The sequence below is a fragment of the Brevibacterium sp. FME37 genome (genome assembly GCF_014897485.1).
In the GTDB taxonomy this organism is placed as follows: domain Bacteria; phylum Actinomycetota; class Actinomycetes; order Actinomycetales; family Brevibacteriaceae; genus Brevibacterium.
The window spans coordinates 115343-230685 of sequence record NZ_JABUYE010000004.1 but is presented as its reverse complement, the minus strand read 5'-3'; the positions used below and the strand labels follow the sequence as shown (position 1 = coordinate 230685).

101 protein-coding genes, 3 tRNA genes and 1 pseudogene (2 of these 105 running past the window's edge) are annotated in these 115343 nt (G+C 63.0%); 35 read left to right on the top strand and 70 right to left on the bottom strand.

Annotated elements, in window-relative coordinates:
• From INT29_RS07080 to INT29_RS07070, 3 genes are all read right to left on the bottom strand, one after another.
• Window positions 1-131, bottom strand: partial view of a C40 family peptidase gene (locus tag INT29_RS07080; protein ID WP_193071216.1) — the 5' end (the start) only. It extends 958 nt beyond the left edge of the window; only the first 131 of its 1089 coding nucleotides appear in the window; it begins with the start codon at window positions 129-131; its stop codon lies beyond the left edge, outside the window.
• Window positions 132-616: 485 nt separating this feature from the next.
• Complete coding sequence (locus INT29_RS07075) at window positions 617-1690, bottom strand: LLM class flavin-dependent oxidoreductase (protein WP_101573933.1); 1074 nt, start codon at window positions 1688-1690, stop codon at window positions 617-619.
• An 88-nt stretch (window positions 1691-1778) separates the two neighbouring features.
• Complete coding sequence (locus tag INT29_RS07070) at window positions 1779-4034, bottom strand: HNH endonuclease signature motif containing protein (RefSeq protein WP_193071215.1); 2256 nt, start codon at window positions 4032-4034, stop codon at window positions 1779-1781.
• Between the two features lie 484 nt (window positions 4035-4518).
• Here INT29_RS07070 and INT29_RS07065 point away from each other — a divergent pair, with 484 nt between their 5' ends.
• Window positions 4519-5601 (top strand): NAD(P)/FAD-dependent oxidoreductase, encoded by a 1083-nt coding sequence (locus INT29_RS07065; protein ID WP_193071214.1) that lies wholly within the window; start codon window positions 4519-4521, stop codon window positions 5599-5601.
• A gap of 74 nt (window positions 5602-5675) precedes the next feature.
• Here INT29_RS07065 and INT29_RS07060 read toward each other — a convergent pair whose 3' ends face one another.
• From INT29_RS07060 to INT29_RS06955, 22 genes are all read right to left on the bottom strand, one after another.
• Window positions 5676-6071, bottom strand: a complete 396-nt coding sequence (locus INT29_RS07060) for a universal stress protein (RefSeq protein WP_193071213.1) — start codon at window positions 6069-6071, stop codon at window positions 5676-5678.
• Window positions 6072-6171: 100 nt separating this feature from the next.
• Window positions 6172-7602, bottom strand: coding sequence for an APC family permease (locus tag INT29_RS07055; RefSeq protein WP_319020856.1), 1431 nt, complete (start codon window positions 7600-7602; stop codon window positions 6172-6174).
• 40 nt (window positions 7603-7642) lie between these two features.
• A complete protein-coding gene (locus INT29_RS07050; protein WP_193071212.1) occupies window positions 7643-8353 on the bottom strand; it encodes a type 1 glutamine amidotransferase in 711 nt (236 codons plus the stop codon).
• Window positions 8350-9420 carry a dipeptidase gene (locus INT29_RS07045; protein WP_193071211.1) on the bottom strand — a complete coding sequence of 357 codons (1071 nt, stop codon included), beginning with the start codon at window positions 9418-9420 and terminating at the stop codon, window positions 8350-8352. The genes INT29_RS07050 and INT29_RS07045 overlap by 4 nt, the downstream gene beginning before the upstream one ends.
• Before the next feature lie 119 nt (window positions 9421-9539).
• A complete protein-coding gene (locus INT29_RS07040; RefSeq protein ID WP_193071210.1) occupies window positions 9540-10691 on the bottom strand; it encodes a DUF819 domain-containing protein in 1152 nt (383 codons plus the stop codon).
• Window positions 10692-10844: 153 nt separating this feature from the next.
• Window positions 10845-11159, bottom strand: a complete 315-nt coding sequence (locus tag INT29_RS07035) for a DUF3870 domain-containing protein (RefSeq protein ID WP_101573918.1) — start codon at window positions 11157-11159, stop codon at window positions 10845-10847.
• A 71-nt stretch (window positions 11160-11230) separates the two neighbouring features.
• On the bottom strand, window positions 11231-12049 hold the full coding sequence (locus INT29_RS07030) for a serine hydrolase (protein ID WP_226841705.1): 819 nt from the start codon (window positions 12047-12049) through the stop codon (window positions 11231-11233).
• Window positions 12050-12145: 96 nt separating this feature from the next.
• On the bottom strand, window positions 12146-13222 hold the full coding sequence (locus INT29_RS07025) for a S66 peptidase family protein (RefSeq protein WP_193071209.1): 1077 nt from the start codon (window positions 13220-13222) through the stop codon (window positions 12146-12148).
• Window positions 13215-14870 carry an ATP-binding cassette domain-containing protein gene (locus INT29_RS07020; protein ID WP_193071208.1) on the bottom strand — a complete coding sequence of 552 codons (1656 nt, stop codon included), beginning with the start codon at window positions 14868-14870 and terminating at the stop codon, window positions 13215-13217. The genes INT29_RS07025 and INT29_RS07020 overlap by 8 nt, the downstream gene beginning before the upstream one ends.
• A complete protein-coding gene (locus INT29_RS07015; protein ID WP_226841703.1) occupies window positions 14870-15850 on the bottom strand; it encodes an ABC transporter permease in 981 nt (326 codons plus the stop codon). The genes INT29_RS07020 and INT29_RS07015 overlap by 1 nt, the downstream gene beginning before the upstream one ends.
• Window positions 15850-16923 carry an ABC transporter permease gene (locus INT29_RS07010; RefSeq protein WP_219618909.1) on the bottom strand — a complete coding sequence of 358 codons (1074 nt, stop codon included), beginning with the start codon at window positions 16921-16923 and terminating at the stop codon, window positions 15850-15852. Before INT29_RS07010 ends, INT29_RS07015 begins: the two co-directional genes overlap by 1 nt.
• A 90-nt stretch (window positions 16924-17013) precedes the next feature.
• On the bottom strand, window positions 17014-18849 hold the full coding sequence (locus INT29_RS07005; protein ID WP_193071207.1) for an ABC transporter substrate-binding protein: 1836 nt from the start codon (window positions 18847-18849) through the stop codon (window positions 17014-17016).
• 87 nt (window positions 18850-18936) lie between these two features.
• Entirely contained in the window at window positions 18937-20442 is a 1506-nt protein-coding gene (locus tag INT29_RS07000) for a diaminopimelate decarboxylase (protein ID WP_193071206.1), read from the bottom strand.
• 149 nt (window positions 20443-20591) lie between these two features.
• Window positions 20592-22202 carry a PucR family transcriptional regulator gene (locus INT29_RS06995; RefSeq protein ID WP_193071205.1) on the bottom strand — a complete coding sequence of 537 codons (1611 nt, stop codon included), beginning with the start codon at window positions 22200-22202 and terminating at the stop codon, window positions 20592-20594.
• 93 nt (window positions 22203-22295) lie between these two features.
• Window positions 22296-22676 carry a hypothetical protein gene (locus tag INT29_RS06990; RefSeq protein ID WP_193071204.1) on the bottom strand — a complete coding sequence of 127 codons (381 nt, stop codon included), beginning with the start codon at window positions 22674-22676 and terminating at the stop codon, window positions 22296-22298.
• An 8-nt stretch (window positions 22677-22684) separates the two neighbouring features.
• On the bottom strand, window positions 22685-23380 hold the full coding sequence (locus INT29_RS06985) for a response regulator transcription factor (protein WP_193071203.1): 696 nt from the start codon (window positions 23378-23380) through the stop codon (window positions 22685-22687).
• Entirely contained in the window at window positions 23377-24696 is a 1320-nt protein-coding gene (locus tag INT29_RS06980; protein WP_193071202.1) for a sensor histidine kinase, read from the bottom strand. The genes INT29_RS06985 and INT29_RS06980 overlap by 4 nt, the downstream gene beginning before the upstream one ends.
• A 184-nt stretch (window positions 24697-24880) precedes the next feature.
• Complete coding sequence (locus tag INT29_RS06975) at window positions 24881-25081, bottom strand: hypothetical protein (RefSeq protein WP_101573901.1); 201 nt, start codon at window positions 25079-25081, stop codon at window positions 24881-24883.
• Window positions 25082-25303: 222 nt separating this feature from the next.
• Window positions 25304-26668: a 4-aminobutyrate--2-oxoglutarate transaminase gene (gene gabT / locus INT29_RS06970; protein ID WP_101573899.1), complete on the bottom strand. Its 1365-nt coding sequence runs from the start codon at window positions 26666-26668 to the stop codon at window positions 25304-25306.
• A gap of 229 nt (window positions 26669-26897) precedes the next feature.
• Complete coding sequence (locus tag INT29_RS06965; RefSeq protein WP_193071201.1) at window positions 26898-28136, bottom strand: YgfZ/GcvT domain-containing protein; 1239 nt, start codon at window positions 28134-28136, stop codon at window positions 26898-26900.
• Window position 28137: 1 nt separating this feature from the next.
• On the bottom strand, window positions 28138-28737 hold the full coding sequence (locus tag INT29_RS06960) for an FABP family protein (protein ID WP_101573895.1): 600 nt from the start codon (window positions 28735-28737) through the stop codon (window positions 28138-28140).
• 216 nt (window positions 28738-28953) lie between these two features.
• Window positions 28954-29757: an ammonia permease gene (locus tag INT29_RS06955; protein ID WP_257930215.1), complete on the bottom strand. Its 804-nt coding sequence runs from the start codon at window positions 29755-29757 to the stop codon at window positions 28954-28956.
• 222 nt (window positions 29758-29979) lie between these two features.
• On the opposite strand from INT29_RS06955, the gene INT29_RS06950 reads away from it, so the two are divergent.
• The 12 genes from INT29_RS06950 to INT29_RS06895 all read left to right on the top strand — a co-directional run bounded on the left by INT29_RS06950 (window position 29980) and on the right by INT29_RS06895 (window position 43787).
• Window positions 29980-30783 (top strand): class I SAM-dependent methyltransferase, encoded by an 804-nt coding sequence (locus tag INT29_RS06950; protein WP_101573893.1) that lies wholly within the window; start codon window positions 29980-29982, stop codon window positions 30781-30783.
• 118 nt (window positions 30784-30901) lie between these two features.
• Window positions 30902-31825 (top strand): winged helix-turn-helix domain-containing protein, encoded by a 924-nt coding sequence (locus INT29_RS06945; RefSeq protein WP_193071281.1) that lies wholly within the window; start codon window positions 30902-30904, stop codon window positions 31823-31825.
• On the top strand, window positions 31822-32766 hold the full coding sequence (gene mshD / locus INT29_RS06940) for a mycothiol synthase (protein WP_193071200.1): 945 nt from the start codon (window positions 31822-31824) through the stop codon (window positions 32764-32766). Before INT29_RS06945 ends, mshD begins: the two co-directional genes overlap by 4 nt.
• A gap of 2 nt (window positions 32767-32768) precedes the next feature.
• The gene (locus tag INT29_RS06935) at window positions 32769-34913 is read left to right on the top strand and encodes an RNA degradosome polyphosphate kinase (RefSeq protein WP_193071199.1); all 2145 of its coding nucleotides are present in this window, start codon (window positions 32769-32771) and stop codon (window positions 34911-34913) included.
• Window positions 34910-35884 carry an NUDIX hydrolase gene (locus tag INT29_RS06930; protein ID WP_101573887.1) on the top strand — a complete coding sequence of 325 codons (975 nt, stop codon included), beginning with the start codon at window positions 34910-34912 and terminating at the stop codon, window positions 35882-35884. The genes INT29_RS06935 and INT29_RS06930 overlap by 4 nt, the downstream gene beginning before the upstream one ends.
• Window positions 35885-36090: 206 nt before the next feature.
• Window positions 36091-37194: a phosphate ABC transporter substrate-binding protein PstS gene (pstS, locus tag INT29_RS06925; protein WP_101573987.1), complete on the top strand. Its 1104-nt coding sequence runs from the start codon at window positions 36091-36093 to the stop codon at window positions 37192-37194.
• Between the two features lie 236 nt (window positions 37195-37430).
• Window positions 37431-38321, top strand: a complete 891-nt coding sequence (gene pstC, locus INT29_RS06920) for a phosphate ABC transporter permease subunit PstC (RefSeq protein WP_101573985.1) — start codon at window positions 37431-37433, stop codon at window positions 38319-38321.
• Between the two features lie 2 nt (window positions 38322-38323).
• On the top strand, window positions 38324-39463 hold the full coding sequence (gene pstA / locus INT29_RS06915; RefSeq protein ID WP_193071198.1) for a phosphate ABC transporter permease PstA: 1140 nt from the start codon (window positions 38324-38326) through the stop codon (window positions 39461-39463).
• 64 nt (window positions 39464-39527) lie between these two features.
• Window positions 39528-40307: a phosphate ABC transporter ATP-binding protein PstB gene (gene pstB, locus INT29_RS06910; protein ID WP_101573883.1), complete on the top strand. Its 780-nt coding sequence runs from the start codon at window positions 39528-39530 to the stop codon at window positions 40305-40307.
• A 666-nt stretch (window positions 40308-40973) separates the two neighbouring features.
• Window positions 40974-41162 (top strand): dihydrofolate reductase family protein, encoded by a 189-nt coding sequence (locus INT29_RS20065; protein WP_319020855.1) that lies wholly within the window; start codon window positions 40974-40976, stop codon window positions 41160-41162.
• A gap of 258 nt (window positions 41163-41420) precedes the next feature.
• Window positions 41421-41978: a PadR family transcriptional regulator gene (locus INT29_RS06900; protein ID WP_180959038.1), complete on the top strand. Its 558-nt coding sequence runs from the start codon at window positions 41421-41423 to the stop codon at window positions 41976-41978.
• Window positions 41979-42041: 63 nt separating this feature from the next.
• Window positions 42042-43787, top strand: a complete 1746-nt coding sequence (locus INT29_RS06895; RefSeq protein ID WP_135446800.1) for an ABC1 kinase family protein — start codon at window positions 42042-42044, stop codon at window positions 43785-43787.
• A 49-nt stretch (window positions 43788-43836) separates the two neighbouring features.
• Here the strand turns inward: INT29_RS06895 and INT29_RS06890 are convergent, their stop codons facing one another.
• The 3 genes from INT29_RS06890 to INT29_RS20620 all read right to left on the bottom strand — a co-directional run bounded on the left by INT29_RS06890 (window position 43837) and on the right by INT29_RS20620 (window position 46959).
• Window positions 43837-44934 (bottom strand): hypothetical protein, encoded by a 1098-nt coding sequence (locus INT29_RS06890; protein ID WP_193071197.1) that lies wholly within the window; start codon window positions 44932-44934, stop codon window positions 43837-43839.
• 82 nt (window positions 44935-45016) lie between these two features.
• Window positions 45017-45655, bottom strand: a complete 639-nt coding sequence (locus tag INT29_RS06885) for a response regulator (RefSeq protein ID WP_101573878.1) — start codon at window positions 45653-45655, stop codon at window positions 45017-45019.
• Window positions 45652-46959, bottom strand: coding sequence for a histidine kinase (locus tag INT29_RS20620; protein WP_193071196.1), 1308 nt, complete (start codon window positions 46957-46959; stop codon window positions 45652-45654). Before INT29_RS20620 ends, INT29_RS06885 begins: the two co-directional genes overlap by 4 nt.
• A gap of 143 nt (window positions 46960-47102) precedes the next feature.
• Between INT29_RS20620 and INT29_RS06875 the strand changes: the two genes are divergently transcribed.
• Complete coding sequence (locus INT29_RS06875; RefSeq protein WP_193071195.1) at window positions 47103-47564, top strand: DUF4383 domain-containing protein; 462 nt, start codon at window positions 47103-47105, stop codon at window positions 47562-47564.
• Window positions 47565-47568: 4 nt separating this feature from the next.
• Here the strand turns inward: INT29_RS06875 and INT29_RS06870 are convergent, their stop codons facing one another.
• The 3 genes from INT29_RS06870 to INT29_RS06860 all read right to left on the bottom strand — a co-directional run bounded on the left by INT29_RS06870 (window position 47569) and on the right by INT29_RS06860 (window position 50074).
• Complete coding sequence (locus INT29_RS06870; RefSeq protein ID WP_193071194.1) at window positions 47569-48579, bottom strand: inorganic phosphate transporter; 1011 nt, start codon at window positions 48577-48579, stop codon at window positions 47569-47571.
• Between the two features lie 3 nt (window positions 48580-48582).
• The gene (locus INT29_RS06865; RefSeq protein ID WP_226831658.1) at window positions 48583-49248 is read right to left on the bottom strand and encodes a DUF47 domain-containing protein; all 666 of its coding nucleotides are present in this window, start codon (window positions 49246-49248) and stop codon (window positions 48583-48585) included.
• Window positions 49249-49486: 238 nt separating this feature from the next.
• On the bottom strand, window positions 49487-50074 hold the full coding sequence (locus tag INT29_RS06860; RefSeq protein ID WP_226841701.1) for a hypothetical protein: 588 nt from the start codon (window positions 50072-50074) through the stop codon (window positions 49487-49489).
• Between the two features lie 168 nt (window positions 50075-50242).
• Here INT29_RS06860 and INT29_RS06855 point away from each other — a divergent pair, with 168 nt between their 5' ends.
• Together INT29_RS06855 and INT29_RS06850 are read left to right on the top strand one after the other, a co-directional pair.
• Entirely contained in the window at window positions 50243-51181 is a 939-nt protein-coding gene (locus INT29_RS06855; RefSeq protein ID WP_240689114.1) for a hypothetical protein, read from the top strand.
• Between the two features lie 125 nt (window positions 51182-51306).
• A tRNA-Lys gene (locus INT29_RS06850) sits at window positions 51307-51379 on the top strand.
• 87 nt (window positions 51380-51466) lie between these two features.
• On the opposite strand, the gene INT29_RS06845 is transcribed toward INT29_RS06850, so the two are convergent.
• A complete protein-coding gene (locus INT29_RS06845; protein ID WP_101573868.1) occupies window positions 51467-51718 on the bottom strand; it encodes a PspC domain-containing protein in 252 nt (83 codons plus the stop codon).
• A gap of 272 nt (window positions 51719-51990) precedes the next feature.
• Between INT29_RS06845 and INT29_RS06840 the strand changes: the two genes are divergently transcribed.
• Both INT29_RS06840 and INT29_RS06835 read left to right on the top strand, forming a co-directional pair.
• Entirely contained in the window at window positions 51991-52155 is a 165-nt protein-coding gene (locus INT29_RS06840) for a hypothetical protein (RefSeq protein ID WP_167854128.1), read from the top strand.
• A gap of 21 nt (window positions 52156-52176) precedes the next feature.
• The gene (locus INT29_RS06835) at window positions 52177-53463 is read left to right on the top strand and encodes a PH domain-containing protein (protein WP_193071193.1); all 1287 of its coding nucleotides are present in this window, start codon (window positions 52177-52179) and stop codon (window positions 53461-53463) included.
• 69 nt (window positions 53464-53532) lie between these two features.
• Here INT29_RS06835 and INT29_RS06830 read toward each other — a convergent pair whose 3' ends face one another.
• The 6 genes from INT29_RS06830 to INT29_RS06805 form a co-directional block, all read right to left on the bottom strand.
• Entirely contained in the window at window positions 53533-54801 is a 1269-nt protein-coding gene (locus tag INT29_RS06830; RefSeq protein WP_193071192.1) for an FAD-dependent oxidoreductase, read from the bottom strand.
• A 97-nt stretch (window positions 54802-54898) separates the two neighbouring features.
• The gene (locus INT29_RS06825) at window positions 54899-55879 is read right to left on the bottom strand and encodes an N-acetylglucosamine kinase (protein WP_193071191.1); all 981 of its coding nucleotides are present in this window, start codon (window positions 55877-55879) and stop codon (window positions 54899-54901) included.
• Window positions 55876-56862 carry an N-acetylmuramic acid 6-phosphate etherase gene (locus tag INT29_RS06820; RefSeq protein ID WP_193071190.1) on the bottom strand — a complete coding sequence of 329 codons (987 nt, stop codon included), beginning with the start codon at window positions 56860-56862 and terminating at the stop codon, window positions 55876-55878. Before INT29_RS06820 ends, INT29_RS06825 begins: the two co-directional genes overlap by 4 nt.
• Window positions 56862-58367, bottom strand: coding sequence for a sodium:solute symporter (locus tag INT29_RS06815; protein ID WP_193071189.1), 1506 nt, complete (start codon window positions 58365-58367; stop codon window positions 56862-56864). The genes INT29_RS06820 and INT29_RS06815 overlap by 1 nt, the downstream gene beginning before the upstream one ends.
• 82 nt (window positions 58368-58449) lie before the next feature.
• Window positions 58450-59646 (bottom strand): anhydro-N-acetylmuramic acid kinase, encoded by a 1197-nt coding sequence (locus INT29_RS06810; RefSeq protein ID WP_193071188.1) that lies wholly within the window; start codon window positions 59644-59646, stop codon window positions 58450-58452.
• On the bottom strand, window positions 59643-60383 hold the full coding sequence (locus tag INT29_RS06805; RefSeq protein ID WP_193071187.1) for a GntR family transcriptional regulator: 741 nt from the start codon (window positions 60381-60383) through the stop codon (window positions 59643-59645). The genes INT29_RS06810 and INT29_RS06805 overlap by 4 nt, the downstream gene beginning before the upstream one ends.
• A gap of 307 nt (window positions 60384-60690) precedes the next feature.
• Between INT29_RS06805 and mgrA the strand changes: the two genes are divergently transcribed.
• From mgrA to INT29_RS06790, 3 genes are all read left to right on the top strand, one after another.
• Window positions 60691-61731 (top strand): L-glyceraldehyde 3-phosphate reductase, encoded by a 1041-nt coding sequence (gene mgrA, locus INT29_RS06800; protein ID WP_193071186.1) that lies wholly within the window; start codon window positions 60691-60693, stop codon window positions 61729-61731.
• 137 nt (window positions 61732-61868) lie between these two features.
• Window positions 61869-62708 (top strand): DedA family protein, encoded by an 840-nt coding sequence (locus INT29_RS06795; protein ID WP_193071185.1) that lies wholly within the window; start codon window positions 61869-61871, stop codon window positions 62706-62708.
• 372 nt (window positions 62709-63080) lie between these two features.
• On the top strand, window positions 63081-64094 hold the full coding sequence (locus INT29_RS06790; protein ID WP_193071184.1) for an alpha/beta fold hydrolase: 1014 nt from the start codon (window positions 63081-63083) through the stop codon (window positions 64092-64094).
• 15 nt (window positions 64095-64109) lie between these two features.
• On the opposite strand, the gene INT29_RS06785 is transcribed toward INT29_RS06790, so the two are convergent.
• The 3 genes from INT29_RS06785 to INT29_RS06775 are packed head-to-tail and all read right to left on the bottom strand — an operon-like array spanning window position 64110 to window position 66149.
• Window positions 64110-64952 (bottom strand): shikimate dehydrogenase, encoded by an 843-nt coding sequence (locus INT29_RS06785; RefSeq protein ID WP_193071183.1) that lies wholly within the window; start codon window positions 64950-64952, stop codon window positions 64110-64112.
• 31 nt (window positions 64953-64983) lie between these two features.
• Window positions 64984-65421: a type II 3-dehydroquinate dehydratase gene (gene aroQ / locus INT29_RS06780; RefSeq protein WP_193071182.1), complete on the bottom strand. Its 438-nt coding sequence runs from the start codon at window positions 65419-65421 to the stop codon at window positions 64984-64986.
• Between the two features lie 2 nt (window positions 65422-65423).
• Entirely contained in the window at window positions 65424-66149 is a 726-nt protein-coding gene (locus tag INT29_RS06775; protein ID WP_319020854.1) for an IclR family transcriptional regulator, read from the bottom strand.
• A gap of 146 nt (window positions 66150-66295) precedes the next feature.
• Here INT29_RS06775 and INT29_RS06770 point away from each other — a divergent pair, with 146 nt between their 5' ends.
• The 3 genes from INT29_RS06770 (at window position 66296) to INT29_RS06760 (ending at window position 69978) form a co-directional block, all read left to right on the top strand.
• The gene (locus tag INT29_RS06770; protein ID WP_193071180.1) at window positions 66296-67618 is read left to right on the top strand and encodes an MFS transporter; all 1323 of its coding nucleotides are present in this window, start codon (window positions 66296-66298) and stop codon (window positions 67616-67618) included.
• An 85-nt stretch (window positions 67619-67703) separates the two neighbouring features.
• Entirely contained in the window at window positions 67704-69602 is a 1899-nt protein-coding gene (locus INT29_RS06765; RefSeq protein WP_193071179.1) for a bifunctional sugar phosphate isomerase/epimerase/4-hydroxyphenylpyruvate dioxygenase family protein, read from the top strand.
• A 61-nt stretch (window positions 69603-69663) separates the two neighbouring features.
• Window positions 69664-69978, top strand: a complete 315-nt coding sequence (locus tag INT29_RS06760; RefSeq protein ID WP_193071178.1) for an XRE family transcriptional regulator — start codon at window positions 69664-69666, stop codon at window positions 69976-69978.
• Between the two features lie 128 nt (window positions 69979-70106).
• Here the strand turns inward: INT29_RS06760 and gap are convergent, their stop codons facing one another.
• Window positions 70107-71102, bottom strand: coding sequence for a type I glyceraldehyde-3-phosphate dehydrogenase (gap, locus tag INT29_RS06755; protein WP_193071177.1), 996 nt, complete (start codon window positions 71100-71102; stop codon window positions 70107-70109).
• Between the two features lie 167 nt (window positions 71103-71269).
• The gene (locus INT29_RS06750; RefSeq protein ID WP_193071176.1) at window positions 71270-71779 is read right to left on the bottom strand and encodes a MarR family winged helix-turn-helix transcriptional regulator; all 510 of its coding nucleotides are present in this window, start codon (window positions 71777-71779) and stop codon (window positions 71270-71272) included.
• Between the two features lie 110 nt (window positions 71780-71889).
• Between INT29_RS06750 and INT29_RS06745 the strand changes: the two genes are divergently transcribed.
• Window positions 71890-72675 (top strand): SDR family NAD(P)-dependent oxidoreductase, encoded by a 786-nt coding sequence (locus INT29_RS06745; RefSeq protein ID WP_193071175.1) that lies wholly within the window; start codon window positions 71890-71892, stop codon window positions 72673-72675.
• Window positions 72676-72741: 66 nt separating this feature from the next.
• On the opposite strand, the gene INT29_RS06740 is transcribed toward INT29_RS06745, so the two are convergent.
• The 11 genes from INT29_RS06740 to INT29_RS06690 form a co-directional block, all read right to left on the bottom strand.
• Window positions 72742-73779 carry a GlxA family transcriptional regulator gene (locus INT29_RS06740; protein ID WP_193071174.1) on the bottom strand — a complete coding sequence of 346 codons (1038 nt, stop codon included), beginning with the start codon at window positions 73777-73779 and terminating at the stop codon, window positions 72742-72744.
• Between the two features lie 86 nt (window positions 73780-73865).
• Window positions 73866-74210: a carboxymuconolactone decarboxylase family protein gene (locus tag INT29_RS06735; RefSeq protein ID WP_101573833.1), complete on the bottom strand. Its 345-nt coding sequence runs from the start codon at window positions 74208-74210 to the stop codon at window positions 73866-73868.
• A gap of 141 nt (window positions 74211-74351) precedes the next feature.
• A complete protein-coding gene (locus tag INT29_RS06730; RefSeq protein ID WP_193071173.1) occupies window positions 74352-75935 on the bottom strand; it encodes a serine hydrolase domain-containing protein in 1584 nt (527 codons plus the stop codon).
• A 572-nt stretch (window positions 75936-76507) separates the two neighbouring features.
• Window positions 76508-77128, bottom strand: coding sequence for a response regulator (locus INT29_RS06725; protein WP_101573825.1), 621 nt, complete (start codon window positions 77126-77128; stop codon window positions 76508-76510).
• A complete protein-coding gene (locus INT29_RS06720) occupies window positions 77125-78432 on the bottom strand; it encodes a sensor histidine kinase (RefSeq protein WP_226841699.1) in 1308 nt (435 codons plus the stop codon). Before INT29_RS06720 ends, INT29_RS06725 begins: the two co-directional genes overlap by 4 nt.
• A 240-nt stretch (window positions 78433-78672) precedes the next feature.
• On the bottom strand, window positions 78673-81057 hold the full coding sequence (locus INT29_RS06715) for an MMPL family transporter (RefSeq protein WP_193071172.1): 2385 nt from the start codon (window positions 81055-81057) through the stop codon (window positions 78673-78675).
• Between the two features lie 86 nt (window positions 81058-81143).
• Complete coding sequence (locus INT29_RS06710; RefSeq protein WP_101573823.1) at window positions 81144-81710, bottom strand: isochorismatase family protein; 567 nt, start codon at window positions 81708-81710, stop codon at window positions 81144-81146.
• Between the two features lie 53 nt (window positions 81711-81763).
• The gene (locus INT29_RS06705) at window positions 81764-82441 is read right to left on the bottom strand and encodes a GrpB family protein (RefSeq protein ID WP_226841698.1); all 678 of its coding nucleotides are present in this window, start codon (window positions 82439-82441) and stop codon (window positions 81764-81766) included.
• A 30-nt stretch (window positions 82442-82471) separates the two neighbouring features.
• Window positions 82472-83239: a siderophore-interacting protein gene (locus INT29_RS06700; RefSeq protein WP_193071171.1), complete on the bottom strand. Its 768-nt coding sequence runs from the start codon at window positions 83237-83239 to the stop codon at window positions 82472-82474.
• Window positions 83240-83348: 109 nt separating this feature from the next.
• The gene (locus INT29_RS06695) at window positions 83349-83825 is read right to left on the bottom strand and encodes a DoxX family protein (protein ID WP_193071170.1); all 477 of its coding nucleotides are present in this window, start codon (window positions 83823-83825) and stop codon (window positions 83349-83351) included.
• Window positions 83826-83879: 54 nt separating this feature from the next.
• Window positions 83880-85028, bottom strand: coding sequence for a CPBP family intramembrane glutamic endopeptidase (locus tag INT29_RS06690; protein WP_193071277.1), 1149 nt, complete (start codon window positions 85026-85028; stop codon window positions 83880-83882).
• Window positions 85029-85271: 243 nt separating this feature from the next.
• On the opposite strand from INT29_RS06690, the gene INT29_RS06685 reads away from it, so the two are divergent.
• The 3 genes and pseudogenes from INT29_RS06685 (at window position 85272) to INT29_RS06675 (ending at window position 89349) form a co-directional block, all read left to right on the top strand.
• Complete coding sequence (locus tag INT29_RS06685) at window positions 85272-86771, top strand: APC family permease (RefSeq protein ID WP_193071169.1); 1500 nt, start codon at window positions 85272-85274, stop codon at window positions 86769-86771.
• 189 nt (window positions 86772-86960) lie between these two features.
• Window positions 86961-88382: an argininosuccinate synthase gene (gene argG, locus INT29_RS06680; protein ID WP_101573969.1), complete on the top strand. Its 1422-nt coding sequence runs from the start codon at window positions 86961-86963 to the stop codon at window positions 88380-88382.
• Between the two features lie 67 nt (window positions 88383-88449).
• Window positions 88450-89349: pseudogene (locus tag INT29_RS06675) on the top strand (DNA alkylation repair protein).
• A gap of 11 nt (window positions 89350-89360) precedes the next feature.
• On the opposite strand, the gene INT29_RS06670 reads toward INT29_RS06675, so the two are convergent.
• Window positions 89361-90164 carry an alpha/beta fold hydrolase gene (locus tag INT29_RS06670; RefSeq protein WP_193071168.1) on the bottom strand — a complete coding sequence of 268 codons (804 nt, stop codon included), beginning with the start codon at window positions 90162-90164 and terminating at the stop codon, window positions 89361-89363.
• A gap of 122 nt (window positions 90165-90286) precedes the next feature.
• A tRNA-Arg gene (locus INT29_RS06665) sits at window positions 90287-90359 on the bottom strand.
• Between the two features lie 468 nt (window positions 90360-90827).
• Between INT29_RS06665 and INT29_RS06660 the strand changes: the two genes are divergently transcribed.
• The gene (locus INT29_RS06660) at window positions 90828-92660 is read left to right on the top strand and encodes a phosphoenolpyruvate carboxykinase (GTP) (RefSeq protein ID WP_101573811.1); all 1833 of its coding nucleotides are present in this window, start codon (window positions 90828-90830) and stop codon (window positions 92658-92660) included.
• Window positions 92661-92769: 109 nt separating this feature from the next.
• On the opposite strand, the gene INT29_RS06655 is transcribed toward INT29_RS06660, so the two are convergent.
• The 4 genes from INT29_RS06655 to INT29_RS06640 all read right to left on the bottom strand — a co-directional run bounded on the left by INT29_RS06655 (window position 92770) and on the right by INT29_RS06640 (window position 96759).
• Window positions 92770-93423 carry a hypothetical protein gene (locus tag INT29_RS06655; RefSeq protein WP_193071167.1) on the bottom strand — a complete coding sequence of 218 codons (654 nt, stop codon included), beginning with the start codon at window positions 93421-93423 and terminating at the stop codon, window positions 92770-92772.
• Window positions 93424-93463: 40 nt separating this feature from the next.
• Window positions 93464-93697 (bottom strand): hypothetical protein, encoded by a 234-nt coding sequence (locus INT29_RS06650; RefSeq protein ID WP_101573807.1) that lies wholly within the window; start codon window positions 93695-93697, stop codon window positions 93464-93466.
• Complete coding sequence (locus tag INT29_RS06645; RefSeq protein WP_101573805.1) at window positions 93694-95046, bottom strand: inorganic phosphate transporter; 1353 nt, start codon at window positions 95044-95046, stop codon at window positions 93694-93696. The genes INT29_RS06650 and INT29_RS06645 overlap by 4 nt, the downstream gene beginning before the upstream one ends.
• 267 nt (window positions 95047-95313) lie before the next feature.
• Window positions 95314-96759 carry an aspartate aminotransferase family protein gene (locus tag INT29_RS06640; RefSeq protein WP_193071166.1) on the bottom strand — a complete coding sequence of 482 codons (1446 nt, stop codon included), beginning with the start codon at window positions 96757-96759 and terminating at the stop codon, window positions 95314-95316.
• Window positions 96760-96949: 190 nt separating this feature from the next.
• Here INT29_RS06640 and INT29_RS06635 point away from each other — a divergent pair, with 190 nt between their 5' ends.
• The 4 genes from INT29_RS06635 (at window position 96950) to INT29_RS06620 (ending at window position 101363) form a co-directional block, all read left to right on the top strand.
• On the top strand, window positions 96950-98596 hold the full coding sequence (locus INT29_RS06635; protein WP_193071165.1) for a PucR family transcriptional regulator ligand-binding domain-containing protein: 1647 nt from the start codon (window positions 96950-96952) through the stop codon (window positions 98594-98596).
• Between the two features lie 355 nt (window positions 98597-98951).
• Window positions 98952-99794 carry a substrate-binding periplasmic protein gene (locus INT29_RS06630; RefSeq protein ID WP_193071164.1) on the top strand — a complete coding sequence of 281 codons (843 nt, stop codon included), beginning with the start codon at window positions 98952-98954 and terminating at the stop codon, window positions 99792-99794.
• Window positions 99795-99825: 31 nt separating this feature from the next.
• Window positions 99826-100563: an amino acid ABC transporter permease gene (locus INT29_RS06625; RefSeq protein WP_193071163.1), complete on the top strand. Its 738-nt coding sequence runs from the start codon at window positions 99826-99828 to the stop codon at window positions 100561-100563.
• The gene (locus tag INT29_RS06620; protein WP_193071162.1) at window positions 100560-101363 is read left to right on the top strand and encodes an amino acid ABC transporter ATP-binding protein; all 804 of its coding nucleotides are present in this window, start codon (window positions 100560-100562) and stop codon (window positions 101361-101363) included. The genes INT29_RS06625 and INT29_RS06620 overlap by 4 nt, the downstream gene beginning before the upstream one ends.
• A 65-nt stretch (window positions 101364-101428) precedes the next feature.
• Here the strand turns inward: INT29_RS06620 and INT29_RS06615 are convergent, their stop codons facing one another.
• The 9 genes from INT29_RS06615 to INT29_RS06575 form a co-directional block, all read right to left on the bottom strand.
• Complete coding sequence (locus INT29_RS06615; protein WP_193071161.1) at window positions 101429-102238, bottom strand: SDR family NAD(P)-dependent oxidoreductase; 810 nt, start codon at window positions 102236-102238, stop codon at window positions 101429-101431.
• A gap of 58 nt (window positions 102239-102296) precedes the next feature.
• Complete coding sequence (locus INT29_RS06610; RefSeq protein WP_193071160.1) at window positions 102297-103043, bottom strand: SDR family NAD(P)-dependent oxidoreductase; 747 nt, start codon at window positions 103041-103043, stop codon at window positions 102297-102299.
• 53 nt (window positions 103044-103096) lie between these two features.
• Entirely contained in the window at window positions 103097-104182 is a 1086-nt protein-coding gene (locus INT29_RS06605) for a proline racemase family protein (RefSeq protein ID WP_193071159.1), read from the bottom strand.
• Between the two features lie 34 nt (window positions 104183-104216).
• The gene (locus INT29_RS06600) at window positions 104217-105116 is read right to left on the bottom strand and encodes a dihydrodipicolinate synthase family protein (RefSeq protein ID WP_193071158.1); all 900 of its coding nucleotides are present in this window, start codon (window positions 105114-105116) and stop codon (window positions 104217-104219) included.
• A 57-nt stretch (window positions 105117-105173) separates the two neighbouring features.
• A complete protein-coding gene (locus tag INT29_RS06595; protein WP_193071157.1) occupies window positions 105174-106424 on the bottom strand; it encodes an NAD(P)/FAD-dependent oxidoreductase in 1251 nt (416 codons plus the stop codon).
• Window positions 106425-106699: 275 nt separating this feature from the next.
• Entirely contained in the window at window positions 106700-107398 is a 699-nt protein-coding gene (locus tag INT29_RS06590) for a GntR family transcriptional regulator (RefSeq protein WP_193071156.1), read from the bottom strand.
• Between the two features lie 113 nt (window positions 107399-107511).
• Entirely contained in the window at window positions 107512-108105 is a 594-nt protein-coding gene (locus tag INT29_RS06585) for a short chain dehydrogenase (RefSeq protein ID WP_193071155.1), read from the bottom strand.
• A gap of 161 nt (window positions 108106-108266) precedes the next feature.
• Window positions 108267-108355: transfer RNA gene (locus INT29_RS06580), tRNA-Ser, on the bottom strand.
• Window positions 108356-108719: 364 nt separating this feature from the next.
• A complete protein-coding gene (locus INT29_RS06575) occupies window positions 108720-108974 on the bottom strand; it encodes a hypothetical protein (protein WP_193071154.1) in 255 nt (84 codons plus the stop codon).
• Window positions 108975-109102: 128 nt separating this feature from the next.
• Between INT29_RS06575 and INT29_RS06570 the strand changes: the two genes are divergently transcribed.
• Together INT29_RS06570 and INT29_RS06565 are read left to right on the top strand one after the other, a co-directional pair.
• Window positions 109103-110953: an LCP family protein gene (locus INT29_RS06570; protein ID WP_193071153.1), complete on the top strand. Its 1851-nt coding sequence runs from the start codon at window positions 109103-109105 to the stop codon at window positions 110951-110953.
• A gap of 56 nt (window positions 110954-111009) precedes the next feature.
• Complete coding sequence (locus INT29_RS06565; RefSeq protein WP_193071152.1) at window positions 111010-113319, top strand: FAD/NAD(P)-binding protein; 2310 nt, start codon at window positions 111010-111012, stop codon at window positions 113317-113319.
• Between the two features lie 426 nt (window positions 113320-113745).
• Here the strand turns inward: INT29_RS06565 and INT29_RS20615 are convergent, their stop codons facing one another.
• Window positions 113746-115343, bottom strand: the 3' portion of a protein-coding gene (locus INT29_RS20615; RefSeq protein WP_096159823.1) for a YhgE/Pip domain-containing protein. It continues 811 nt past the right edge of the window; only the last 1598 of its 2409 coding nucleotides appear in the window; its start codon lies beyond the right edge, outside the window; it ends in the stop codon at window positions 113746-113748.

Sequence of the window (115343 nt, the reverse complement as noted above, 5' to 3'; positions counted from 1 at the left end):
ACGACTGCAGCTTCCAAATCGGTTGCAGATTCTTCATCGGTCGACGTCAGATTGCTCGACAGCGCAGGAGCGCCTGCGCCGAATACAAGTCCGAGCCCAAGTGCCGCCGAAACAGCAATTTTGGTACGCATTATTTCTCTTTCGGTCTGCGGGTGTCACGCCCGCGTGGGGGAAGTCTCCGAAGGTCATTCGGTATGCGTGCTCCGCCACTCATGGCATCGACCGGTATCGAAATCTGTGGTCTACATCGATCGAACCCATGCGCATCGAAGCGCCGCACAGTGCCAATATTACCGCTCGCCCGAAAGCGGGCGACAACGTCGACACTGTGGCAGGATATCGCGATGCCACGTTGAAAAGAAGTGCCCTTGTCCGAATCGATATAGAGATGAGACTTCAGACCCTGAATTCTGTTGAAGGCGGCGTCCTCGATTCGGGACGCCGCCTTCAACTAGGGACTATTCCTTCCGCCAAAGACACCGCCTCCAGATCAGCTTGGCGTGTTCACGGCAGGTCGTTGCTATCTGTCGAGGTAGGTCGTTGCAGTCGGCTGGACCGGGGCATTGCAATCAGCTGTGGCCAGCCCGTGCCTGTCAGTTGAGGTGAGTCGTTCCTGTCAGTCGAGGAACTCGGCTGCCAACAGTTCAAGAGACTGGATCCGGGCAGCATCCTGTCGGAGATCCTCCCCCTCCATCGCTCCGGCGACGGGCTGAATCATGATCTCATCAACCTCAAACCGGCTGGCGAGCTCTTCGAGCTGAGCCCTGGCAGATTTGGCGTCGCCGATGATCCAGTTCTCGGACATCTCTTCACCGACCATGCGCTCCTGATCCGTCCTGACTGAGCGCACGTCATCGCCGGCCAAGTGCAGGGGCTCCATCCGTCCACCGGTTCGCAGGCGAGACATCTGCAACAGGAACGGCTCCGAGCGCAGTTGTGCTTCTTCTTCGGTCGGCGACACCACTGCATTGACTGTGACGAAGGTCTGCGGCTTGTCACCGTAGGCGCCCGGGGTGAAGTTGTCGCGATAGATCTTCATTCCGGTTGTGGCACCTGCAGCGAAGTGGTTGGCGAAGACGTAGGGCATGCCGAGCTGGGCAGCCAGTCGGGCGGAGTAGCCCGATGAGCCCAGCAGCCAGGGTAGGGGCTGTGTCCCGGGCACAGCTGCAGGCGTCGCGTGCAGGACGTGTTCACGCCCGCCATGGAGCGGAATACGCAGCCCTTCGGGTCTCATCAAGCTCAATGTGTCGATGACGTGCTGCGGGAATTGTTCGACGGGGTCGACGGTGTGGCCTTCACGATCAACCATTCGTCCTTCGCCGAGGTGACCCCTCATTGCCGCCGAGGTGATCGGGTCCGTGCCGGGCGCCCGCCCGATCCCCAAATCGATGCGGTCACCGTAGACCGCTGAGAGGAGGGAGAAGAGTTCCGCTACTGCCAAAGGAGCGTGATTGGGCAGCATGACACCGCCGGATCCGAGGCGGATGCGTTCGGTGCCCTGACCGAGGTACATGAGTTCTGCGCCGGGCATCGTTGAGGCGATCGATGGCATGTTGTGATGTTCTGCAACCCAATAGCGGGTGTAGCCCAGCTTGTCTGCGGACTGAATCAGCTCGTGGGAAGCAGCGAATGAATCTGAGGTGCTCTGTCCGATACGGACCGGCACAAGGTCAAGAATAGAAAGTTCCATGCTCAAGGCAACAGCCTCCCCATCAGGTTCATTCCGCTTCAACTGCGGGACCTGCGGCACACTTCTCCCCTGTGCTGTTCAACTTCCACTAATCGAAAAGCGTATCTGTGATCTCTTTCGCAACGAATCGTGCGTGCAGGATCGGACGTCGGGAGGGATCGATCGACGCGGGTGGCACCCATGCTGGGCGACCGTCTTTGAGCATCACGGTGTGCCAATCAGACTTGTCGATCAGATGGTGGTGCGATCCGCATGTCAATGTCAGGTTATTGACATCCGTCCTGCCCTTATCTGCCCACGGAACGATATGGTGAGCGTCGCACCACCCCGGCGGAGTGTCACAACCGGGGAATGTACATCCTTGGTCTCTGCTGGAAATGATCGCCAATTGCTTCGAGGTGGCGAATCGTCTTTCGGTGGCAAGTTCCATCGTCTTCGTCTTCTCACCCATGAGGTGGAAGAACACCGAGCCGTTCAGCCCTTCGTAGGATGCCGTCTGCATCGGAAATGCTGCTTCCGCGTCGGTGAACGCGCGACCGGACTGCTTCGCCAGATCCTCAGCCTTCGCCGTGACCACGAGTGCGAAGGGCGAACCTGCCATCACTCGATTCATTTCTATCCGACCGATCATTGTGGCGAAGCGTTCATAGATTCTGTTCTTCACGCTCGGCTGGCGGCCGGCCATCGCTTCCAAGGAGCGGTCTTCTCTCACTCCATATCCGGGTGGTACATCACGGTCGCCCTGACCACTGGACTTCTTCGCATCGTCCACCCCGTCGCTGGGTTTATGGTCGAAGCCAAGATTCAGAGACGGGTCCACCGCGTCTGGTCGCTCGCCTTGCAGGACTTGGTTGAATACGTCGACCACTTCCTGGTCGGCGGCTGAGGTGGCATTTGCGCCTGTGGGCGACTCGCCTTGCTCCTCTTGTGTTGAAGTCTCGTTGTCATCAGCTTTGATTCGCGAAGTGAGGTGTCCGCTCATAATGCCGCCCGTAACGGGATCGAGGATTCCTCTGAGTGCCCAGGTTCCATCTTTTCGCTGGCGCAGACTGACCGAAAATTCATCACGTTTTGTGGCCTCATCTGGCAGCTCACCATCTGGGTCGAGCCATCCGAGAATCTCGTTGAACAGTTGCTGGATGTCCTTCACACGCACAGCCGGTGCCTTTTCGACCAGGATTCGCTCTGCTTCGAGCTGTTCGTCTTGGCCGATTCGAGACGGTAGGTTCATCAGGCATTCGATAATTGTGCTGGCCTGCGTTGATGACAGCGATCCGTTTCTCAGCGCTTCGGACACCAGGGGAAACTTCGGGCCTATCGACTGGCCGCTGAAGTTGACCCGATCTCCAAGCTTTTCGGCCAGGACGGAGCGCCGATACGCTTCTCGCTCGGAGAGGTTGAGACGATTCTGGACCAAGGCCTTCGTCGTCTTCGCTCCGTAGTCCCGGGGAGACCCCACCCGCTCGAAGACGGAGAGAGTCACGACGGAGAGCGATTCGACCAGCCTGTTGACTGTCTCAAGCCCGTCCACCACCGTTATCGCGTCGTCGGGACTCATCGGACGCTTGAGCGATTGGAAGTCGGCGGCGAGGCAGCGCAGCCCCTGGATACTGCTCACTACTTCGGGAGCGATGCGAGCAAGCTTCGCCAACCCATGCTCGTCAAGAAGAGGATGCTCCGAAGTGGGGTCACCATCGGAGCCAGTGACGGCAGTCTGAGTAGAAGCGGAGTCGGTCTCGCTTGCGCGTCCCGGGCGGTACGAGGATTGCCCGCCGTTCAGTTCGGTGGCGGACGGCACGCCTAGAGAGGCTGCCCAGTCCTCTTCTTCGCTGCTACCCGAGACGTCTTCGTCAGCGGTGCGCTCGGCCTCGGCTTCCTCAGCCTTCCTGCGCATCCATTCTTCTTTTTCAGCGTCCAGCTCTGCGGCACGACGCTTAAGCTCAGCCTCCGCTTCCGGATCATCAACGCTCGCATCCCACAGGCTGCGGCCGCTCCAACGAGCCCGCCGCTTCGCTTCTGGATGCTCGTCAAGCTCTGCCGGTTCCGCAGGCTCACCGAGCCCTGCAGGTTCCCCCGGCCCTGTGGGTTCGGTGATTTCGACAGGTTCGACAGGGTGCTCTGCATCGGCGAATTCAAAGTCACTCGGAGGTGGCGACGCTACTTCGTCGAAGCGATCTGCCAATGGGTGCCCGTCCAAGTCGAAGCCGGCCCCGCGCAGGAGCTCTCGATAGGTTGGAGCACCTCCACATTCGTTTTTCTCTTCCTCACCCGCAGGGACAGCGGAAGAGGCGGCTTCTTCGGGCCTATTCTGCTTGTCACGCTTGCGGTCGGGAGTGAGGGTCATGATCTCGGAATCCGTTCGTCAACTGCTCTGTTGTCCGCCTGGCTCAAAGTCTACGCTCACCACAGACCCCAAGTCTATAGTTTTGTTCGATTATTTGGTTCCACGAGTAGAATTCTCCGACTACGTTCTATATTTGATCCTCTTCGAATGCGGAATCGGGCCAAGTAAGAGCACTCGCTGCCCATCGCTTCAGCGGGAGGGACGACCAGCCGACAGCCTCGGCAATGCGCTGTCTTGAACTGAGCAAGCCTCCGCAAGCCCGAACCGGCGGCGTGAAGCAGAGCGAACCGGCGGCGCGAAGCAGAGCGAGGAGGCAACGTGAAACAGAGCGAACCGGCGGCGCGACACGGCATAAGCACAAACCCAACCGAAGGTCCTCATGGCGCCATATTTTGCCGTTCGGAAAATCTGCTTGCGTATCGGGCGCCTGCTGGGCGAAACTGCAGAAGTCCCCGTTTCTTCACCCCACAAGCCAAGGAACGCTATGTCAGAATCACACGTCACACCGCAATACCAGTCCCACCCCAGAACACCGAACCAAGCCCGCCCCGCACAGCAGAGCCAGCAGAACCAACAAAGCCTGCAAAGTCAGCAGACGCTCACTGCCGAGGTGGCCATCATCGGTGGAGGCGCCGGTGGCCTGGCTGCTTCGATCGCGTTGGCCCGTTCGCTGCGCAGCGTCATCGTCATCGATGCCGGCTCCCCTCGCAATGCACCGAGCGCTCACGCTCACAACGTCCTCGGCCACGAGGGCATCAACCCACTTGAGCTCGTGGCCAAGGGCCGTCGGGAAGCCGAAGCATATGGAGTCCAGTTCGTCGACGGCTCGGTCATCAGCGCCCAGAATGTTACGCAGGCACCAGAAAAGCTCAACTTCGCCCTCGAGACATCGTTGGGAGCCACCATCGAGGCGAAGCGAGTCGTCATCGCGACCGGCCTTACCGACGTACTCCCTGACATCCCTGGGCTGGCAGATGGGTGGGGCGAGACCGTCCTCCACTGCCCCTACTGCCACGGCTACGAGGTTCGCGGACAAAACATCGGCATCATCGGCACGACTGCGATGTCCTATCACCAAGCGATGATGTTCTCCCAGCTCAGCGACCACGTCACCTTCCTGCGCCACAAGGCTCCGGCACCGGACGAAGCGCAGGCGAAAATGCTCGACTCGCTCGGCATCTCCTATATCGATGCCGCGGTCGAAGCAGTGGAACGCACAGAAGCCGGAACCGAAGTCACGCTCGTCACCAGCCCTGAGGCCGGATCCGGCACCAACCATGACGCCGCCCCTGGCCTCTCAGACACAACCTTTGATGCTTTGTCCGTGGGACCCTATTTCCGCGCGAACGGCGAAATCTTCGAGCAGCTCGGCGGCACCGTCGTCGACCATCCGACCGGGATGGGTTCGTCAATCCCCGCCGAGGCGAACGGTGCGACCGAGGTGCCCGGTGTCTGGGCGGTGGGAAACAGCGCGGACATCTCGGCCATGGTGATGGCGAGCGCAGCCAGCGGTGTCATGGTGGGTGCGCAGATCAACGCCGAACTCATCATGAGCTCGGTGTCGTAGCCGGCATGCCACGCCGGTGACCGCAGCTCAGCAGCTCAGCGGCTCAGCGCACACTCACCGACGAAGACATCAGTTCAGCGGCCGGCCTTCACACAGAGAACAGGACTGACGGCTTCCAGGATGACTCTCTGAATCGTCGACCCCAGGAGGAATTTCCCAACCGGGGTCCGCTTCCGGGTTCCGAGCACGATCAGCTCAGCATCCACCTCGGCGGCGGCATCGAGAATCTGCTCAGCGGGGTCGTACTCGCTGCCACGCGTGAGCACCCGCCCGGGCACGCCCGAACGCGAGAGGTAGTCCTGGACCGACTTGATCTCACCCTCGCCGAGGCGGTAGGAATCGCTGCGCTCGGATGATCGGGATGCGTTGACGACGACGAGATTCTGGCCGTCCTTCTTCGCCTCTGCGATCCCCTTGTCGAGGGCCGCGTGACCCGCTGGATTGTTGACGTAGCCCACGACGATGGTCATTTTTCACCTTCACTTGTTGAACGGATTGAACGAATTGAACGTGCTGAACGGATTGAATATGTCGAGCAGAAGCCGGAAACTCCCACCGCCCCCGCAGCCCTCATGAGAGTTCTTCGGGGTTGCGGAACTTGGTGCTCGCGCCCTTGATCGAACGGTTCCAGAACCAGGTGACCGCCCAGAGGACGACGCCGATTCCGATCAGCGCCACTGCGATCTGATACTGGATGAGGTCGTCGAGACGAGCCCACGGCCCGACGAGGAACGCGCAGGTGAAGAGACCGATCCAGGGCAGGTAGGTCGGGGCCTTGAAGTGCTTGTGCTCGACCGTCTTCTTCCGCAGGACCAACACAGCAACGTTGACGACGGCGAACACTCCCAACAGCAGCAGCGAGGTAGTGCCGCCCAGGGACGCGGTCACCGTTTCCGGCAGCAGCGTGGTCACCGCGAAGATGAGGCAGAAGGCGATGATAGTTGTGAAGAGGATCGACACCCAGGGTGAGCGGCGTCCGCGCAGGACCTTCGCGAATACGGGCGGGAGCACGTTCTGCTTGGACATTCCGTACAGCAGGCGGCTGGCCATGAGCATGTTGATGAGCGCGGAGTTCGCGACTGCGAACATCGTCATGAAGGGAAATATCAGGTCGATCGGAAGCCCCGGAGCACCGGCCCTGACGACCTCCAACAGCGGCGTCTCACTCTCGGAGAGTTTTCCGATCGGCACCGCAGCGACTGCCACCAGTGAGACGAGCACGTAGATGACACCGGTGATCGACAGACCGGTGAGCATGATCTTGGGGAAGTCTCTCGGGTCTTTGGTCTCCTCGACCATGTTCACCGAGTCCTCGAAGCCGACCATGGAGAAGAAGGCCAGCGAGGTGGCGCCGGTGATCGCGAGGAAGACACCCTTGTCGTCTGCGGTTTCGAAGATCAGCACACGAGAGAAGTCGGCACTGCCCGATCCCAAAGCGAAGAAGCCGACCAGAATGACAAGCAGCAGGCCGCTGAGTTCGATCACCGTCAGCACGACGTTGAACCACACGCTCTCCCCCACACCGCGGAGGTTGATCGTGGCGATGACGGCCAGGAAGCCGATCGCAATCCACATGACCCCCGTGCCCGACATGTCCCATCCGAACCCGGCCACCATGTTGGCGGCGAAGACGTTGGATGCTGTCGACGCCGAGGTGATCCCTGAGCTGAGGACGGCAAAGGCGACGAGGAACGTCACGAAGTGGATCCCGAACGCCTTGTGCGTGTACAGCGCGGCACCGGCCGCAGACGGGTACTTAGTGACGAGCTCCATATAGGAGAACGCCGTGATCAGCGCAACGGCGAAGGCCAGGATGACTGGAGCCCAGCCGGCGCCGCCGACCTGCCCGGCGACCTTGCCCGTCAGCGCATAGACACCCGTCCCCAGGATGTCTCCGACGATGAAGAGAAGGAGCAGCTTGGGTCCCATGACCCGTTTCAAGGTCTCCGGCTGCTGCTCGGCCCCCGGCCCCGACTTAATGGTGTTCTCGCTGTGACTCACGATGGTTCCTCCGTGTTCGCCCGTGATCGCAGCCGTGCGATCACTGGTGTTTGCTGCGGACTACGTCGAGGAAGGCCGTCAGGAGCGCCTTCGCGTCCCGCTGACTGTCCTCACCGCGTTCCTCTGCCTGTTCCAGCAGGGTCTCTTTATTAAAACCTAGTTCCTGCAATTTGTCCGCGTCCCAGTTGCGAATATTCTGCCCTGTCGACTCGGGGTGGAACTGTGTGCCCCACGCGTTGCCGATTCTAAATGCTTGGAACCGACAAGCTGTACTTGTTGCCAACAGAGTCGCCTCGGGCGGCAGATCGACGATCCGATCGACATGACTTTCGACGAAGGCAGCGCGATTCCCGATCGCGGAGAACACAGGATCCTGTGCCGCGTCCTCGGTCATATCGATCCAGGTGTACCCCTTCTCCGGCGCACCGGTCCGGGCCCGCACGTCCCCGCCGATGACATGAGCGATGAGCTGTCCGCCCAGGCAGATGCCGAACTGCGGCAGATCCGTCTCCAGAGCATGGCGCGAGAGCCGCGCCTCGGCCTCGAGCCACGGTGCCCGGTCGGTCTCATCGGGCATATACCCGCCACCGAGCATGATCAGCCCATCGTAATCACTCAGCGCACTCGGTTCCGGCAGACGGGAGACGCCGCCGATGCGCAGGTCGAACTCGATGTTCTCGGAGATCATCCACTGTGTGAGCAGCCCCGGCTGGGATTCGATGTGGTTGACGATGATGAGGAGCCGAGTCATGACGACTGCCCCGCCGAGGTTGCCGTGCGTTCCGTACCCGCCGAGGTCCCCAGGAAGCGTGTGTACGCATCCTCGTGTGCTTCGAGGACGCGCATCGCATTGTCGAAGCCGAGCTTGCGCAGGTCTGATTCCGACCAGCCGCGACCGGCCAACTCCTCAAACAGCGCAGGATACTGCCCGGCATCGCCGAGGCCGCTCGGCAGCTCATCGACACCGCAGATGTCGCCGCCCAATCCGATGTGGTCGATTCCGATCCGTTCGCGTACGTAATCGCAGTGGTCGGCCACATCGGCCACAGTCACCTCGGGGGCGGTGCCGTTCTCCCCTGCTTCCACCCATTCGCGGCGCGCGTTGGAGACGAAGGAGGGGACGAAGGTCATCATCGCCACTCCCCCGTTGCCGGGCACCCGGTCGAGGACGTCGTCGGGGATGTTGCGCGCATGCGGGTTGAGTCCGTGGGCGCAGGAGTGGCTGAAGATCACGGGCAGGGTAGAGATGTCCAGGGACTGGTGCATGACGCTGGGCGCGACGTGGGAGAGATCGACGATCATGCCGATCCGGTTCATCTCCGCCACGACCTCGCAGCCGAATTCGCTCAAGCCCCCATGCTGCGGCTCGTCCGTTGCCGAGTCCGCCCAGGAATGCGTCGTCGACCACGTCAGGGTCATATACCGGGACCCGGCGCGCGCATAGGAGCGCAGCACAGCCAGCGATTCGTCGATCTGCTGCCCGCCTTCCACACCCATAAGCGAAGCGACCTTTCCGGCGTCTCGCGCGGCGACCACCTCGGCGGCGGTGCGGGCGAACTGGAGCCGTTCGGGATAGCTCGTGACGACACGCTGCACGGCGTCGATCTGCTCCCAGGTGGCCTTGATCGCATCAGCGCCGGTGATCGAGGAATGGACGTAGACCGACCAGTACTGTGCGGCGACGCTGCCCTCCCGCAGCTGATCCATCGTGGTGAACGGCGAGACCTTGGGATCGTTGAGTCCCTCAACGCTGTAGTCACGCTCCTCACGCAGATACCAGGCGAGGTCGTTGTGTCCGTCGAAGACGTCGTATGTCATGAGTGTGCTCCTTCAGTTCGGATGGTCATCGGCAAGTTCGGATGGTCATCGGTAAGCTCGGGTGGTCATCGGTGGGTTGAGTGGGAGTCTCTGCGGTCTCAGGCGCCGAATCAAGCTCATCATCCGATGCCCGACATCAGCTGCGCCGACCACAGTCCGAGGAAGGTTCCAGAGAACGTTCCGATGAGCGCGAAGAGCACGCCCACCGGCACCAGCTGACGATTGAATGCGCCCGCGACCACCGGCGCCGAGGCGATTCCCCCGATGTTCGCGGTGCTGGCCACGGCGATGCTGAACAGTTCGGTCTTCGTCAGCTTCGCATAGACGAGCATGATGACGATGTGGACGAGGAGCACGATCACACCGGCGACCAGATAGATCGGTGCTTCGGCCAGCGAAGTGAAGTCGGATCCGGAGGCGATGATGCCGATGATGAGGTAGAGCATAATGGTCGCGAGCTGACTCGAACCCGCGGCCCGCCCCCACCGAGTCGACCCGATGATGAGGCCCAGGATACTCACGATGAGGATCGTCCAGGCCGAGGCGTTGATCACCGTACCCACTTCCGGCAGCAACTCGCCCGCCTTGGCGGCCAGGGCAGAGACGAGGAGGGCGAAGCCCAGCAGACCGATGATCGAGGACAGGGTCATCGGCTTCTCCTCCTCGTCGGTGACCCGATCGGCGAAGTCGAACTTCGAGGTATCTGCCTTCGTCCATCTGTTGAACTTATCGGAGACCGCGACCGAAGAGAAGATGAGGAGCAGCCAGAAGGAGTAGAGGACTGTGTCGACGATGAGCACGTAGCCGAAGATGGCCTCCGGCGCCTCCAAGATGTTCTGAACAGCGACCATGTTCGCTGAACCGCCGGTCCATGACGCGTTGAGCGCGCCGAGGGCCTTCCAGGATTCGGGAGCCAGTGCCGAATGCACGATCAGGTAGGCGACGATGAAGCCGATCATGATGCTGGCGGCCGTGACTACGAAGGTCAGCAGCAGCTTCGGTCCGAGGCGGATGATCTGCCGTACATCGCATTTGAACAGCAGGAGCAGGATCATCGCCGGCAGCAACGCGTCCTGCACCCCGTCACCGACGCCGTCGATCGCGTCGTGGTCGAACAAGCCGACCGTGTTGAGCAGGGCCGCCACGATGTAGAGGAAGACGAACCCGGGGACATATTTGAATACTTTGAATTTCCCGCTGCGGTCGGCGACGACGAGAACCGCCGAAATCGCCAGCAGCAGGCTGATGAATAGAAAACCGTCCGTGATCACAAACGACACTCCTTCAGGTGGATTGGACCGCGCCGCGACGCCCCCGGTTCAGTCCACGAGGTGCAGGCGCAGTGTGCGGTGAAGCCATGTGCGGTTGTCGATTGGATCCGGTCCGGTGGGGACCCAGGCAATCTTGGTGGTCGAGGACTCGTCTCAGCTAGAGGTTGGAAGCTCCTGGTACTTCTTCGCTGCGTTGTTCACAGCGACGATGAGCGCCTTCTGGGAGGACCCGTGGTATCTGGCTGTGATCGAATCCGTGAGTCGACCGGTGTCCCTGATGTCTGCGTCGATGAACAGGCTCCTGATGAACTTCCTTGTCAGGGCCAACGTCGCCGAGCAGTCGACATCGAGGACTCGATGTGTCTCCGCCTCGATCTCGAAGGCGATGTAGAACAACCCGTACTGTGCCATGATCGGGTTGTTCGACGGCGCCTTCGCTTCGCCGGTGAGGTAGATCGAGGAGGTCATAGGACATCAACGATACTCGAGGAAGAGCGTGTGACAGTCCACATTCTCGAGTCGTTCGATATCCGGTCTTCTCAGAGGAAGCGGTGGATGGCGTCGCCGGCTTCGCGCATGATCGGCATGACGTCGACGACCCGGTCCGTGTCCTTCTCCCAGTTTGCGAACACGGCGTAGGCGACGCGACGGGTCGGGGTCATCGCGATCCCGGAGTCGGCGCGAATCGTCCCGTTCGTGCCGGTCTTGTTCCATACCCACACGTCACGCTGGTAGTTGTAGTGGGCCAGCGGGTCGAGGTCGAACGCCGAGGCGACCATCGAGGTGTCCGCGCCGGCTCCCAACCAACGGCGGAAGATCTCGTTCGTCGACTCGTCCCAGAACTCGTCTTTCGCATGCCGGGCCATGAGGTTGCTGAACTCGGCCGCGGTGCCCGTCGACAGGGTGCGCGGTGCCTTGGCCGGACGAGGCCAACGGAGGAAGTCGTGGAGTCCGGAGCTGCGATACCCCAGGTCTTCGACCTGGCGGGCGACGTTCTCGAGGCCGATGCGACGGATGAGCACATTGGTCGCGAAGTTGTCGCTGAAGGCTCCGACGAGCACGGCCACGTCGTAGACGCTCAGATCATCCTGCTCCATGAGGTACCAGATGCCGGATTCGTCGACCCGTTCCGAGGGCCGCCGTGACAGGCGCTCGGACAGGTTGAGGCTGCCGTTGACGTGCATCTGCAGGGCCGTGTGCAGGAGGAACACCTTGCCCATGCTGGCGGTGTCGAGCTCGTCGTTCTCGTTGTGGGCGAAGACGCGTTCGCCGCTGTCGATATCGAAGGCCAGGGCGCTGAAGCGCACTCCCGGCAGGCGGTCGAAGTCCACGTCACCCATGTTCACGTCTTCAGTCATTTTGTTCGCATCCTCAATCATCGCGTGTATTCCTCATCTCCATCGAAGTCCCGGAAGCCCTGGAGGCCTTGGAAGTCCTCCAGCATCACAGTCCCCTCACGCTCCGTCCACCCACATTCGCGGTCTGCCCTGGGCCGGAGCCTCGAGCGTGACGGCGACTCCCAGCGGTGTGCTCGGCGCGTCGGGGTCATGCCCGAAGCCCATCTCGCTGACGATCGGAATGCCCGCCTCGCCGAGGTAGTCCATGATCAATGCCTCGACCTCGGCTATCTCCGCGCAGTCCTGCCAGGAGCCCAGCACCACCGCGTCTGCCGAGTCGAACCAGCCGCCGCGGACCAGCTGCACGAGCAGATTGTCGAGACGGTAGAGCTCCTCGTCGACGTCCTCGAGCAGAAGGATCGAAGGTCCGCTGCGCTCACGCAGCTCACGCACCCCGGCCAGCTCCGGACTTCCCATCCCGGCCGCGACCAGACTGAGGTTTCCCCCGCCGAGGCGGCCCTTCGCAGTCCCCGGAACCAACGTTCGCGCGCGGCTGAGCGGGCGAGAATACGCCGCACCGTCCTCCGCGGCCAACCCGAGTTCACCGTCTCCCTCCGGGAACCCGAGTTCACGGCCGCCCCAGGGTTCGAACAGCCAGGTGGCCACCTCGGCGGGGACGACTGTGGAGTTCTTGAACGGATCGTTGCCGACCATCGGGCAGAACAGCGTCGCCACCGACAGGTGGTGGTCCCAGGCCTGGTGCAGGGCGGTGATGTCCGAGGACCCGGTGAGCAGCTTGGGCCGCCCATCCGGCCGCAGTGCGTGCTCGCGCATGAGATCGAAGTCGATGCCGTCCAGGAGGCGCATCGCCCCGAAACCGCCCCGCAGTGCGATGACCGCAGCGGCGTCCGGATCGCACCAGGCATCGATGAGGTCGGCTCGGCGCTGTTCGTCGGTTCCTGCCAGGTATTTCACGCGCGGGTGGCGAGCGCGAATGTTGTCGCCGACGACGACACGCAGCCCCCAGGATTCGAGCTGCGCAATCGCGCGCAGCAGGGACTCCTCATCGGTCGGGCTCGAGGGAGCGATGAGACGGACGCTGTCGCCGGCCTGCAGCGGCACCGTGTCAAGGTACGGACTGACGCTTGCGAGCGCAGTCGCAGCGCCCGAGGTGATTGTGGTGGAGCTATTCATGCGTGACCAGACTCTGACTTCCCAATCGGGGAACTGCGGCGAGGAGTTCCTGCGTGTATGCGTGCTGCGGGTTCGCCAGCACGGTGTCGACGTCACCGTATTCGACGATCTCGCCCTGCTTCATCACGGCCACGGTGTCGGCGATGTTCCACGCCAGTCCGAGGTCGTGGGTGATGATGAGGGCGCTCATGCCCAGGTTCTTCTTCAGGGCCAGGAACAGGGAAAGGATCTCCCCTCGCACCGAGGCGTCGAGGGAGGCGACCGGTTCATCGGCGATGAGCACCTGTGGGTCCAGAGCAAGTGCCCCGGCGATGACGACGCGTTGCCGCTGTCCGCCGGAGAGTTCCTGCGGGATCGATTCGAGATAGTCTGCGGCCGGTGTCAGCTCGGCCGCCTCGAGCGCCCCGATGACCCGGTGGTATTCGTTGTCGGTCAGCTTCTGCACGCGCAGTCCCTCAACCACCGCTTCGTAGACGCTGCGCTTCGGATTGAGTGAACCAGAGGGGTCCTGGAGGATCATCTGCACCTGGCGACGGAATGTGCGCAGGGCCTTCGCCTTCTTCGGCAGCGCCTTGCCCGCGAACTCCATCTGCGAGCCCGGATCCACCTCCTGCAGGCCAAGCAGTGATCTGGCCAGGGTCGTCTTCCCCGACCCTGACTGGCCGACGACGGCGAGGATCTCTGCCTTGTGCAGCGCCAGATTCACGTCGCGCACGGCCCGTTCCCTGCCCTGCCTGGTGTCGAAGGAGACGTTGAGGTTCTTGGCCTCGAGGACCACCTCATCGGTCATCGTGTACGGCTGGGCACGGCGCACCTCGGCGGGCTTGAGGGTGCGCGGATTCATCCGCGATTCGGCGTCACCGATCTGTGGGAACGCACCCGCCAGCTGCTTCGTGTAGTCCTCTTCCGGGTCCAGGCAGACTCGGTCGCTGGGACCGTATTCGACGAGCCTGCCGTGGCGCATGATCGCGAGGTTCTCACACACCGCGGAGAGCACGGCGAGGTCGTGACTGATCATGAGCAGGGAGATTCCGCGTTCGGCCACGAGCTTCGCCAGGCCCACGAGAATCTGCTTCTGCACAATGACGTCGAGGGCGGTGGTCGGTTCGTCGGCGACGATGATGTCGGGTTCGCAGGCCAGGGCCATGGCGATCATGATCCGCTGCTTCTGCCCACCGGAGAGCTCATGCGGATAGGCCACTGCCTTGCTCTTATCGAGATCGACCTCGTCGAGGAGTTCGAACATCCGATCCCGTCGCTTGGCGGGTGTGGTCCAGGTGCCCTTCGCATGATGTTCGAGGGCCTCGATGATCTGCCCGCCGACCTCACGGACCGGGTTGAGCGAGTGCAGGGCGCCTTGGAAGACGATCGAGGCCTGCGCCCAGCGCACCGCTCGGATCTCACCGAAGCTGAGGTCCTGAACGTCTTTCCCGCCGAGGCTGACCTGCCCGTCGATCTTCGCGGACTTGGGCAGCAGACGCAGCACCGACATGATCAGTGTGGACTTGCCCGAACCGGACTCCCCGGCAATGCCGAGAGTGGCTCCGGTGGGCAGGTCGAGGCTGATGTCGCTGACTGCGGGGACGTCGCCCCGGGCCGAGGCCGAGCGGTAGGTGATAGAGACCTTATCGAATCTGAGGTCGGTCATCAGCGACTCCTCAGGGCTGGGTTGATGATGGCTTCGAATGCGCGTCCGACCATAGTGAAGGCGAGCACCACGAGCAGGATCGCGATGCCGGGTGTGAGCACGTACCACCAGTAGCCGGAGGTCGCAGCGGAGATGTCCATCGAGTTCTTCAGAATCGTGCCCCACGACTCCTTGCTCGTATCCCCCAGCCCTAAGAAGGACAGGGTGGATTCGGCGATGATCGCACTGCCGACGGTCAGCGTCGTGTTCGCCAGCACCAGCGGCATCACCGCGGGCAGCATGTGCTTGAACAGAATGTGACGATGTCCGGCGCCGAGGATGCGCGCCCTTTCGATGTAGAGCCGGGACTCCACGCTCAAGGTCTGGGACCGCACGATGCGCGCAGTCGACGCCCACGAGGTGATTCCGATCGCGACGACGATCGTGAAGACGCCGCGTTCGAGGACGGAGGAGAGGACGATCGCCAGCAGCAGTGAGGGCAGGACGATGAAGAAGTCGATGATACGCATGACCACTGCGCCGAAGAGACCAGAGAAGTGGCCCGCTGCCAGCCCCATGACGGTGCCGATGACCATCGACATGACGGTCGCTGCGACGCCGACGAGGATGGATACGCGGGCTCCCCAGAGGATCCGGATCCAGAGTTCGCGGCCCAGGTTATCGGTACCCAACGGGTGGTCGAGGCTCGGCGGGGCGTAGCGGGGCACATCGAGCTGCTTCGTCACATCGAGCATGGAGGCGGGAGCGATGAGTGGGGCGAAGATCGCGATCAGGATGAAGAAGATGAGGAGGATCGCCCCGACCATCGCGGGAATGTCGGAGCGGAACAAGGACCAGTTCTTCTTGACGTTGTTCAGCCGGCGTTCGCGGACGAGTTTCGTCCCGTCGATGACGGAGGCGTTCACCTCGGCAGCGTTCACCTCGGCAGCGTTCGACTCGGAGGCACTTCCTGACGGAGTCGTCGGTAAGGAATTGCTCATCAGGCCCTCCTGACTCGTGGATCGAGGAACCGGTAGACGATGTCTGCCGCCAGGTTCATGAGAATGATGATGGCCGAGAACACGACGAAGGTGCCCTGCAGCAGCGGCAGGTCGGGCCCGCTGATCGCTTCGAATGTGAGCTTACCCAGGCCCGGCCAGGAGAACACGGCTTCGACGGTGACGGCACCGGCGATGAGCCCGCCGATGTGCATGAACACGACGGTGACCGTAGGCAGCAGAGCGTTGGGCACTGCGTGGTTCTTGCGCACTTCGTCCTCGGTCAGGCCCTTGGCGCGTGCTGTGGTCAGGTAGTCCTCGCTCATCTCTTCGATGAGCGAGGCGCGCATGACCATGAGGAACTGCGCGTAGACGACTGCCACCATGGTGATGACGGGCAGGATCAGATGCTTGACGACGTCGATGATGCCGGCGAAGGACCATGGGTCGAGTCCGGGCGTGATCATCCCGCCTGTGGGCAGCCATTGCAGGGTGCCGCCGAAGATCATGAGCAGGATGAGGCCCAGCCAGAAGGTGGGCACCGACCAGAACACGAGCGAGGTCGACGAGGCGATTTTGTCGAAGAGCGAGTTGCGGCGCCAGGCCGAGAGCTGACCCAGCCACAGGCCCAGGCCGATCGCGAGGACCGCGGCCGTGGCTGTGAGCAGAAGTGTCGGTCCCATATATTCGACGATGAGCGAGGCAACCGGTTTGCGGTAGACGTAGCTTTCGCCGAAGTCGCCGGTGAAGATGCCGACCAGGTAGTCCCAGAATTGGACGATCACCGGTTTGTCCAGGCCGTACTGACTGCGCAGCTCGGCGATCTGTGCCGGGCTCATGGGCCGTTCCTTGGCGATCTTGAGCACGGGGTCACCGGGCAGCATGCGGAATGCGAAGAAGCCGAGGACGATGACGAGGATCATCGAGGTCAGGGCACCGCCGAGTTTGCGCAGCAGGTAGCCCAGGAACGACCCGCCCTTCGGCGGTTCGTCCATGTCGCGAGCGACTTGGACGCCTGTGCCACCAGGGTCAGGACCACCCGGCGGGGTGGGGAGGTCATGCGTCGGTGTTGTCACTGGGAAACTCCTGGTCTCGCAGGGGGAAGCGTGTGATGTCGGCGAGCGCCGTGGTTACGACGCTCGCCGACGATGGTTCGCAGGTGGGGACTATTCGCGATCGTCGGACTTCTTGCGACGGCTGATCAGGAAGCCGCCTCCGCCGATGACCACGATGGCTGCCGCGGCGATGGAGATCCAGCCGCCGGCCCCCATGCCGCCGCCCTCACCGGACGTGTCGTCAGCGCTGGCGGGTTCCACCGAGGTGTATCCCCAGTAGCCGACCTGGTTGGCGATGATGCCGCCGTCGGTGGGCTGCTTGGTGAAACCGGTGAACCGGTCCGAGCGGTAGGCCTCGAGCTGATTCGGGTACCACAGCGTCACCGAGGGTGTGTCCTCGTAATGCTGGGCCAGAGCCTTGTGCACGAGGTCGACTCGCTTCTTCTCATCAAGCTCGGTGTGCTGGGCCTTGTAGAGCTTGTCGAAGGCCTTGCTGCAGTACCCGTCCTGGCTTGTCCCGCCGTTGCCGTCGGCGTCGGGGCGCTGGCCACAGGTGTTGAGGCCGAGTTGGTAATCGGGGTCCGGGTTGATCGACCATCCCGAGAAGTACATGTCGTAGTCGCCCTTGGTAGTGCGCTCCGACACGGTGTCAACATCGCTGGCTTCGTTCTTGAGCTTGATGCCGATGTCCTTCATCCACGGTTCGAGGAATTTCGCCGTGTTCTGTTCGACAGTGGCATCTGAGTCGGTGAGGAAACGCAGCTCGAGCTTCTTGCCGTCCTTCTTGCGGATGCCGTCGGAGCCTTCCTTCCAGCCAGCGTCGTCGAGCAGCTTCTTCGCCTTCTCAACGTCGAATCCGGAAACCACCGGATTGTCAGCGGGCAGTGCCCACTTCTCGTAGACCGAGGGGATGAAGCTTGTGGCCGGCTGAGCGTAGTCCTGCATGACCTGTTTGCGCAGAGTGTCAACGTCGATTCCGGCACGGATGGCCTGGCGGACCTTCTTGTCCTTCAGCGCCTTGTTGCCGGTTCCGAACTCGTTGTTCTTCGCATCTGCGACGCCCGGGTTGATGGAGATTCCCTGGAACCGGCGACCGTTGCCGACATTGGTCTCGACGTTGTCGGCGCCTTCGACGGCTTTGAACTGCTCAGGGGTCAGTCCGGTGATGAAGTCGACTTCGCCGGAGCGGATGGCCTGCACCTGAGCATCGGAGTTCGTGTAGTAGCGGTACTGGATCTCATCGATCTTGGGCTCACCGCGCCAGAAGTTCGGGTTGGCCTTGAGCGTGACGGACTTGTTCGCCTCGTAGCTCTCCAGCTGGAACGGTCCCGAGCCCACGGACTTCTTGTCGTTCTTGAACTTGCCGGGCTTGTCGACCTTCGACCAGATGTGTTCCGGCACGACCGGAATCTCCTGGCCGGGGTTGTTCGACTGCGGCTTCTTCAGTGTGATGACCACAGTCTGATCGTCTGGGGTCTCGACCTTGTCGAAGTTCTCGACGAGGCCCCCGTTGGCCACCGCCAGTTCGTCCTTCTTCATCATCTGGTTGTAGGTCCAGGCGACGTCCTTGGCCGTGAGCGGTTCTCCGTCGGACCACTTCATGTCGGGACGCATCTTGTACGTCCAGACCTTGCCCTTGGAGTCGGTGTCCCATTCGGTGGCGAGTCCCTCGGTGACCTGAGCGTCTTCGGCACTGTTGTTCACGAGATTCTCGTACATGTACCGGAACGTGTTCGTCGGCAGCAGGTAGAAGGAGGTGAACGGGTTGAACGAATCGATGAAGCCATCTGTCGCGATCCGCAGAACCTTGGCGCCATCAGCAGCGTCAGTGGCTTCCGTGGTCTCTGCTTGGGCAGGGGATGTGGCAAGAGAGCCGACCAGCGCCATTGCCGCGAGGCCGGCAAGGCCTGTTACCAGCCGCTTGCGCAGCTTGTATTGAGCGAACATCATTGTCCTTTGTCTCGATCTGGAGATTCAGTTATCGGTCGTTGCAGGTGAGAGACTGCTCACACTTCATCTTAAGTTCTCGGGAACTCAATTCGGAGCAAGCGCGCCCTGTCGTTTCGCGCCATTCTCACCCGCTTTCGGCACTTCGGTGATCAACGGCTGAAGCCGGGTCTCCCCTGCCTGGGCGAGGACCTCGGCGAGGCTCTGGCCGCGCCGGATGAGCGAGAATTCAACGCCTTGTTCACTGCCCCCGTCGCTGTCCCTCTCGCCGAGGTGGCTGTGGACGTCCCCGTCGCCCGTGCTTGCGCCCACCCGGTACCCGAATACCGGCACCTGCGGCAGCAGGTTGTAGGAGAACGGGTTGGAGAAGTAGTAGGCACCGGTGTCGGGCACGGCCACGATGTCACCGGCGTCGAGGCGCGGCAGCATGCGCTCGCGGGCCAGCAGGTCACCGGCAAAGCAGGCGGGGCCTGCGACATCGGTGGGGACCGCCTCGGCGGATTTGGGATTGCCGTCCGGGGTGAAGGGGAGGACACGCAGCGGCCAGTCGGCGGGGGCATAGGCCGTGCGGGTGGCGACCTGGACGCCGGCGTGGGTCATCGCGATGTGCCGGCCACCAGTGGTCTTCGCGTATTCGACGTGAGTGAGGATGGTGCCGGCCTTGGCCAGCAGTGCACGCCCGAATTCGGTGATGATGTCGAAGTCGAACAGGTCCGGAACCTGCTCCTCGAGCACGGCTCGGTATTCGGCGAATGTCGGCGTGATGTCCTCGCCGGCGAAGTTCACGGGCAACCCCCCGCCGATGTCGATGCGGGTGATCTGACGCTCCCGTCCGTGGACCTGGGCGGCGCGAGCGTTGACCTCCTTCGCCAACTCGACGACGACGTCGATGCCTGCCGCCGCCTGGTCGAGGCCGATGCCCTGAGAGCCCGAGTGGACGTGGATCTGGGTGAGCCAGGGACGTGCCAGGTAGGCCTCGATGAGTGCTTCGCGGGCGCCCGGGTCGGCCAGTCCGATGCCGAACTTCGAGGTCTGTGTGGCGGTGGACAGGGCACCGATTGTGCCCGTGCCCAACTGCGGATTGATCCGGACCCCTACCCTCGCCAAGGTGGCGACGGAGTCGGACGCCTGCGCCGAGGTGGCCTGCCCATCGAAGATCGCGTCGAGTCGCTCGAGTTCTTCGAAATTGTCGATGTTCATCGACACACCGAGTGAGACGGCGCGCTTGAGCTCGGTCATCGTCTTCGCCGGGGAGTCGAAGACGATGGTCTCCGGCGTGAAGCCTGCGGCCAGTGCGAGTTCGAGTTCACCTGGACTGGCGACTTCACAGCCCGCACCCGCCTCCACATAGAAACGCAGAAGGGGCTGGAGCGGCACGGCCTTGCAGGCCACCGCGTGGAGGATCTCGGACCGGCCGGCGAACACAGAGGACAGACGCCGGTATGCCGTTTCGATCTGGTCGAGGTCGATGAGCCCGATCACCGGAGTCGCATCGTCAAGCTGCGGGACGCGGCCTTCCGTGCTGTTCGCGATTGCCTTGATCGCTCGATTACGGATGATCTGAACCGATGGCCCCGACTGGTTGCTGTGCATGCTGTCCTTCGTTCGTGGTGTGCTGTCACCATAGAACGTGAGGACCAGGACGAACGGACAATAATCTGCCAAACTTCGGTGTTACCTCTTGTGAGAAGCGCACAGTGCTGGAAGCCTCTACATCGAATCAGCGTCGGAACTGCTCCGCGTCAGCCCTGCTCCCGGTCGAAGACGAGCACCGCGAGCTCCAGCCACAGCCGTCCGGCACGCTCTGCCGTCGACAGCCCTGTGATCTCCTCGATCCGGTTGAGACGATGCCGCAGGGAATTCGTGTGCACATGCAGACGACGGGATGCCTCGGCGGAATTGCCGACGGTCGCGAAGTACACACGCAGGGTCTCGAGCAGCTGCCCTTGATGCCTCGCATCGTGGGCGGCCAGCAGCCGCGCAGGCTCGGTGATGCGAGGCCCCACCGAGAGCAGGGCGTCGGCGGCTTCGAGCCCGACAAGTTCAGCGGCGACGTCCGCGGCTGTCGCCCCGCGCACCAGATCCGTCTCCGAGACAGAAGCAGAACCCTCGAGGGTGGAGTTGTCGCTCTTGGTCCCTGCAGCCAGCAGCGCGTCGACGACGTACACGGCTTCGGTCCATGACCGGTGCACATAGTCGAGGCGCTCAACCGAGGCGCCCACTCCGAAGTGAAGCGGCTCGGTCTGAGACAGGGACCGGCGCAGGGCCGAGACGACGTGCTCCTTGATCTCGACTGCCGTCATGCCAGCGCTCATGTGCACGAGTACGGCCAGGTGTCCGTCGGTTCCGACGTGTGCGAGCACGGCATCGGCGAAGGCGGCCCGCAGATGAAATCTCAGCACGGGCTCCTTCTCAGGTGCCACCTCGGCGAAGGCCAGGGTTGCATAATGCCCGGAGAAGGGCAGAGCGAGCAGGGTCGCGGCCGGCCCCAAGTCCGGTGATCCGCCGAGGATCGTGGCGAGGGCCTCCCGACGGATCCGCTTCTCGAATGGGGAGCGTCGCAGGGTCCGCAGCATCACGGGGATCGCCGCGCGGGCAGCGTCACGCAGGACCTCGCGCAGCGACGCGGGATCCACCGCATCCGGGTAGGCGGCCCAGATCGTACCGAGCAGCTCGCCCTCGCTGCGCAGCGCGATCACCGAACGGGCAGGAGTGGCCCCCGCGGCTGGCCTCTCGACGACATCGGTCGAACGGCGCACCACGTCGAGGAACCCGGACTCCTCAAGCTCGGCGATGCGCCACTCGGGGATTGCACCGGAAAGGATCGTCTCGCGTCGAATGTCATCGATCTCATCGCCGAGATTGGAGTGCGCAAGCACTCGTGAGGCCGGGTCTTCGATCGTGATCGACGCCCCCGTCAGCTCCGCAATGACCGCGGCCAGGGCGCTGAGATCATCGACGTCGGGCCAGGCCAGAGCACTGGAGGCACCTTCGTTGAGCTGCCGCAGGTGCACCAGCACCTCGGACCAGGTCACGCCCGTGGACCGTTCCAGCAGAATCGGCGAGGTTGTTGTGTCTGTCCGCTCGCCGAGGTGGATGTGAGTTCCAGGTGGCACGATGAGTACCGCGGCTCCATGCAATCGTGCGCGGATCGCGTTGAGTCCGGCCGCACCGTCCACGGCTTCGGTGACGAGGATGACGGCTCCTCCCAGACCGGCTTCCGAGGTCCGAAGATCGAGGTCGAACTCGATCCGAGTCACCTCGACGTCGGTTTCGGCTTGAGTCAGGGGAAGCAGAAAGCCCGCAGTCTCACGCAACAGGCGGGAGACGCGCAGGGCATTCGTTTCACTCATGTACCCACTGTAGTCAACAGTGCACCCGCACACGGCGTGACCCGAGCAGCTGTCGAATCTGTGACCCGACCATCTGCTGAATCTGCTCGGGCTTCAGACATTCCGCAGTTCGACGGGGATCGATCGCCACCACCAGCCGCTCGTCGGATCGTTTTCGCCGTGCCTGTTCAGGTACGTCTCCAGCTTCTGTCTCGTGTCATGGTTTCCGTACTGCACTTCGATGATCGCGCCTGAACACCGGCTGGTCGCAGATGCGTAGGAATCATCGAAGATGGGAAAGTCTGCGACCGCGTCCTCGACGACGCTTTGGGCGGGGACCTCTTCACAGCCGGCGTGTGAGGGCACGTTGTCGTAGAGGACATCTTGTCCGAGGTCGGACCGGATGAAGAGGACTGCGCCGAAGACCAGCACAAGGCAACCGGCGCCTGCGGAGATGAGGCCCCACAGCACCGTTCGGTGTTTCCTGCTCGCCATCATCTTTGTCATTCCGGTACGTAGAATTTGTACTGGATGGCGCGGACGACGACCTGTGCCAGATTCTTCGCACCCAACTTGATGCGCAGGTTCCTGGCGTGGGACTTCACCGTGTAGATGGTGAGGACCTGTTGCTCCGCGATCTCCGCATAGTCCAGACCCTCACAGATCTGTGTGAGCAGGAGCTTCTCGCTCCGAGTCAGCTCGGGCACCGCGTCATGAACGTCCGTGGTGATATCACCGCTGATCATGATGTCCTCTGCCAAGGAACGCAGCAGGGCTGGGGACTCCCCCGCAGCTGCTGACCGGGCGACGCCGACGAGCTCGACATCGGTCGCGGACTTATTCACCGCCGCTATCGCCCCGGCCTCGAGTGCACGTGTGATGCCCGGCCCGGGCGAGACCGTAGTGAGCAGAACGATCCGAGCTTCTGGGTCGAGCGACCTGATCTCCTTGGTCGCATCGACTCCGCTCATCCCGGGATGCATGTTGACGTCCATGAGGACAAGGTCCGGACGATGACGGTCGAATGCTTCGACAGCGTCGTCACCGGAGTGCTGAGGTTCGAGAACTGTGAACCCGCCGTCATCGACGAGCGCTGCCGCCACTGCTCTCGTCGTCCACGAATCGTCGTCGACGATGAGCACGGTGATGAGCTCGTCTGCCGGTGGGTCGTCGACCTCCGGGACCCCCGATTCGCTCATGTTCTCTCGCTCGTCGCCGTCGGTTGAGCACGGTGGGCGTTCGTTTCGCGAGGCGGTGTGGATGGCGACGCCGAGGTGAAATCGTCGCGCGCGCAGACCGCGTCGACCTCGTCGCCATCGGCCGAGGCGTTGAATCTCAGTGGCTGGGTGACTTCGACGACGACGCGTCCCTGATGATCGGACCCTGTCGTGCAGGTTCCGCCCAGTGCATGAGCGCGACGACTGAGAGAACGGGGCGAGTGTGACAGCAATGCCGCCGCCTCATTCTCGGTGCGGAAACGCAGAACGGCCGCCTCAGTGTCACCACGTTCCCCGGTCACGTCACGCTCAACTGAAACGGTCAGACTCGACTTGGTCTCAGGCAGGGCGTGCCTGATGACGTTCGTCGCCAGCTCGCGCATGATCGCGGTGAAGTGTGCTCCCAGAACCGGGGAGGCGTATCGGGGCAAGTTGCCGACGTTGAGCGTCAGCGCCACGCCTCCGGCTGCGCATCCGTTCTCAATGGCAGCGGCCAGCGCCTTCGCCTCTGCCTGCAGGCGGACCCTGGGGCGTCGATCATCTCCGTCGCTGAGTTGAGCGACGAGACGACGCAGACGCTTCGACGCTTCCGCGTTGACAAGGGAGAGCTCCGCGAGCTGCCGATTGGCGTCGAGATCCTGCGACCCCCTAGCCAGGGCTTTGATGATCGCGCCCTCTGTTGCGAGTGAATTCGAGATCGTGTCGTGCATGTCGCTGGTGAACCGTGCACGCAAGGAATCCACCGCCTGCTGGTGCTCCACGGCGGCGCGCTCCCGGCGACCGATCTCGCGTTGGATCCTCAGCTCGACGAGGCCTGCGGCCAAACCGAGCAGGGAATAGGTGAGCCAGCCGAATCCGAGATCGACGAATCCCTCAATCCCACCGTCGTAGGCTCCCAGCTCGGTGCAGGTGATGAGATAAATGACCAGCCCCGCTGTGCCGATGGCAGAACCGACCCATCGCCGGTGGCTGAGCAGCACTGCCGTGGCGAAGATGAGCGCCTCGGGGAACATGTTCTCCAGGTCGGGATAGGCCACGACGAACACGAGACTCAGCCCGGTCGAGACGAACACCGTCGCCAAGGGGAGGAATGGGGAGATGATGATCAGAGCATAGGCGCAGATGAGAAGGGTCATGTAGCGGGGTTCAGCGATTTCGAATGACCCCGGAATCAGCACTGTCAGCCCCAAGATGAGGGCGAGAAGTCGGATCGGGAAGTCCACGAAGCGCGGCCCACGGAGTAATTGCCACAATCGGGCGGTTCCGCTCCTGTTGCCGTCGTCTAACGCTGATGTCATGGAGCCTATTGTGCTATACCTGCAATCCTGCCGCCTTCGAAGAATCTCATACTTACGTGCGATGTCCTTTCACTGTGAACGCGATAGCGTTGTAAATGCACTCCCCACAGCATGCCCCTCGTGAATGACCCGGACCATCCCCGATGGAGCTGGTGACATCACCATATTCCCCAGAGAACTGATGTCACCGGTCCATCCCCCGTGGAACTGGCCCTGTTCGGGCTATATAGACGCACAGCTCGTTGATGCCGATGAGGAAGACTCCGGAGCCGAGCAGAACGGCCCCTGGCACTGTTATGGCGGTGAACAGCAGGATGATTCCAGCAATGAAGAGCGGGTAGCTCAAGCCGGTGAGAAGCAAGGAACGGCGAGCCTCCTCGCGCACCTCACTCACCTCGCGTCTTGTGCTGATCGACTCCGATGTTTGTCCCTGTGGACAAGATTGCGCTCCTGACATTTTTGGTCCACATCCTTCTGCCTCAGAGATGGGCACCGAACTTTTTCGAGGCCACGACAGTTGAACGGCGGCGTATCGACCTCACAACAGGTCGACACGCCGCCATCACAACTCACAGACGTGACCCCGACAGGCGGGGCCGTCCTCGCATCAGCCGACCGAAGCGGCGATTGCCTCGTCGATGACGTCGAAGGCGTCGTTCAGCAGTTCATCGGAGATCGTCAGCGGGGGCAGGAAGCGCAGGATATTGCCGAAGGTTCCCGTGGTGAGCACGAGGACCCCGTTCTTTGCACAGTGGTCGGCGATCTTCTTGACCAGGTCAGGGTTCGGGTCGATCGAGTCGTGCTGAACGAACTCGGCAGCGATCATGGCGCCGCGGCCGCGAACGTCGCCGACCTCCGGGTACTTGCCCTGCAGCTTGGTGAGACGATCGGTGACGATCTCACCGATGTGGGCTGCGTTGTCGACCAGACCGTCTTCCTCATAGGAGGCGATGGCGCCGAGTGCCGCCGCACAGGCAACTGGGTTGCCGCCGTAGGTACCGCCGAGGCGACCCGGTCCGACCGAGTCCATGATCTCTGCGCGACCGGTCACGGCCGAGAGAGGCAGACCGCCGGCGATGCCCTTGGCAGTGGTGATGAGGTCGGGGACGATGCCTTCCCATTCGGAGGCGAACATCTTGCCGGTACGAGCGAAGCCAGCCTGGACTTCGTCAGCAACGAAGACGATGCCCTTCTCCTTGGCGAATTCTGTCAGCGCGGGCAGGAAGCCCTCTGCTGGAACGATGAAGCCGCCCTCACCCTGGATGGGTTCGATGACGATCGCGGCGACGTGCTCGGCGCCGATCTGCTTCTCGATCATGGTGATGACGCGTTTGGCCGCATCCTCGCCGCTGACCTTGGTACCGGCCGCATCGTTGTCGCGGAACGGGTAGGACATGGGGGCGCGGTAGACTTCGCCGGCGAAGGGGCCGAACCCAGCCTTGTAGGGGCTGGCCTTCGCAGTCATCGACATGGTCAGGTTGGTGCGGCCATGGTAGGCGTGGTCGAAGACGACGACAGCGTCGCGACCGGTGTGGACACGGGCGATCTTGACAGCATTCTCGACAGCCTCGGCGCCGGAGTTGAGCAGGATTGAGCGCTTCTCGTGATCACCCGGGGTCAGACGGTTGAGTGCCTCGGCGACCTCGACGTAGCCCTCATACGGGTTGACCATGAAGCAGGTGTGGGTGAAGGACTCGAGCTGCTCGGCGGCGGCCTTGACGACCCGAGGATTCGAGTTTCCTGCGGTCGTCACGGCGATACCGGCTCCGAGGTCGATGATCTGGTTGCCATCGACGTCCTTGAGGATTCCACCGCCGGCGGCCACCACATAGGCGGGCAGGCTGGAACCGACTCCAGGGGCCACTGCCGATTTGCGGCGAGCCTCGAGTTCACGGGACTTCGGCCCGGGGATCTCGGTCACGATCTTACGTTCCTGCGGCAGAGCTTCTCCGCCAGTTTCCAAAGCTGTCATAACGGGAACAATAGAGCCTCACGACGGTACTTGTCACTTACCGTCCGCAGGCTGAACAGATCGCGTCCATCACAGAAGCAGGCAATGCGAAATTCGTTGCTCTCAGTGCTGCTCAGAAAGCGTGCCAAATGCGCTCACGGACCGTTTCATACCGCCGCAGAGGACCACCGTGGGGGGATCGACTGCGATTTCATGTGGACCCACCCACGGTTTCAGCTGAGGGAAAAACTCAGCGCTTCTGATTCCGCATGTCGACGTCTTTGTTGCGACTCGGCAGGTCGATGTCGTGTTCACGCACGGTCGCGACGATCGTCTCCTGGGCGCCGGCCACGGGGGGCGAATCATCGCCGAGGTCGAAGCTCAGCGGCGCCTCGACGGACAGGTTACGTTTGATCACGGCCAGCCCGATCGGACCCAGCTCCCAATGCAGAGCAACCGAGGTCAGCTGACCCACGGAACGCTCGGCTCCGCGAACCTCAGCGAGCACCTCGGTGCCGGCCTCGGGCTGAATGTGCCCGGATCCGTCGAGATGGACGAAGACGAGACGCCGAGGCGGCTGGCCCAGGTTGTGCACGCGCGCCACGGCCTCCTGGCCGCGGTAGCAGCCCTTGGCCAAGTGCACCGAGGTACGCAGCAGATCGAGTTCGCCGACGAGCGATTTGTGATCGACTTCGTTCACACCGGGGCGCCAGGCGGCAATCCGCAGGGCCTCCCAGGCGTCGTAGCCAGCCATCGTGAAATTGTTCGCCGAGGTGGCCTGCAGGTCCGTTCGCGCAATGATGCCGATGACGAACTGGGTCTCGAGCCCGGGGTGATCCTCCCCTGCCACCTCGAGGCCGAGATCGACCTGCGCGTACGATGCCGAGCCTGTGCCGATGTGCGGCCAGGGGTCGGTCCACAGCTGGGTCACGGGCAGGCTGTCCGGCAGAGTGACGATGGCGCCGAGGCATTGGAATTCGTCGCTGACGTCCTCGATCGTCACGCGCATCATGAAGACCATCTTGCGCAGGAATTCGAGGGTTTCGTCGGTGCGCAGTTCGCTGATCGCCCACAGAGTCTCACCGTCGTCGACGAGCTTCAGCCAGCCTTCGATGCGACCGTTCGGGTCCAGGACCAGGGTCTCTGTGCCGACGCCCGGAGCGAGAGTGTCGAGTTTCTGTGTGGTGATGGAGTTCAACCAGGTGAGGCGATCTGCTCCGCTCAGACGCAGGATGCGCAGATGAGGCAGGTCGACGATCGCACCCTTCTCCAATAGTGCGCGCTGCTCGCGCAGCGGTGAACCGTAGTGCAGCGGCGTGTGCTGCAGTACGCCTTCACCGACGACCGCGGTGGAACTCAGCGGACGGCTCAGTGATGAGGGGCGGGCCTGTGTGGCTTCCGCCTCAGGCAGGTTTGCATCCGCCTCAGACGCTTTGGCTGCGTCGTCGGGAACCTGGGAGGCAGAATTCTCGGAATCGGGGTCGATCATGTCAGGCGATCTTCTTCAGTCGGGCCGAGGAGTGCGTGGCGAGTTCGTGACCCAGTGCGGCCATGTCCCAGGCCCACATGAGCTCCCCGCCGACGAGGCCGTACATGCGGGTCGAGGCCGTGTATTCCTTCGCAGTCTTGGTCCGGGCGACGACATCGGTGGAGAGGTCGATGCGTGGTCCCTTGACGTGGCCTGCGTAGAGTTCCATCACTCCGTGCGGGTGGACGATCTCGGCTTCGATCTCGAATCCGTCGTCGTTCGTGCGCAGGGTCTCCACGGCAGCGGCCGTGGTGAAATGCGGGTCCTCGGTCGGAATGAGCATTCCGGGGCCCACGTCGCCGGCATCGCGCGGGCGCACCAGCTGCCAGATCCCTGTCTCCAGGGTCAGCGTCGACTCCAGTTCGCCGTCCTCACTCAGCAGCCACGCATGCGCGGTGTACTGCAGGAACGGAGTTCCGGGGTGGGCGGTGAAATCGACGCGCTGCCCGAACTGCTTCTCGGGGGTGTCCGCGTAGCCGACGACTCCGACGCCTTCCCACGAACCGATGAGCCAAGACAGGGGAACGAGCTCGGGGTGAACCGAGGAATCAAGTTCGATCATTGAGTTCAGCGATTGTCTTTGAACAGCGCCGTGACAACCTTGACTCCGACGCCCAGGGCGCCGAGTGCGGCAATGCCGACGAGACTGGTGAAGACGATTTCGAGAGCGACAAGGTTTTCCATGCTCCCAGTCTACATTTCCTGACAGCGGAGTGTGCACCCAGGCCAAGACCTCAGCCCGAGGTCGGCCCGGCTTCCGCTCAAGGTCAGACCGAGGTCACAGAGCGATGCGTTCCAGGGAGTAGACGACGACGCCGCCGAGGGCGATGGGGGTGGCGCCGAGAGCGAGCTGCACGGCGAAGCTGCGGGCCTTCTCCACGTTCTTCTTCAACTCGATGTTCTGCGAGACTTCAAGGCTCACGGCCTGGTACTGGCTGTGGGCGATGAGCCCGAGCATGCGGTCGACTCCGGCCACCAGCAGCCCCATGATCGCGCCGAGGATCAGCGACACGGGCCAGCTGAGAGAGCCGGTGAAGATGAGGACGGAGAGGATCCCAGCGACCGCGGTCGACATCGCAATCGCCAGCGGAGATGTGTAGATCGCCGGCCAGGGCAGAGCTGTCATACAACCGGCGACGATGAGTGAGACGAGTCCCACCACGATCGACTCTTTCTCACCGGGTACGGTGATCGCCGCTACCCAGGTACTCGCGGACAGGGCGATGACCACGCCCGCGACCTGCGCCGAGACGTTGGCCACGGCGTCCGAGGCACCCATGCCTCGAGTGAGGTTCTGCACGAAGGTCCACAGCAGTCCGAGGCCCGCCAGAACTGGAAGCCAGTCCAGATAGGGTGCGGTGCTGTCGCGGAATGCCGCGAGCAGTCCGGCCACACCGAAGAGGAACAGCATGATCGAGGTCGCACGGGGCTGCGGAGAGTCCGTCAGCCGGGGCCAGCCGTAGGCGACGCCGAAGACGATGAGCCCCGTCGCCAGCAGAAACAAGGTGTAGCCCCAGTACACGGAGGCACTGAGGGCCAGGGCCAGTACCAGGGCAACAGCTACTCGAATCCATCTGATCACAGCACTATCGTGCCTTACTCGGCCGCGGCGACGCGATTTGGGCCAGTATCAGCGATCCCCCATGAGGCCCGGGCCGCCCGCGAGAGGCCGCCTACGCGGGCATCGACCTGAGTCACGGCCGGGCCTGGTCACGCCCACCGGCCAGGCCTACGCTGACCGAATCTGCACAACTGAAACTGCTCAACCGAATCGTTCAACCCCTTGGCCCAAACGGAGGACAGCATGACAACGATGAAACCGGCCTCATCCGGCGACCACTATCTCTTCGACAACGGATCGGACCTGGGAGCGCAGCAGCTCAACTCACTGTCCGCGCTCTTCGACGCACACACGCGTTCGGTCCTGAATTCCCTACCGCTGTCGGCCTCTCCACGGTCGCTGGAGATCGGAGCGGGGAATGGATCCGTGGCCAGGATGATCGCCGAGCACTCCGACGGTCAGGTGTTGGCAATCGACCTCGACACGACACACCTGCCGAAGACTCCCGGAGTCGAGCCGCGTCGACACGACATCCGCGAAGGAGTCCCTGCCGGCCCCTTCGACCTCATCCACGCGCGAATCGTCCTGACTCACTTGACCGCGCGAGAAGAGATATTCGCGTCACTCGTCGATGGGCTGGCACCGGGAGGCTGGCTCGTCCTTGCGGATGTGGGCCTCGCCGAGGAACTCCTCGTGGCCCCAGAGGAATCCGATCATGAAGTCTGGCGCAACTATAACGACGCTGCGTATCGGCAGGTCGGACCGGCCGCCGGGCACGACTACTCGTGGGCAGACCGCACCGAAGCAGCCATGTTCGCTGCCGGACTCAGCGATGTCGTCGCCGAACATGTCGTCCCTCTTGCCCGCGGCGGAGGTCCCTGGGCGATGTATCAATCAAATCTGAGCAGGCAGGCGGAGGTGCCGCTGTTGGCCACTGGGCTGAGTATGGAAGACATGGAGCGGTACCGCACCATGCTGACGGAGCCCGAATTCCGTGCACGCATCTTCTCACTGACCTACACGGCAGGGCGCAAGCCAGCCGCCTGAACGGATACGCAGCCCCTCACCTCCGTGACCCAGCTCCCTCCGCCCGACAGCCTCGGTATACTTTCCCCAGGCCGCACCTTCAGCGGCCGCGCCGAATCCGAGGAGGTGGATGAAGCACATGCGAATCCTGCACATCTGCCCCGCGTCCCCGCACGACCCCCTCCTGGCCCCGGAATCTCTGCAGTACCTCGGCCATCAGGTTCAACGCCTCAGCATCGATCAGCTGCGCCGGACTGACACCGAGTCGATCACTGCCGACGTCATCGTCGCCGATGCCTGCTTCGACCTGTCCCTGGCACCTGCCATCGCCGAGGTGGTGGCCCGGGCCCGTATCGACGCCCCGATCATCGTCGTGCTCAGCGAAGGCGGACTGGCCACCGCCTCGGCGAAATGGAACGTGTCTGACATCGTCCTCACCACTGCCGGCCCCGCCGAGGTGGAGGCCCGCCTGCGTCTGGCACGTGATCATCACGCAACGCAGGTGCCACACGGTGTCACATCGCGGGAAGCCGGGCCCGGTGGGTCCGCGTCGACAACGGGAACCGGCGGATCACGGTCCGAGAGAACGTCGTGGAAAACCAGCGGCCCGTGGACGAGCGAGGGCGAACCCATGATCGTCGTCAGCGGGGCCCTGCGCATCGACGAAACCGCCTTCACCGCACACCTGGGCCCGCGCAGCCTCGACCTGACCTACCGCGAATTCGCCCTGCTGAAATTCTTCGCAATGCACCCCGAACGTGTCTTCACCCGCGACGAGCTCCTGCTCGCGGTCTGGGGCGATGACTACTACGGCGGTACCCGCACCGTCGATGTGCATGTCCGCCGCCTGCGTGCGAAACTCGGCAAAGACTTCGAAAACGCCATCCACACCGTCCGCTACGTCGGCTATCGCTTCAGCCCCGATTCCGCGGCCGCGCACGGTGATGGGGCAGAGTCTGACACCGGCCAGAAGTCCGACACCGGCCAGGAGGCCGACGCTGACCAGGAGTCGGAGCACGAGCAGCCAGAAGCAGAGTCGAACGAGGAGGACGTGAAGGTATGAGAATCGAAGCCAGCGGAGCCGTGACCGAAACCCCGATCGCCCCCCTCGCCGAGGCGGAGCTGGCCTTCCTCGACCGCGTGAGCGCAGCCGATGGGTCCGCTGAGATCTCCGGCGGACTCCTGTCCATCGCCACCGGCGAGGACGAAGCACATTCGGCGCAGACGGCCTCGAGCGTATGGCGGATCTATGACGAGGATGAGACTCTCATCGGCTTCGGCATCCGCGCCCTCCAGGGGGACCGACATGCAGCCGAGTTCCTCATCGCCCCCGAACACCGCGGCCACGGCCTGGGCGGGGTATTGCTGTCGACGATCCTTGACGAAGAACCCACCTCCTGGTGCTGGTCGCACGGTGACCACCCCGCCGCACAGGCACTGGCGAAGAAGCATGGACTCGGGCGCGAGCGGGTGCTCTATCAGATGCGCACCGACACCGGTCTTCGCCTCGAAGACCTGCCGCAGACCTCTGCCCCCGACGGCGTCACCATCCGCTCCTTCGCCCCCGGCGATGAGGAAGGCTGGCGGCGAGTCAACAATGCGGCCTTCGACTGGCACCCCGAGCAGGGCTCGCAGACACCGGAGGACTTCGCTGAGATCATCCAGGAATCCGCCTTCGACCCGGATTCTGTGGTCCTCGCGATCCGCGATGATCGGGTCATCGGATTCCACCAGACCAAGCTCACGGACTTCGACGATGAGGGCCGCCTCGGCGAGGTCTATGTGGTCGGTGTCGACCCGAGCATCCATGCCAAGGGCGTGGGCAAGGCGCTGACGATCGAGGGAATGCGCAGGATGGTCGCCGCCGGCGCGAACGTGATCGAACTCTACGTCGAGTCCGATAATGCACCGGCGCTAGGCTTGTACGAGCGGCTGGGATTCCATGTCGCGGTGGCGCACGTGTCCTATGCGCCGGCTTCCTCGACCGAACGCAATCAGGAGTAACGATGTACGACATCACTGCAGCCGGAGCGGAGCTGGGTCTGCCGGAGCCAGAGGATCGATTCCTCGACCGGGAGCTGAGCTGGCTGGCGTTCAACGAGCGTGTCCTCGACCTCGCCTCCGACCCTGATATGCCGCTGCTGGAGCGGGTCCGATTCCTCTCTATCTTCGCGACCAACCTCGACGAGTTCTTCATGGTCCGCGTCGCCGGTCTCAAACGCCGCATCAACACCGGACTGGCCGTGCCCAGCGTCACCGGCCGGATGCCGCTTCAGGTCATGCATGCGATCGGGATCCGCGCCCACGACCTCATGACCCGCCACGCGGCCCTGCTCAAGGACGACATCGGCCCCCGCCTCGATGCGGAGTCGATCACGAAGGTCCAGGTGGACGAGCTCACCGAGAATGAACGCGCCCGCGTCGACGAGTTCTTCGCCGGACACGTCTTCCCCGTCCTCACCCCGCTCGCAGTGGACCCGGCCCACCCGTTCCCCTACATCTCTGGACTCTCGCTCAATCTCGGCGTCCTGCTGCGCTACCAGGACTCCGGCAAGGAACTCTTCGCCCGGGTCAAGGTGCCGCCGCGTCTGCCCCGGTTCTTCAACGTCGCAGCCAATTCCGATCGTCCCGTCGGTCGCGATGTGCCCGCCCGCTTCGTCGCGCTCGAGGACATCATCGCCGAACACCTAGGCACGCTCTTCGAGGGCATGGAGATCATCCATCACTCGACCTTCCGCGTCACCCGCAATGAGGACGTCGAGGTCGAAGAGGACGATGCGGAGAACCTCCTCAAAGCCCTGGAGAAGGAGCTTCTGCGGCGTCGCTTCGGACCAGCCGTCCGCTTGGAGATCACGGAGAACATCCACCCCCGGGTCCGCGAGATGCTCAAGGACGAACTCGGCATCGACGAGCCTGAGATCTACCACCTGCCCACCCCGCTCGACCTCTCCGGAATGTCCGATATCGCCGACGTCCCGCGCGATGACCTGCACTTCCGCAAGATGGTCCCGCAGATGAACAAGGACCTGTCGCTGCGTGAGTCCAGCGATCAGGTCGACGTCTTCGCGGCCGTGGGCAACCGTGACATCCTGCTCCACCACCCCTACGATTCGTTCTCGACGAGCGTGCAGGCCTTCCTCGAGCAGGCGGCGGCGGACAAGAACGTGCTCGCCATCAAACAGACCCTCTACCGCACCTCCGGGGACTCCCCGATCATCGATGCCCTCGTCGACGCTGCGCAGGCAGGCATCCAGGTGCTCGCGGTCGTGGAGATCAAGGCCCGCTTCGACGAGGAGGCCAACATCACGTGGGCGCGCAAGCTCGAACGCGCCGGTGTCCACGTCGTCTACGGAATCGTCGGACTCAAGACTCACGCGAAGCTTTCCCTGGTCGTGCGTCAGGAGGCCGAGGGTCTGACACGCTATTGCCACGTCGGCACCGGCAACTACCACCCGAAGACCGCGCGCGGTTACGAGGACTTCGGGCTGCTGACCAAGGACAAGAACGTCGCCGATGACCTGACGAAGCTGTTCAACCAGCTCTCCGGCTATGCGCCCCGTGCCGAGTACTCGCGCCTGCTCGTCGCCCCCACCCGGGTCCGTTCGGGGCTGATGGACCTCATCAGCAAGGAGATCGACATCGCCGAGGCGGGCGGTGCCGGCATGATCCGAATCAAGGTCAACTCCATCGTCGACGAGGCGATCATCGATGCCCTCTACATGGCCTCCAAAGCAGGAGTTCACGTCGAGGTCTTCGTCCGCGGCATCTGCGCTCTGCGTCCAGGAATTCCCGGATTGAGTGAGAACATCACCGTCCGGTCCGTACTGGGCCGATTCCTGGAACATTCGAGGGCGTTCGTCTTCGGCAACGGCGGCGATCCCATCGTCTACATCGGGTCAGCGGACATGATGCACCGCAACCTCGACCGTCGCGTCGAAACCCTCGTCGAGCTCATCGCTCCGAACCACAAGGCCGAGGTCATCGAACTCTTCGACCTCGCCTTCGCCGACACCACCTCGGCGTTCGACCTTGCCGGGAACGGCAAGTGGACGCGCAGCACCCACGACGATCAGGGCAAGCGTCTCACCGAATACCAGACGGAGCTCATCCGCCGTCATCGCAAGCGTCGACAGATCGGGGAAGAGGAGTGAGCCCGAAATCGGTCGGTTCCGCGCAGGCGTCTTCACGCGTCACCGCCGATGTCCTCGCCGCTGGTGCTCTGTGCTGGCGCACGGGCGGCGAAGGGCTCGAGGTCGCACTCATCCACCGTCCCCGCTACAACGACTGGTCGTGGCCCAAGGGCAAGGTGGAGTCCGGCGAGACCCTTCCCGAGACTGCAATCCGCGAGGTCAAGGAGGAGACGGGACTCGACATCTGCCTCGGCGTGCCCCTGCCGACCGCCGAATACATGGTCGGCGGGAAGAACCTGAAGAAGGTCTTCTACTGGTCAGCTCAGATCAAGGGCGAGCACACCTTCGCACCAGTGAACAAACGCGAGGTCGACGAAGTCAGATGGTTTCCCGTCGCTGAGGCGCGGACGAAACTGACCTCCTATGCCGATCGCGACCAGCTCGACGCGCTGGAGAAGTTCGATTCGACCGACGCTCTGCGCGCCTGGCCGCTGATCCTCGTCCGCCACGGGAAGGCCTTTCCCCGAGCGAAATGGCACGAGACCGAGCATGTGCGTCCACTGCTGGCCTTGGGCACCCGCCAGGCCATGGCGCTGACCGGGCTGCTCTCGGCGTGGGGGGCGAAGAAACTGATCTCGAGCCCCTGGAAGCGCTGCATGGCCACCCTCGCTCCGCTGTCCGCGGCGACCGGGAAGTCCATCCGCAAGGTCTCGTGTCTGAGTGAGAAGGCGAGCACCGCGGATCCCGACAAGACCGCTCGATACATCGAGAAGCTGCTGGAGAAGGGCAAACCGGTCATCTACTGCACCCACCGGCCGGTCCTGCCGCTGATCCTTGACATCTATGCGAAGCACGCCCCCCAGCGCATCGCGGAGAAGCTGCCCCATGAAGACCCCTATCTCAAACCCGGTGAGGTCCTCGTCGCCTATGTGCGTCCGGGTCCGGTTCCCCGCATCGTCGAATTCGAGCGGTTCCGCCCGATCGACTCCTGAACGGCACCTTCATGTCGTACCGACAATGATCCTTTCATAAATTCGGGTATCCCTGTGACCGAGCACTCCCCTGGACGTGAAGCCTTCAGGAGTCATTCACCTTCCGTTCACTAAGCCACTCCCCAGCCTTTACACACGATCCTTAGCGTGGGACACGAAAGATCGAGCAAGCTCGAACAGTGTTCTCATACTCGAAAGGCAACTTCGTGAAGCTGAAGCACCTGGCACCATCCGCTGCAATCCTCGCAGCCGGCGCACTCACCTTGTCGGCATGCGGTGGAACCTCTGCTACCGGAGAGGAAGCAAGCAGCGGTGGCGACAGCGACCTGCAGGGCACCCTCACCGGCATCGGTGCTTCATCGCAGAAGGCCGCGATGGACGCATGGACCGCCGATTTCGCCGCAGAGAACTCCGGCGTCACCGTCAACTACTCCCCTGACGGTTCGGGTGCAGGCCGTGAGCAGTTCCTAGCCGGAAATGCTCAGTTCGCCGGTTCCGACGCCCACCTCGACGACGACGAGGCCAAGCAGGGCAAGGAAGCCTGCGGCGCCGATGGTGCCTACGAATTCCCGGTCTACATCTCCCCGATCGCAGTGACGTTCAACGTCAAGGGCGTCGACGAGCTCAACCTCGCCCCCTCGACCATCGCCAAGATCTTCAAGGGCGATATCAGCAAGTGGAATGACAAGGCCATCAAAGCCGACAACCCTGATGCCAAACTGCCCGACACGAAGATCACGGCCGTTCACCGTGCCGATGACTCCGGCACCACGGAGAACTTCGCCGAGTACCTCAAAGCCACGGCAGAGAAGGACTGGGACGCAGAGGTCAGCGGAGATTTCCCGAAGGACTTCGGTGGTGAAGCCGCACAGGGCACCGACGGTGTCGTGCAGACCGTCTCCGACACCGATGGAGCCATCGGCTACGCCGACGCCTCGGCGGTCGGCAAGCTGAGCACGGCCAAGGTGAAGGTCGGCGACGAATACGTCGAGCTCTCCGCCGATGCCGCCTCCAAGGTCGTCGATGCCTCCGACAAGGTCAAGGGCCGCAGCGAAGGCGACCTCGCCTTCGACCTGGCCCGCGACACCACCGAATCGGGCGCCTACCCGATCGTCCTCGTCTCCTACCACGTCGTCTGCTCGTCCTACAAGGATCAGGAGACCGTGGACATGGTCAAGGCCTGGGAGAAGTTCGTCGTCTCCGAAGAAGGACAGAAGTCCGCAGCGGATTCCGCCGGCTCAGCTCCACTGTCGGACGACCTGCGTTCGCAGATCGAAACCGTCATCGATTCGATCAAGGTTGAAGGCTGATTCTTGGCCACTGACCTGCAGAAATGATAAGTCGAAGAGCGGCGCAGCGACCCTGCGCCGCTCTTCGGCGCCTAGGGATCTGCCCACCGGATCCACCGCAAGTTTCATGAGGAGCACTTGTGCCGACCAGCACACAGACCACAGTGTCCGGCCCTGCCGGAGCACCTGAACCGGACTCAAATCCCGAGTCCGGCACGGGCCAGAAGCCCAAAGCCGTCGTTCGTCCCGGTGACCGAATCTTCTCGGCCGCAACGCTCATCGCCGGCATCCTGATCCTGCTCATCTTGGCAGGCGTCGCCCTGTTCCTACTGGCACAGTCCAAGGACACCATCGAAGCCCAGATCAACGATCCGAGCTCGATCACCGGCGGCAACGGATTCTTCTCCTACGTCTGGCCGCTCGTCATCGGCACACTGATCTCCTCCGCCATCGCTCTGCTCGTGGCCACCCCCTTCGCGTTGGGCATCGCGCTGTTCACCACACACATGGCGCCACGGAAGCTGGCACCGGTCCTCGGCTACGTCATCGACCTGCTCGCCGCGATCCCCTCCGTCGTCTACGGTCTGTGGGGGATCGCCCTGGCCGGCAACCTCACCGCGTTCTACCTGTGGCTGTCGAAGTGGTTCGGCTGGATCCCGATCTTCGCGCCCGATGCCGACGGCGCCGTGTCGAACACAGGACGCACACTGCTGACCGCTTCGCTGGTGCTCTCCATCATGATCCTGCCGATCATCACCTCCCTGACCCGGGAGATCTTCCTGCAGACTCCACGTCTGCAGGAAGAAGCGGCTTTGGCTCTCGGCGCCACGCGCTGGGAGATGATCCGGATGTCGGTGCTGCCGTTCGGAAAGTCCGGCATCGCCTCGGCGACCATGCTCGGCCTCGGCCGCGCACTCGGCGAAACGATGGCAGTGGCCATGATCCTCTCCCCCGGTCTCCTCACCGCATCCCTGGTGGTCAGCGGCAACCAGACCATCGCCTCTGAGATCGCGCAGAACTTCCCCGAAGCCGCCGGACTGCGGCTGTCCGAGCTGATCACGGTCGGCCTCGTCCTCTTCGTCATCACTTTGCTGGTGAACATGGGAGCACGCGCAATCGTTGCCAAGACCTCGGTGAAGGGCAGTTGAGAATGTTGACTACTACGAATAATTCGACGACCGCTCCTCGCACCCTCGCCTCCAAGCAGCTGCCCAAGGCCACTCCCTGGGTGGTGGCCGTGGCTTCGGTCATCATTGCGACCATCATCAGCTTCATCGCGTTCAGCGGCTTCAATATCCCGGTCGTCGCGGTCCTCGCCGGACTCATCAATGTGGTGGCTGTGTTCGCACTCTCCGGAGCCTACGAGGGCCGCCGCAAGGCCACCGACAGGGTAGCGACGACAGTCGTCACCTCGTCGTTCATCCTCGCCTGTGTTCCCCTCATCTCTCTGCTCTGGATGACCGTCACTAAGGGCGGAGCCGCCATCAGCTTCGACCTCCTCACCCGCACCATGCTCGGCATGAAGGGCGTCCTCGATCAGCAGTACGTCGCCGGTGAAACGACGATGGCAGGCGGCTTCTACCACGCGATCGTCGGCACCGTCCTGATCACGGTCATGGCCTGCATCATCTCGATCCCCATCGGCGTGCTGACCGCGATCTACCTCGTCGAGTACTCAGAGAAGAACAGATTGGGCAAGGCCATCACCTTCCTCGTCGACGTGATGACCGGCATCCCCTCGATCGTCGCCGGCCTCTTCGCCTTCGCCCTGTTCTCCACCATCGCGAACTTCATCATGCCGGATGCGGCAGGCATCGCCAAGACCGGCTTCACCGCCGCGGTCGCGCTGTCCGTGCTCATGATTCCGATCGTCGTGCGCAACACGGAGGAGATCCTGCGGCTGGTGCCGATGGATCTGCGTGAGGCCTCCTATGCTCTGGGCGTGCCGAAGTGGAAGACGATCGCCAAGATCGTTCTGCCCACCTCGGTGTCGGGCATCCTCTCCGGAATCACCATTGCAATCGCCCGCGTCATCGGCGAAACCGCTCCGATCATGGTCACCGCCGGATTCGCCAAGACACTCAACTGGAACCTGTTCTCCGGTTGGATGTCGACGCTGCCGACCTACATCTACGATTCGCAGCTGCGTCCGGTCTCTCCCGGCGATGCGGCACTGGCCAGTTCGGAGCGCGCCTGGGCGGCAGCCCTCGTCCTCGTCACTCTGGTCATGGTGCTCAACCTCCTGGCCCGAATCATCGCGCGAGTGCTCGCGCCGAAGACAGGACGCTGATGAAGCGCTGAGACCCCGCCGCACCTCTTACTTGTTTCAGACATTCCACAGATAGGGAAGCACATTGTCCAAACAGATCGACATCAAGGATCTCGACATCTTCTACGGCGACTTCCGGGCCGTCGACGGTGTGCAGATGCAGATCAAGCCGCGCTCGGTCACGGCCCTCATCGGCCCGTCGGGCTGCGGCAAGTCCACCGTGCTGCGCACACTCAACCGGATGCACGAAGTGATTCCGGGTGCCAGCGTCTCCGGCCAGGTCCTGATGGACGGCAATGACATCTACGCCTCGGGTGTGGACCCGGTCAACGTCCGCCGTGAGGTCGGCATGGTCTTCCAGCGTGCCAACCCTTTCCCCACGATGAGCATCAAGGAGAATGTGCTGGCCGGGGTGCGCCTCAACAGCCGTCGCATGTCGAAGCCCGAGGCCGATGACCTCACCGAGCGTGCACTGCGCGGCGCGAACCTCTGGAACGAGGTCAAGGACCGCCTCAACCTGCCTGGCTCTGGGCTCTCCGGTGGTCAGCAGCAGCGCTTGTGCATCGCTCGTGCGATCGCCGTTGAGCCCGAGGTCCTACTCATGGACGAGCCGTGTTCCGCTCTCGACCCGATCTCTACCCTGGCCATCGAGGATCTCATCAACGACCTCAAGGACCAGTACACGGTCGTCATCGTCACTCACAACATGCAGCAGGCCGCTCGTGTGTCCGACAAGACAGCGTTCTTCAACATCGCGGGCACCGGCAAGCCCGGCAAGCTCATCGAGTTCAACGAGACTTCGACGATCTTCTCCAACCCCGAGAAGGAAGAGACAGAGAATTACATCTCCGGCCGCTTCGGGTGATCTGCGGGGTCTGCGGGGCTCGCGGGGCCCGTGGGGCTTGCGGGGTGCGTGGGGCCCGTGGGCTGGGTGAAGAGCAGGGTGGAGCGCGTCCAAGGGCTACCGAGCTCCCGGCCAGGAGGCCGCAGTTCCCAGCGAGAATGCCCAACGGTTGGTAACTTCATCTCGATCCCGGCGCATGGATCGAGACGAAGTTACCAACCGTTGCCTGCTTTCACGGCCTGGAGTCACCCCGCGAGGGCGCCGTCTCTACGACTGCCGCATCGTGGAAGTCACACGGGCTGCGGGCCAGCGGTGACCACTACTCCCCACGAGCACGGCAGCTCTAGCCCGAGCACAATGCAGTCCCTTTGACTTCATGGCGACCGCCTCACAACCGAAGTACATGATGAGAACTGCAATTGCGTTTTTAGCCGTACCGCCAATTCGCCGTACCGCCAATCGGCTGTGCAGATTGCTCAATCAGGAGAATCCCATGACGCGCTAACTCATCTCCAGCCTGTTCCATTCGGTCGACGGTGTCGCTTCCGCCCCGAAGCATGTCGCTTCGAGGACCCTGTCCCCTGAAGATCTCACATCGTCCAATTCGACGCTCATCACCGGAGATCCCGTTGACTATGTCAGGACGCTCAAGGAAGGCACCGGAGCAGACATCGCGGTACAAGGCCCGTGTCCATTGTCAGTCAGCTGCTCGAGGCGGGACTCATCGACGCACTGACCCTGGCCATCCATTCCGTGGTTGCCGGTGCCGGCCGTGGGATCTTCGATGGCGATGCACCCAAGCGCTTGTCTCTGACCGACGTGCAGAACACTTCCAAAGGCAACCTGCTCGTGACCAATGGGCCTCGGCAAGACTGAAGACTTCCAGCAGAACTGATCACTTCCGACACGGCTGATACCAGTTCGCCGGCCTGATAACCGCCGTCACCACTGATGTTTGTCGGCCAGCCTGATAGCTGCCGGCAGCGTCGAGGTCAGATTGATTGCCCTCTTCCTGCGCGTCTGAACATGGTCTGGGAGTTGCCTTCGCAATCAACCGAATGATCTTCCCAACAACACATCGCCGATATATCGTTATATATCGTCAGAGCGATACATTCAGACCTGGAGGTCATCATGAACGAGCCATTCAATCACGGAGGCTTCTCTCGCCGAGGCGGCGATTGGGGCGGTGCCAACATCTGGGAGGCAATGGAGCAGCTGCGCTCTTCCTTCAACCCCAAGCAGCCTTTCCGCATGAACCGCGGAGACGTCCGCGCCGGGATCCTCACACTGCTGGCTGAGGCACCCATGCACGGTTACCAGATCATCCAAGAGATCGAAGAACGCAGCGGCGGCAGCTGGAAGCCCAGCCCGGGATCGGTCTATCCGACGCTGCAGCTGCTCACGGATGAGGGACTCATCAGTGCGGAGTCCTCCAGCGGACGTAAGACCTATTCGCTCACCGAGGCCGGCCGCGAACAGGTCGATTCCGAGCAGGGGTCAAGTGCTCCGTGGGAGACGACGAAGAAACCCGAAGCGCCGAGGGCCGCGAATCTGGCCAAGGCAGGCGTCGAGTTGGCTCAAGCGGCAGCTCAGGTGGGCCGTTCCGGCAACAAGGAACAGGTCGCCGAGGCGGTCACCGTGCTCGAGGAGACCAAGCGCAAACTGTATTCGATCCTCGCCGAGGACTGACGCGTGAGGGAGAGAACCCTCCGGGCTCGCTACGGTCGGATCCTCCGCTTCGCCGCGGCTCAGATGGTCATGGCGTGGTGGTTCGAATTGACGCTGCCGCGGATCGGCCTGGGTCGGTTCGCGGCACGAGGCCGGATAGACCGTTGGCGTTCCACGGCCAAGCGATTTCGCACCCTGGCCGTGGAGCTCGGCGGACTGATGATCAAGGTCGGTCAGTTCCTCTCCTCAAGGATGGATGTTCTGCCGCCCGAGATCACCAAGGAGCTGGAGGGGCTGCAGGACGAGGTCGCACCTGTCCCGTTCGAACAGATCCGCACCCTCGCTGAGGCGCAGCTGGGGATGGAACTCAGAACTGCCTTCGTCTCCTTCGAGCCCCGCCCACTGGCTGCCGCATCCTTGGGTCAGGCCCATGCGGCCACGTTGAACCCGGAGGTGGCCGCGGAACTCGGATTCGCCGAGGTAGTCGTCAAGGTCCAGCGTCCCGGCATCGCCGATGTCGTCGGCGTCGACCTGCGTGCCCTGCGTCGGATCGCCGGGTGGCTCTCTCGAGTCCGGTTCGTCTCCCTCCGTGTCGATATGCCGGCACTGGTCGAAGAGTTCGCCCATGTCAGCCTCGAAGAGATCGACTATCTGCATGAGGCCGCGAATGCGGAGACCTTCGCCATGGACGCGGCTGCATCCTCGGCAAGCTCGGGGTCAGCGTCGGCAGCGTCTTCGGCGGCCGCATCGAAGGCTGCGTCTGCGTCGGCAGACACCGCTTCTTCTGCGTCCAGCTCGACCCGGGTGCAGGCTCCGCGGATCGTCTGGGAGCAGACCACGCCACAGGTGTTGACCATGGAAGATGTCACCGCGATCAAGGCCAATGATGTCACTGCACTGCATCGAGCCGGGATCGATCCCCACGAGGTGGCTGCGGTCTTTGCGCATACGATGTTCGACCAGCTCTTCCGCAATGGGTTCTTCCACGCCGATCCTCACCCCGGCAATCTCTTCGTCACCCCCGTCCACCCAGCCACCACCGCGGCGAGTGCGAGCTGGCATCTGACCTTCGTCGACTTCGGGATGATGGGGCATGTGCCCGAGAACCTGCGGGCGGGCATGCGAGAGCTCATCATCGCCGTGGCGCTGCGGGACTCCCGCCGTCTCGTCGCCAGCGTCGAACTCATCGGAGTGCTGCTCGACGGCGCGGACACGGAAGAACTCGAACGCGCTCTCACAGGGCTCTTCGCACGGTTCGGAGGCATGGGGTTCGCCCAGCTGCGCGACGTCGACGAAAAGGAGCTGCGGGCCTTCTCCACGGACTTCGAAACGGTGGTGCGCGACCTGCCCGTGCAGCTGCCGGAGAACCTCTTCCTCATCATTCGCTCACTGTCCATGGTCTCGGGTCTGTGCAGTTCGCTCAACCCCTCGTTCAATATCTGGGAGGTCGTCGAACCCTATGCGAGCGAGCTGATCGAAGAGGAGAAGGGCGGCGCCGCCGGAACAGTTGCGAAAGAGGCGATCAACTTCGTACGCCTGACGCTGGGCCTGCCGGGACGCCTCGACAGCCTCGTGCAGAGGCTCGAGGATGGCGAACTTTCGGTGGCCACGCCCAAACTGGATCGGCGGGTCGCCGGCCTCGAGCTCCTCGCCCGCGGGGTGATCTCGGCCGTGCTGTTCACTGGTTTCGTCATCGGCGGTGCGGTGCTGCTGCCGACGACGAGGCTGGGCGGCGTGGCGCTGCTCATCGCCTCGGCGCCGGCGCTCATCTACAGTCTGGCCACCCTGGTACGACACAGGACGCTCAGCCGCCGACACCGCCGCCAGTGAAACCACACGGTCATCCTGCCCCACCAGCAGCGCACGCGGAATCGGCCCGTCACTGCCGCCGAAAAGCGCGGGCATCAAGTCGCCTGGCACGGTAGGCATAGGTCACCCAACCGAGCGCCAGAGCCCACAGCGGGAACAGGAGAGTCGGGCCGATCGTCACCCAGTTGCCATCGATGCTGACACCGTTGAGCAGAACCGAATGGATCATGCCCATGCCTCCGGTGAACATCGCCAATGTGACGATGCCGGCGGGTATCGTCGCGAGGAGGATGGGCACACGTCGTCCTACCAACGGCCCTGTCCAACGCGGAAATCTCTCTCCCCATCTCTGCACCAGCCCCAGGGTCAGCAGCGCTCCGAGCAGTCCGGCGATCGCCAAGGCGAGACCTGAATGCCACATCCCGACCTGGAGGCCTTCGGAATAGAACTCGGGGCTGAGGCCGAATGGGATACCCAGTGCCCACAGAATACGAGTGGATGCATAAATGACGGGAACAGCCACGGCCACGCCGACGGCGATCTTGGCACTGACTCGGACTGGCTGGCGACCCTCCGCTGCATCCACTGAGATCACCCCCGCAGTGGAGGCATCGGCTACAGAGGCATCCACGACCGCAGCATCGGCGCCTGCCCTGGAGCTTCGCCGGCGGCTCTCCAACGATGCCCACACCGCTATCCACAGCCCCGGGCCGAGCAGCATGAATCCCTGCCAGAGCACTGCGACGGGAATCGGTGGGAACTGCAGACACAGCGTGTAGCCGAGGTACGCCAACACCAATGTGTCGGTGAAGACCACGGTGGTGACGAGGGTGAGGAAGACCGCGAAGATTCCAGCCGCTGCGACGGCTCTGCCGCGCAGTCGCGGCAGGGTCAGGAGGGTCGCTGCGAGAGTCAGGCTCAACAGCGCACAGGACCCGACCAGTGCTGCTCCAGCAGGGATGGAGAGATAGTCCAACAGCGTATTGTATTCGCCCGGTTCCGCATGACCGAACGGAGGAAGCAGTAGTCCGCTCCCCCACAGCACGGAGACGACCAGCATGGTCAGAGACCAGACCGCGCTCAGGCCGATCATGATGACACCGAGGTTGAGCGGCTGCGTCGATTGAGATGGATAGGCTGACTGTGTATAGCTCTGTGTTGTCTTCATGCTTCAACGCTCGCTCCGAAGCCGTCCTGGCAGACTCCCCCGAACGGGTGAACGGCATCCCTCACAGGGTGAAGCATGCCCCTCAGGGGGTGATGAATCCCGATTCGAAGGCTCTGATCACGGCTTGAGTCCGGTCCCTGGCGCCGAGCTTGCCGAGCAGCGAGCTCACATAGGTCTTGACCGTCTCACTGCCGAGGAACAGTTCACCGGCGATTTCCACATTGCTCAGTCCGCGCGCCATGAGTGAGAGCACCTCCTGCTCGCGATCGCTCAGCTGGGCAACACTTGCCAGATCTTCGCGCCTCCCCGCCTCAGCCGCCATCTCACGCACCTTCTGCGGATACAGGAGTACTTCCCCACTGGCCACGACGTACACGGCGCGGATGAGTTCCTCCGGCTGGGCCCGTTTGAGGACGAAGCCATCGGCACCGGCACGCAGCGCTTCGAAGACGTAGTCGTCGCTGTCGAAGGTGGTCAGGATAAGCACGCGAGGAGGGTCCTGCCGCGCCACGAGCAATCGAGTCGCTTCGAGTCCGTTGAGCTGCGGCATGCGCACGTCCATGATGACGATATCGGGCTGCGTGCGCTGGACGAGGTCGATGGCGTCGGCACCATCGCCGGCCTCGCCGACCACTTCGAGTCCGATGTCCGAGTCGATGATCGCCGCGAGCCCGGCACGGACCAACGGCTCATCGTCGATGAGGACCACCCTGATGCTCATGTCTGCCTCTCCTCGTCCGCAACTCGTACAATGCCGCTGTCTGTCGGCAGCACGGCCTCAAGCGTCCATGAGCCACCATCTGCAGTCCACCGAACTTCCCCGCCGAAGAGCTCAACACGTTCTCTGATCCCCTGCAGACCACGGCCTGCACCCGCATTGCTCCTCGCACCACTGGTGTTCACCACGCAGGCGTTGCTCACCGTCAACGTCACGAATCTCGCATCGACGCTGATCGACACCGATGCCCCCGGGTCTGAAGCGTGGCGAAGCGAGTTCGTCAGAGCCTCCCGCACGATCCGATGCAGCTCGTGCGCCACAGCTGAAGACAATGAGCCCATATCGCCGCTGATTCTCAGCTGAGTCGGGTGCCCAACTGACCTCGCTTCCTCGGCCAGGACCTCGAAGTCTTCGATCGTTCGCCGAGGTGGCTGTGCCGTTTCCGCACTGATGACGGTGCCATCGCCTGCCTCCAGATCGGCCTCCGTGCGGAGCAGCGCGAGAACGTGGTCCAACTCGGCCACCGCCTCACGTCCGGTGCGGGCGATTTCGTCAACGGCCGCCTCGGCGAGGGTGGGGTCTGTCTGCAGTGCGCGCTTGGCCACAGCCGCCTGCATCGTCGTCACGGTCAGCGCGTGGCCGATCGAGTCGTGGACCTCGCGGGCAAGCACCGTGCGGCGGAACCGGCGGGCCCGCTCGCGACCAGCGAGCTCAGCGCGGTCGGCCGCAGATGGGCCGAGAAGAACGAGCGCATAGTTCGGCAGGAAGTATCCCTCCACGACGATGACGGCGATGCACATCAGCAGGATTCCCACGGCGAGAGCCTGGATCAGCCCTGCGGGCAGCACGGTGGCTGCAGGGCGAGTCTCGGTTCCGATCAGACCGTTGGAGAGTTCATGAGCCTGCTGGGGATCGGCGCCTAGAACGATGGCGGCTGGGATGAGGACGACGGTCGTGAAGAGGAGCAGTGCGCCGGCGAAGGTGTGACCGAAGTAGAACAGGGCACCGCGCAGCCGATCGGCCGTTCGGGGCCGCCTCGGCGGGGTGGTGATTCTCAGTTCGAGCAGCTGCTCAGCCAGTGTGCGCTCGAGGGCGCGGATGACGGCGAGGAATGCCGGGACGCACAGCAGCACGAAAGCGATGATGCCGACGACGATGATGGTCAGCGAATCGGAGCGGTTGCCGACCTGGTTCGATGCAGTCACGATCCAAATCACGACCGCCGCGTAGGGCACAGCGATGACGCCGCCGATCAGCAGGACCAGCAGCCTGCGCCACAGCTTTGCCACGCGAGCCTTCACCGTCACCAGACTACCGTCGCAGCACTCGATCAGCCCGGAATACCGGGTGCATTAGAAAACCACGGCAGAAAATCCTCGACCGAACCCATCCACGCCACAATCCGCTCCGAATCAGGTGATGTACGACGAGAGTCTTCGAAAGGATCGTCATGAGCACTCACACAGTTTCATCATCAGCTCACACTTCCCGCACCAGCGTCCAGATCGTCTCAGGCCTCTTTGGTGCCGTGTTCCTCCTGGTGGGCATCCTGGGCTTCATCCCGGGCATCACCACGGACTTGGACACGATGATGTTCGCCGGGCACCATTCGCAAGCCGCACTGCTGGGGATCTTCCAGGTCTCAGTGCTGCACAACATAGTCCACCTGCTCTTCGGCCTCGTTGGACTCCTCGGACTCAGATCACGTGGTTTGGCGAGGACCTACCTCATCGTCGGCGGCATCGTCTACGCGGTGCTGTGGATCTACGGACTTGTCGTTCCGATGGAATCGATGGGCAACTTCGTTCCGCTCAACACCGCCGACAACTGGCTTCACTTCGTCCTCTCGGTAGCCATGGTCACGACCGGAATCGTCTTCGGCCGGAAGGCTCACACCGCGCCACGAAAGTGAGGCTCTAACCGGTGAAGAGCCTGACCGCCAGGCCGATGCAGATCGCCAATGCCGCGGCCGCGGGGATGGTCAGCACCCAGACCCCGGCGACGGGCAGGATGAAACGGGCGCGGGCACGTCCCTTGCGTCCGGCGTACTGAGTGCCCAGAATCGCCGATCCGAGGATGAAGGTCAGCGACACCGGCACCCGCATGATGAGTGCCGCCGTGTACATGAGTACCGCGGCGGTGCCATCGGCTGCCGCCGATTTCAGCGGATCGAGCCCGGCCATGCGCACCGACAGTGTGCGCACAACCCGCCAGCCGCTCAGGCCGGTGCCGATCGCCAAGGCTGAGGCAATGAGCAGTCGCACCGGCCAAGAGATCTCGATGACGGAGAGCTCCGTGTACGGGTTGGCGTCGACTGCCAAGAGGCCGACCATGACCAGGGCCGCGATCTTCTGCGCATCCTGAACACCGTGGACCAGCGACAGAGAAGCGGTGAGCACCGAGTCGACCATGCGGGCACCCCGGAAGAGCGGCTTGGGCGGTGAAGCTGCAAAGGTCTTCGACAACAGAGCCGTGAGCCCCCAGGACAGCACGAACCCGAGAATCGGTGAGATCACGAGCGGCAGAATCACAGAGTTGAGGGCCTCGGCGGAGTTGACCGTGAAGCCCAGCACGATGCCTGCGCCCAGCAAGCCGCCGATAAGGCAGTGCGTGGAGGACACAGGCAACGCCAGGTAGTACGTGAACAGGCTCCACGCCGTTGCGGCGACGAAGGCGATGATCAGAGAGGTGAGGATAACCTCGGGGTCACCGTCGAAATGGACGATCTGGTTCGCCACCACCGAGGCGATCCCCTCGCCCAGCAGCGCCCCGATGAAGTTGAAGACGACGGCGAGCCCCAGAGCCCACCGAGGATTGATGGAACGTCCGACGACGGCATTGCCGATGGTCAGCGCAGCATCATGGAAACCGTTCGAACCGGCGAAGATCACCGCGGTCACGATGACTCCCGCCAAGAGCAGATCCACGGACTACGACTCCTTGATCGCTATGGCGGCGACGACCTTGCCCAGCTCGGTGAAGCCGTATGCGGCACGAACGAAGGCCTGCCCCAGCTGGGAGACCGCGGTCATGTACGTCAGGCCGCGCTTCGAGTTCGGCACAGCGTCGGACATCCGCCACTGCAGTGCTTCGACTTGGTAGGTGAGGCGGTTGATGGCGTCGACGTAGTCCCACTGATCGAGCTTTCCCGGCAGCCGAGTGACCATCCTGGAGGTGTGGTCCGTCTGATTGGACAGGACTGCCAGGGTCTCGAGGACACCCGAAGGCAGTTCGTCGAAGGCTTCGGAGGCGAGGACGAATCCGGCACCGTGGAGAAGGTGACAGATGTCGCGCATGTGATGACCGAGCAGGTACAGGTCATTGCGGTCGAAGGGGGTGATGTAGTTCTCGCGGAGCGCGCGAAGCACGGCGCCCATGTCTTCATCGGCCTGATCGCCGATCTCGCGGAGACGGTCAGCGACCTGCCTGCGTTCGCTGACTTCGATGCCGGAGAGTTCAGCAAGCACCAGATTGCATTGCCTCATCTGCCCGACCAGATCGGAGAGACGTTCGTAGAAGACAGTGTCCTGCGGTACTCGCTTGAGCCGCATGCGCTCCTCCTGCCCGGGGCCCGGTCGCGCCGGACGAATGTGCATGTTGCTTCAATTGTATTGTGCCGGACGCTGAACCGAGAGCGCCTCTCGGCGGTAGGCCGCTCGAAGCGGCTGAATTTGGAGCCCGGGGCTTCAGATCCAGCGTCCGGTGGCCACAAGGGCCACGCACAACGATACTCGTTCTCACCCATGAGTCCACCGCCGATGCGGGTGAACGGGAGTTGAAAATCTCACAGTTAGCGTATGGGGCCAGGTTCCCCAGTTGGGTCAGGCTGCTTGCTCAGTCCAGCCCACCGTGGCGGTGGGAGATGGCGGCGTCCTTGAGATCCTTCGCGAACTGGCGCAGCCGAGTGGCGGCCCCGGAACTGTCGGTGCCTTCGGCGCACATGCCGACGAACGCGGCCGCACGCAGGAGGGCGATGACGACGTCCCCTCGGAAGGCTCCGGCCAAGATCTCATCGATGGCACGAGCCACCTCGTCGGGGCCGGCGGGAAGCTCCACCCCAGCGAGGATGTCATCAAGGCCGAGGCCATCAGTCATCCTGCGCTGCCCGGCGGAGAACATGTCGGCGAGCTCGCGCGGAGAGGTGAGGATCCATTCGCGCAGTGCATACAGACGCCAGAGCGCTCCCGGTGCGGAGACAGCGGGTGCGGCTGACCACATTTCGGCGATGACCTCGAGACCGATGTCATCAGCCAACTCCACGAACCGTTTCGTCGCGGCCTCATCACGCTGACCGCGCGAGTCTCCGAGGAGAAGCGCCGCGGTTGCATGAGAGGTCTCTGATCTGGTCACCGGGTCACTCGAATCGCTGATGGAATCGAGATCGGCCAGGGGTATCGGGCGGTGGAAGCGTGGCTGTGTCATCGTCAGAGTAGTCTAGTCCCCCGCTCGCAGCGGTGAATAGCTCAGAGTCAGTGATCGTCTCCCGGTCAGGTCGCATTCGCCCGGTTCACAGTGGCGACTACTAAACTGGTGACAAATTCGTGTCTGCGACCAGCAGGCGACGAGTGCAGACAACGAGGAGGAACTCCCGTGGCAAAATCATCAGTGGCGAAGAAGGGCCTGGACAAGGCAGCGAAGTTCGCTGTCAATGAAGACGGGTCCCTCAATCCCCGCGCCCAGTCGATGCTGTCGAGGCTTCTCTCGGTCCAGCGCCCAGTGGCTCTGGCCTATGTGCGCAGCCTGCGTCGCCGGAATCCGGAGGCGACTCCGGAGCAACTCATCAAGATCATCCGTCGGCACTATCTCACGCTGACGACCTCGGGTGGCGCGGCAGTCGGTGCCACCGCCGCTGTTCCCGGGCTCGGCACGACAGCCGCCTTGGGCGTTGCCACTGCTGAGACCGCAGGATTCCTCGAAGGCACCGCGCTGTTCGCGCAGGCGATCTCCGAGATCCACGGACTGCCCGTCCAGGATGCCAAACGTGCGAATGCGCTGGTGCTGGGGCTCATGCTCGGCAAGGACGGGAAGAATCTTGTCCAGAAGTTCGGCAAGCAATCCGGCGGTACGGAGTCGATGTTCGGCAGTTGGGGGTCGACAGTGACCAAGCAGCTGCCGGCTCCAGTGGTCGACCTGTTGGTGCGGAAGCTGCGCAAAACCTTCGTCCGCAAGTTCGCCGCGCGTGCCGGTGGTTCACTCGTCGGTCGCCTGATGCCCTTCGGCATCGGCGCGGTCATCGGCGGTGTGGTCAATGCTCAGATGGCCCGCAAGGTGGCCAATGAGTCGACCGAGGCCTTCGGGGCCGCACCTGCGATCTTCCCGCTGGAGACCGACCCCGAGTTCGTCGCGCCGAAGAAGGACCGCAAGCTGCTGGCAGGTCTGAAGAACATTGCCGCACTGCGCGGAAAGATCAAGAAGAACAAGGCCATCGAATCAGATGTCATCGATGAAGCCGCCGAGGAGGATCTCACCGCACCGGATGCCCTGCCTCGCACCTACACCGGTGACGATCATCCCGAACTCGGCAAATGATCGACGTGTGAAGTCCGCAGGTCATCGCCGCGAACCAGTTTGAGTATTCGGGTCCCTTACCTCTAATATTATTGAGTCTCCAACTACACCGTTATGACGCATGTTCATGCGGTCGTGTTGAGGCGGGGCCTCTAGCTCAGTTGGTAGAGCAACGGACTTTTAATCCGTGGGTCGTGGGTTCGATCCCCACGGGGCCCACCCAGTCCAAAGAACCCCTCCGATCCGGTGTCAGCACCGTGATCGGAGGGGTTCTTTGCCGTTCATCTCTGCCTGGCAGACGGGACGTCACTGTTCGAGGCGGCCGCCCAATGCCTGTTCGACGGGAATGCTTCCGTCCTGCCACGGGGTGAGGACCCAGGCGACGAGATAGGCGCCGAGGCCCAGGACCGGAAGCAGGAATGAGGCGAGGACCAGCAGTCGAACCAGCCACACGTTGAGTCCGGTCGACACGGCCAGACTTCCCGCTATACCGCCTAGGACCCTGTCGGGGCCACGACGAAAACCTGTATTGCGGATGGCATCAAATAGTTTTTTCATGCTCATAACAATACGCAGATCCTGTGATCTGCACAGTGGTGCTGACCGTTGAACCGGGTTGAGGGAAACCGGAACAGCAACCGCGGGATGACCTGGAAGGGCAGGGCCACCTCGGCGGCCATTCAGATCCGATTCTCATTATGTGAGATCTCGATCACGGGTTTTGGGCGCGTCAATGCAATGACGGACGGCAAGGGCGGTTACGATTATGTCGTTGTGCAACCAATTGTCCGCATCTGCCATCTGCGCGACGCGGCATAGAGGAGTCCCTTGTGAAGTGGTTGAAGAAGACCGTCCTCACGCTCGTCGTCATATTCGTGGCTTTCTATCTGTTCACTCGGCCGGAAGATTCCGCCGATGCAGTCCGGAACGCCTTCGAAGCGGTGGGCGGCGGTGTCGGCTCACTGGTCACGTTCTTCACGTCCCTGTCCTCGTAAGCGAGCAGGAAGCAGCCGGACATGTTCGGGGCACTGACCGATCCGAGGGTCGAAAATCATCTCATCTCCGATGAGGGCGAAGTAGTCGTCGACGAGGTTCGTCGCCACTTCCTTGCCTTCGTCACCCCCTCGCTCATCATCCTGCTGGGCTTGGCCGTCGCGGCCCTCAGCTTCACGGTGCCTGTCGATTACGCCTCGATTCCACTGGGCATCGGCGCCGCCATTGCCCTGTTCGGTGTCTACCGTGCGCTCTGCGTGCATATGGACCGGTTCGTCATCACGAACATGCGAGTGTTTCGGATCCACGGGATCTTCACTCAGCACAAGGCGACGATGCCGATGGCGCGTATCCTCGATATCTCGGTGCACAAGCCGCTGATGGGCCGGATCTTCAGGTACGGTCACTTCGTCTTCGAATCTGCGGCACAGGACCAAGGCCTGCGCGATATCCGGTATGTCGGGCGGCCGGATGAAAGAGACCTCACCATCCAGACGGTGATTCAGCGCTCCGGACTGCGTTCGGCCATCAAGTCGTTCAACGACAAGAATGCCGAGAATGACGCCAACCAGCCGGAGGCGAATCTGGAGACGGATGCGGACTTCGAACCGGATTTCGAACCCGACTTGGACTCTGGCATCGAGCCTGGCATGGAGCCGGCTGTGGTTGAGAGCGAACGCCGGTTCAGTGCGGGTGTGAGAACTGGCGCGCATCCAGCGGTGCGCACCGGGGTGGGTCCGGACGTGGATACCGAAGAGTGGACCACGATGGAGCTCAACACCGGTCACGGCTTCACGGACTCGGAGGAGATCAGGATCGACAGCGCGTCACCTGCACTCAATGATCCTGTGTCGATGGCGGCACGTTCCTGGGAGCAGCGGTGGCCCGAACGCGACCGGATGCAGACCGCCACCGAGCTGATGCGTGCCCACCGATTGCTCATCACCAACCTCGACGAAAGACTCCGTCCTCTCGGCCTGACGTATGCACGCTATGAAGTGCTGCTCCTCCTGTTCTTCGACCAGCAAGGCGCGCTCCCCCTCGTCGAACTCACCGATCACCTGCAGGTCGAGGCCAGCTCATCCTTCTCCACGGTGCGGTGGCTGGAGGACAATGACCTGATCGAGAGAATACTGGAACCCGAATACGACGGCGAGGTGCTGGCAAAGATCACCGCGAAGGGACGCGCCATGACCGATCGTGCCAGTCAGATCCTCGCGGATGCCGGGTTCGGCCTGAGTTCGATGTCCGAGGCCGAATGCCGTCAGCTCGCCAATCTGCTGTCCAGGCAGCGTCGGATCCGGGGCTGAACTCAGTCGTTCTGAGGGTCAGACTGGGCTGAGGGTCAGACTGGGCTGAAGGTCAGACTGGGCTGAAGGTCAGATCCGTTCCGGCTGCCCGCGGGCGAAGTCCGGAACGTGCTCGGCAGTGACACCCATCCCGAGGATGCGCGCCGGAATCACGGTCAGCGCTGGAAATGTCGTCAACAGCCACACGACCGATTTCGGCGGACGAATGGCTCCGCCGTTGTGGACGACAGGTTCGATCATCGCGTGGATGCCGCCTTGCAGCAGTTCAACGGCTTTCGTCGTCAGCATCCGTCTCCGCTGCACACGCCTGATCTCGCGGGTGGGCACGTACCCCGAGCGCAGAGACTTCGCCAGCAGGTGGGCTGTGGCCACGCCGTCTTGGACCGCCAGATTGACGCCGACTCCGCCCAGCGGACTCATCGCATGCGCAGAATCACCGATGCACAGCAGCCCGTCGACGAACCAACGTTTGGCTTCGTTGCGCCGGACGTCGAGGAGCTTCACATCATCGAGTTCGAGTGCTTCGAGGTCGTCCGCCAAAGCCGGAAATGTCTCTGCGACTGCTGCACGAAGAGACCCGATCCCCTGCTCACGGAATCGAGCGTCCTCACCCTTCGGGATGAGTCGGGCCATCTGCACGTGACCGTCACGTGGAATTGCGACGAACACATTGCCGCCCTTGGCTCGGGGTGCGATGGTGTCGTCCAGCTGCGCCGTGGTGTCGATCCGAAACCACCAGACGTCGATCGTCGACCGCAGTTCCCGCATCGACAGCTGCGCCTCGTCCCGAGCCTTCGACCAGCGCCCGTCGGCAGCCACGACCAGTGGCGCACGCAGCTCGGTCTCGCCGTCGGAAGTCTGCACGCGAACACCGATGACCCTGTCGCCATCCCAGATCAATGAGGTCATCTCGACCCCCATTCGCAGATCGAATCCGGGTTCGTGCTCCCCCGCCTTGGCCAGCAGGTTGAGGAAGTCCCATTGAGGTGCGATCGTCATGAACGGATGCGCCGTGTTCAGCCTGGACAGGTCGCCGAGGATGTAGTCCTGACCGTCGTCGCCGATGAGACTGATATTGGTCACCTTGCGGTGCGTGATCCGAGCGAATTCGTGGTAGAGCCCGAGTTCATCGAGCAGTCTCAGCGTTGACGGATGGATGGTGTCACCGCGGAAGTCGCGGAAGAAGTCTGTCTGCTTCTCCAACACCACAACCTTCACACCGCCGCGGGCCAGGAGCAGACCGGCGACGATCCCGGCCGGCCCACCTCCGGAGATGATGCAGTCATATTCGACAGGCGTCTGGTTGCGGGCAGTCTGATTGTGCGCGGGGTCTGTCATGACACCCTCCTCAGCGTTGATGGCACAGAATCGATGCTAGTCCACGAGGGAACCGAATGATATGGACAGATGGAGCCCGGCGGCAGACAGAACTGCCTCAGGTCCACAGAACTCCGGGCTGCGGTCGAACCCGCTCCTCTGCCACGAGTCTGGCCAAGGTCAACGCCCCGTCAAGCGGATCGCCTGCAGGGTCGACGACAACGGCCTCCGCATTCAGGCGCAGCACCTCGGCACGGAACGCCTCGACGAGAGTCTCGCCTGCCTGGCGCAGACCACCAGTGAGTGCGATCAGGGAGTGAGCCTCGGCGCCCTGGCTTCCGGCAGCGATTGCACTGCGCGCTGCCTCTCGTCCGGCTTCGGCCAGCAATGCCGTCGATACAGGGTCGCCCTCGCGGGCAAGGCCAGCCACATCGACGGCGAACGCGGCAAGCTGCCCGGCACGGTCGCTGCGCGTGTAGAACGTCGCCGGCCAGGTGGTTGGCTCACCGAATCTCTCCCGTGCCGCTTCGAGCAGCGCAGTACCGGAAAGATCGACATCATCGTGGCATTTCAGCGCGGCCTCGAGTGCGTGCCTGCCGATCCAGGCTCCGCCTCCCCGGTCACCGAACAGGTGACCCCACCCATCGGTCCGTGTCCACATCGGCGGCAGAACCCCGTGAGCATCGGGGCCGGGGTGGGCGATGGCGATCGCGCCCGTCCCCAGGACTGTCACCGCTCCCCCACTTCCCGATAGGGCGCCGAGATGGGCGGCCACCGCGTCGATCGCCACCGCCGTCTCCGCTTTCGTTTCGGTCGCCACAGACCGTGCGAATTCACCGACGTCCGTGCTCAGCGAGGCGATCCCGGTGGCGCCGATGCCGACTCCGCGAATCGATTCGAAGCTCTCTGGCCACGCTTCCCTCGCAGCCGACACGAGGCGTCGGATCTGCTGCGGGGCGTTGCTTCCCTCCGCGCCGATCGAGACTCCGGGGCCGGTGAGGGTGCATGGCGGCGCAGGTTCAGCGGTTGCCTCGAACGAGGCGAGCGCGACCCTGCTGCCCGTTCCTCCGATGTCGATTCCGAGGATGAATCCGCTCATCGGTCCTCGCGCCCTGGCCCAGTTCCCGCCTCGGCTTCAGCCTCGGCTCCGGCCGCAGTGATTGCGGCGATCGCAGCCTTGACCGATCCGTCGGTCTCCTCCAAGTGCCGTGCCGCATCGCTCGGGGGCGCAGAGGTGAAGGAGACCACCAGAGACGTTTTGAGGTCCCCGCTGCATTGCTCTAGCAACTTACGCGCATCAGCATCTGGCAGGTCTGCTGCCTCGCAGAGGATACGCACGGTCCTCTCGCGCAGTTTGTCGTTGGTTGCGACGACGGAGACCATCAGGTTGCGCCAGGTGCGGCCCAGTGCGATCATCAGTGCCGTCGAGAAACCGTTGAGGGTCATCTTCTGCGCTGTGCCGGCCTTGAGGCGGGTTGATCCCGTCACGACCTCGGGCCCGGTGTCGAGCACGATATGGGCGGCCGCCGCCTCGGCGACAGGGGCCTGCGGGTTGTTCGAAATGAGCACGGTATGCGCACCCGCGTGACCGGCGGCCTCCAGCGCGCCGCGGACGTAGGGCGTCGAACCGCTCGCAGCGATTCCGATCGCCACGTCATCGGAGCCGAGAGTTGCCCCGACCTTGGAACCTTCAGCGACGGAGTCCTCGGCGTTCTCCACCGCGTTGACCAGTGCCGCCTGGCCGCCGGCGATGTGCCCGACCACGCGCCCTGGTTCCAGGTTGAAGGTCGGCAACAGTTCGCTGGCATCGAGGACCCCCAAACGACCGGAAGTGCCGGCTCCGAAGTAGTGGACGGTCCCACCTCGGCGCATCCGCTCGGCCGCGATGTCGACGAGTTCGGCCAGCTGAGGCAGGGCGTTTGCGACCGCGCCGAGAACGGCATGGTCTTCACTGTTCATCACCTTGAGAACCCCGAGGGTGTCGAGCTCGTCGAGTCCCTCACTGAGGGGGTTGCGCTGCTCGGTCGGAGGCAGCGGTCGCGGAGACGACGGGTGGGGCGAGGGCTGCTGGGACGGAGTCATCAACGGTTGCTGCCTTCCGCCTCGGCGACGGTGGACCGGTTCGCGGCCTTCGGATGGCGCAGGGACAGGAGCCCGCCGATGCCGACCATGACGATGATGCCGAGTGCCGGGTACCACTGCCAGGCGACCCAGACCTCGCCGGTGACGTACTTCTCCATGATGAAGAAGAAGGCGTTGACGGCCACTGCCAGGGCGAAGGTGATGTTCGCATCCACCGCGGTCGCACGTTTGTTGACGATGCCGAAGACGAACGCGCCGAGCAGACCGCCGTAGGTGATGCCCGCGACGCCCAAGGCGAGGATGACGATGTTGCCCTCATCGGATTGGAAGATCGTGGCCGGGAGGATGAAGGCGATGCCCCAGCCGATGGTCGCCCAGCGTCCGACCTTGAAGCCCTCGGCGTCGGTCATGGGCGTCTTCTTCAACCGGGCGTAGACGTCGTTGACCGTCGAGGAGGACAGCGCGGACAGCGACGAGGACAGGGTGGACATGGCCGCGGCGAGGATGCCGGCCAGCAACAGTCCGGAGACGCCCGGTGGCAGACCTTCGATGATGAAGAGCGGGAAGATCTCGTCATCACGAGTCAGACCGAGATCGGCAGGCAGGGCGTGGTCGTAGTAGGCCCACAGTGCCAGTCCGACCGCAAGGAAGATCGCGAACTGGACGAAGACGACGACGCCGGAGACGATGAGCGCCTTCTGCGCCTCGACCTTGGACCGGCAAGACAGGAGGCGCTGAACGATGAGCTGGTCCGAGCCGTGAGAGGCCATGGCGAAGACCGCGCCGCCGAGCAGCGAGGGAATGAACGAGGCGTCTGCTGAGATCGGGTTGCCCTCGAAGATGAACATATTGAGTTTGCCGGCCGCTGCGGCCTCGCCCAACCAGCCACCGCCCAAGGCCGCGCTGATGACGATGATCGTCAGTACGCCGCCGACGACGTAGAGGCACATCTGCGCCACATCGACCCAGACCACAGCCTTGATGCCGCCGATGAAGGTGTAGGCGATCGTCACCAAGGAGAGCACGACGATGATGACGAAGTAGTTCGTGTGGATGCCCAGCCCGTCGAGGATGACTTTGACGGGAATGGCAGCGGCGAGGACCCGGATTCCGTCGGCCAGCAGGCGAGTGAACAAAAAGGTCACGCCCGCGGTCGTCTGAGTCGAGGTGCCGAAGCGTTTGCCCAGGTAGGCGTACGCGGTGAGCATCTCACCGTCGTAGTATCTGGGGAGCATGAAGAAGGCGACGACGACTCGGCCGAGGATGTAGCCCAGCCCCAGCTGCAGGTAGCTGATGTCACCGAGGTAGCTCATGACCGGGATTCCGATCACCGTCAGCGCGCTGGTCTCGGTGGCAACCACGGACAGGCACACCGCCCACCACGGCAGGTTTCGACTGCCCAGAAAATAGTCCTTGAGGTCCTTCTGCTTTCCGCTGAGCTTCAGTCCCAACCACGCCGTGGCGACGAGGTAGACGATGATCACCAAAAGGTCGATGATCTGCATGGTGCTTCTCCTTCAAACGAGGGGTGTGCGTTGCGTCGAGAAGTCTGCGTCGGTGCAAGTTCTCGCTAGGGCAGGATTGTGGTCAGGGCAGGATTGTCAGACGGGTGGGTCTTCGGTGCAGGGGCTCCGGCAGCTGCAGGGGGTTCTTGCCCGGGCTCAGCCGCCCCGCGATGCTCGGATGCGCGGCACCGGTGAGACCCGGCTCTGTCCCGGTCAGCCCGTTCCAGGTCAGCCATCCGAGCAGCGCCATGAGGAGTGCTTCCTTGCTGCCCTCGGGCAGCTCGAAGGCCTCATCGGTGCTCGTCAGAATGACACCGTCGCCAAGTTCGGCCTGCAGACGATGCATCAGCGTCGGGTTCCGTGTGCCACCGCCGGAGGCGACGACCCGGGTGACGCTGTGAGCGCGGCAGGCATCGGCGACCGTGCGGGCGGTCAGCTCTGTGACCGTGGCGATGGCATCATGCTCGCCGAGGTGGACCCGAGTCCCGAGGAAACGGTCGAGGTAGTCCGCGTGGAAGAGTTCCTTGCCCGTCGACTTCGGCGCGGGCAATTCGTAGTACGCATCGGCCAGCAGCTCGGTGAGCAGACCGTCGTCGACCTGTCCTTGTGCGGCGAGCTTGCCGTCACGGTCGAAGCCGGTTTCCCCTCCGGTCATCCTGCGCGCGAGAACGTCGATGAGGGCGTTGGCCGGCCCGGTGTCGAAGGCAACAGGATCGCGCTCGGGCGCCAGGACCGTGATATTCGCAATGCCGCCGAGGTTGAGCACCGCGGTCGGTGCCGCGATGTCTCCAGCAAGGAGTCCGTCGAGGATCCCGACCAGAGGGGCGCCCTGGCCCCCAGCTGCAACGTCGCGGGCGCGAACGTCGGAGAGGACGGGGCTGCCGGTCGCCTCGGCGATGAAGGCGGGCTGGCCGATCTGCATCGTCGAGGTCACGACACCGTCTGCGATGTCGTGGCGCACGGTCTGCCCATGGGAGACAACGAGGTCGCAGTCGAGACCGGACTCGGTGCAGACCTGCTGCAGCGCCTCGGCGCTGAACCGGCCCAGGCGGGCATCGACGCTCGAGACCAGAGACAGAGGGACATCACCAGGTTCGAGGAGACGCAGGATATCGGCTCGGAGCTGGTGATCGAAGTCGATTTCCTGGCTGGCGAGGATGCGCACGCCCAGCTCACTGTCTCCACTGCCGCCGACGCTGGGACTGTCGTGGACGAATTCGGCGAGAACCACGTCGAGGGCGTCGGCGGAGGTGCCTGTCATGAGGCCGGCGATGATCATGCGAGTTTCCCTTCGGGCAGCTCTGGCTTGGGGTGCTGCTCTGGCACGGTGAGTTCGGTGCGGATCTTGTAGCGATCGCCGCGATAGACGGAGCGGACGAACTCGAAGGGCACTCCGTCGGCCCCCCGTGAAGTGCGTTTGAAAAGGAGCGCCGGTGACTGTTCGGGAACTCCGAGCACCTTGGCTTCATCCTCATCGAGGAGGGTCGGCTCGATCGTCTGCACGCTGTGGTTGAGAGAGATGTCGAAACGTGAGCGCAGCAGTTCGTAGAACGAGCTGTTCTCCAGGTCTTGCGCACATAGGCCGGGAACGAGGGCAGAGGGAATGTGCAGCTCTTCGAGCGCGAGCGGTTCCTCATCAGCCAAGCGCAGGCGCACGATCGCGATCACCTCGGCGTCATCAGCAATGTGCAGCCTGCGTCCGATGTGGGCTCCGGCATTCGCGACGTCGAAGGAGATGACGCGAGACCCGGGGCGCAGTCCGCGGGCCAGCATGTCTTCGGTGAAGGAGCTTGCGGCCAGCGGCTGGTCGAACTTCGGGCCGAGCGCAAAGACACCGGCACCATGGCGGCGGCGGACGACGCCCTTGGCGACCAGTTCGTCGATGGCCCTGCGCAGGGTCATCCGTGAGATGCCCAGCGCCTCGGCGAGCTGGCGTTCGGGTGGGAACTGCTCGCCGGCGGCCATTGACTCCAGGCGGTCGAGAAGCTGATCCCGAATCGAATGAAATTTCGTCACGTGACCATTGAGGCATAGGACACACTGAAAAATCAAGACCACTGGTCTACTTTGCTGGTCGCAATCGGTGCTGTTGCGGCGGCACAGGTTCAGCGGTCAGCGTCACCTCGGAACATTTCGGCTCTGTGATCTCTGAATCAATGCGGCGCCGGAATATGTCGTCGCCAGCGACGACATATTTGAGCCCGGCGTGGATCGAGGTCGCGGGCCGTACCGGCGACGAGTTGACGCCCGCCCGCGACTTGTTCCTCATCCTCGCTTAGGCTGAGATCAGCATTGCGAGTTCGTTCCCGCCGCAGGAGGCACCATGTACCAAGCAGCCGATAACCGCTACGAATCGATGACCTATCGACCGGTCGGTCGTTCCGGACTCGCCCTCCCCGCCCTGTCATTGGGGCTATGGCACAACTTCGGCGATGACGTCGCCTTCCAGAACCAGCGTGACATCGTGCGTCGGGCCTTCGACTTGGGCATCACCCATTTCGACCTCGCGAACAACTACGGCCCACCACCGGGGTCGGCCGAGACGAACTTCGGTCGGCTGCTGCACGAGGATCTTCACCCATATCGCGATGAGCTCATCATCTCCACCAAGGCCGGGTGGGCGATGCATCCCGGTCCATACGGTGGTCCGGGCGGCAGCCGCAAGTACCTGCTCGCCAGCCTCGACGCTTCGCTGAAGCGGCTTGGCCTCGACTACGTCGACATCTTCTACTCCCACCGTCCCGATGCCTCAACTCCGCTGGAGGAGACCATCGCGGCTCTGGAAACGGCGGTGCGCTCGGGCCGCGCCCTCTACGCCGGCATCTCCTCGTATTCGGCGGACGACACAGCCACAGCCTCGGCGCTGGCAAAGGAGATGGGCACTCCCCTGCTCATCCACCAGCCCTCCTATTCGATGTTCAACCGCTGGATCGAATCCGACCGTCTGCTCGAGACCACGGAAGCCGAAGGCCTGGGCGTCATCGGATTCTCCCCTCTTGCGCAGGGTCTGCTCACCGACAAGTACCTGGGCGGGGTTCCCGACGACTCCCGGGCCGGCAAAGACACTCCCTCGTTCAAGGATGGGTTCCTCTCCGAGAACAACCTTGAGCGCATTCGCGGTCTGAACGACATCGCGGCAGCGCGCGGTCAGTCACTGGCGCAGATGGCACTGAGCTGGGCGCTGCGTGATGACCGCGTGTCCTCGCTGGTCATCGGGTCCAGCCGCGTCTCGCAGCTCGAGCACAATGTTGCGGCACTTGAGGCGGCACCGCTGAGCGTCGAAGAGCTGACCGCGATCGATGAGTTCGCCATCGATTCCGGTGTCGACATCTGGGGCGATGCCCGCCGCAGCACGAAAGCTTGAGAGCACCCCAGTTTTCGTGCAATACCGACGCCGAGCCGCTGTGCTGGGCGGCCCGAATCAGCCGCGGTCTGCCAGGGTTCGCCTGTGTCGCTGTGATACCGTGAGCGCCGACCACACAGCCCACGCAGGAGCCTCCGATGAGTGACAAGCGTCTTCCCGATGACGAGGCCCGGCGCAGGGACGCCGAATTCGGCAGCTCCGAAGTCAGCGACTCCGAAGTAGGCGCTTCCGACCAGGGGCATCCTGCCGATGCCTCCGACGAACCGTCTGACCAGACGGCCGGCACGGAACCCGAGTCCCCCACGGAGAACCCCTGGGCGGCGCTCAAGCCCTGGCAAGGCAAGGCCACAAGCCTCGACAGACTGCTGCTCTTCATCATCATCGGCATCCCACTCGTCTACCTGGCGCTGATGCCGCTGCGTCCTTGGATGCTGGTGCATGCTCCGGTCCTGCAGGAATTCATCAACGGTGCGAAGACCGCTGTTGTCGCCGCCGGAGCCTTTGCCCGCGTCGGTGAGATTCCGCTGTGGCTCGTCGTGGTCGCCGGATTCATCGGCATGGCGAAGTTCGACTGGGCCTTCTGGCTAGCCGGCCGCCGGTGGGGCGATGGAGTGCTGCGGCTCTTCGCGCAGAACGAGCGGCAGCTCAAACGCATCGAATCCCTCAAACGGATCCCCAACTGGGCACTGTTCCTCATGACTGTCGTCTCGCGTTGCCCGGGCGTTCCCGGAACCCTCGTCTACCTCGTCGCCGGCTGGACCCGGATGCGCCTGTCACTCTTCCTCGTCGCCGACCTCCTGGGCTGCCTGCTCTTCACCATCATCTGGACGACATTGGGCTATCAGCTCGGTGAGACCGCCGTCGATGTGCTCAAGGTCGTCGACAAATACGCCATGTGGCTGACCCTGGCGATCATCGTCGGCATCTTCGTCATCACCTATGTCCGCGAATACCGGAAGCAGAAGAACGCGCAGTGAGCCGCCACTTCGCGCGTCGGTGACCTCACACCTCGGCGATCAGAGGCTACGAGTTTCCTTAGCCGAGGCCAAAGTCCCATTTGCATTGTCCGGCAACGTTGCCCTAACGAGCACCGCCGGAAGGCATATTGCAAACATTGCCATTGCTTTCGCGCGGAACCCTGCTAGGTTGCAGTTAGCGGACTGTATCTCAGCCCAGTTCTGGCGATCGGGTATACGCAATGTAGCGAACCGCAAGAATACGTTCTAATTACTGCTCAGCGTGATTGCTGCTCCGCATCAAAGCAGTTTTGTATCGCCAGGTTGAGCGCCCCTGGCCACATGATCTGATCTGACAGACCTGTCGGCCCCTACTGAGAAGGATGGCTGATCATGACAAGCGATTACGAGACCTACGAACTCGGTGACTTCGAGCTCCAGTCCGGGATGACGATTGAGTCTGCGAAGTTGGCATACGTGACTTTCGGCGAACTCAACGCAGAGAAGAGCAACGCAATCGTCTACCCCACCTGGTACTCAGGGTTCATCTCTGACAACTTCTGGTTAGTCGGAGACGGCATGGGACTAGATCCGAAGAAGTATTTCATCATCATTCCGGCCCTGTTTGGCAATGGCGAATCATCGTCGCCCAGCAACACCCCGGAGCCGCGGAATGGCTCTCGATTTCCTGACTGCACCTTCTATGACAACGTCAGGGCCCAGCACCAGCTCGTGACCGAACACTTCGGCATCGACCACCTACGGCTCGTGTTGGGCTGGTCCATGGGCGCTGGTCAAACCTATCAATGGGGCGTGCAATACCCGGACATGATGGACGGGCTACTTCCCTTCTGCGGGTCAACCAAGACGTCGCCCAACAACATCGTCTTCCTGAACTCATTGCAAGCTGCTCTCACCGCCGATTCGGCGTGGCAGAACGGATGGTACGACCGCCAACCGAACCTGGGTCTTCGCGCGTTTGCCCGTGTGTATGCAGGATGGGGCCTATCCGCACAGTTCTATTGGGACGAAGTATGGCGCCAGCTCGGGTACGTCAGCCTCGACGACTTCATGGTGGGTTTCTGGGAAGGACACTTCCTCCAACGCGACGCCAACAACCTACTGACAATGCTATGGACTTGGAAACATGGGGACGTCGGCATGACCCCCGGCTACGGCGGCGACACCACCAAGGCACTAAACGCTATCAAGGCCCCTCTGATCCAGATGCCGGCTCACGAAGACCGGTATTTCGCCCCTGAAGAGGACAAACGAGCGGGCGAGTTCATCATGGGCAGTGAGTTCCGAGAGATACCAGGAGTCTGGGGTCACTTCGCCGGTATCGGCGCGAACCCCACTGACACGGAGTTCATCGATCGCGCAGTCAAGGAACTCCTGGGTGACTGATCGACAGCTCGCGCCTCAGGCGCCGAAGGACAGGAAGGTCTCGCGCATCCGCGTCGGCTCGGCCTTGCATCCGCTGAAGAGTTCGAAGGCATCGATCGCCTGGTTCACGGCCATGCCTGATCCGTCGAGAGTCCGGCAGCCCTTGGCCTTCGCCTCCCGCAGCAGTTGGGTCTCGAGCGGGAAGTAGACGACATCGGCGACCCAGGTCTGCGCATTCAGCAGCTCCGTGTCGAAGGGGGTCCCCGGAAAGGCCGCCATGCCGACCGGGGTCGCATTGACGATTCCATCCGCCGAGGTGATCGCCGGCTCCAGCTCTGCCATCGAGATCGCACGGACATGGTCCCCGATCTCGGCGGCCAGATCCTGTGCCCGCTCCGCGCTGATGTCGGCGATGACGAGGTCCTTGACCCCGAGTTCCGACAGAGCAAAGGCGACGGCTCGTCCCGCTCCGCCGGCACCGATCTGCACGACACGGTTCCTTTCCGCCCCCGCGAGTCCGGCTTCGAAGCCGCGTGCGAAACCGGTGACGTCCGTGTTGTGACCCGTCGTCCGTCCCGTTTCGTCGATGACGACTGTGTTGACCGAGCCGATCCGGCGGGCGCCGGGGGCCACCTCGTCGAGGAGGTCGATGACCTGCTGCTTGAAGGGGTGGGTGATGTTGAGTCCATCGAAGCCGAGTCGCACTGCCGATGTCAGCAGCTCATCCAGTGGCACGGAAGCCAGTCGCTTCTCGGCGATGTCGATCGTGCGGTAGATCGTGGTCAGATCATGCGCGGCACCTTCAGCCTCGTGCATGCGCGGGGTGCGGGAGGCGGAGATGCCTTCGCCGATGAGCCCTAGGAGCAGTGATCGGGTCATAGTCTCGCTTTCATATGGTGCGTTCGGTGTTTCAGGTATCGAGCTTGTCGGCCAGGATCTCCATCGCGTGCACATACCCCTTGGCTCCGGCGCCGGCGATGACCGCGGCGGCCACAGGCGAGAGATAGGAGTGGTGGCGGAACGATTCGCGGGCGTGCGGGTTGCTCAGATGCACCTCGATGATCGGATGATCATAGGATTTGAGCGCATCGTGGAGCGCCAGCGACGTGTGCGTGTAGGCACCGGCATTGATGATCGCCCCCACCGTGGTCTCCCGTGCCTCGTGCACGGCGTCGATGAGCCCACCCTCATGGTTGCTCTGCACACAACGCACATTCAGGCCCACCTCGGCGGCGGCTGCGGTGCACATGTCCTCGATGTCGGCCAGGGTGGTGCGACCGTAGATTTCAGGTTCGCGGACGCCGAGGAGGTTGAGGTTGGGTCCGTTGAGGATCAGGACGGTCGACATGATCACCTGGGCATTCTGGCGGCGATTGCGGCCGCCGTCTCGGTCAGCTGGGGAACGAATTCGATGAGCTCATCCAGGCTTCGGCGGAACACCGGTGCGGCCAAGGCGAGGGCCGCCAGCAGACTCCCGTCGAGGTCGAAGACGGGCACGGCCAGGGCGTTCATGCCGATGTCGTTCTCCTCTGACTGCCCCGCCCAACCGGTGTTGCGGATCTGTTCGAGCTTGGCTCGCAGCTGTGCGGGGTCGGTGATGGAATTCGGGGTCCGCGGCTCCAGTTCGAGTTCAGCGATCGTGTTATCGCTGTTCGGGTCGTGGGCGAGGAGTGCCTGCCCCAACGCCGAGGTGTGCAGCGGCGAATCGTCCCCGGGATCCGTCGTGGTCCGGAACTGGGGACCGTCGACCGTGATCACCGTCAGCGCGGCGTTGCCGCGGCGAACGGAGAGGATGCTCGACTCCCCCGTGGTCGTCGTCAGTGACTGCAGGAGGTCTTTCGACGATCCGGCGATGCCACGACGGTGAGCAACCTTCTGTCCGAGCCGGAAGACTTCCAATCCCAAGGTGTAGGTCTTGGTGGAGGGCTCGTAGTCCGCGTATCCGGACTCGACGAGGCCGCCGAGCAGTCGGTAGGCGGTGCTGAAGGGATGGCTGGTGAGCTCTGCGGCTCTCGCGGCGCTGATGCCCTCCGCGTGATCTCCCAGGAGTTCGAGCATATCGAAGGCCTTGGTCACAGAGTTTGACCCTTTAGCCGGCATTCTTCGCCTCCCTGGCTATCGAAGTGAACTGAACGTTGACAGACTATGTCATCTCGATCACACTGTAAACCACACAGTAACAACGACTTCCACATTATGGCAATAGAGAAATGCGAGGAAGCATGATCAACGCGACCGAAGACGCTCGTCCCGGCAAGACCCCGCTTCGTGCAGCACTGTCCAGCTGGACGGGATCGGCTCTCGAGTACTACGACTTCGCGGTCTACGGAACCGCCGCAGCTCTGGTGCTCAATGTTCTGTTCTTCCCGGACACCACCGCCCCGGGCATGGCCATCCTTTTTGCGATGGGCACCGTCGGCGTCGCGTATGTCGTTCGTCCGCTGGGCGCCCTCATCATGGGGCCTCTGGGCGATCGGATGGGACGGAAGTTCGTCCTCATGCTCACCTTGTTCCTGATGGGATTCTCGACCTTCATCGTAGGCTGCCTGCCCACCTTTGATCAGGTCGGATACCTCGCGCCGGCGCTTCTGGTGCTATGCCGTGTGATCCAGGGACTCTCCGCTGCAGGTGAGCAGGCGAGCGCAATCAGCGTCTCCCTGGAGCATTCGGAGGAGACCAAACGTGCCTGGACGACCAGCTGGACGCTGCACGGCACCCAGGCAGGCACCCTCTTGGCCACCGCGGTCTTCATCCCCTTCACCGCCTTCCTCCCCGAGGCGGCGCTCTTCAGCTGGGGCTGGCGCGTGCCGTTCTGGCTCTCGGCACTCGTGGTGCTCACCGCATGGCTGATCCGCCGCGGACTGGACGAACCGCCTGCCTTCAAGGAAGCTCGCAATGAACACCCTCCCCTGACAGCGGTCTTCCGCTGGCACAAAGCCGCGGTTCTGCGCGTCGCGTCATGCGCCATGGTCAACACCGTGAACATGGTCTTCACCGTCTGGTCGCTGTCGTTTGCCACATCGATCGTCGGCCTCGAACGCTCGACCATGCTGATGGTCTCGGTCATCGCCAATGCTGTGGCTCTGCTGGCCATTCCACTCGCCGCGGTCCTCTCCGACCGCATCGGGCGCAAACCCGTCTTCATCACGGGAGCCCTGGGCGCCGGACTGATGATGTTCCCCTACCTCGCTGCGGTCTCGAGCGGAAACTGGACACTCATCTTCGTCTGCGGTGCGATCATGTCCGGCTGCGCCTACTCGATGGCCAACTCGATCTGGCCGTCGTTCTACGCGGAGATGTTCCCCACCACCGCTCGCGTCACCGGCTTGGCCCTGGGCACGCAGATCGGCTTCGCCGTCTCCGGCGGACTCGCCCCGGTATTGGCCTCAGCCGTCGCCGGCACCTCGGGTCAGAACTGGATCTCGGTCGCTGGTTTCACGGCCGGGGTCTGCGTCTTCACAGCAGTGGCCGCGATGACGGCGAAAGAGACCAAGGGGCTCAGCCTCGAAGAGATCGACACAGTGCACGAAGTGCGTTCACGCTGAGGCGCGTGCAGGTGAGCCGTGATCATATTGAGGCGCGTGCCCGTGACGAAGAATTGCCTATGACGAGAAGTGAGGAAGGACGTCCATGCGAACATCGATAGCAACAGTGTGTCTGTCAGGAACTCTGGAGGAGAAGCTGCGGGCCGCGGCACGTGCTGGCTTCAACGGAGTCGAGGTCTTCGAACAGGACCTCGTCGTCTCTCCCGACTCCCCCGAGACCATCGCCGAGTTGGCGCGCGAGCTTGGCATCAGCCTTGACCTGTACCAGCCTTTCCGGGATCTCGAAGGCGTCGAGGAGGCGCAGTTTGAGAAGAACCTGAAGCGTGCGGAATCGAAATTCCAGCTCATGGCCCGGCTCGGGATCGAAACCATGCTGCTGTGCTCGAACGTCGGCACCGCCACCATCGCCGATGACGGCGTGGTCGTCGAGCAGCTGCGCCGCCTCGGTGATCTTGCCGATCGCTATCGCGTGAACATCGCCTACGAGGCCCTGGCCTGGGGCCGGTTCGTCTCCGAATACGACTACGCCTGGGACCTTGTGAAGGCCGCCGACCACCCCCGGATCGGAACCTGCCTCGACAGCTTCCACATCCTCTCGCGCAATACGGATCTGGCTCGCATCGCGGAGATTCCCGGAGACAAGATCTTCTTCCTCCAACTGGCCGACGCGCCCGCACTGACCATGGATGTCCTCAGCTGGTCCCGCCACCACCGTGTCTTCCCCGGTGAGGGCGCCTGGGATCTCAGCGACTTCCTGACCAGGATCGCCGCTACGGGCTACTCCGGTCCGGTGTCGCTGGAAGTCTTCAATGATTCGTTCCGCCAGGGTGATACCAACCGGACTGCCGTCGATGGCCTGCGCTCGCTGCGTTGGCTCGAAGCAAGCATTGCCGATGCGCCCGCGGCGGGAACTGCTGGCGAGGCGCAGCCTGAGGTCCCGAGCTCCGCGTTGGACCTGCAGCCTCTGCCAGAGGTAGAGGAACCGCGCGGAATCAACTATGTCGAGCTGAGCACCAACGACCTCGGCGCCCTGACTCGCCAGATGCGCCAACTCGGGTTCCAGTTCATCGGCTATCACCGCAGCAAACCCCACGTGCAGCTGTGGCTTCGGGGGAAGGCCCGCATCATCGTCAGCGAGGTGACCGAGGAAGCGGGCACCACCTCGGCGCCGGTGAACGGCACGTTCCTGCGCGGAATCGGATTCGAGGTCACCGACTCGCAGTCAGCCATGGAGCGCGCCGCGCTGCTGCTCGCGGAGGAAGTGCCGCGCGATCAGACGCACAACGACGAGGTGCTGCGCGGGGTCTTCGCTCCCGACGGCTCCGAGGTCTTCTTCCATCAATTCAATCAGACGACGCCAGCGTGGATCAAGGAATTCGGACACGATCACGACGAGCAGGTCTCACACATCGACCATGTGAACCTGGCCCAGCCCTCGAATCACTACGACGAGGCTGTCCTCTTCTATACCTCGCTGCTGGCACTGCATGCCCAATCCTCACAGGACGTTCCGAGCCCATCCGGCCTGGTCAGGTCCCAGGTCATGTCGAGCACCGATGGTTCGGTTCGAATGCCGCTCAACGTCTCACCCCAGCCGAACGCCGAGGCCGTTGCGGGCCGTGGAATCGGCTCGGTGGTCGAGGCCTATCCGGAGCATGTAGCAGTAGCCTGCGAGGACATCTTCGAAGCCGCCGCGACTGCGCTCTCACGCGGGCTGGACTTCCTTCCCGTGCCGCAGAACTATTACGAGGACCTCGCTTCACGGTTCGACCTCGACCCGGAATTCCTGCAGCAGCTGCAGGAGAACCATGTCCTCTACGATCGCGACGAACACGGTGAGTTCCTGCACTTCTACACCTCGACGATCGGCTCCGTCTTCTTCGAGATGATCGAACGCCGAGGTGACTACCTTGGGTTCGGTGCACCCGACGCTCCCGTCCGGCTGGCTGCACAGCATCGGAAGAATGCGCAGCACTCGGCCTGATCGGCGTCTGCAGCCTGCAGGGAATCTGGCGGGTTCCGGGTTCTTCTGGCAGGGTATGACCATGAGCAATGAACAGATCTTCGACGGGCCGTTGGCTCGTGCAGCCCGTGCCCTGGTTCGCGTATCGGCCAAGGATGTTGCGTCCAAAGCCAATGTGAAGAAGTCCGAACTCAAGGATTTCGAAAAAGGTCTCGAAGACCTCACCGAACTGCAGGAGCACCGCGTCCTCGAAGCTCTCGAGGAATTCGGGGCCAGGTTCGTCCTCGAAGACTCCCAGGGCGGCTACGGAGTGCGTCTGAAGTTCAACCGCGCCAAGGTTCGCGCCATCGAGCGTTGGGAAGACGAGGGCGGAACACCCGCCGAAGACGACGTCTGATCGAAGTCATCTGATTGATGTGAATCTGAGAGCCGGCCTCGGCCATGCAGTCTGCATGGCCGAGGCCGGCTCTCGTTGCGCTTAACTGGGCTGGAGTCAGCCTTGGTTGGAGTCAGCCGAAGCTGGGGTCAGCCTTGGGCGATGAGCTCCAGGTTGTCGACGACTCGGTTGGAGAAGCCCCATTCGTTGTCGTACCAAGCGACGACCTTGACCATCTTGCCCTCAACGCGGGTCAGGGCGGAGTCGAAGATCGAGGATGCGGCCTGCCCGACGATGTCGCTGGAGACGATCGGTTCGGTCTCGTATTCCAGAATGCCCTTGAGTTCCCCGTCGGCAGCCGTGCGGTAGGCCTCGAGCACCTCGTCGCGGGTGACCTCACGGGACACGATGGCATTGATCTCGACGATCGACCCGACCGGCACGGGAACGCGCATCGCGTCGCCGCTGAGCTTGCCTTCGAGCTGCGGGAGCACGAGGCCGATGGCCTTGGCGGCGCCGGTCGACGTCGGGATGATGTTCTCCGCGGCGGCCCGAGCACGGCGAGGATCCTTGTGCGGTCCGTCTTGGACCATCTGGTCGCCGGTGTAGGCGTGGACCGTAGTCATGAAGCCCTGTTCGATACCGGCCAGGTCATCGAGGACCTTAGCCAAGGGTGCCAGAGCGTTCGTGGTGCATGAGGCGTTCGAGATGATGGTGTGTTCAGGCTTGTAGGCCTCGGTGTTCACGCCGTAGGCCAGAGTGACGTCAGCACCCTTCGATGGGGCGCTGACGAGGACCTTCTTCGCACCGGCGGTTATGTGCGCTCGGGCTTTGTCGGCCTTGGTGAAGCGCCCCGTGGATTCGAGGACGACGTCGACGCCGAGTTCAGACCAGGGCAGGTTTTCCGGGTTCTTCTCGGCAAGGATCTTGATCGACTTTCCATCGATGATGATCTCATCACCGGAGACCTCGACGGGGAAGGCGAAGCGACCCAGCGTGGTGTCGAACTTGAGCAGCCTAGCCAGGCCTTCGACAGGGCCGAGGTCATTGATGGCGACGACCTCCAGGTCACTGCCGCGTTCCTTCAGAGCGCGCAGTGTGCTGCGTCCAATACGACCGAAACCGTTGATGGCGATGCGAGTCAAAGTCACTCCTTGTCAGAGGTTCTGCTTGTGGGTACAACTCCATAGTCTCGCGTTCAGACAGACAGCAACAGTGGCCAGCAAGACATTCTACGCAAGCTTCTCGCCAGACGTATTGCCAGATGCCGCAAGTATCCGGCCATCAGCCATGTAACCCGTTCAGGCGCCGATCAATCGCGACCTTCACTGGTCGATTCGCCAGAGCGCCAATCGCCGTCGGCACGGATGGCGGCGGTGATTCGTCGACTGCTGTCACGCAGCTGGTGGGCCTGTGTGCGAGTCAGCGAATCGAAGACGAGCCTGCGCACAAGAGCAACGTGCCCAGGCGCCGCCGCAGACACAGCCCCCTGCCCGCTGTCGGTCAACGTCGCGATCGTGATTCGGCCGTCGCTCGGATCCGTAGCGCGGCGCACCCACAGCTTCCGCTCAAGTCGTGCGACTGCTCGTGACAAGCGGGACAGGGTGCTATTGGCGTAGCTGGCAAGCTCACTCATGCGAAGCGATTTTCCCTCAGCCTCGGAGAGGGCGAAGAGGATCCCGAACTCGAAATGACTGATCCCCGAATCACCCTGCATCTGCGCGTCGAGTGCCGCAGGAAGCCACTCCAGAAGCGTCGCCACTGCCGACCATACTTCAAGCTCATCGGAGTTGAACGCATCAGCGGATTCGTCATTGATCATGAGCGCCATTCTAGTACTTCACTTGCCCAGGAAAGTTGATACACCTAAGATTCACTTACTCAGGAAAGTAAATGGTGCCGTGCACAGCGGCGCGAGAGGACACGTACACCATGGATACAGAGATCTCAGGCACAAGGGCCTTCGTCAGCGGTTCCACTCAGGGCATCGGATTCGCGGTGGCCGCGAGCCTGGCCGCAGAGGGGGCCACCGTAGTGATCAACGGCCGCGACGGGCACCGCGTGTCCGATGCGCTTGAGAGTCTTCGCAGCTTGGTGCCCGGCTGCGACGTCTCGGGGATAGCCGCCGACTTCGCTGACCCAGGGCACGTCGGTGCACTCCTCGACGCGCTCGATCCCGTGGATGTGCTGGTCAACAATGTGGGACTCTTTGACGTATCGCGGTTTGAGGAGATCTCGGACGAGGAGTGGCTGCGGTATTTCGAGATCAATGTGATGAGTGGGGTCCGCCTCTCGCGTCGTCTTCTTGATCCGATGCTCAAGAAGGGGTGGGGGCGGATCATCTTCGTCGGCACCGAGTCCGCCGTGGATGTGCCCGGTGACATGATCCACTACGGGGCGACCAAGGCAGCTGCGCTTGCGCTGAGCAGCGGTCTCGCGAAACTCACCCGGGGCACCGGCGTTACGGTCAATACCGTTCTGGGCGGCCCGACCTATTCCGCCGGTGTAGCAGACACGGTCGAGCAGATCGCTTCCGCACAGTCGCTTACTCCTGAGGCTTTGAAGTCCACACTCGTGCGTGAGTCCTCGCTCATCCAACGCTTCATCGAACCCGACGAGATAGCGAATCTGGTGACCTACCTGGCCAGCGCCAAGTCATCGGCTACCAACGGCGCCGCACTACGTGCTGACGGCGGCGTTCTCCCCATCACCGTGTGAGCCGTCTCCGGCGTGTAAGCCATCAGCGGCGCACAGTCGTGACTGCTGGACAGATCTTCCCCGGAGTCAGCCGGAGAAAGTATGGCGGTATTCGTTGGGAGAGGTGGAGAGGATGCGCTGGAAATGCATGCGCAGATTCGCTCCGGTGCCCAGTCCCACCTGGTCAGCGATCTGCTCGATCCCCAAGTCGCTGTTCTCGAGGAGCTCTCTGGCCAGGTCGACACGGGCCCGGAGCACCCACTGCATCGGCGTGTATCCGGTGTCGTCGACGAAGCGTCGTGAGAACGTGCGTACGGAGACTCCCGCGTTTGCCGCAAGGTCGGTCAGTGTCAGTGATTCTCCGAGATGCTGCAAAGCCCATTCTCTCGTGTCGGCGAAGACCTCACCAAGGGGGTCAGGGACGCTGCGCGGCACATATTGGGCCTGCCCTGCACTGCGGTAGGCGGCCGCGACCAACCGGCGAGCGACCTGGTTGGACAGTCCCACACCGTGGTCGCGGCGGATGAGGTGGAGGCAGAGATCGATCGCTGAGGCTGCTCCGGCCGAGGTCAGCAGCGCTCCTTCGTCGATGAACAGGACGTTCTCGTCGACCTCGATCGAGGGATAGCGTCGGGCCAGTTCCTTCGCCGTTGACCAATGAGTCGTCGCCCGCCGCCCTGCAAGCAGACCGGTGCGTGCAAGGACAAAGGTGCCAGTCGAGATTGCGGCGACCCGGGCACCGCGCTCGAACGCGGAGAGCAGAGCCCCGACGACGGCCGCTGATGGCTCATTTTCGACGACCGAAGCGGCGCCCGGGATGACGATCGTGTCTGCCGCTTCCAATGCGTCGAGTCCGACGTCGACGCTGTAGGAGAGACCATCGGCTCCGATGACCATCCCGGGGGCCGCCCCACAGACTTCAACCGAGTACGGCCAGGTTCCGCCGGGAAGGATACCGCTGGGGTGAACAGACGCGGTGGGGCTGACCGCGTTGGAGCCGCGGCCGAAGACCTGGACGGGAACGCCGAGGTCAATGGCAGACACCCCGCCTAAAGCCAGCACGAGAATCCGGTGCGGCTTCGGGCGGGGTGTTCTGCGCAGTGGGGTTCGGGAATCTTCAGTCATGATTGCTCTTCAGTCTAGGCAATCGAAGGGCCCCGTTCATCAGCGACTCTGAGCAATCGAGGATCGGGCACGACTCCCGGTTCGATTCAGCTGTGGTCGTGGGCTCCGGTGAGCTTGAAGCCGAGGCGTCCGTGGGCGAATGCGCCGCCGGCCCGAATCGCCGAGGCGGTCCATGCGGTCTCTGCCAGCTCGGTTTCCGAAGCGCCGGCCTTGACCGCTGCATTCGCGTGCGCATCGATGCAGTAGGCGCACTGGGTCGTCAGTCCGACGGCATAGGCGATGAGCTCACGGTACTTCAGCGGAATCTCACGCCCGTCCTCAGCGAAGACGGCATTATTGAAATCACCAAAGGCCTTGAGGATGTCCGGAGTCGTCTCCTTGTAGGCCTTGTCGTACTTTCCGTCGCCTTCGCGATCGAAGAAATCAGTCATGGTGCGCTACCTCCTGGGATCGAAATCGTTCCAAATTGCCACGCTACCTCCAGTGGCAAGGGGATGTATTCGCTTTCGTCACATGTGACCGGAGGAGCGCGCCCGAACGCGGGCCAGACGATGACGGCCAGAAGAAGTCGGTCAGAAGATGCCGGGCTGAGCTGCCAGCGATTGGGGAGCGATGCTTCGAGCAGCCTCGGTGGGAGCAGTCGCGGTCGGAGCTGGACTCCTGAGGTCGGCTGCCGGCTCGACTGCTGAGGCCACCGGCGGAACAGCTGGAGAATCAGCCTTCGGGGGAACCGCCTCGGCGATGGCCTCGAACATGGCCAGGGTGCCGTGCTGGTGGGCAAGGCTCACCGGCTGGGGGTCACTGGAGAGCTTGACGCCCACGGTCTGGGTGGCGCGGTCGATGTAGAGCATCTGGCCGTGAATGCCGATGCCGATGACCACGTCGCGACTAGCCGAAGGCACCCAAAACTGGCTGCGATACATGCCGCCCGGGTAGGACTGCCCCGATGGAGAGTCCGCAAAGACCTGGGCGGAGTCGGCCGCTCCGGTGAAGATGTCGTCGATCCAATTGCCTGACAGAACACGTTCGCCCTCGGCGGTGGTGCCGCCGCGGGCGATCATCTCGCCGAACCTTGCCAGGTCGCGCAGAGTGGTGCTGATGGCGCCGTCGGCGATGGACCCGCCCCAGCGGTCTTGGCAGACCTGCGCTGCGTGGGCCGCACCGATCTTCGACCACAGATATTCGCTGGCGATGACGGAGAAGGGCTGCCCGACGACGGCTTCGCAGATCCAGGCCAGGACGTCGGTCTCGCAGCTGCGATAGACGAAGGCACCGCCGTGTTCGCGTTCGCTGGTCAGCCCCATGAGGAAGTTTTTGATTCCGCTCGCCGAGGTAGCTGTCCGAGGCGCGAAATCGACGGCTTCGAACAGTGCCCGGATCTCGGAACCTTCTTCGAGGTATTCCTCGGAGAATTTGATCCCGGATCGCATGTCGAGGAGGTCGCGGATGGTTGCTCCGGCGTATCCGCTCTCGGACAGTACCGGCACTCGGGAGGCGACCAGGTCTTCCGGTGAGAGCAGGCCCGCGTCGCTGAGTGCGCCGACGACGGTGGAGACGATGGACTTGCTGATCGAGAACAGCATGTGCTGGCGCGCCGGCTTCATCGGCCAGGCGTACTCTTCCGCCAGTGCCACGCCTTCACGAGTGACGAGCCAGGCATCGGTGAAGGTATTGGCCAGGACATCGCCGACGGTCGACCAGGCTTCGTCTGCGGCGGACCACTTCTCGCGGTCGATGGGCAGGGGACGGAAATCATGCTCTTGAGTCAAGAGATCACGGACCGAGCCGATACCGCGCGGAATGCCGCCGACGGGGAAGAGCTCTTCCATCCGAGTGAGTGAGAATGCGAAGTACTCGGGCCATTTCCAGGAGTCGAGGTCGATGCGTTCGAGAATCGCCTCGGACGGGTCGACGATGGCGTCTTCACTCGCCGAGGTGAGGTCGCCGGCACGCGGCAACGGACGGATCTCCGGTGGAGTTTCGGCATCCTCGGCCGGTACATCTGCTGGGTCTTTTGCTGGATCGGTCGGGACTGCCTGGCCGTCGGTCTGTTCTGACTGCATTCTGATGCCTTTGGTATTTCCCGAGAGCGCGCCGATACGTTGTCCGGCTGATTCGTCGGTGGGGCCGGGCAGGGTCTTGTCCATATCCGCCATATTTCGCCTCCACCGGTCTCGATCTGCAAGGGAGAGCTTACCTGCAGGAGAAGAACCCGCACAGTTGAGGTCGATTTGGAGAGCACAATCTGGGCCGCAGATCGGCGGACGGAGAGCTTCTCACCAGCACAGTCATCACAGTCGGTTACTGATCATTCATTCAACTTACGATCTGGTCTTCCCCGCGTATTCTTTAATCGCCGCGCCCCAATCATGCCGCCGGGTCCTTGTCATGCTCCTACACCTCGAGACTCGGCCGTCGTGTCGAGCCCCATGTGCACGCACAAGTGTGGCGGCGCTCCGTGCGTGTTTCAGCGAACCCCAGCAGAATGCGAGTGGCTATAAGGTGGTGGTCGGAGGAACGGGAACCCGATCAGCTCTGCGCCGATGGCTTCCGCCCAGGCAGGCAGATTCCATTTTACCTGCGCGATGACGACCAACGTTGCCATCGCCTCGCCCATTCTCACTATTCTGGCCGGGCCAGCCCAGGCAGACCGTCATTACGGCAGAGAAGGTCGATGAACTTCAGGACAACTCTTGTGCTCTCATCCCCGCGGACTCGATGTCGAGTGCTACACCAGCCCCTGGTCCTCGGCGACGCGGATGGCGCGGGAACGAGAGTCCACGCCCAGCTTTGTGAACACGTTGACCAGATGGCTCTTCACGGTCGCCTCGGTGACGAAGAGCTCCTGCGCGATCTGCGCGTTCGAGGCACCGGTGGCCAGCAGCTTCACCACGTCGCGTTCCCGTCGGGTCAGCTTCGGGCCGGGATTGCGCATCGCGGCGATGACCTTCGATGAGATCTCAGGCGGCAGATAGGTCTCCCCGCGTGAAGCCTTCTCGATCGCGGTCGAGATGTCCTCGGGGTTGATGTCCTTGAGCAGGTACCCGGCCGCGCCGGCGTTGAGTGCCGCGACGATTTCGGAATCGTTGTCGAAGGTCGTGAGGATGAGGACCGCAGGCTTCTTCGGCAGGGCGTTGAGCCGCTTCGTCACCTCGATGCCGTCGATGCCCTCCCCCAGGCGCAGGTCGCACATCACCACATCGGGCGCGAGCTCGTCGACCACGGCCAGTGCCTCTTCGCCGCTGCCTGCCTCACCGACGACGGTGATGTGCTCGGGTGCGTCGATGACGGACCGCAGGCCGGCCCGCACCACGGGATGGTCGTCGACGAGGATCACTCGAATCGTCATGCGCTGTCTCCTTGTGTGGATTGTCCATTGGCGTCATCGGCCGCGCCGAGGTGGTTCCTGGGTTCACCGTCGACCGCGGCCCCCGGCCGGGAAGTCAGAATCGGATTCTTGGGCAGTGTGGCTGAGATTGCGAATCCCGAGCCCGGCGTCGACTCGATCACGAGCTCTCCGCCCAGCTCGCGCATGCGCGACCCAATGAAGTCGAGGCCGAAGCCGGACTCGGATTCGCGTTTGCGCGAGCCCGGCTCGGCCATTCCGACGCCGTCGTCGACGATGTCCATGCGGATCGACCCGTCGAGATCCATGAGGCTGACCATGACGCGTGAGGCGTGGGAATGCTGTCTGACATTGGCGAGCGCGGACTGTGCAGTCCGCAGCAGGGCCACCTCCACCTCGGCGGGCAGAGAAGGCAGCGTCTCATCGACCTCGACGCGAGCGTTGATAGAAGTGTCGTCCTCAAGACGCGCGAGCAGACGGCGGATGGCCGCGGTCAGCGCCCCGTCCTCGAGCTCGGCCGGGGCGAGGGCGGCGATGATCCGGCGCACGTCTCGCGAACTCTGAGCGGCGAGGTCCTCGACTTGGCGCAGGACCTGCTGGGCATGCTCGTCGGTGGTCTTGTCCACCTCGGCGTGGGCGATGAGCCGGATCGAGGAGATCTCCTGTGCGATTGTGTCGTGGATGTCGCGAGAGACCCGGGTGCGTTCCTGGATCTCTCCGGCATGACGCTGGGTCAGGGCAAGTTCGTCCTGTAGGTCAAGGAGATTCTGGTGAGCCAGCTCCAAGGATTGGAGCAGCTCTTCGCGCCTGCGCCCTTCGCGCAGAAGTTCGATATAGCCGCGGGAGAGGCCGAGGGCGAAGACCGCCCCAATGAGGGAACCGATGATGCTCGCGGTGCCGACCTCACCGTAATGGGCCAGGGGTGCCACGACCGTGGCGATGTAGGTCAGGGCGGTGAAGACCACGGCGATGCGGATCGAAAACAGGTGTCCGGCGAGGAGCCAGAGGACGAAGGCGATCCAGATGAATTCGGCGGAGACCAGCAGGGTGCACAGCCACGCACCGGCGAGGACCAGCAGCCACCATTTGGCCAGGACGATCGCACCGCTGCGGGCAGTCCGGACGGCACCGAGGGTGTACCAGGCGAGGAAGACGATGCTCACTGCGATCGCCGCCAGCGGTGCCGCTCCCCCGTCGATGGCGCGGATGCACGAGATCACGGTGAGGGCCAGGGCCATCGCGTGCTGGCCGATCTCCATGGTGCGCTCTGTCCACCCGCGTGTGTCCACGGTTTCACCTTCCTGCATGTCGTTCGTCCTGCCAACTCAATCACATCTGCGGCGAGCGCGTGCGCTTTTCAACGGGCTGCGCTTTCGATCGAGTGCACACTGTCAGGCATGCGTGCGGCTTCAGCTGGGCTCGCTTTCAGCCCAGTGCGCACTTTCAGCCGAGGATTCACACGCCGGGGCCCCGCCACCGATGTCTTACGATGGCCGGGCCCCGTCCACTGCTGTCAGTGCCGTTTGTCCTCGACACTGCGGTGACGGTCAGTGCTTGCTGTGTCCTGTCGAGGCACCGACGCTCTCGGATTCGCTCAGCAGGTGAGTGCGCTCTGCGTAAGTGCTGCCTGCTTGAGCACTCTCGTCCGGTGTGTCATCGGCAGCCGATGATTCCCGAGTTCCTGCCTCACCAGCACCGGCTGCCGTAACACCGGCACCGGCTGCCGCGGCATCAGCATCGGCGTATTTGTGCTCCGAGCGGGTGATCGCCTTGTTGGGCCACCACATCTTGTTGCCGGCCAATCCGAAGATGGCTGGGACGATGACCGTGCGCACGATGATGGTGTCGACGAGCACGCCGACTCCGACGATGAGCCCCAGCTGACCGAGGACCATCAGCGGCAGCATGCCCAGTGCCGCGAACACTCCGGCCAGGACGATGCCGGCGCTGGTGATCACGCCGCCGGTGTGGCTGACGGCTTCGATCATGCCCTGACGGGAACCGTGGATGACAGATTCCTTCTTCGCCCTGTGGGACAGGAAGATCGAGTAGTCGATGCCCAGTGCCACGAGGAACAGGAACGCGAGTATCGGAACCTGCGCATCCAGTGCCGCCTGGCCGAAGATCGTCCGGCTGAGGAACGCTCCGAGACCGATCGATGCGGCCGAGGAGGCCACGTTGACCACCAGCAGGGTGCCCGCCACCAGAGGTGCACGCAGGATGCCGAGCAGGATGATGAAGCTGATGGCCAGGATCAGCGGTGCAATGGCCAGGAAGTCCTGAGCATTTCCGTCGCGGGCATCGAGTTCCGTGGCAGCCGCGCCGCCGACCTTTGCGTCCGCACCGTCGATCGCGTGGACATCGGATCGGATGTCGGTGACCAGATCCAGGCCTGCGGGGCTGTCGGGTTCGTATTCGCCGGTGACCATGACCTTCGAGATCGAGGTTCCCCCGGTCGTCGTCTTGTCGGTGACGTTGGCGCGTACGACCCCGTCGAGGTCTGACACGGAGTCCGCGACCTCCTTCGCATGTGCCGAGTCGGTGACGACCCAGATCGGCTGTGATTCGCCGGGCGGGAAGTGGTCGGCCAGAGTATCGAGGCCCTGTGCCGATTCTGACTGCACGCGGAACTTCTCGGATTGGTCCAGTCCCACCGAGGTGCCGATGAGTCCCGTAGCCATGACACCGAGAATGATGATTCCGGCGCCGAGGTGGATGCCCGGTTTCTTGACCACGCGAGTCGCGATGGTCCTCCAGATGGAGGCCTTCGCAACGGGCTTCGCTCCGGTGGTTCCGTCGGAAGCTGTTTCGACGACCGCGATTTCATCGGCTGCTTCCTGAACCTTGGGAACGAAGGGCCAGAACACGCCCTTGCCGCAGATCGCGAGGACCGGGGGCAGTGCGAAGAGCACGGCGGCTGCGGCGATGATGAGTCCGACCGCGGCGGTGATGCCCAGTCCGCGGGTTCCTGGGATTACGGCGAAGATAAGGCTGAGCAGGGACAGGACCACGGTCAGGTTCGAGGCGAGGATCGTCGAGGCTGTGTGCGTCCAAGCGGAGCCCAGCGCCAGACGGTGATCGCTTTCGCGGCCGAGCTCCTCCCGGTAGCGGGAGATGAACAGGAGCGCGTAGTTGGCTCCGGCGCCGAAGACGAGGACGCTGATGATGCCCGTGTCGAACTGCAGGTCAAGTGCGTCACCGATGGCCCCGGTCACCGTGGAGGCGAGCCCGTCGGCGGTGCCGATGACGATCAGGGGCAGCAGCCACAGGATCGGCGAGCGGTAGGTGATGATGAGCAGCAGGGCGACGATGACGATGGTCACGATGAGGAGCGTGAAGTCCGCGCCGCCGAAGGCAGAGGCGATGTCGGCGCCGATCGCGGGTCCACCGGTGACCAGAAGGGACATTCCGGAATCCTCGAGCGCACCGGCCTGCGAGTCATCGGCGATGAAGTCGCGGAGCCCGTCGACGGTCTCAGCGGTGTCGGAGTTGGTCAGTCCGACCTCGATGGGGACCATGAGCAGCGCGGCCTTGCCGTCATCGCTCATGATGGGCCCGCTCGCCTTGGATGCATCGTCACCGGCAGATGAGTCTGTGCTCGAATCACCGGATTGAGCCGAGTCGATGTAGTCGCTGAGCGAGCCGCTCAGCTTCCCCAGTTCTGACTGGTCGGTGTCGCTGAGGACCGAACCGTCGTCGTGGGTGGCCACGACCATGACCGACTGCTTGTCGGCGTCGGGGAACTTCTGCAGGAGCTGTGCGGCCTGAGTGGATTCGGAGTTCGCCGGGGCGGATTCGTTGGCCCGATCCTCGCCTGCCCCGGACAGGAGTCCGAAGAGGAGAGTGACGAGGATGACGACCCCGCCGAGGACGAACCACGAACCGCGCTTCGACACCAGTGTGTGCGCGCTTTTCGTGAGTGTTGTGTTCATGTCTTAAGCTCATCAATTTTCTGAGCTCAAAACATCGCCTAGGAGTTCAGACTAAATCTGCAACTTTCGATGGAGTCTCGCGAGTATCAGGCGATCGTGGCACCCGCGGCGTCCATCTCAGCCAGCGCCAAAGTGGAGGAGTCCTTGCCGACACCGGCGATGAGGTCCTGCAGAACGCGGACGGACAATCCGTTCTTCAGAGCGTCGAGGACCGTGGCGCGCACGCAATGGTCGGTGGCGATGCCGACGACGTCCACCTCGGTGATGGTGAGGTCTGTGAGCAGATCGCCGAGGCGCTCCCCCGTATCCGTCGTCCCTTGGAAGGCGGAGTAGTCGGGTGTGCCCTGCCCCTTGCGCACGTGGTGGGTGATGGCTTCGGCGGCCAGCAGTGAATCGTATGCAGCGCCCTCGGTGTCCGCGACGCAGTGCTCGGGCCAGGTGTCGACGAAATCGGGGTTCTGGCTGAAGTGGCCGCCGTTGTCGCTGCCGGCGTCGTGCCAGTCGCGGGAGGCGATGATCGCGTCGTAGTCATCGGCGTGGGTGTCCACAAAGCGTGTCACCTCTTCGGCGACACGGTCGCCGCCATCGACGCCGAGCGCCCCGCCCTCGGTGAAGTCGTTCTGGATGTCCACGATGAGAAGTGCCTTCGCCATATCTCGAGCATAGGCGCTTGTGTGCCGTTTTCCAGAGACCGCGGCGAAGTCGCTCAGATCCATCCTTCTGCACGGAAGATGCTGCGGTAGATATCTCTGATGACATCGTGTTTGCGGGCGTTGTACTCCATGACAGTCTCACCGGCGGCGTTCGCCTCGGCGACGGAGCGCAGCTTCACGTTCTGATAGCGGTCCCGGTCGCCGGGATGACTGCGCAGCCGGTAGCGGAACATGCGCATACGGGCGATTTCCGAACACCGTGGGCCGAAGACGTGGAGATTGCAAATTGGGGTGAGGGAATTTCCGGTGCCAGCGTCGATGTGCTTGAACATTCGGTGCTGATACCAGGCAGGTTCGCGAAGCACGAGCTCGAAATCTATGGAGTTCAGACGAGGCCGGTAGGCGGTCTCTTCACCTGGGTCAGGGACGACGAGTGCGATGTCGATGATGGGCTTCGCCGCCAATCCCGGCACAGAGGTGGAGCCCACGTGTCCGATGCCCAATGCCGTGGGCCCGAGCACGGCCAGGATTTGGTCAGACAGCTGCGAATACTGCTCGAACCAGGAAGGATCATGCTCGACGAGCGCGATCGGTGCGCGGGGCGGGCCGGACCGGACCCACATATCGGGGTCATCGACATCATGAAAGGTGATGATCTTGTCCACCTCGACGATACGAGACTCAGCTTCGGCTTTGAGAGGCTTGGTGCTGCCGTCATCTTTTTCGGGCATGTTCTTCACACTAGCCATGTTGCTGGGCCTTCAGCCGGTGGGTTTACCTTCAAACCAGTAGAACTGTGAGAAGTAGTGATCCTTCGGCAGCTCCAGATCCTGTTTGACCACGGCGCGCACCTGCTTGATGAGGCCGCGTTCGCCTGCTGCCCAGACATAGAGACCACTCTGGTCGAGACCAAGCGATCGAATGTGCTCGGCCAGGGCGTGCCCCATCGGGCCGTTGCGGGGGACCCAGTCCCACCGCATGTTCGGATGGTCGGTCCGAGGAAGGCCTGCAACGGTCTCTGGATCATGGTCATCTTCGAGCACAACGGTCACAGCCACCTCGGCGGGGAAAGCGTCGAGCCAGGAGTTCACTGCGGGCAGTGCTGTCAGGTCGCCGGCAAGGACCACATGATCGGTGTCGTCAGGCAGATCGATGCGGGCGGGGGTCAGCGCGGCTTCGATCCTCGTGCCCGGCCTCGCGGTCGCGGCCCACTTGCTGGCGGGTCCGCTTCCCGCGGGATTTGCCTCATCGCTGTGAAGGACGAAGTCGAGGCTGAAGGTTCCGGCGGTCAGATCCACATCGACGAAGGTGTACCCACGCTGACTGACTTGGGCGCGGCCCTTCTCCGGATGGGGGAACCAGAGACGAGTCCAGACAGTGGGAAAGACCTCGCTGAGCTCGGACAGGAGCTCGGGTCCCGTGAAGTGGATTCGCCGGTAGTAGTCGGTGAAGTCCTCGACCTGCGTCACCGCGACCTCATGGTTGGTGATGCGCATCAGGCGCATGACCCCGCGCTGCCAATTGACCATACTCGTCCGCCCCTTCGCCCAGTAATATTTTCATTCCTGAGCTTAGCCTAAGCTAACTAAAATGGGGTGGACTGAGAAGCGACGACACGAGGGCAGCCGCGGACCGGTTTCAGCCCTGCTTCAGGGCCTTCTTCTGAGCCTTCTTCGCGGCCTTCTGTGCCGCCTTCTTCGCTGCCCGCTTAGTCGTCTGAGCGCCTGCAACCAGGAGGAGTCCGCCCAATGCCGCAACGTTCTTAGAGAAGTGGATCTTGTGAGCGGCAGCGTCGGCGCCGTCCATGTCCCAGAAGGCGTGACCGGCCAGCGTGGTCGGCACCAGGGATCCAGCGAGGGCGAGCGCGGACAGGCGCGGCTTGACGCCCAGCGCCATGGTGGTTCCGGCAAGGAGCTGCAGTCCCCCATTGGCGCGAACCAGGAGTTCATCGTCTTCGGGCAGGACCGGCAGGTATTCGCGGATCGCATCGAGTGTCGGGGCGGCGGCCGCGACACGACCGCCGGGGCTGGTCAGCGCCGAATAACCGCCGGTGATGAAGACTGGTGCGGTGAGTACGCGTCCTGCTGTCTGCAGCAACGATGGACCTAGTGCCATGGAGTTCTCCTTGAGGTGTGGGGTTTTGAGCCTAACGGATGCTCGACCTCAGCCTCAAAGCACTTCGCGGCTGGGCGCCGCTGTCGGACTCGTCGCGGGAGTCCCAGTCGTGCCCGACGTGGGCGTCTCGGTCGCACTCGCTGCAGGTGCAACGGGCGCGGGCGCTACAGCCTTCGGCCGCTTGAAACCCAGTTCGGGCTGCTTGCGAAACTGGCCGGTGGCGAAGAGAACGGCGATGACTATCGCTGACACGATCCAGCCGCTCACACCCAGGAACGAGACCAAGGCCATGTCCGGCGCCTCGGCGGAGCCATCGATGAAGAGTCCCAGCAGCATTCCCGCTGAACCGTTGAGCGCAGCATGCCCGGCGACGGCCGGCCAGATCGATCCGGTGCACAGCCGCAGCCAACCGAACAGGATTCCCAGCATGACGCATCCGCCGACCATGAACGCCAGGCCGGTGATGTCGGGGCGAGCGAAGTTGTATCCGAGCAGGATCAGCGGTGCGTGCCACAGACCCCAGATCACTCCGACGATGATGAGCGCGGGCCAGGTGCCGAGAGGACGCAGGCTCGTCAGCAGCCAACCCCGCCAGCCGACCTCCTCGCCGAAGGCGACCGTGAAGTTGAACAGCGAGCCCAGGGCCATGATCACCAGGTAGCCGATCACAGCCACAACCACAGGGATCTCTTCGAGTCCGGGCAGCTGCGCCAACTGCGCTTTGAACCCAGAGAGGCCGAGCAGGTCAACCTGCATCCAGCCGAAGGCCGCTCCCACCAGGTAGGCCACGGCGACCAGCACGAAGATCCCGAAGAATGCGAGCGCGGTCATGCCCAAAACCCGACCGAAGGGACGCAGCGGCCAAATACCGAGGTACCTGACTATGCTGGCCCGCGGGCCACCGGTGCGACGGCGCTGGATGAACATCGCCACGACCACAGCGATCAGCGGGGTGAACATCATAGCCATCCCCGAAACTTGCACCAGCATCACGTTTCCGAGGCCCTCGCCGCTCAACCACAGCGGCAGGCACACGAGCCAGGCGAGGATCACCGCGACGGCAACGAAGACTGCGAACTCGAGCCACGGCACCGTGGCCGGAACGATTGCCAGGGGTCGCCCCTTGGGGTCGACTTCCTCCCTCGCCGAGGCAGCTGCCGGCTCTGCGCCTACGATCACCTTGTCGCTGCGTTCCGTTTCCATGCTCACGGCTTCTCCTCAAATCCTGCGCCGGCCTGCATTTCCTGCGCTGTCCTTAGGAACCAACCTACGTTGCCGCAGAACCGGCCACCTCCGCCTCGTGGATGAAATCGTTCTCGCCCGCATGGCCGAGCCGCGCTGTTCTTCCCTCGAGCGCACCGACTCCAGACACCCAGACCCATCCGCATTCTGAGATACGATGAGTCTCGTTGAATCACCGTCGACTCGTGCAAAGGTGCACTCCTGATGACCGAACCATCCCCGAAATCACATCTCTCGGACGCCGACCACCTCTCCGTCCTCGGCTACAACGACTCCTTCGAACGGTCGATGAGCCCCTGGGCGAACTTCGCCCTCGGCTTCACCTACCTCTCGCCCCTCGTCGGCGTCTATTCCCTTATGGCCGTCGCCCTGTCCACCGGTGGTCCACCGTCGATCTGGTGGATCATCATCGTCGCGTGCGGGCAGATGCTGGTGGCATTGGTCTTCGGCGAAGTCGTCTCCCAATTCCCCATCGCCGGTGGAATCTACCCGTGGTCACGCAGATTGTGGGGCAAAAAATATGCGTGGATGGCAGCTTGGGTCTACATCTGCGCACTCATCGTCACCATCACCTCGGTGTCGGAGTTCGGGGCCGGGTTCGTGGCGAGCCTCTTCGGCTTCGCACTGGGCCGCAACACCACTCTCCTGCTGGCATTGGCGCTGCTGATCCTCGCCCTGGCCATCAACTTCAGCGGCACCAAATGGTTGGCTCGGATCGCCAGGATCGGCCTGTTCGCCGAACTCATCGGTGTCATCGGACTGGGACTGTTCCTGCTTATCTTCGAGCGCAAGCACAGTTTCGGCGTGTTCTTCGACTCCATGGGCACCGCCGGTGACGGCAGCTACGTCGCAACTTTCATGGGTGCAGCGGTCGCCGGACTCTTCCTCTTTTACGGCTTCGAGGCCTGCGGCGACGTGGCCGAAGAGGTCTCCAATCCCGCTCGCGGCATCCCGAAGGCCATGCTCATGACGATCGTCGTCGGCGCGGTTTCGGCCCTGTTCTCATTCGCCGGCTACGTGCTGGCGGCCCCGAACCTCGACGAGATCGTGGCCGGACAGGTCGAAGATCCCATTCCCACGATCCTTGAGGGAAGCCTCGGCACGGTTGGGGCCAAGATCTTCCTCCTCGTCGCCATCACCGCCTTCATCTCCTGCGTGCTCAGCCTCCAGGCCGCCGCCTCGCGCCTGATCTTCAGCTTCGCTCGCGACGGCATGATGCCAGGCCACCGTTGGCTGTCAAAGGTCACCGACGGGACGAAGGTCCCACGCAACGCCCTCATCGTCGCCTGCATCGCACCGGCACTCATCTGCGTGCTCATCTGGTTCAACGACGGAATTCTCGTCGCCGTCACCTCATTCGCGATCCTCGGCATCTACCTGGCCTTCCAGATGGTCGTCCTCGGCGCACTGCGTCAGCGCGCCAAGGGATGGAAGCCCGCCGGCCCATGGTCACTGCGCGGCTGGGGCTTCCTCGTCAACACCGCGGCCTTGGCCTACGGCATCTTCGCCATGATCCTGCTCTCCCTGCCCGGCGACTCGGGGTCCTTCTTCGCCGACTGGATCGTGCTCATCGGCCTCGTCGTGGTGCTGGCAGCCGGATTCATCTACCTCTTCATCGCCCGTCCCGATCGACAGTCCGATGCTCCCGAAGGTGATGCGATCGCCGTCGCCGAGGCGATCCGCTCCCACCACTCGAATCGCTGAGCCCCGAGGTCGCAACCACGAAACGTCGAGCGGACCACTTAGCATCGAGCGGGCACTCTATAGCCTCTGCCCTCGACGCTAAGTGGTCCGCTCGATTCTGCTCAGCGAGCCGAAGCATTAAGCACATAAAAATACATATCTATGCATAACAATTCGACACGGGTTGTCCTGGCCGCTAAGCTGGTCAGCATGTCGAAAGTATTGTCTTCGCTCCCAGTCGGTGAGCATGTTGGAATCGCCTTCTCCGGCGGACTGGATACCTCCTGCGCAGTCGCATGGATGCGTCACAAGGGCGCCATCCCCTGCACCTACACGGCGGATATCGGCCAGTATGACGAGCCCGACCTCGACTCCGTCACGGAGCGTGCGAAGGAATACGGTGCTGAGATCGCCCGTTTCGTCGACGCCAAGCGCCTGCTGGTCGAAGAGGGCTTCGTCGCTTTGCAGTGCGGTGCCTTCAACGTCCGCTCCGGCGGCAAGACCTACTTCAACACGACTCCTCTGGGCCGTGCGGTCACAGGCACGATGCTCGTGCGCGCCATGAAGGAAGACGGCGTCGACATCTGGGGCGACGGCTCGACCTACAAGGGCAACGACATCGAGCGCTTCTACCGCTACGGCCTCATGGCCAACCCGAAGCTGCGCATCTACAAGCCCTGGCTCGACTCGGACTTCGTCGAGGAACTGGGCGGACGCCAGGAGATGAGCGAATGGCTCGTCGAGCACGGCTACCCCTACCGCGACTCCGCCGAGAAGGCGTACTCCACAGACGCCAACATCTGGGGTGCGACCCACGAGGCGAAGAGCCTTGAGTTCCTCGATGCCGGACTCGACATCGTCAACCCGATCATGGGTGTCGCCGCCTGGCGTGATGACGTCGAGGTCGCCACCGAAGAGGTCACCGTCGGCTTCGAGGCCGGCCGTCCCGTCTCGATCAATGGTGAGAAGTTCGACGACCCGGTGGCACTGGTCTTCAAGGCCAACGAGGTCGGCGGCCGTCACGGACTCGGCGTCTCCGACCAGATCGAGAACCGCATCATCGAGGCCAAGTCGCGCGGCATCTACGAGGCCCCGGGCATGGCACTGTTCCACATCACCTACGAGCGCCTGCTCAATGCCATCCACAACGAAGACACCATCGCGCTCTACCACGAAGAGGGTCGCCGCCTGGGTCGCCGGATGTACGAGGGACGCTGGCTGGATCCGCAGTCACTCATGCTGCGCGAATCCATGCAGCGCTGGGTCGCCTCGGCGATCACCGGCGAAGTGACCTTGCGCCTGCGCCGCGGTGACGACTACACGATCGTCAACACCCAGGGCCCCAACCTGTCCTACCACCCAGAGAAGCTGTCGATGGAGCGCGTGGGCGACGCCGCCTTCGGCCCCGAGGACCGGATCGGTCAGATGACCATGCGCAACCTCGACATCGCCGATTCACGTGCCCGCCTCGAGCAGTACGCGGCCATGGGCATCGTCTCCGGCCCGACCTCGGAACTCGTCGGTTCACTTGAGGCCGGCGGCGCCGACGAAATCGCGAACTCCGGTGCCGATATCGACGCAGCCAGCGACCTCGCCGGCCTCTCCGCTGCCTTCGACGCCGGCACGGACTGACCCCGAAGTCCTCTCGGCCATCACCGGCCGAAGGCTGAGTCGTACCCGCAGCCCACGCACACCAGTGATGTCACTGTGTGCGTGGGCTTCTTCGATCTCGGATCGACCAGAAATTGCCAACCGCTGCACCGGGCTCAGCGGACAGTGGGAAGATCGTGCCATGACTTCAGCAGCGTCCACTGCACATTCCTTCGCCGAGGCGATCGACCGCCAGCTCCGCGAGGGTGGCACCGCCGTACGCGCCCAGAAGGAGCGGGAGTACCTCAAGAGCGATCTCGTCCACTACGGGGTTGGCGTACCAGCTACCAGGGCTGTCGTACGTGACGCGCTGCGCTCTGCAGATCTCGACCATGACGCAATCATCGAACTCGCCGAACTGCTGTGGGACACCGAGGCCACCATCGACACGAGCAACCTCGAAGCAGGCAAGAAGCCCTCACCGCCGGAATCACACCCACATCGGGCACCTGCCTACGAGTGTCGCAGTGCGGCCACGATGGTGCTCGTCCAATCGATGGACCACCTCGGCGTCGGGGACAGCAGCTTCCTTGAACGGCTGCTTCGAGAGTCCCGGACCTGGGCGCTGGTCGATCCACTGGCCGGCGATGTCGTCGGCCCGCTGAGCGAACACGATGGGGGTTTTGACCAAGCCCTCGACCGCTGGGCGACAGACGAAGATTTCTGGATTCGGCGCGCCGCGCTGCTGGCCCACCTGCGACCGTTGCGCGAGGGCCGTGGAGACTTCGATCGGTTCGCCCGCTTCGCCGATGCGATGCTGGACTAGAAGGAGTTCTTCATCCGCAAGGCCATCGGCTGGGTACTGCGTGACGCTGCTCGGAAGCGGCCCGATATGGTCTTTGACTGGATGCTGCCGCGCTCGAAGCGAGCCTCGGGCGTGACGCTGCGGGAAGTGGTCAAGTATCTGTCACCGGGGCAGCGTGAGGAGTTGCTGACTCGATGGAGGTGAGGCGGCAGGAGCTATAGGGACTCAGCGAATTCGAGCAGAATCTGATTGAAGGCATCGGGTTGTTCGATGTTGGCGGCATGCCCATCGTTGGGGATGACCGTCGATGATCCGATTGGGGCCAGACCTGCGGCTGCGGTCGCATGCGCCGCTGGCCAGTGCTCGCTTTCGGCTCCTGCGACGAATAGCACGGGCACGTCGCTTCCCTCTATGACGGGGCGCCAGTCGGCCTTCGCATGGCCGTTCAGAAGAGCCAGCTCACCGCGGCTGAGCTTGTGATCCACGCCTTTCATGGCTTTGAGCAGGCGCAGCATGCGTTTGCCACGTTTCCAGACAGGGGTGCCATGCCCGGTGGGAGGAATGCCCTCGGCGAAGTAGGTGTCTTTGTTGGATTCGTCGTAGCCGTAGTATCCGTGGGGCCAGTCAGCGGTATTGAGCATCTTCGGTGTCTGGTCGACGACAACGATTCCGGCGATGCGATCGGCGCTGAATTGGGACAGGAACGACCAGATCGTGTTGCCGCCCATAGATCCGCCCACGAGTAGAACTTCTGTCAGGCCCAAGGCTTCGAGAACTTGCGCAACGTCCTGGCCTCGACGCTCCATGGTCACGCCTGATGTGGGGTGGTCGGCATTTCCGTGACCGCGCAGGTCCACTGAGAACACTTTGTATCCTGCTTGCGTCAGTGCCTCGACCTGGTAACGCCAACTGGCCGCCGGCGCCTTGAACCCTGCCAACAGCACCACGGGACGACCGGAGGGATCTCCAGCTTGTGTGTACTCGAGTCGAACACCGTCATCGGCAGTGATTGCGGCCATGGCCCAATTCTAGCGCCCGAGGCTTCCAGAGACCGGTGTTCCCAATGCGAAAACGCCCGCAGCACTTACAGATCGAAAAAGCCCCTCACCAACATATCTGCTGGCGAGGGGCTTCGTTACTGTGCGCCACGAGGGATTCGAACCCCCAACCTTCTGATCCGTAGTCAGATGCTCTATCCGTTGAGCTAGTGGCGCATGGTGCCTGGCTTCACGCCCTGCAACTCGATCAACTATACACACCGAATTCGTCCAAGCTCAAATTCGGCCAGAGTGCGCTTCCCCACATTTGAGACTTCGGTGAGATGGGGCTGCGCCTGCGATTGGACGTTCGGCGTCCGCCGGAATAGGAGAGCCACCTCCGCGAGGGTGCTGAAGTCACTTCGGGAGTGAGTCATGGTCACCCGAAGCGGGCACTGAGGTCACACAAGACGGTTCCGCAGCCACTGTCTCCGGGGGTAATCACGCTTTGCAACGAACAGTCACCGCCATGAAAAGACACGTCACCCATTTGTTGCATTCACGACTTTCAAGATGCCGTTGTGACCCAATGCACATCTTCCAGTGACTCAAAACCGGGATTTTCCGGCCCACCCGAGTCCTACGGTGGAGATGTACCCGCCGCCAGGCAGAACCCCGTAATCCCGATTGACCAGGAGACCACTCATGACTGTCCTCGACCATGACGTCGTCGCTGACCAGCTGAAGAACGCACCGACCGATAACGAGTCGGTGCTCTCGTTCGTCAGCAGGGTCGCCACCCTCACCACTCCCGACGATATCGTCTTCGTCGATGGCTCGGATGAACAGAGGGCCACCATCGCCGACAAGCTCGTCGAAGCCGGCACGATCGTACGCCTGACCGGCACCAAGGACTCATACTACGCGGCTTCCGATCCCGAGGACGTCGCCCGCGTGGAAGGCCGCACCTACATCTGCTCCAAGGATGAGAAGGATGCCGGCGCTCTCAACAACTGGATGGATCCAGCCGAGATGCGCGAGACCCTCGAGCCTCTCTTCGACGGTTCGATGCGCGGACGCACCATGTACGTCATCCCCTTCGTCATGGGACATGCTGAAGCCGATCAGCCAATGTTCGGCATCGAGCTCACCGACTCCCCCTACGTCGTGCTCTCCATGCTTGTCATGGCCCGCTCGGGCAAGAACGCGCTCGATGCGATCGTGGCTAACGGCGGCACCTTCGTCGAGTGCGTGCACTCCGTCGGCGCACCCCTCGAAGCCGGGCAGGAAGACGTGGCCTGGCCCTGCAACTCCACCAAGTACATCACCCACTTCCCCGAAGAGCGCTCCATCTGGTCCTTCGGTTCCGGCTACGGCGGCAACGCCCTGCTGGGCAAGAAGTGCTACGCGCTGCGCATCGCCTCCTCAATCGCTCGCGATGAAGGCTGGCTGGCCGAGCACATGCTCATCCTCAAGCTGACAAGCCCGGAAGGCGAGGTCAAGTACATCGCCGCCGCATTCCCTTCGGCCTGCGGCAAGACGAACCTCGCCATGATCGAGCCCACCATTCCCGGCTGGAAGGCCGAGACCCTGGGCGACGACATCGCCTGGATGCGCTTCGGCGACGACGGACAGCTCTACGCCGTCAACCCTGAGTTCGGTCTCTTCGGAGTCGCACCGGGCACCGGCTACACCACCAACCCGACCGCGATGCGCGCCATCGAAGCCGGCGGAAACATCTTCACCAACGTCGCACTGACCGACGACGGCGACGTGTGGTGGGAAGGCAAGACCGACGAGAAGCCGGCCCACCTCACCGATTGGCGCGGCAACGACTGGACTCCCGAGTCGGAGACCCCAGCCGCTCACCCGAACTCGCGCTTCTGCACCCCGATCGCAAACGTTCCGACCCTGGCTCCTGAGTGGACGAACCCGAATGGCGTGCCGATCTCGGCAATCCTCTTCGGTGGCCGCCGCAAGACGACGATGCCGCTCGTGACTGAGACCAAAGACTGGAATCACGGAGTGTTCATGGGCTCGGTGCTCTCATCGGAGACCACCGCTGCCGCCACCGGAGCCGTCGGTGTCGTTCGCCGCGATCCCATGGCTATGCGTCCGTTCATCGGATACAACGTCGGTGACTACCTGCAGCACTGGCTCGACATCGGCAACACCGAGGGTGCTCAGCTGCCGAAGATCTTCTACGTCAACTGGTTCCGCCGCGACGAGGACAACTCGTTCCTGTGGCCAGGATTCTCCGAGAACTCACGCGTTCTCAAGTGGGTCTTCGAGCGTGTTGCCGGCACCGCCGACGCCGCTGAGAGCCCACTGGGTCTGACCCCCGTCGAGGGCGGTCTGGACACCGAGGGACTCGACTTCAGCGACGAGCAGCTGCGCAAGGCACTCGAGATCAAGCCTGAAGAGTGGGAGACCGAGCTCGGACTCATCGAAGAATGGTACGAGCAGCTCGGCGATTCGGTTCCGGCCGAGCTTCGCGCCGAGGTCGACAACCTGCGCAACCGTCTGGGCCTCGCCTGAGACACCAAGACTCCGTTATTGAGTCTCTGAGCAATAGAGAATCCCCTAACCATCGCCGAGGTGGTTGGGGGATTTTCGTGTGCCTGAGTCAGAGACCAGTGGCGCGCTCCTAACCGATCGTTGCGTGAATCTGAACGAGGAAGGCCAGCACATCGCGGGGCCGCCCAGGCAGCAATCGGCTCATATTGCCTGTGACAGCTTCCGGCCTCCTGCGCGGGCGGATCAACGTTTTCTGCTCCACGCTGTGACCTCCAGCAGTGATAGTCACGGTCAGCATGGGTGGGAACGGCCAACGCATGGGGGTGTAGATTCCACCCACGCGGACAACGTCGGACCATGCTGTTTTGAACAGCGTGAACTGTCCTCCTGGCTTCGACACGACCATCTGGACGCCCCACCGTGAGACGATCGTTCGCGGTCGAACCAGGGGATAGACGAACGTCCACAGCACGCCGCCGAAGGCAAACAGGATCAGGCCCAGGAAAAGCAGCAGGCCGAAAATGAGCTGCAGCCACCCAGCGAAATCATCGGAGAACGGGCTCCACATGGATAACGGCATAACGGTGAACATCAAGACCAGGGCGGCGACGAATGCCCATGCAGCTACGGCAAGGCCGAGAGTCTTGAGGAAACTGGTTCGCAGCACCACGTGATCGTTCCGGTCGAATTCGGCCGTCCACCGCCCTAAGCGCTTAGGGTTCGCCTTTGCGATGTCTTTCAGGAGATCCGGTGAGAGCCCGGCACTGTTCTGCGGCTGCATCACACTTCGAGTGTATGTCGGCTCTCCACGAGCCCGGACGCTCTCAGGCGCCGTGGAGTGCCGGGACGATGAGGTAGACGCCGATGAGCACAACGATGCTGCAGATACCGAACACCGTCCAGTAGCCGACCCTGAGCAGGGGCTTGCTTTGGCCTTGGGCCGCCAGGTCGATGTGCACTGCGCGCATCCGCACGGCAGAGGAGAAAAGTAGGATGACGACGATCGCTGACACCCAGGTCGCGACCGCAACGATGAGGAATGAGCCCCACTCGATCATTTTGTCTCTCCCTTGCCCTTGGGTGCCTTGTCGGCATCTGTCTCCGTGGCTGAGGTGCTCATAGCCCTGGAGTCAGCCTCGACGGCGGGGGAAGTACCGGACTTCGCGTCCGCCCTGTCAGCGATGCGCTGTTCGCGAGCCTCGATGCGAGCTGCACGCTTCATGGCCGCACGTTTGCGATTGCGGTCCTTGCGAATCTTGCGCTTGCGACCGCGGATGCCCACCGCATCGCCGACAGCGTCGAAGTTCGAGAGTTCGGGATCCGCCACCTTGCGTGAGCTGAGGAAGATCCAGAGGACTGCGACGACCGCGATGACGGTGTCGATGACGACGCCGATGGTGCCGAGGTGCGCGATTCCAGCTGCGATGCCGCCGACGATCGCAGCCGCCGGGATGGTCAGCAGCCAGCCCGAAGCGATGCGTCCGGCCGTCGACCACTTCACGTCCGCGCCCTTACGGCCCAGGCCGGAGCCGACCACTGAGCCGGATGCCACCTGCGTCGTCGACAATGCGAAGCCGAGGTGGGAAGAGGCGAGAATGGCGGCTGCCGTGGATGTCTCGGCGGCCAGCCCTTGGGCGGGTTTGACGGTGGTGAGTTTCGTACCGAGGGTGTCGATGATTCGCCATCCGCCGACATACGTTCCCAGCGCGATCGCCAGCGCGCAGCTTGCGATCACCCAGATGTGAGGACCGGTTCCGTGGTCCTGCAGATTCGCGGACACGAGGACGAGGGTGATGACGCCCATGGTCTTCTGCGCGTCGTTGGTGCCGTGGGCCAGTGCAACGAGCGAGGAACTGAAGATCTGTCCGTATTTGAACGGTGCCCGGTGAGCGGTTTTGCCTTCGCCGTTACGTCGTGTGATGGCATAGGCCAGACGGGTGCACAGATAGGCACCCACACCTGCGATGATGGGCGCGGCGAGCGCGGGCAGGACCACTTTGGACAAGAAGACGCCGAAGTCGACGGAGTTGAGTCCGGCACCTACGATCGCGGCGCCGATCAGTCCGCCGAACAGTGCGTGCGAAGACGACGACGGCAAACCGAAGCGCCACGTCGCCATATTCCAGAGGATTGCGCCTATGAGGCCGGCAAGGATGAAGTCCGGAGTGATCTGGACTCCCCCACCACCTTCTTTGATGATGCCCCCGGAGATCGTCTTCGCCACCTCGGTGGACAGGAAGGCACCGACCAGGTTGAGCAACGCCGCCAGGGTGACCGCCGTCTTCGGCTTGATCGCTCCTGTCGCGATCGGAGTCGCCATGGCATTGGCCGTGTCGTGAAAGCCATTGGTGAAGTCAAAGAAAAGTGCCAGTACGATGACCAGCACAACGACGAAGATGATTTCCACTAAGCGACCTTGAACGTAGACACAATTCGGACCGTGGATGATTTAGCTGACGGGCAGCGACCTCAATCAGCAAAAAGTCTACCGCCTATTTCCCCGAATCTTCACCCACTGTTCTGCGCAGCCCCGCTTCCACCCCTCCGCGTTCATCTCTGAGCTGGCCAAACGCGACCTCACCAGGCCTGGAATGTATCCACGTTCACAATTGGCCTGGTGAGGAAGCGGTATGGCCAGCGGACCTATTCGTCGCTCAGTTGACCTATTCGTCGCTCAGTTGACGTACTCGTCGGCGATGTTGAGTGCTTCGTCGAGGACCTCGAGTCCGAAGCGGACGTCGGCATCAGGCGTATTCAGCGGTGGGACGACGTGAATCCGGTTGAAGTTCGCGAAGGGCAGCACTCCCCCGGCCTTCATGGCACCGATGACCCGGTTCATCTCCGGCGAGCTCCCGCCATAGGCCGCCATCGGCTCCTTCGTCGTGCGATCCTTGACGAGTTCAACGGCCCAGAAGCATCCCATGCCGCGAACGTCTCCGATCGAGGGGTGGCGCTTTGCCATCTCGTGGAGAGCAGGTCCGATGATGTCGCGGCCGAGGCGCTCGGCGTTCTCGATCATACCTTCCTCGTCCATCGCTGTGATCGTGGCGACTGCTGCAGCGCAGGCCAGCGGATGGCCCGAGTAGGTCAGACCACCTGGGTAGGCCCGGTCGCGGAAGGTCTCGAAGATCGCGTCGGAGATCGCGACTCCGCCGAGCGGCACATATCCGGAGTTCACGCCCTTGGCGAAGGTGATGAGATCCGGGGTGACGTCCCAGTGGTCGACGGCGAACCAGCGACCGGTCCGGCCGAAGCCAGCCATCACCTCGTCGGCGATGAAGACGATGCCGTAGCGGGCCGTCAGCTCCCGCACACCTTCGAGGTATCCGGCCGGGGGCCCGTAGATTCCAGCGGTACCCGGCACGGTCTCGAGGATGAGCGCTGCGATGTTGTTCGGCCCCTCGAGCGTGATCATGTCCTCGAGGTGCTGCAGCGCACGCTGGGTCTCTTCCGCCTCGGTAGTGGAACTGAAGTAGGAACGGTACTGGTAGGCGGGCATGAAGTGGACAATGCCCTCGGCCGAGTAGTCGTTGGCGAAACGGCGTGGGTCACCTGTGACGTTGACGGCCAGCTGGGTGCCGCCGTGGTAGCTGCGGTAAGCGGAGAGCACCTTGGTTCTGCCGGTGTGCAGGCGGGCCATGCGGATCGCGTGTTCGTTCGCGTCGGCACCGCCATTGGTGAAGAACACGTGGTCGAGATCGCCGGGAGTGCGGTCGGTGATGAGCCGGGCCGCCTCGGAACGGGCATTGTTGACGTGCTGAGGGGCGATCGTACACAGCGTCGCCGCCTGCTCCTGAATCGCCGAAACGACCTTCGGGTGCTGGTGTCCGATGTTCGTGTTCACCAGCTGCGAGGACATGTCGAGCAGCTTCCGTCCCTCACCGTCCCAGATATAGGGGCCCTCAGCCGCGACGACCGTCATCGGGTCGAACGGCCCCTGGGCCTGCCAGGAATGGAAGACATGCGCGCGGTCGAGGTCGTGGGCCCGCTGGCCCGCACTCAGCTGCTCGGCTGTGAACGTTCGTTCGCCGTGACCTGGATCCACGGTGTGTTCCGTACCTTCGGCGCTGGAATCGTTGACCTCACAGTCGAGTTCTTCGTTCGCATTGATCACAGTCATGATGTGCCGTCCCTTCACGGTTCGTTCCATATCGCCGAGGCGGGTCAGCCCATTGGTGTGGAGGTGACCCTGATCCTTCAATGGTGATCCAGACGAACCCGAACCACCATGGACACCCTGCAAGCATTTGCTGGATCAGACTTACACTATGTAAACCACACGATCTTAAGCGGACGAAAGGAAGTGCACAGTGGATGCTTGGTCGCGGCGATCACCGGACCTGACAATCGCGAACCTGCTCGACGTCGACGAGATCCGCCGCGGAGATCCCGAGATCGTGGCCGGTGGTGACCTGGTGGGACGTGCGGTGAGATGGGTCCACATCGCCGATTCGGAGAATGTCGCACAGTTCCTCGAAGGCGGTGAACTCGTGCTCAGCACGGGCCTGTCGTACCGGTCTTCTCCGGAGTCGACCGCAAAGTTCCTCGATCAGCTCGAATCCGCTTCCGCCTCCGGTGCTGTCATCGAACTCATCCATGACGACGGTCGTCCTGATGACGAGGCCATCGACAACGTCCGTGCCGCTGCACGTGGTCGTGAGATCCCGATTGTGATTCTGCGCCACCGCATCAAGTTCGTCCGCGTCACCCAGCTCGCTCACCAGGAACTGCTCAATCGACAGCTGGCCCGTGTCGAGCACGCGCGCACTGTCCACGAGGTCTTCACACAGCTGAGCCTGGATAGCGCTGGAGCTCAAGACATCGTCGACCGAACGGCGGAGCTGCTGGGCTCACCCGTCATGCTCGAGGACGTCGGACGCCGACTGCTCGCCCACGCCGGGTCCGCGCTCACGTCACGCAGTGCTCAGCGTGAGGGCGAAAGGACGGACCACCTCGGCGAGACCGATGAGAATGGACTCGGACGTAAGCACGCGCACGAGCATGGGCATGGGCATGGGCATGGGCAACGGTGGCTGCAGGTCCCGGTGGGACTGCGTGATCGCCGGTGGGGTCGTCTGCTGGCCCCGGGCCGACTGGAATCCGATGAGGAGGCCGCGCAGGTCATCGAGCGCGCTGCGCAGACTCTGACCCTGGCGCGGATGGCCGAACGCGACGAGCAGGATCTCCTCGTTCAAGCCCAGGGCGGGCTGGTGCGCGAGATCATCGAATCGGCGGAGACTGACGAGAAACAGGTTCGGGCTCGCGCGGCGGACCTGGGGTTCGCACCGCGAGGTCGCATGATTCCTGTGGTCGTGCGCGTTGATCGCGGTGAGAACACCGACCCGACGACCCTTCAACTGCGGGAGCGGTCTCTGCACCGTGATTTCGTGACTGCGGCAACCACCCATCGCTGCTCCACGCTGTCCGCCGGACTGCAATCGGGCTCATTCGGGGTCGTGCTGGCTCTGCCTTCGGGAGCCGATGACGATGCAGCCCTTGCACGGCTGATCGCCGATCTGCCCATCCGCGACACCACCATTGGTGTCGGGCAGACAAGCGAATCGATCGTCGAGGCGGCCGCTGGCCTCGAATCTGCGGCCCAGGTAGCCGAGATCGCCTCGACGCTCGAACTGCGGGAGCGGCAGTACTACCGCTTCTCCGACGTGAGACTGCGGGGGCTGCTCTCATCGCTGCGCGACGACCCGAGCGTTCGGGCCTTCGCCGAGGCGGAACTGGCCCCTCTGCTTAAGACTGAACCTGAGATGCTCGGCCTGCTTGAGCAGTTCCTCGCTCACAGCGGCAATAAGTCGGCGCTTGCCCGGAGCGGTTTCCTGTCCCGTCCGGCGCTATACGCGCGACTGGACAAGCTGCAGCGCAGGCTCGGCGTCTCGTTGGAAGATGCGGAGTCGCGCACCGCGCTCCACGTCGCCATCCTGTGGCTGCGCACAAACCGGTGAGGCCCGGCCTGCCCTGCCGCTTAAGAATGGGCCGTACCGTTTGAGAGTGAGGCGTGCTGCTTGAGAGCGGACCGCACCTCCTGAGAGCAGGCCGTGCACACGACTAAGCAGCTGCCTCATTTTTGTCTGACAATCATCGAAGTTTGATATGGGAGAGAAAGACGGAGTTCCGTAACTTGGTAACACTTGTGAGTCGAGTTTCCGGTTAACTCTCGATATTGCGCAGAAGTCGCTATATGGTCGATTGTATGACATGGCGGCGGAGGAACGTGTCAGCCCGCCAGTTTGAGGGGCCCGCCGTTTCTTGCACGGTCGACCCAGCGTGGGGCCGACCTTTTGACGAAGAGAGACAAAGATGTCGAAAACAAGTCAAATCATCATTGCGATCGTCGCCGTCGTCGTACTGGCACTTGCCGGAGGCTATTTCGGAGCCGGGCTGCGCTCAGGAGGCGGCGCTGGAGGCACGGAGAACGGCGCCTGGATCAAGAAGATCAAGGATCAGGGCGAGCTTCGAGTCGGAATCGCCTCTGCTCCCCCGATGACGGGCGAGCAGAAGGACGGCAAGATGGGCGGGCCGAACGTGCTGCCGCTGCAGACACTCGCCAAGGAGATGGGTGTGAAGTTCACGCCCGTCGCCGCCGAGTGGTCGAAGATGGTCTCGGGTCTGCAGGCCGACAGGTTCGATATCGGCGCCTACCTCGACGCCACCTCGGAGCGATCACTTGCCATTCAGTTCACCGATCCCGTCTACACCTACGAAGGCGTCTGGATCGTCAAGTCCGATTCGGATCTGAAATCCACCGACGACATCATCAAGGCCAAGAAGCCGATTGCCGTGGCAACCGGCACCTCCTACGAACGGCGAGTCGTCGACCTGGGAGTCGACATCGTCAACGCCGAGGCGATACCGCAGTCGGTCACCGCGATGGAGTCGGGCCGAGCAATCGCCGCCTTCGGCGACCTGCCGACTCTGGCCGATGCCGCGCAGAAGAACAAATCGTTGAAGATCGTGCGTCCCAAACCTGTCATCTTCAAGAGCGACTCGAACTACGGAGTCAGCGCAGACATCGACCAGCGTTCTCTGCAGGTCATCAACATCGCCATCCAGAACGCGAAGAATGACGGTTCCTTCCAGGCAGCTTTGGACAAGGCTGGAGTGATCAGTCCCGACAACCTCGGCGATCTTGCAATGAAGTGATCGACTCCGCCACAGGTAGAAGGGACTTCCAATGAATTACACGTTCGACTGGAGCGTGGTCTCGAACAACTTCCCACGGTTGCTCGACGGCCTCCTCCTGACCGTGGAGATATCGGTCATCGTCATCGTGCTCAGCATGATTCTCGCCATTCCGATAGCACTGCTGCGCATGTCCAACATCGAAGTGGTGCGCTGGATCGCTCAGCTCTACATCGAGATCTTCCGCTGTACGCCTCTTCTGGTGCAGCTGTTCTGGGTCTACTACGCGCTGCCGACCCTGACGGGAATCACGATTCCTGGAACCATCTCGGCCGTAATCGCGCTGACGCTCAACCTCACCGCGTTCATGGCTGAGGCCTATCGCAGCGGATTCCAAGCGGTCCCGCCCGAACAGGTTGAAGCGGGAAAGATGCTGCGCCTGACCCGGTTCCAGCAGATCCGACACATCATCGTCCCGCAGGCGCTCAAACAGCAGCTGCCGGTGATCATGTCGCTCGACATCTCACTGTTCAAGGACACCGCACTGGTGTCGACGATCGCAGTGGCTGATCTGATGTTCACTGCGAACAAGATTTCCACGGAGTCCTACCGGGCTCTGGAGATCCTCTCCGTCGCCGCTCTCATGTACTTCCTCATCGCCTTCCCGGCCTCGCTCATCCTGAGCAAGATCGAACGCAACATGATGGCGACAGGCAATGTGCGCGGCACACGCAAGAAGAGCCTCGCCGCGCAGATGGCGCCAGGAACGAAAGTCGAGGTCAAACCATGAGCGAAAACTCTGCCGCCCACACCGGGGCGCACAGGGACATCACCGCGAAGTCCGGTGATGTGCTCGTATCCTGCCGCGGGCTGAAGAAGAGCTTCGGTGATCGTGAGGTCATGAAGAGCATCGACTTCGACATGCTCGCCGGCGACATCACTGTCATCATCGGCAGGTCGGGATCGGGCAAGTCCACGCTGCTGCGAGCGATCGCTGGACTCACCGACCCCGATGACGGCACGATGACGTTCGACGGCGAGGTCGTGTTCGAAGATTCGAAGCGCACCCCGGCGTGGAAGCAGGTCGACTCCCACGTCGGCATGATCTTCCAGAGCTACACGCTGTGGCCGCACATGGATGTGTTCAAGAACCTCACGCTGGCCCCACGCAAACGCTTGGGAATGTCGGAATCAGCAGCGCTGGATAGAGCGGAGAAGGCCCTCGCCGAGGTGGGAATGTCCGACCATCTCCACTCCCGTCCCAGCGAACTATCCGGGGGTGAGCGACAACGCGTGGCGATCGCTCGTGCGCTGATGATGAGGCCGAAGCTTCTGCTCTGCGACGAGATCACGAGCGCGCTTGATCCGCCTGTGGCGGCCGAAGTCCTCGACGTTCTGCGCAGGCTCAAGGAAGAGGAAGGTATTGCTGTCGCTCTGGTGACGCACGATATGGCGTTCGCGTCAAAGGCTGCGGACCGGGTCGTGTTCTTCCACGAGGGAGAGATTGCGGTGAATGCGACTCCGGACGACGCTTTCAACAAGGCCGAGGACCCGGAGCTGAAGAAGTTCATCGACGCTGTGAGGTTCTGAACGTCACTCGACTGCGTGCGCTCAGCACAGGGCACTGCGCCACGGCACCTCAGCCCTATATCCGCTCAGCGCACGTAGTCGGCTCCGGTGATGTCGAGGGTCGCCCCGGTCAGATGTCGCGAACGCCCAGAGGCCAGGAACGCCACGAGTTCGGCGACGTCCTCGGGTGGGGTGACCTCACGCAGAGGGAGGGCGGCGAGCGCCGCGTCGTCGATCGCGCCCGCGGCCAACCCCGTATCCACCCAGCCAGGTGAGACCGCATATGCGAGAACGCCCTGGCGGCCGAAACCGCGGGCGATTCCCTTGGTCAAGCTCTGCAGCCCACCTTTGGCCGCGCCATAGGCGAGATGTTCGACGTCGTCTCCGCGGTGGGCGGAGCGACTCGTGATGTTGACGATCGTGCCCCCGCCGAGGCTGGAGAAGTCCTCAAGTGCGCATCTGCACAGGTCTGCGGCGGAGATGAGATTGAGCTGGAGGTTCGCCTCCCACCCCTGCGCCCAGCCTTGTGAGTCATGTATGGGCGAGGCGATCCAGGCGCCGGCGTTGTTGATGAGAGTATCGACGCCGCCCAGAGTTTCCCGTGCCGAGGCCCATAGCTCTTCGGCAGCCCCCCGCTGGGACAGATCAGCACCCACAACGTGCGCGCGCACTCCGAGTTCGGCGGTTGGCTCACGGGCTCTGAGCTCGAATGCCGACTCACGAGCTCCGAGTTCGGCGGCGAGATCGCGGGCTCCGTCTTCATCTGAGTTGAAGTGGATCGCCACCGCGGCCCCATCGCGGTGGACGGCTCTGGCGATGGCAGCTCCGATCCCCATCGAGGCGCCTGTGACGAGAACCCTCTTTCCGGCAAGTGGACGGACTTCTGCACCAGTCATGGTGTCCTCCTTCGTAGACGGTTCACAATCAGATTGGCGACTCTGCCGAGCCCTGACCTCAACCGACCTGCTGAGCACCGGTGATCTCGATCGCGGCACCGGAGATGAACGATGACCGGTCGCTGAGCAGGAACGTCGTCAGCTCCGCGACTTCTTCGGGACGGCCCAGCCGACCCAGCGGAATGGACTCGGCCAGGACCGCCTCGGCGATATTCGAGGTCTCGAGCTTCTGTCGCACCATCGGGGTGAGGATTTCACCGGGGCAGATGGCATTGACCCGCAGACCCTCACCGCCGTAGTCACGAGCCAGGCTCTGGCTGAACGAGACGACCGCGGCTTTGGACGAGTTGTACGCGATGTGCCTTCCAGCCGCGTGCAGTCCCCATTGAGAGGCGATGTTGACGACAGCACCGGATCCCGATGCGATCAGTGAGGGCAGGAGGCCGCGACACAGACGCATCACGGCATCGACGTTGACGGAGTAGCTCGCGGCCCAGTCGTCCTCGTCGACGTCGAGCAGTGAACCCCTGCGCATGACTCCTGCACAGTTGACGAGTCCGTCGGCAGCTTCGAAGCCAGCGAGCACCTCGGCGAGAAGGGCGCTGCATCCGACTGCAGTCGAGATATCGGCCAGGTGCGTGATGATCCGAGCACCTACCTCGGCGGGCAGAGAAGGATCGTGAGGCATCTCCACACGATCCACTGCGATGACGGTTCCACCATGGCGAGCACAGGCCGTGGCAATCGCCGAGCCGATGCCGCCGGCGGCCCCGGTGACGAGGATGGTGCGGCCTTCGAGTTCCATGCGCTGTCCTTTCGTAGCCGGGCGATCTGTCGCCGGGGGCTTTGACATCGGGGTCAGTCCCCGGCAGCCATGCGGCCGATTCCCAGCCCCCAGATGTCGGCGACGGTGTAGCCGACGGGAAACGGGTCATCGTTTTCGAGGACGAGCTGCTGGATACCGGTGATCCACCCGCGACCGCTGATCGACGGGATGATTCCGGGAATCTCCCCCACGGACGCTGTCTCTTTCACCTCGGCGGTGAATGTGGTCCCCATCATCGATTCGTGCACGAACCGCTCCCCCACGACCAGCTCTCCCCTGGCATACAGGGCGGCCACACGACCGCTGGTTCCGGTTCCACACGGCGACCGGTCGAGAGTGCCTGACCAGGTGCTCGGATCGTCGAGATCGACCTCGCCGTTGGGCAGGACCACGGCGTTGCGGCCGTGCGTGCCCGAGGTTCGCGCGGGTCCGTGGATCATCGGCAAGGCGATCGAGTCGATCTCAGGAAACAGCGGGTGGACAACGTCGAAGGCGTCGTCAGCGGCTTTGCGCAGCACCGAGGCGGCTCGGATGATCGCTTTGGCGTTGGCGGGTTCGAGGTCGACGCCGAGGTGCTCGGCCCTGGCTTGGACATAGAACTGTCCCCCGAAGACGATGTCGACGGGGATCGTTCCGTAGCCGGGGACGTCCAGCGGCAGATCGAGGCCGTGGACGAATGCGGGAACATTGTCGAAGGTGACCATCGTTGCCCGTCCCGCTTCAACCTGGGCTCGGACGGTGACGATCCCGACCGCCGTGTCGACGCGCAGAGTGGTTATGGGTTCGCTGACGTCGATCGCACCGGTTTCGATGAGCGCGGTGACCGAGCAGATGAGATTCGATCCCGACATGGGCCGGAACCCGCCCTGTTCCATGACGATCAGACCGAAGTCGCAGGTGGGGTCCGCCGGCGGGACGATCAGAGGCGAGCAGAGCCCTGGATATCCGCGAGGCTCCTGCAGCACCAGAGTTCTCAGATCGTCGAGGTGCTCCTGGCAGTAGCGGAGGCGCTCGACCATGGTCGCTCCCTTGACTCGCAGACCGGAGCCCATGAGGACCCGGCCCGGTTCACCCGCTGCGTGAACATCTACAGCTTGGATGAGCTGTCTGTTGGTCATTGCGCCTCCACCTCGTTCGAACGGCGTCTGAGGATCAGGCGACGGTTTCGAGACCCGCAGCGTTGAGGAGGCCCCGAAGTTCCTCACGATGCTCCGCGGCCAGTGGCAGAATCGGTCCGCGCGTCGGTCCTGCTGGCAGTCCGACAAGTTGGACCCCGGTCTTCACTCCACAGGCGTAGCTATGAGATTCGAGGAAGACGCATATCGGGTGAATCTTCTCCCACAGTTCGCGCGCCCGCGGCATATCGGTGTCAATCGCCAGCGCACGGTACAGATCGGTGCACAGGCGGGGAACGAAGCTGGCTGCTCCCCACACGCCGGCGTTGCTTCCAAGTGCGAGCGCGGCGAAGGTCAACGTGTCGCAGCCATTGATTGCCTGGATATCCTCGGACTGGTCGAGGTAGACAGAGGTGAACTTGGAGAAGTCGCCGCTGGTGTCCTTGTAGCACGCGACTCCTGCCTCCCGTCCGAGCCTCCCGAACTGTTCGGCACTGACATCCAGCCCCGTGGCATCAGGGATGTTGTAGAACATGATCGGGATGTCGACGACCTTCGAGACTGCCCGATAGTGAACGACGATCTCTTCGAATGAGGGGGTGTCGTAAAAGGGAGGCACGATCATGAGCGCATCGGCACCGGCTTCCTCGGCATCGCGGCTCAGCTCGATGGTCTCGGCCGTTGAGAGTGCCCCAGTGCCTGCGACCACGGGCACGCGTCCGTTCGCTGCCTGAATGTAGGCTCGGTTGCCGGCCTTGCGCTCAGCAACAGTCAGCGAGGTGAATTCTCCGGTGGAACCGCCCGGAACCAACCCGTGGACACCGTTGGAGATCATGTGCTCGACTTGGGCCGAGATGCCGTCAAGATCCACCTCGGCGCCATCGGAGGTGAACGGGGTGATGCAAGCGGCAAAGATGCCGGTGAACGTAATTGGCATGGGATTGACCTTTCAACTGGTGTTCATCGTTCAGCGTCGAACGAAGGGGTGAGTCGATCAGAATCGCTGGGGTGAGACCCGTGCGAGGAGATCGGAGCTGAGGGTGGATTTCCGGTCGAGCATGATGTCGGTGAGCGCTTTCGCCGAGGCGGGTGCCAGTGTCAGCCCCAACATCGAGTGCCCGGAGTTCACATAGGCGTTCTTGGCGGTTCCCAGGTTGCCGATCACGGGAAGCCCGTCCGGTGTCATCGGTCGCGAGCCCGCCCACGGTGTTCGTTCGCCCGCCGGTTCTTCGCCCCAGTCACGGAAGGAACGGCGGGCCGCTTCGCGGATAGCATCCACGCGAACGTCGTTGACTTCGTCATCCCTGCTTCCGAATTCCATCGTTCCGGCCAGACGAAGCAGGCCGTTGAGTGGGGTGACCGCGACCCGCGCGTCTTCGAGCGTCAGAGACGTTCTCAGATTGATCGGCGGCGGAGCGTAGTCGATGCTGTATCCCTTGCCCGAATAGATGGGCAGTCTGCGTCCGAGCTTCGTCAGGAGCGCACCGCTGGCTACACCCGCGGCGACTACGACGGCATCAGCCGCGATGACTTCCGCGTCGCTCGTGACGACCGCAGTGACGGTGTCACCGCCGCGGACGAAGCTGCCAACACTCGTTTCTTCGCGCACATTCACGCCGAGGTCACTCAATTTCGCCAGCAATCCGCGGGTCAGCGAGTCTGGCTCGATCTGTCGATCGGTGGGAAAGAAGAGACCATGACGAACGCTGTCACTCAGCGCCGGCTCCGCCTCCAGCAGGTCATCGCCGTGGAGCTCGTCTGCCACATGCCCGACCGAAGCGAACGCGTCCAGCGTCCGGCAGTGCTCTTCGAAACGATCCGCGGTCTCAAACGCTAAGAGAACCCCGCGAGCATGCATCTCGAAGTCCATGCCCTGACGCTGATAGTCGTCGAAGAGGGCATTCGCGTCTTCTCCAAGACGCAGATGCACGTCGAGGCCAGCCTCAAAGTCCTTGGTATTGCAGTGCTGGGCCATACGGAGCAGGAACTTCAGGTATCCGGGCGCCAAAGAAGGTCTGATCGACAGTGGGCTGTCGGGCCTGAGCATCCATTTGATGCCCTGAAGCAAGACTCCAGGAGCGGGAACCGGGGTACTCTCAGCCAGTGCCACCTTCGCCGCGTTGCCATGGGAGGCACCGGCTCCGCATTTTCCGGACTCCAGAAGCGTGACCTCACAGCCGGCGGACGCCAATTCATAGGCACTCGCCAGACCCACCACTCCGCCACCGACAACGACGACCTTCATGCACGTCTCCCTCAGTGTCGACCACGACCGACACTGGCCGCAGCTTCACACGCCGATAGAATTGTATGACAATCCCTATGCTGCTCACGCTACGCACTCGACCCGATCGCGTCAATGCTCTTTCGCTTTGAATTTCAGGAGACCCCCGATACGGACCGATTGGCTGCTGCACAGACGGGACAGTCGGTCAGTCAGCCAGTCGGTCAGTCGGTCAGTCGGTCAGCCTGTCGGCCTAGGCACCGGTCAGCCGGTGGGCCTGTCGGCCTAGAGACCGGTCACTCTGTAGGCCTAGGTGTCAGCAACGCGAGTTCTTGGGCACTGTCCATGGTGTGAACGTCCAGAGCCGTCCGGATCTGTGCCGAATCACCCGTGCGGATCGCACGCATCAGTGCAGCATGAATGGCATGAGCCCGTGCGGGATTCGTCCGTGTGAACTGGTCGTAGGCCAACACGATCGTCATCTGCGCTTCCATCACCGGCCAGATGCGCATGAGGAGGTAGTTGTCCGCCGCTTCCCAGATTCCACGGTGGAATCGCACGTGCGCCTCGTGAAGGGCCAGCGGGTCCGATTCTGCCGTGGCCGTCTCAAACGTTCGCCACGATTCCTCCAGCATGCCCATCCGCTGCCCCGTCGTGTCAGCGAGGATCTCACTGATCGCCTCGGTGTCGAGAGCGACCCTGACACGGGCGATCTCCAACAGCGAATCAGACTCGATATCGGCCACCCGAAGTCCTCGGTAGGCTTCCTGAATCAAAAAGCCGTCCCTCGCCATCTGGTTGAGCGCTTCTCTCGCAGTCGGGCGACTGACGTCGAGAGAGGACGTGAGCTCTGCCTCGATGATGCGCTGGCCCGGCCGGATCTCTCCGAGCACGATCCGCCGTTTGATCTCATCAACCACGCGCTGCCGACGCTCAGTGTTGGACACGGGAGCCTGCGCCGCACGAGCAGAAGAGCTCTGTGAGGTGTTCGACATGAGTGCACCTTCTGATGCTTGGCCGACATTGCCTTCCGCTGGTCCCGCAGAGTCCACTGCTGCACCTCCCAATCGATACCGCCTGCAAAGTTCCGTCAGATTGCCGGGCCGGGTCAGACGGCGAGGCCCCTGCCTGTGACGTTGCCTTCGACGGAGCGCACGAAGGCTGCGGCAACCTGCTCATCGGTCACCGGAACCATCCCCGCGAATGCGTCGTGGAAGTGGGGGGAGTTCGCCAGCACGTTCGGACTGACTGCATTGATGCGGATGCCGCGCGGAAGTTCCGGAGCGGCGGCGCCGACGAATGATTCGACGGCGCCGTTGACCAAAGCAGCCGCAGCTGCAGTCGGCACGGGCTCGCGGCTGAGTACACCGGTGGTCAACGTGATCGAACCGCCGTCATTGAGATAGTCGAGGCCCTGCGTCACGAATTCAACCTGGCCCAATGCTTTCGACACAAACGCACTCGTATAGTCCTCACGTGTGAGCTCGGTGACGGGCTTGAATGCCGCGGAGCCCACCGCAACGACGATCGCATCGATTCGACCGACCGCCTCAAGAAGCGCTGCGATCGATTCAGGATCTGAGGTGTCTACTCCGGGCTGCGTCGATCTGGATGCTGCAACCACGTGATGGTTTCGAGCCTCCAGCTCGGCCAGCGCGATTCTTCCGACATGCCCTCCGGCGCCGACCAACAAGATCTTCATGACAGGGCTCCCTCCTTGATGTGAAGGTCAGACCAAACAGGATTGACTGACAATCCTGAGCCTAGAGGATCAGGGGCGATCACACCAGGGCTGAGGGCGCTCCGACGAAAAACCCCCGCCTGCTCAGTGTTTGACTGGCCAGACGGGGGTAATTCACAACGCGGAGTCGGAGGGATTTGAACCCTCGGTCCCCAGTTCAAGGGACTTCACCTTAGCAGGGTGACGCTTTCGGCCGCTCAGCCACGACTCCAATTACTGACTCGATACCTCTTGGCGAAGAGAGTGTCGAACCTGCAGTTATCACTACGGGGAACAGCCTATGCGAAACCAACGGCGAAGAGCAAAGCGTGCGCTCAAAGAGTGGGCTTGATCATAATCCGGCTAGAGTCGGATCACTGGATAAAAGGGGATCGCGACCGGACTCTTCTGCTCGCATACACGCGAATTCCAGCATTCATCAATCTACGGGCGTAAAATCGGTCTGAAGTGCTCTGCGGTTTGCTCTCTGACGGGTCTGGAAACGATGCTACGGAGGTGCCTCCTGCGCTGACATCGTTCATGATGCGCGTCGATAGCCAGCATCGCACAGAGCACGAGACGTAAACTACGAGGAGTTAAGAACTTGCCAGAGATTCCCCCTGACAAGCAAGGGCCGAATGGGAACGACCCCAATTCTCGTCCTGCTGGTCACCGTCTCCGCGCTTCTTCTCGCCCTCGATTCCGCGGTGATTCCACAGCCAGCGAGGATCAGTCGGCTTCACTCCGCCCATCATCGAACTCGCAGTCGCAGTCACAGTCGCAGTCGCGTTCACAATCACGGCGAGCGTCTCCTCAGCCTCCGAGCTCATCGAGGCGGTCACAGAACTCATCCACGTCACAGAATTCCGAATCCACTCAACGTCCGTCCTCGACCTCACAGCAGCCGGTCTCCCAGAACAATCAGTCGAAGGCACCGACGCCTCGTCCAGTTGCACCACGCACTCGCCGCGAAGCACGGATGCTTCGTGCCGCAGGAGCCAACGAAGCATCGGCCGCAGGGGTGGCATCGGCCGCCGAGGCCCAAGAACACAGGGCCAGGACTTCGGAGCCCAACACCGACGCACCGGAACCAACTCGCCGCAATGCAGCCCAGCCCGCGGATGCACGCAAACGCGGCCCCGCCTCGGCGAGGGAATCTGCGGATCGAATCGCCGACGAAGCAAGCGCCGCACCGCGGCGCAGGGACCGCCGAGCTGACGAAGCCGTCGAGGAAGCTGAGGCTTCCCGGGCACGTCGCCATTCATCACGAGTCGGAGAAGCATTCCCCAGCCTCGTCGGCTGGACCTCACTGAGCACCCTGCTCCCCGGCATCGGCCTGCTGCGCACACGATTCCGCCCACTGGGCTTCATCCTCCTCGGCGGATTCGTCATCACCTTCCTCGTCGCCATCCTCTATGTCCTCATCAAGGGGCCAGTCCGCGCATTCGGCACCGTCGTCTCAAGTCCGACGCTGCTGACCTTCCTCGCAATCGTCCTCGCCATCATCGGCGTGATCTGGATCCTCGTGATCGTGATCTCCCACTTCGGGCTGCGCAAAGGCCACCGCTATGCCCCGTGGCAGAACAAGATGGCTGGGGTGCTCGTCGTCTCTCTCGCACTGATCGTCGGCATTCCCTTCGGCGTCGGCTCAGTCTACGCCCGAGTCCAAGGCGATACGGTCTCAAGCCTCTTCGGCGACAGCACGGGACATGCCAAGAACGCTGAAGATCTCTGGGCCGACAAGCCCTATATCAACGTCTTCCTCATGGGCCGCGACAACGGCGATGACCGTGAGGGTACACGCCCCGACACCATGCTCGTCGCTTCGATCGACACGAAGACTGGCAACACCGCCCTGATCTCTGTGCCGCGTAACCTCGCGTTCCCGGTCTTCCCCGAAGGCAGCGAACTGGAGAAGGCCTGGCCCGACGGTTTCCGACCCACCGGCCAATCCTCGGTCGACCTCATCAACTCCGTCTGGCAGTGGGGCGAGGAGAACAAGGACGACATCGGCAACACCCACGGCATTGAGCCGGGCATGTTCGCCACGATGCAGGCTGTAGAGGGTTCGCTCGGCCTCAACCTCGACTATTGGGCTGCGGTCGACATGGCCGGGTTCGAAGACGTCGTCGATGCTATCGGCGGGGTGAAGATCGACGTCGAACGTCCGATCCCGATGGGCGGCGGCAAGTCCATGTCCGGAGTCTCCAACAAGATCTACGGCTGGGTCGATCCGGGCCCGCAGACGCTCAGGGGCAAGGACGCACTCTGGTATGTGCGGTCCCGTGAAGGCAGTGACAACTACGATCGCATGTGCCGTCAGCAGCGCATGATCAAGACCACCCTCGATCAGATCGACCCGCGCGAACTCGCTACGGCGTACCCTAAACTCGCGAATTCGGCGACCAAGAACATCGCCACGTCGATTCCGCAGAACGAGGTCCCGGCCTTCATCGAGCTCGCGATCTCCATGCAGAAGGGCGACGTCACCACGGTGCAGATCAACAACGACGTCACCCCCACCTACAACCCCGACTTCGACGTCCTCCACAAGTGGATTCTCGGTGAGGTCAAGGGCGCGTCCAAGGGCGAAGAGTCCGTGAAGCCGACGAACAAGCCAGCTCCGGACGAGAAGAAGGACACCGCCGCTGAGGAGCCTTCCGATGAGGCGTCCTCCGAGGACCAGCCGGCCGAGGAGAATGATGGCGAACCGACCGAAACCACGAAGCCCGGTGAGCCGAACGCCGAGGGCAAGTGCTACCCGAAGGGCTTCAAGCCCGGCGACGACTTCCCCGGCTATCCAGGCCCGGGAGCCGGAGATGAAGGGTGACAACTTCTTCACCACATTCGGTCGACGACAGCTCAACTGAGACGAACGGTTCGGGCGTGACGAACAGGTCAGGGGTGACGACCAGTTCGGGCACAGATGGTCTAGACGCGCGGGCCCACTCGGTTGCGATCATCGGCGCCGGGCCCCGCGGACTCTCGGTCCTCGAGAGACTCGTCGCCCTCGCCGTCGAACGGCTCTCCGACACAGAAGCCGACGGAGCCGACTCTCCGGCCAGCATCGTTGTCCATCTCATCGACCCCTACCCGCCGGGTGCGGGCATCGTCTGGCGCACAGATCAGCCCGAGGCACTGTTGATGAACACGACCATCGGCGAGCAGACGATCTTCCCCGACTCGAGCTGCTCGTTCGTCTCTGCCGACGCATCGGCTGATTTCTCCGAAGGTGCGTTGGGCTCTGTCGACGGGGTGCCCGATCGCTTCGGATTCGACGGCACATCCGATCGGTTCGGCCCCGATATGGCTCAGTGGTACCGGGAGATGGGTGGAACCGATCCCGTCGATGCCACGTTCCCCAGTCGGACTCTCTACGGCCGCTATCTCCGTGACGCCTATGCTCGCATCCGCGACATGGCACCTGCCTTCGTCGAGATCGTCGAGCATCCCACGAAGGTCGAATCGGTCATCGACCTTCCACCGGTCGAACCCCTGGGCCATACCTCAACGGATCCCGAGACCGTGCCACCGCAGCTGGTCCGATGCGAGGACGGCACCGCCATCATCGCCTCCGCCGTCGTCCTTGCTGTCGGCCACATCCCCAGTGCGCAGACTGAGGAACGTGCCCGACTCGCGGCCTTCGCACAGCGGAAGGGCGGACTCTACATCCCGCAGGGGCTGCCGGCGGAAGCTCCCGTCGCCGAGGTGGCACCCGGCAGCCGTGTCATCGTCCGCGGCATGGGCCTGAACTACTTCGACCTGCAGACACTGTTCACACACGAACGCGGAGGCCGGTTCGACCCGGACCCCGAGGTTGCAGGCGAACTCCGCTATGTGCGCAGCGGTGAGGAACCTTGCCTGCTGCTCGGCTCCCGCCGTGGAGTTCCCTACCGCAGCAAACCCATCTGCCAAGCCCACCCGCGTTCATCCTGGCCCCTGCGCTACTTCACACGGGAGAACATCGCACTGCTCGCCGGTCTCGATGACCTCGACGGCGAGCGCAAGGCCGGGGCTCGCTTCAACGACCAGCTGTGGCCGCTCATCCTCGCCGATCTTCGTCTCGCCTACTACAGCACCCTGTCCCGGATCCGCCCCGACGCATTCGCCGGTGATCCCGGACAGCTGCGTGAAGCCATCGCCGAGGCGGTGTCCCGACACCTGACCAGGCGCACCTGGCAAGAGACCCACCCGGAGTCACGCGATTCGCGCGAGACGCAGACCTCGCGGGCCACAGCCAGGGAAGATTCTGCGGCCACGGGCGCTGCGGAGTCCCGAGATCACGAAGCCGCCGAGGCTGCGCGCCAGGGCCGCGTCACCCGAGAGGCCTTCGCCTGGTCGGAGATCGAGGAGAGTCTCGTTCCCGATCCCGCTCACCGCATGTCACTGCACGAGCTGCTCAATCCTCTCGAGGGACGAGAGTTCGACAGCCGGGGGCCCAGGGAGGCGAACTCCCTGCACGAGTGGATGCTCGACTTCCTCCGCAACGATCTCCACGACTCTCTGGCCGGGCCCGAGGGCAGCGCCGAAAAGTCTCTGTTCACCGTGCTCTGGCAGTCACGACTGCTCCTCAAAGAACTCATCGTGGCCGGCCACATCGACCGCGTCAGCATCGACATGGAGATCTGCGGCTGGTTCGAAAGCTTCGTCTCCGGCATCTGCGACGGCCCTCCCCCGCAGCGCATCGCAGAACTACTTGCTCTAGCCGAAGCCGGCTTCGTCGAGTTCATCGGCCCGGACATGCGCATCGAAGCCACTCCCGACGGCGCTGCGAGCGCGGACGGGGATCACGCCTCGGCAAACGGGGATCCGTTGCCGCAGATATTCACTGTCACCTCGGCGCAGGTCACGGGCGGAATCACGGGAAGTGTCGTCATCGATGCGGCGTCACCGACGAACGCGGTGTCTCGGGCCGCAGATGTGCTGGTGCACGGGATGGTCGAGCGCGGTCAGCTCACACCCGCACGGCTGACCTTGGACGACGGTCGCGAGAAATTCCTCAACGGACTCGCGCTCACCTCGCGGCCCTACCGCACCATCGACATCGAAGGCGTTGTGCACCCCAGACGGTTCGCGCTGTCGATTCAGCTCTCCTCCGTCCAGTGGGGGCTGGCGATCGCAGCGAATCCCAATGCGAACGCAGCAACACTCGGCGACTCTCACGCCGCAGCACAGGCGATCCTCGACCTCATATGAGGTTCACACGTAGGCCCGCACGGTCCACGAGGCTTGTTCCACTCAGGTTTGCTCCACGAAAGCTCGGTCCATGCGGGCTCGCTTCACATAGTCTCGAGGCTGCGCAGCTGGGCTGGGCAGCCTGAGGCAGCAAGCTGAGCACTCTGAATCAGACTGAGCTGGTTGCAAATCAACTCGGAGTGACTTAGACGGTAGAGCGCCGGCGCCCGCGGCACCGAGACGGGGTTCAGTACGCACGAACTGGCGCGCACGAGGAGTCTCAGCCAGATCGAGGTCTCGCTAAGGCTGCATCGAAGTTTCAGAGCTCGCGTTTAAACCAGAGCCCTGAAACTTCGGCCGAGCTGCTTCTCCGCACAGCCTTCCCAACACCTTCCCCCGCCTGAGCCCCACGGTCCTCACGCGGGTGCCCCATGCCGGGGTCTCCCCTTAGGCGTCGGCCATTTCGAGGGCGGCTTCGGGCTTCGTGGTCCTGGCTCGCACGATCGCGAGGAGGGACATCACGACTCCGATGATCGCCCAGGCCAGCAGGCCGCCATAGGCAGCGGCCACGCCCGTGGTTCCGGCGGTGATCGCAACGAAGCCGTTCATCGCCGGCGTCAGCGGCAGGATCGGGGCGAGGAAGTCGAAGAAGCCGGGCACCGCGCCGATCGTTCGGCCGGCTACAGCCAGGACCACGGCGATCACCGACAGGAACCTGCCCACGCCGCCGAACCACGCCACCAGTGCGAAGTTGAGCACCATGAACACCAGCGCGGAGACGAACGTCAACACCGCGATGTCGAAGCCTTGGACGGCGTCGATATCCAACACAGTCACCGCCAGGATCGACAGCACCAGGGCCTGCAGCAGTCCCACAATTACGCCAGGCACCAATCCGCGCAGCCAGACGGCCACCGAGGACTTCGTCGAGAGCAGAGTCGAGGCGGGGATCGGCTTGAGCACCGTGTAGGTGACGAGTCCGCCGACCCACAGGGCGAGCATGATGAGCAGCGCAAGAGTCGATCCCTGCAGCACATCGCCCGCGTCGGAGGAGTCCGGCGACTTGATGTTCTCCGAGGCGACTGTGGAGAGCTTGTCACGCTCCGGTGCCGAATAGGAGGGAACCTCGTCCGCGCCCTTCTTCACACCGTCGGCAAACTTGCCGACTCCTTGCGAATACTTGTCTGTGCCCTCGGACAGGGTGTCCAGTCCGGCCGCAAGGTCAGAGGTGCCGGTGGCAGCAGTGGAGACACCGGTCGTGTACTGGTCGAGTCCCGTGGAGAATTCGCCGAGTCCATCGGAGAGCTGTCCGGCACCGTCGTCGAGTTCGCTCGAACCATCGGCGACCTTGGCGATGCCGTCGCTGAGCTCCGGCATTCCGTCGGCAAGCTTCTGATTGCCTTCGGCGACACCGGAGGCACCATCGCGCAGACCCTTCGAGGCCTCGAGCAGCTTCGGAGCATTCTTCGAGATGTCCTCCATGCCCTTGGTGAGTTCACCGAGGCCGTCTTCGAGTCCCTTGACGAACTTGCTCATGCCGTCGCTGAGTTCACCCGCACCGTCGGCGAGCTTGTCCGCTCCGCCGAGCAGCGACTCGCCGTCCTGCTTCTGCTCCAGACCGTCGACGGCGCTGTTCAGGCCACCCGAGGTGCCGTTGAGCAGCCCCTGAGCGTAGGCCTTCTCAATGCCGGCGCAGACCTCGTCCGGTGTGCCGGCAGGGCACATCTGAGCACGTGCCTGATCGGCCTCGTCCTGGGTCATCATGCCCGCCGACACCAGCGAATCGAGACCGGTCACGGTTCCGCTCTTGGCCAGCTGATCGGCCTGGTCGGCGCCTTCCTGGAGCCCGTCGCGGTACTGGCCGAGACCCGTTGACAGGCCTTCTGCACCCTCGGAGACTCCCTGGGCACCCTTGTCGAGGTCCTTGCCGCCCTTGAGGAGATCATCGAGACCGCCCTCGCCGGAGCCGGAGTCACCGGAACCGGCGAAGCCCTTGATGATCTGGTCGATGGACTTCGTGTACTCGTCGACTCCCCCGGAGAGCT

Coding starts and splice junctions, on each gene's coding strand:
- INT29_RS06815 (WP_193071189.1), bottom strand. CDS start 58,367: ATGCAGATCATCGACCTTTTGGTGATCATCGTCTACCTCGTCGCCACG.
- INT29_RS06750 (WP_193071176.1), bottom strand. CDS start 71,779: ATGATCAATGACGAATCCGCTGATGCGTTCAACTCCGATGAGCTTGAA.
- INT29_RS06980 (WP_193071202.1), bottom strand. CDS start 24,696: ATGACATCAGCGTTAGACGACGGCAACAGGAGCGGAACCGCCCGATTG.
- INT29_RS06690 (WP_193071277.1), bottom strand. CDS start 85,028: ATGGAAACGGAACGCAGCGACAAGGTGATCGTAGGCGCAGAGCCGGCA.
- INT29_RS06835 (WP_193071193.1), top strand. CDS start 52,177: ATGTTCGGGGCACTGACCGATCCGAGGGTCGAAAATCATCTCATCTCC.
- INT29_RS06620 (WP_193071162.1), top strand. CDS start 100,560: ATGAGCGAAAACTCTGCCGCCCACACCGGGGCGCACAGGGACATCACC.
- INT29_RS06575 (WP_193071154.1), bottom strand. CDS start 108,974: ATGAGTTCTGTGACCGCCTCGATGAGCTCGGAGGCTGAGGAGACGCTC.
- INT29_RS07065 (WP_193071214.1), top strand. CDS start 4,519: ATGTCAGAATCACACGTCACACCGCAATACCAGTCCCACCCCAGAACA.
- INT29_RS07015 (WP_226841703.1), bottom strand. CDS start 15,850: ATGAGCAATTCCTTACCGACGACTCCGTCAGGAAGTGCCTCCGAGTCG.
- INT29_RS06885 (WP_101573878.1), bottom strand. CDS start 45,655: ATGAGCATCAGGGTGGTCCTCATCGACGATGAGCCGTTGGTCCGTGCC.
- INT29_RS06660 (WP_101573811.1), top strand. CDS start 90,828: ATGACTGTCCTCGACCATGACGTCGTCGCTGACCAGCTGAAGAACGCA.
- INT29_RS06710 (WP_101573823.1), bottom strand. CDS start 81,710: ATGGCGAAGGCACTTCTCATCGTGGACATCCAGAACGACTTCACCGAG.
- INT29_RS07050 (WP_193071212.1), bottom strand. CDS start 8,353: ATGACTCGGCTCCTCATCATCGTCAACCACATCGAATCCCAGCCGGGG.
- INT29_RS06790 (WP_193071184.1), top strand. CDS start 63,081: ATGACAAGCGATTACGAGACCTACGAACTCGGTGACTTCGAGCTCCAG.
- INT29_RS06990 (WP_193071204.1), bottom strand. CDS start 22,676: ATGGCGAGCAGGAAACACCGAACGGTGCTGTGGGGCCTCATCTCCGCA.
- INT29_RS06625 (WP_193071163.1), top strand. CDS start 99,826: ATGAATTACACGTTCGACTGGAGCGTGGTCTCGAACAACTTCCCACGG.
- INT29_RS06785 (WP_193071183.1), bottom strand. CDS start 64,952: ATGACCCGATCACTGCTCCTAGGGCTCATCGGCGAAGGCATCTCCGCC.
- INT29_RS06960 (WP_101573895.1), bottom strand. CDS start 28,737: ATGATCGAACTTGATTCCTCGGTTCACCCCGAGCTCGTTCCCCTGTCT.
- INT29_RS06630 (WP_193071164.1), top strand. CDS start 98,952: ATGTCGAAAACAAGTCAAATCATCATTGCGATCGTCGCCGTCGTCGTA.
- INT29_RS06590 (WP_193071156.1), bottom strand. CDS start 107,398: ATGTCGAACACCTCACAGAGCTCTTCTGCTCGTGCGGCGCAGGCTCCC.
- INT29_RS06610 (WP_193071160.1), bottom strand. CDS start 103,043: ATGGAACTCGAAGGCCGCACCATCCTCGTCACCGGGGCCGCCGGCGGC.
- INT29_RS06600 (WP_193071158.1), bottom strand. CDS start 105,116: ATGCCAATTACGTTCACCGGCATCTTTGCCGCTTGCATCACCCCGTTC.
- INT29_RS06770 (WP_193071180.1), top strand. CDS start 66,296: ATGATCAACGCGACCGAAGACGCTCGTCCCGGCAAGACCCCGCTTCGT.
- INT29_RS06760 (WP_193071178.1), top strand. CDS start 69,664: ATGAGCAATGAACAGATCTTCGACGGGCCGTTGGCTCGTGCAGCCCGT.
- INT29_RS06965 (WP_193071201.1), bottom strand. CDS start 28,136: ATGATCGACCCCGATTCCGAGAATTCTGCCTCCCAGGTTCCCGACGAC.
- INT29_RS06820 (WP_193071190.1), bottom strand. CDS start 56,862: ATGACTCCGTCCCAGCAGCCCTCGCCCCACCCGTCGTCTCCGCGACCG.
- mshD (WP_193071200.1), top strand. CDS start 31,822: ATGAGAATCGAAGCCAGCGGAGCCGTGACCGAAACCCCGATCGCCCCC.
- INT29_RS07005 (WP_193071207.1), bottom strand. CDS start 18,849: ATGTTCGCTCAATACAAGCTGCGCAAGCGGCTGGTAACAGGCCTTGCC.
- mgrA (WP_193071186.1), top strand. CDS start 60,691: ATGTACCAAGCAGCCGATAACCGCTACGAATCGATGACCTATCGACCG.
- INT29_RS06985 (WP_193071203.1), bottom strand. CDS start 23,380: ATGAGCGAATCGGGGGTCCCGGAGGTCGACGACCCACCGGCAGACGAG.
- INT29_RS07035 (WP_101573918.1), bottom strand. CDS start 11,159: ATGACCTCCTCGATCTACCTCACCGGCGAAGCGAAGGCGCCGTCGAAC.
- INT29_RS06740 (WP_193071174.1), bottom strand. CDS start 73,779: ATGACTGAAGATTCCCGAACCCCACTGCGCAGAACACCCCGCCCGAAG.
- INT29_RS07075 (WP_101573933.1), bottom strand. CDS start 1,690: ATGGAACTTTCTATTCTTGACCTTGTGCCGGTCCGTATCGGACAGAGC.
- INT29_RS07070 (WP_193071215.1), bottom strand. CDS start 4,034: ATGACCCTCACTCCCGACCGCAAGCGTGACAAGCAGAATAGGCCCGAA.
- INT29_RS06700 (WP_193071171.1), bottom strand. CDS start 83,239: ATGGTCAATTGGCAGCGCGGGGTCATGCGCCTGATGCGCATCACCAAC.
- INT29_RS06860 (WP_226841701.1), bottom strand. CDS start 50,074: ATGACACAGCCACGCTTCCACCGCCCGATACCCCTGGCCGATCTCGAT.
- INT29_RS06935 (WP_193071199.1), top strand. CDS start 32,769: ATGTACGACATCACTGCAGCCGGAGCGGAGCTGGGTCTGCCGGAGCCA.
- INT29_RS07000 (WP_193071206.1), bottom strand. CDS start 20,442: ATGCACAGCAACCAGTCGGGGCCATCGGTTCAGATCATCCGTAATCGA.
- INT29_RS07045 (WP_193071211.1), bottom strand. CDS start 9,420: ATGACATACGACGTCTTCGACGGACACAACGACCTCGCCTGGTATCTG.
- INT29_RS06825 (WP_193071191.1), bottom strand. CDS start 55,879: ATGAGCGGATTCATCCTCGGAATCGACATCGGAGGAACGGGCAGCAGG.
- INT29_RS06730 (WP_193071173.1), bottom strand. CDS start 75,935: ATGGCGGATATGGACAAGACCCTGCCCGGCCCCACCGACGAATCAGCC.
- INT29_RS06615 (WP_193071161.1), bottom strand. CDS start 102,238: ATGACTGGTGCAGAAGTCCGTCCACTTGCCGGAAAGAGGGTTCTCGTC.
- aroQ (WP_193071182.1), bottom strand. CDS start 65,421: ATGTCGACCGTCCTGATCCTCAACGGACCCAACCTCAACCTCCTCGGC.
- INT29_RS06725 (WP_101573825.1), bottom strand. CDS start 77,128: ATGACGATTCGAGTGATCCTCGTCGACGACCATCCCGTGGTGCGGGCC.
- INT29_RS06595 (WP_193071157.1), bottom strand. CDS start 106,424: ATGAAGGTCGTCGTTGTCGGTGGCGGAGTGGTGGGTCTGGCGAGTGCC.
- gabT (WP_101573899.1), bottom strand. CDS start 26,668: ATGACAGCTTTGGAAACTGGCGGAGAAGCTCTGCCGCAGGAACGTAAG.
- pstA (WP_193071198.1), top strand. CDS start 38,324: ATGTTGACTACTACGAATAATTCGACGACCGCTCCTCGCACCCTCGCC.
- INT29_RS06795 (WP_193071185.1), top strand. CDS start 61,869: ATGAGTGACAAGCGTCTTCCCGATGACGAGGCCCGGCGCAGGGACGCC.
- INT29_RS07030 (WP_226841705.1), bottom strand. CDS start 12,049: ATGACTGAAGACGTGAACATGGGTGACGTGGACTTCGACCGCCTGCCG.
- INT29_RS06830 (WP_193071192.1), bottom strand. CDS start 54,801: ATGACAGACCCCGCGCACAATCAGACTGCCCGCAACCAGACGCCTGTC.
- INT29_RS06895 (WP_135446800.1), top strand. CDS start 42,042: ATGGTCATGGCGTGGTGGTTCGAATTGACGCTGCCGCGGATCGGCCTG.
- INT29_RS06890 (WP_193071197.1), bottom strand. CDS start 44,934: ATGAAGACAACACAGAGCTATACACAGTCAGCCTATCCATCTCAATCG.
- INT29_RS06865 (WP_226831658.1), bottom strand. CDS start 49,248: ATGCACATTCGTCCGGCGCGACCGGGCCCCGGGCAGGAGGAGCGCATG.
- INT29_RS07025 (WP_193071209.1), bottom strand. CDS start 13,222: ATGAATAGCTCCACCACAATCACCTCGGGCGCTGCGACTGCGCTCGCA.
- INT29_RS06810 (WP_193071188.1), bottom strand. CDS start 59,646: ATGATCATCGCCGGCCTCATGACAGGCACCTCCGCCGACGCCCTCGAC.
- INT29_RS07060 (WP_193071213.1), bottom strand. CDS start 6,071: ATGACCATCGTCGTGGGCTACGTCAACAATCCAGCGGGTCACGCGGCC.
- INT29_RS06765 (WP_193071179.1), top strand. CDS start 67,704: ATGCGAACATCGATAGCAACAGTGTGTCTGTCAGGAACTCTGGAGGAG.
- INT29_RS06695 (WP_193071170.1), bottom strand. CDS start 83,825: ATGGCACTAGGTCCATCGTTGCTGCAGACAGCAGGACGCGTACTCACC.
- INT29_RS07020 (WP_193071208.1), bottom strand. CDS start 14,870: ATGACCGACCTCAGATTCGATAAGGTCTCTATCACCTACCGCTCGGCC.
- INT29_RS06705 (WP_226841698.1), bottom strand. CDS start 82,441: ATGCCCGAAAAAGATGACGGCAGCACCAAGCCTCTCAAAGCCGAAGCT.
- INT29_RS06685 (WP_193071169.1), top strand. CDS start 85,272: ATGACCGAACCATCCCCGAAATCACATCTCTCGGACGCCGACCACCTC.
- INT29_RS06720 (WP_226841699.1), bottom strand. CDS start 78,432: ATGCAGGAAGGTGAAACCGTGGACACACGCGGGTGGACAGAGCGCACC.
- INT29_RS06650 (WP_101573807.1), bottom strand. CDS start 93,697: ATGATCGAGTGGGGCTCATTCCTCATCGTTGCGGTCGCGACCTGGGTG.
- INT29_RS06875 (WP_193071195.1), top strand. CDS start 47,103: ATGAGCACTCACACAGTTTCATCATCAGCTCACACTTCCCGCACCAGC.
- INT29_RS06585 (WP_193071155.1), bottom strand. CDS start 108,105: ATGAAGATCTTGTTGGTCGGCGCCGGAGGGCATGTCGGAAGAATCGCG.
- INT29_RS06735 (WP_101573833.1), bottom strand. CDS start 74,210: ATGACTGATTTCTTCGATCGCGAAGGCGACGGAAAGTACGACAAGGCC.
- INT29_RS06670 (WP_193071168.1), bottom strand. CDS start 90,164: ATGGCCGCAATCACTGCCGATGACGGTGTTCGACTCGAGTACACACAA.
- INT29_RS06950 (WP_101573893.1), top strand. CDS start 29,980: ATGACAACGATGAAACCGGCCTCATCCGGCGACCACTATCTCTTCGAC.
- INT29_RS06845 (WP_101573868.1), bottom strand. CDS start 51,718: ATGAAAAAACTATTTGATGCCATCCGCAATACAGGTTTTCGTCGTGGC.
- INT29_RS06745 (WP_193071175.1), top strand. CDS start 71,890: ATGGATACAGAGATCTCAGGCACAAGGGCCTTCGTCAGCGGTTCCACT.
- INT29_RS06570 (WP_193071153.1), top strand. CDS start 109,103: ATGCTTCGTGCCGCAGGAGCCAACGAAGCATCGGCCGCAGGGGTGGCA.
- INT29_RS06900 (WP_180959038.1), top strand. CDS start 41,421: ATGAACGAGCCATTCAATCACGGAGGCTTCTCTCGCCGAGGCGGCGAT.
- INT29_RS06715 (WP_193071172.1), bottom strand. CDS start 81,057: ATGAACACAACACTCACGAAAAGCGCGCACACACTGGTGTCGAAGCGC.
- INT29_RS06945 (WP_193071281.1), top strand. CDS start 30,902: ATGCGAATCCTGCACATCTGCCCCGCGTCCCCGCACGACCCCCTCCTG.
- INT29_RS06640 (WP_193071166.1), bottom strand. CDS start 96,759: ATGACTGTGATCAATGCGAACGAAGAACTCGACTGTGAGGTCAACGAT.
- INT29_RS06605 (WP_193071159.1), bottom strand. CDS start 104,182: ATGACCAACAGACAGCTCATCCAAGCTGTAGATGTTCACGCAGCGGGT.
- argG (WP_101573969.1), top strand. CDS start 86,961: ATGTCGAAAGTATTGTCTTCGCTCCCAGTCGGTGAGCATGTTGGAATC.
- INT29_RS06995 (WP_193071205.1), bottom strand. CDS start 22,202: ATGAGTGAAACGAATGCCCTGCGCGTCTCCCGCCTGTTGCGTGAGACT.